The sequence below is a fragment of the Streptomyces cyaneofuscatus genome (assembly GCF_033109485.1).
GTDB lineage: Bacteria > Actinomycetota > Actinomycetes > Streptomycetales > Streptomycetaceae > Streptomyces > Streptomyces cyaneofuscatus.
The window spans coordinates 4,271,575-4,383,932 of record NZ_CP137002.1; the positions used below are offsets into that span (position 1 = coordinate 4,271,575).

Genomic DNA, 112,358 nt, shown 5'->3' on the forward strand with positions numbered 1-112,358 from the left:
CCCGACCCCGTCAACGTGCTCGTCGTCGAGGACGACGCCACGATCCGGCGCGCCGTCCAACTGGCCCTGGAGCGGTACGGCTACCGCGTCGACGTGGCCGCCGACGGCCTCAGCGGACTGGAGGCGTTCCGGGCGGGCACGTACGACCTGCTGATCCTGGACGTGATGCTGCCCGAGCTGGACGGCATCGGCCTCTGCCACCGCATCCGCGAGGAGAGCCTCGTCCCGGTGCTGATGATGTCCGCGCGCGGCGATGCGCTCGACGTGGTCGCGGGGCTGGAGGCGGGCGCCGACGACTACGTGATCAAGCCCGTCGACACCCCCGTCCTGGTGGCCCGCATCCGCGCCCTCCTGCGCCGCGCCACCTTTGCACCGTCCCAGAGCCCGCCGCCGGATGCCCCCGACCACCTGCTGGTCTTCGGCGACCTGACCGTCGACACCCTCGGCATGGAGGTGCACCGCGCGGGGGAGCCCGTACCGCTGACCCCCACCGAACTGCGCCTGCTGCTGGAGTTCGCGGCCGCGCCCGGTTCCGTACTCGACCGCCGCCGGCTGCTGCGCGAGGTGTGGGACTACGGCTGGGAGGGCGATACCCGGGTCGTCGACCTGTGCGTGCTGCGGCTGCGGAAGAAGATCGGCAGCGGCAGGATCGAGACCGTACGCGGCTTCGGCTACAAACTCGTCCGCACCTGACCGCCGACCGACCGCCGACCGACTGACCGCGACCGCCGACCGCCGACCGACCGACGGATCACCATGGGCCTCCTCAACCCCCGCGCCCTGCGCTGGAAGATCGCCGCGCTCGCCGCCGCCGCCTGCTGTGCGGTGGCGGCGGTCGTCGGCTTCCTGGTGCACGACGCCACCCGCGAGCGCGGACTCCGCGTGGGCCACGAGCGCACGATCACCCGCCTGATCGCTGCCGAGCGGGAGCTGAGCCGTACGGGGAAGGCGCCGCCGGACGTCGACGTACGGACGCCGGAGGAGCTGCCCGAGCCGTTGGCGCGCGAACTCGCCGACCAGCCGGAGACCGGGGGCGAGTACGCCACCTGGTACGACGCCGATCCGCCCAACTGGTACTGGATGTGGGGCGCCGCGGCCGTCGGCGACGACCGCATCCTGGTCGTACGCGACGACATGAGCACCGAGGTCCGCAGCCTCCAGCTCCTGGACCGCTCCATCGTGAAGTCCGTCCTCGCCGCTCTCGTCTTCGTCGTCCCGCTCGCCGCCCTCGCCACCGAGCCGTTCAACCGTCGGCTGCGCCACGGAGCCCGTACCGCCCGCCGGATCGCGGACGGGGAGCTGGACGCGCGGATCGGCTCCGCCGGGCGGGCCCGGGACGAGATCACCGAGATGTCGGCCGCCGTGGACGACATGGCCTCCGCCCTCCAGCGCAAGCTGGAGAACGAGCAGCGCTTCACCGCCGACGTCGCCCACGAGCTGCGCACCCCGCTGATGGGCCTGGTCACCGCCGCCGGGCTGCTCCCGGAGAGCGACGAGGCGACCCATCTCGTACGGGACCGGGTCCGGGCCCTCAACGCCCTGATCGAGGACCTGTTGGAGATCTCGCGGCTCGACGCGGGCGCCGAGCGGGCCCGGCTGGACGCGGTGCCGCTGGGCGAGCTGGTGGCGGACGTGGTGCGGCGTACGGGGACGGAGACCCGGGTGACCGCCGGGGCGGCCGGGACGGTGGAGACCGACCCGCGCCGGGTGGAGCGGATCGTGGTCAACCTCGTCACCAACGCGCACCGCCACGGCGCCGCCCCTGTCGAGGTCACCGTCACCGGCGCCCGGATCTCCGTACGCGACCACGGGCCCGGCTTCCCCGCCGCCCTGCTCGAACAGGGCCCGCAACGCTTCCGTACGGGCGCCACCGAACGCGGCCGGGGCCACGGGCTCGGCCTGACCATCGCACAGGGCCAGGCCGACGTCCTCGGCGCCCGCCTGACCTACGCGAACGCACCGGACGGTGGCGGGAACGAGGGCGGCGCGATCGCCACGCTCGACCTGACACCGCTCCCACCCGGCCCAACCGGCGCTCCCAGCCCGTCCCGTACCGCCTGAAACGGAACCGCAACGCACTCTCGCGGCGGCGGAAACAGCACCGCGCCGGACCGGAAGAGGGGCCCCGCGAAGGTGAGATCCGTGCGGGAATCGCACGCATTCTCCCGGAGGTGCCCCATGACCGACTTTCGTGCTGCTGCCCGCCGCTCCCTCGTCGTCCCGCTCTCCGCCGCCCTGGCGCTCGCCACCGGGATGGGCACCTGGTACGCGCTGGACGGCGGCGGCCCTCTGACCGGCCCGGGCGGTGCCGCCGCCGCGGGTTCCGGGCCCGGCGTCGCGGCCGTGGCCAGGTCGCTGCACCTGCCGTGGCCCGCCGAGGGCCAGACGAGCGTGGAGGTCGAGGGGATCGGCGGCCTCGGCACCCGGGGCGAGCAGCGGCCGGTCCCGATCGCCAGCGTCACCAAGGTCATGACGGCGTACGTGATCCTCAAGGACCACCCCATGCGAGCGGGCGCGCCCGGCGCGGCCATCACCGCCGACGAGCAGGCGGCGAACGAGTCGTACTCCTCCGTCGAGACGACCGCCCCGGTCCTCGCCGGCCGCACCTACACCCAACGCCGCCTCCTGGAACTGATGATGGTGCCGTCGGGCAACAACATCGCCCGGCTGATGGCCCGTTGGGACGCGGGCGGCGAGAAGGCGTTCGTGGCGAAGATGAACGAGGCGGCCGCCGCCCTCGGGATGGGGCGCACCACGTACACCGGGGTGAGCGGGATGGAGACCAGCACGCGAAGCACCTCGGCCGATCAACTGCGCCTGGCCCGAGCCGCGATGAAGGACCCGGCGTTCCGCGAGATCGTGGCCACCCGCACGGTCGAGGCCCCCGGAGCCGGGGTGACGTTCCGCAACACCAACAAGCTGCTCGGCCGGAACGGGGTCATCGGCCTGAAGACCGGCTCGTCCACCCCGGCGGGCGGCAACCTGGTGTGGGCGGCGACGCAGGAGATCGCCGGTGCGCCGCGCCTGATCCTCGGGGTCGTCCTGCACCAACGCGCGGGCACCACCCCGGCCGAGGGCAGCGCGGCCGCCCATGAGGCCAGCCGCGCCCTGATCACGGAGATCCGCGCCACACTGCCGGACGCGGTAGGCCGCGGCCAGGGGGCCTGAGGAGTGCCCCCGCGTGGCCCAGCTGCTCCGAGCTGCCACCAAGCCGCGCCGAGGGGCCGGGGGCCGTCACGCGGGCCCCGTCGCTCGCTGCTGGGGGGCGGCTCCGGCCGCGCTCGTCAGCGGGGTGCGATTGCCTGTGTGTGCCGTGTTCCGGAGCCCCCTCACCCGGGGTAGGCATGGCGTGACGTACGCGAGGCCGCCACCCTGGGGTGGCGGCCTCGCGGATGGCAGGTCGATGACCGGGGGTGAGGCCGTTGCGCCGGAGTCGGGCGGGGGCGGAGTGGTGGGGCGGGGTTCGGTGGTGAGGGGGGAGCGGGGCGGCCCGGGGCTGCTTCCCGTGGGCACGGCCAGGAGGGCGCTCCGCAGCGCTGTGAGAGCCGTCTACGAGGGGCCGTTCGCCGCTCCCGAGGGGGCGGCGGTCGTCCATCCCAACGGATTCGCCAAGCTTCCTGTCGCCGTGGTGCCCGACACCGGCCGGCGTCTCTTCCTGCACGTCTGGCTCAGTGACGGCGAGGACTCCCATGTCCACAACCATCGCTGGGACTTCTCCTCCATCGTGCTGACGGGCCAGTTGGACAACACGCTGATGGAGGTGGGGCCGGGCGGTGAGGGGCCCCGGTACCGGGCGTTGCGACACCGTCCCTGCGCCGGCGGCTTCCGCTTCGACGGCGGGGACGCCCCGGACGTGGAGGTCACGGCCCTGCGCACAGTGGTTCTGCCCGAGCGGTCCGCGTACGCGATGGACGCCCTCACCCTGCACCGCGTACGGGCCGGGCGGGGAACGATGACGCTGGTGGCGCGGGGCATGCCGTCCCGAGCGTATTCGGACGTCCTTCTCGACGGGCCGGTCGAGGACGGGGAGCGCCGTATGAGGACCATCGGCTCCTCGGAGCGTATGCGGTACCTGCGACGGGCGCTGGAGGCTCTTGGATGAGTCGGTTCCGGTGGGTCAGGCCTCTGCGAGTGACCGGTGATGGGCGGGGTGGTGGAGGAGCCAGGCGCACTCCGGCACCGCGGCCGCCCGGGGTGCCGGGATCGGCGAGTGACCCGTCGGCGGTGCTGCGGAGAGAGGTCGTGCTCGTCTTCGGCGTCCGTGTGCAGGGCAGTTGGCCGCCGGCCGGATACCGGCCGGGCCCGATCCACCTGTACTGGCAGCGGCCGCACAACTCCGTCCGGTCGACTGCGGAGAGCAGGATCAAGCACACCCATGAAAGCCTCGGCCCGCTGCTGTGGGACGCCGGTGTCCGGTGCCACAGGGAGTTTCCGCGGGAGGATCCGGAGAGCCCCGGGCCGTTGCTGTCCCCGGCTCCTTCGGGTCTGCTGGTCGATGCGATCGAGCTGATCAGGTTCGACGCCCACGCCCGGACCTGCCTGTCCGCGATGCGCTGCTCGCAGGCCGCCGACGCCGTCGCGGTGTTCCACGGCCGGATGCCGGCCCACGCCGCCCCGCAGGACATGGTCAAGCTGCTGCGCAACTGTGTCGATCTCGACCCCGAGCACGAAGGCGGGGCCTACCGGCGATGGGCGGAGGAGGCACTGCCGCCCGGCTATGAGGTGGCCCGGAACCAGCGCGAGGCGGTGTATCTCTGCCTGATCACCTCGCGCACCGGCCTCCCGCCGCTCAACGATTGGTCGGCCCGGCGCGGCCTCGACGTGCCCGACCAGTGGTTGCTGCACCTCTACGAGGCGAGCCAGAAGCCCGCCGACACCGACCTCGACGCGAAGAAGATCCCGCTCGTGGGCGGACTGAGCGGTGTTCTCGGACTCCGTGGCCTGGTGGCGGTGGGCACCGAGCAGGACGTCGTCACGCCCGGATACGACGTGTCGTACTACGCGGGATCCAGCTACCGCCACCGGACCGTGTACGCGGATGTGCTCGTTCTCGCCCAGCTCCAGGACCTGTTGCTCGACGCACTCGACGCGGAGGTGGAGCTGGCCGCCAGGTCGGCGCCCGACCGGCGCAGAATCTTCCGGCTCGAACGGGACCTCCTCGTCTTCCGCCGGAGCTATCTGGGCGCGGACTTCGGCCGTAAGGAGATGCCCGGGGCGATTCTGCGGAGATGGCAGACGGAGGCCGACACCCAGGCCAAGAGCCAGGCCCTGAGAGAGGACCTGACCGAACTGGCCCGTCAGGTGCAGACCTCCGAGACCGAGACCACCAACGCCATCCTCGGGCTGATCGCGGCGATCGGCCTCCCCATGGCCACCGGGCTCGCCATCTGGGCCGGACTCCCCGACGCCGGGGTGACCGCCCTGTGGTGGACCCTGCTGCCGGTGGTGACCACGAGCCTGGTGCTCATCCTCGCCGTGCCGGGACTGCGTCGGCTGACCCTCGACGCCTTCAGGCGCCGGGACCGGCGGGGCTGAGGTGGACGCCCGCACCCACGCTCACGCCCCCGGCTTTCCGCCCGGCTGCCCCGACAGCGGCGATGTCCTGCGCGCCCTCACCGCGTCCGGCACCCCGCACGAGCTGACCCTCGTGGTGGTGACCAGTGCGCTGCGGGCCGGGGTGGAGGAGGCCGGGGACCACGAACGGGGGCTGGACCGGGTCCGGGCGAGCCTGGCACGGATCGGCGCGCTGTGCGGTCCCGCCTGGTCGCCCTCGTACTACGGGAAGGACCTCGTGCTGGTCCGCCCCGGGCGGCACGACCCGGCTGCGCTCCGGCTACCGCTCGCCGTCGCCGCCGGTGGTGTGCGGCACGGATGGGCGTGGGACCGGCTCGTGCTGCCGTCCGGTGCGGAGCCGGGGTTCGCCGCGCTGCTGCGCGCCTGTTACGCCGTCTCCATGGCCGCTCGGCTGTGCAGGGACGAGCCCCTGCTCCCGGCACTGGCCCCGGCGGCGCTCGCCACCGTGCCGGGCCGGCTCACGGTACGCGGTACGGCTTCGCTGCTCGCGGGGGTGCTGGTCCGGCCGTACGGGGAGCGGGCGGCCGGGGCGGGGGAGGACCCGCGGATGCCGGGCGTGCCCTCCGCCGACGGCTGGCCCGGGCCGGCACGGGCGGCCGCCGGGGGCTGGCTGGTCATGACCGACGTGCACGACATCGAGTGGGGCACGGTGGCGCCCGACCCCACCGGAAGCCGGGGCACCGCCGGGAACGCCCGGGAACTCCTGGATCTCGCGGCCCTCTGGCAGGCGGGCGGCTCCCCGGCGGAGGTGTTTCCCGCCGCCTACCGGATCAGGCAGCGGCGTGAGCGTGAACTCGTGGATCACCTGGCGGCGTTGGCGTACGGCGTCCATGGGTTCGGTACGCTCCACGGCACCTTCGGGGACGGTCTGTGCGGGCTGGTCACCGACCCCTCGGTGCTCCGGCGCGCCCTCGCGCGGACCAACCGGGCGAGTGCCGGACGCCTGGCCAGTGGCGCGGGCGCCGCGCCCGTCGGAGCGGGGGGCATCGGGGCCGCCCGGCCCCGGGCCGCGTTCGCCCTGCACGTCACCAAGACCCTCAAGGGGACAGGCCAACCACCGGACGGAGTCCAGCTGTTCGGCGATCAGCTCTCCCGCCCGGCCGCCGAGGCGGCACTCCGCTTTCTGGACCGGATGCGCGAGGCCGGGCCGTCCGCCCCCGGGGCCCACCACCTCGACCACGCCCGCCGCCACCGGGAGCACTGGTTACGGCACCTGCCCGAGTGCTGCCGGAGCAGGGCCACCGGGCTGCTGGCACCTCCGTAGGAAAGGGGCAGCGCACTCAACCGGCCGCCCAGGTCCATGTCGCCGGGTCCCACACGCCGACGGCACCCGCTTCGCCGGGCCGGCCGGCCAGGACAGGTCTCCAGAAGGCCTCCGCCCGTTCCACGGCCTCGTCCAGCCGGCCGTGGGAATGCCCGTACCGGAACATCGCCGCGTCCCAGAAGTCGAGCCACTCGGCGGGAGGCGTGGGCAAGGTGGGCCAATCGCGCCCGACGGCCCCCAACTCGGCTGCGACATCGGAGCGCAGGGCCACCAGTCCGAGACCGGGAGCCCGGGTGGAGGACGCGCAGACGAGGAAGTCGAGGAGATCCGTCCAGCGCGTGGCGACGCGTCCGCCGGACCTCGGCAGGGTGTAGCGCAGCAGCTTCTGTGCCAGGCAGCGGCCGAACGTCGCGGCGGGTACTCCCGACGGCTGCGGGCCCGCGGGAAAGAGGAGCATCCCGGTCCGTGTGCCGGCGTACGCCGCGCTGTCCGGGGCCAGGGCGAGGTTGAGAGGTACCTCGACGGAGAGCCCGGCCGCCTCGATACGGGCCAGGGCCCGGTGGACAGGGGCACGTCCGCTGCGGCGGAAGACCATCCGCTCCGACCGCAGGATCCGCACCTCCGCCCCGGTCCCGGCGGTCGGCAGAACACCCGGCGTGAGCAGGGGCCCTGCCGCGCCCTCGGCCAAGGACAGATCCACGTCCTCCGGCATCCGCGCACCGGGCCCGCACCAGGCGAGCAGCGCGGCCGAGCCCTTGAGGTGCCAGCTTTCCGGCGGGAGCGCCGCGTCCACGGCGCCGAGCAACGTGCCCACGCCTCGCAGGGCGGCCTCGTCGGGCGTGGTCAGACAGGCCTCCTCACCGGAGTGCCAGGAACGGAAGGGGGCGGTCGGCTGCATCAGGGCCTCGGCGTTCGGTCGTCCGGTACGGGGCGGGGGCCGGAGCTCGGGGCGGGAGCCCGGGAGGGGGTTCGGCCAGGCGGCTCATAGATAGGTGGCGGTCTGCGGCGGGCTGTCCTCGGCCGACGCTCCGCGCTCTCTCCAGGCGCGTACCCGGGGAAGTGGATCGGCGACCGCCCCAGGACCGCGCCCCGTCACGGCCGCGCGTTCCGCCAGCTCGCGCAGGGGCGGCAGGAGGGAGGCGCGGCATCGGTCCAGGACGGGTTCCGGGACCAGCCGCGCGAGGGCGGGGTGACGGGCCGCGAGAACCAGGAGCCTGCCGCACCGGAACGGCGCGTTCCGGCCGTGCCCGGGACCCTCCTCGGACGCCCACCGCAGCAGCTCGGTGAACGCCCGGGCGCCCTCGGGCGTCGTGGCGGCCCCGTCCAGGTAGTGGGCGGCGCGGGGCAGCAGCGCGGGGCGACCGCGTACGAGTGCGGGCAGCGCGTTGGAGATGTCCGGTGCCGGGGCGGCGCGGACGAGTGCGTAGCGGTAGCGGCGTACGTCGTCGTGGAGCGTGGCCAGGCGCCAGACCTCGTCGGCGGGGCCCGCGACGTTCGCCGCCACCCCTCCGGTGACAGCGGCCGGGTCGAGCAGCACGGTCTTCCGCTCCGACAGGCGCAGCCCCAGGGGAGTGAGCGCCTCGGTCACGGTCTGCCGTACGCGTTCGCCTTCGCGGGCGTCCCGTACGGCGACATGCCAGCCGTCGCTCCACCGGGCCCAGGAGTCGCCCGCCTGCCGGGCCACCACGTCGTCCACCGGGGCGAGCAGCGCCGAGCCGAGACGGGTGGACCAGCTCGCGCCGTGCACCAGGCACTGCCCGGTGTGCCGGTGCACGGTGCGCAGGGAGCGGGCCAGTTCGTCCGTCATCCACGGTGCACCGAGCAGCACGCCCCACCGCACGGCGGGGCCGAAGTTCTCGATGTCCAGGTGCTGGAGGAGCCGGCGTGGTCCGTCCGAGGCCAGGGCCGTCAGGCTCTCCGAACGGGCTCGGTAGGCCGCACGGTAGCGCCAGTCGGTCCGCGTGGCGTTGTGGACGCAGGGGTGGGGGCGGTGGCCTCGGAGGGCGCGCTCGGTGAGGACGTGCAGGGCGGCGTTCACCGGCGGTGGCATCAGCGGAACCTCCCGGGTGCGCTCACCCACCGGCACGGTGAACCGGTGCGGGGGAGTCCGGGTGATCAACGCGGGCACGTCGGCCGGTGAGGCGAGGAAGCCGCCGTCCGACAGCGCGGCGAGGAGGTCGGCCGCCCCGAAAGCGTCGGGCAGCCACCCGGTGCGCAGGCCTTCCCGGAACGACGGCAGACATAGGCGGCAGTCCTCGTGCCAGCGCGACGGCATGGCAGCCATGATGGCAGTGCGTGAGTGATCCTGTCCTGAGAGTTGTCGCAACAGGCGTGCGGTGGAGAGGGGTTGGTCGTGGTGCGGACGCATGGGGCCGGAGAGCTGCCGGAGGCCGGGGCCTTTTGCCCTCGGGCAGCGGTGGACACCCTGATCGCCAAGACCCCGTCCCACGGGGGTGGTTCGGTCTGTCTGCTCACCGCGCACTCCCTGGACACGGCCGCTGTAGCGGAGGAGTTGTGGCATCTGCTCGCTCCCGAGGCGCTCAAGCGCGAGTTCGACGCCGTGGCCGGAGCTCCCGGGCGCGGAATTCGGCTCTTCCGCTGGATCTGTGCGCTGCACGACTTCGGGAAGGCCACGCCGATGTTCCAGGCGCGGTTTCCCTCGTACACGCGGCAGGTCCTCGATGCCGGTCTGGAGTACGACGCAGGAGTGCACGAGCGGAACACGGGCTACCGGCACGAACGGGCGGGCGCCCATCTCCTCCGCGAAGCGCTGAAGCAGGCCGGATGGCCCCGCGTGCACCGGGAATGGCTGTGGCCCCTGATCGCCGGGCACCACGGGGACATCCCCGGGGCCAACGGGCTGCTCCCCTCGCGGCTCCGGCACCGGCTGTTGGGCGGTGCCCGCTGGCAGCAGGTGCGCGCGGCCCTGCTGTCGCGGATCAGCGAGGAGACCGGCTTCTCCGACTGGGCGCGACGGCCGCCGGTCCAGGTGCCCGGCCGCACCACCCAACTCGCCCTGTGCGGGCTGCTCAAGCTGGCGGACTGGCTGAGCAGCGGGCTGGAGGGCGTCGACGACCCCTCCCGGGTGAGCTACGCGCTCTCCCGGGAGCGGGTGAGGAAGGTGTGCGCCCCGGCCGTTCCCGCGAAGGGCTGGGGCCCGGCGCTGCCGGAACCGGACGACTCGGTCCTCGACGCTCGGTACGGGCCGGACTGGCGCCACGAGGGGCTCACGCGTGCGGTGCTCGGCCTGACCCGCGCCATGCCCTCGGGCGGTCTGCTGGTCGTGGAGACGTACGGGGACGTCCTGGATACGGGGTTGGTGGCCGCGGAGATCATGGCTTCCCGCAGGAAGGCCGCCGGAATCTTCGTGGGGGTCCCGGAGTGGTCGGCGCACCACGACGTCTTCCGCCGGGTGCGTGCCTGGCTGGGTCAACTCGACGCCTCGTACGCCGAGAAGGCCTTTCTGCTCCACGAGTTGCGGGCACTGGACCCCGAGTGGAGCGCCACCACGTATCCGGACAGCGCGCTCGGCCGCTACCTCGTCTCGGAGTGCCCCGGCGAACCGGGCTCGCAGGACGGCGCTTTCGCCGGGGAGGGCCGGGGCACGCTCCTGCCTGTCGACTGGTTCCACGGTCATGTGCGCGGCCTGCTGGCCCCCTTCGTCGTGGCTCCGGCCTACCAGGCGCTGGCCGCCGCAGTCCGTACCCAGTACGTCATGGTCCGGATGGCCGGGCTGGTGGGAAAGGTGCTCGTCCTGGACATCGCGGACTTCCTCGACGCCCGCACCCGGGTCTACCTGCTGGAGGCGCTGCGCTGGCTGGGGGAGGCGCGGGTCCCGGTGGTGCTGCTGGCCCCGGCGCTCTCCGACGCCGGGCGCGGCCGGTTGCTCGATGCCTGGCTCGGGGGCGCGCTCGGCGACGAGGCGTACCGGGGAGCGGTCCCCGCCGCAGCGCCCGCGCATCCGCGGGTGACGGCCGCCTGGGTGGCCGACGGGCTGCCCAGGACGACAGCGCGGGGCGTGGATGCGGGGGCGGGCCGGCCGGTCCACGTGCAGGCGGCCGCAGAGAGCGCCGCGTCGCTCGCGGGGGACGCCCGGGCGCGACGGCAGGCGGACGGGCTCCTCGCGAGCCGTCTCGCCGCCCGCCTCGGCCCGGGGCAGCGTGCCCTGATCGTGCGCAACAGCGCGGAGCGCGCCCAGACGCTGCTGCCCGTCCTGCGGGAGGCGCTGCGGGAGGAGGACACCGTGGTCCTGCTCCACACCCAGCTCGCGGCGGGTCCTCAGGCGGTACGGGCCCGGGAAGTGCTCGCCCGCCTCGCACCCCGGGCGGCCGCCGGGGGTGGTGGCCGGTACGTGGTGATCGCCGACCACCTCGTCGAGCGGGCCTTTCCCGCGCAGGTCGATCTGCTGGTGAGCGACGTGGCCCCCGTCGAGTCGCTGCTCGCCCGGCTGGGCTCCCTGCGCGCCGACCCCGCCCCGGCCGCCGGCCTGCTCGTGACGGGATACGCGGCCGGGGGCGGGGAGGGACGGGACGGCCCCACGTTCCCCGAGGAGTCCGTGCGCCTGTACGGGAGGGCGGGGCTGGTGGCCGCCACCGCGCTCGTCGAGGAGGCCGCCGCCACCGGGCATGGCTGGCAACTGCCGGACGACGTGGACGCCTTGGTGGCCGCAGCACACGGTGGAACGCACGGGTTCGCGGCAGCGTGGCGGGACCGGGTGGCTCAGGCGCGGGAAGAGGGGCGGAGGCAGACGGCATCGGCGGAGGCCCAGGCGGCCCAGCACGCCCTCACCCGGCGCGGGGAACACGGCTCGGCCCACCTCGCGGGCCTCTCCTACCTCTCCACCCCCCACCAGGAGTGGCACCTTCCGGCGCTGGTGCGCGGGGAGGGGTGTCCCGTCGAGACCCTTGCCGTCATCCGTGACGACCACGGGTACACCTCACTGCTCGGTCACCGCCTCGCCCCGGACGGATCGGTGAAGGGGATCCCGGACGCGGCCGTCGAGGCGATCCGCTGCGGAGCGGTGCGCCTGCCGCCGGACTGCTGGCCGTCCGGCGAGCTCCTCGATCCGCTGCCCGCGTGGGAGGCGCCCTCCTACGCGGGCGGCGCGCGCCGCCTGAGACGGAGCCGCGCCCTGGTGTTCGACACCGACCTGCGCACCCGGCTGGGGGGACGGCGGCTGCGGTACGACCATGAGCTCGGCCTGCTGGACGAGGGGCCCGACGAGGAGTTCGGGGGCACGGCCACCGGGGGCTGAGGTATCCGCACGCCGGACGATGCGCATCTCGCGAAGCGCCTGCGGAGAACTCCACGCTGTGGCAGGCTGATTACGCACTGCGCACGGATCTCACCGGGGGGCCGGTTGTACAACCTGCTGGACGAGGCATGGCAGCCCGCGCTCGTCGCGGCCGACGGGGAGACCGAGAGGGCCGGCGTCCTCCGGCTGCTCGCGGAGGCGCACCGGTACGCGGATCTCCTGGTCGAGACGCCCACGCAGCGCCCGGCGCTGTACCGGCAGTTGCTCCTGCCCTTCGTTCTCGACGCCCTCCACGAGCTGCTTCCCCGTGATGCCGAGGCCTGGGCAGCCCTTTTCCGGCGTGGCCGCTTCACGGAGCGGCAGACCGAGAGGCTGCTCGGCTACGGCGAGGAGCACCGTGCGCGCTTCGGCCTCTTCGACGACGCTCATCCCTTCGCTCAGGTGCGGGGCCTGCACACGGCGAAGGACGAGACCAAGTCGGCCACCGCGCTGGTGGCCACTGCCGCGCAGGGCAACAACGTGCCGCTGTTCTCCTCCCGTACGGACGGCGATGAGCTGCGTCTCGACCCCGGCGAGGCGGCCCGGTGGCTGCTCCATACGCACTGCTGGGACACCGGGGCCATCAAGACCGGCGCCGTGGGCGACCGGCAGGCGAAGCAGGGGAAGACGACGGGGAACCCGGTGGGGCCGCTCGGCTCCCTGGGCGTCGTTATGCCCCGGGGCCGGACGCTCTTCGAGACCCTGCTGCTCAATCTGCCGTTCAAGAAGCGCGTGCTTCCCGAGGACGCCCCCCAGTGGCGTTGTGTGGACATCACGCACCGACGCTGTGCGGACGGCACCGCGCACCGGCCCTGCGCCGCCACCCCGGCATGGCGGCAGCGGCCGGCGACCGGCCTCCTCGACCTATGGACCTGGCAGTCCCGGCGCGCTCTGCTCCTGCCCGAACGGGACGGTGACGGCGGACTGTACGTGGCCCGCGTCGTTCTCGCGGGCGGGGACCGGCTGGAGCTGACGCCGGACGACGAACCGCACACCGCCTGGGTCATCGACACCCGCACGACCGCCCACCACCGCCGTCGCCCCACCACCGGCCGCGCCGGGACGGAGCCGGCATCCGGTGCGGTGGACGGCCCCGCGCCCAAGCGGCCCCTGCGCCATGTCACCGGCCGGGCCGGCTGGCGGGGGCTCAACGCCCTGCTCGCCTTCGCCCACGCCCCCGAGGTCCCCGACCCCTCCGATGGATCGGCCGGGCGGCGCCACGAGACCACGCAGCTCCTCATGACCCTCGCCGAGGCCCGCGACGAGCTGGACCCGGAGTACCCCCTCCGGCTCGACCTCACCGGCATGACGTACGGGACGAAGCTCGGCCATGTCGAGGACTCCTTCCACGACGAGGTGCCCCTCCCGCTCGCCGCACTCCGGTACGACGGCCCGGTGCGCGCCGCTCTGCTGGAGGCGGTGCTCCACGCCGAGGAGCTCGCCGGTGCCGTCAACCGTCTCGACGGCCACCTCCGCCGCGCGGCCGGAGCGGAACCGGTGCCGCCACTGGCCTGGCAGCAGCCCGGTGAGCGGCTGCTGGCCCTCCTCGGACCGCTCGTGCTGGCGCTCCTGCGCGACCTGCGGCACGTGGGCGAGGACGAGGAGGCGTGCGACACCCGCCTGACGCACTGGGAGGGGGCGGCCCGGTGGGCGGCGTGGCAGGTCGCCGAGGAACTGCTGGGCACCGCCGTGCCCGGTGTCGTCAGCGGGCGCCGGGTCCAGTTGAACAACGGCTCCGAGCAGATGTTCCGGCTCAGCACCGCCGAGGCTGCCTTCCGCCGTGCGCTGGGAGGCATCCTGCGCCGTCTGCCCCAGCCCTCCACGATCCGTTCCTGAGGCCCCGGGCCACCGACCGCTCCCGTACCAGAACCATGGACCCCCGCTCATGGAAGGCCGCACGTGACCGACGCACCCCACTCCACCGGCGCCCCGCAGAAGACGGACGAGGCGGCGACCGAGGGCGACGGACGCCCGATCCGCTACTGGCACCGGTACCGGAAGGAGAACGGCTGGCGCGGCGACATGCCCGGCGGACCGCCCGGCGAGGAACTCGCCGCCCTGCGGGCCGGGCTCGGCTCGGCGGCGGCATCCGTCCCGTCGATGTGGCCGTACTACACCACGCCGACGGACGGCCGGGTGACCCACGCGCTGGAGGCGGAACACGGAGCCCTGGCGCTCTACGGGCTCCACCAGCAGAGCCAGTCCACCCCCATGCACCGCCGCCATGTCCCTCTCGGCCGGGCCCTGCACGAGCTGCGTCTGCGCGAGCGGTTCAGCTCCGACGCGCTGGACCGGCGGGTCGCCGCCACCGTCGAGTCCGAGGGGCTGCCCGCTCTCCTCTACCGGCTGCGCATGATGATCCCCAACCTGCGGGCCGCCGCAATTCCCCTCGACTACGACGTGCTCCTGCGGGATCTGTCCGACTGGCAGAAGACCGACCTCCGCCAGCGGGTCAGGCGGAGGTGGGGACTCCAGTACTACGTGTGGGGCCCCCAGAACGCGAAGGACCGGGAGAAGACGTCCCAGGGGCGGCAGCAGCCGGGCCCGGACCCCGCCTGAGCAAGCGCTCCGTCCCGCGCTCCCCGGCAGCGCCGCGCCATGACCGTTTCCCGACCGCACAGGAGGCCGCCTCATGCCCCCCGCCCCTTCCGCCCCGCGCGCCTACGTCGACGTGCACATCATCCAGACCGTCCCGCCCGCCAACATGAACCGCGACGACCAGGGCAACCCGAAGGACGCCGTCTACGGGGGCGTACGCCGCTCCCGGGTCTCCTCCCAGGCGTGGAAGCGGGCGACCCGGTTGCACTTCGCCGAGAGCCGGCCCGTCGAGGACCACGCGACCCGCACGCGGGCTGTCGCGGCGGCTCTGGCCGAACGCCTGTGCCGGGCGGATGTGGCCGACGAGAAGTCCGCCGTACGGCTGGCGACGGCGCTGCTCGCACCCCTGGGCATCAAGGCGGGAAAGAAGGAGGGCGACACCGCCTATCTCTTCTTCTACGGGCAGCGCCAGCTGGACCGCTTGGTGGCTCTGGCCGCGGACCGGGCTCCCGAGCTGCTCGCCCTCGACGACAAGGCTCTCGCGGAGGAGACGGCGGGGCTGGGTGTGGAGGAGATCTTCCGTACCGGCCATCCCCTGGATGTCGCTCTCTTCGGCCGGATGGTGGCCGACCTCGCGACACTTCGGGTGGACGCGTCCACGCAGGTCGCGCACGCCCTCTCCACCCACGCCGTCGACCTGGAATTCGACTACTTCACGGCCGTGGACGACGAGACGCAGAAGAGGAACGAGACCGGGGCCGGGATGATCGGCCACATCGGCTTCAACTCCGCGACGCTCTACCGCTACGCCACCATCGGGCTGCACCAGCTCCGGCACAACCTCTCCCTGGGACAGGAGGAAGGCGCGGCCTGGCCCGCCACCGTCGCGGGGGTCCGCGACTTCGTGACCTCCTTCGCCCGCTCCGTACCCGCCGGCTACGGAAACTCCTTCGCGCACCGGACGCTGCCGAGCCTCGTGGCCGTCGTCGTCCGCACCGACCAGCCGGTCAATCTCGTCTCCGCCTTCGAGGCACCTGTCTCCACGCAGGAGCATGGCATCGCCGCCGCCTCCGCCGTTCGGCTCGCGAACGAGCATGCCAAGGTGGCGGAGTTGTGGGGCGACGCGGCTCCGTACACCGCGGCGGTCCACGCCTTCGGCCGGGGCGGCCAGGCAGCCGAAACCGTCGAGGCGGCGTTCGGCGCAGGCCGGGACTTCCGCGGTCTGCTGGACGGTCTGGAGGCGCACATCGACAGCGCGTACCGTGCGGAGCCGGTATGACCGGCGCGGCGCAGGACACCGGTCCCGTGCTGCTCCTGAGGCTGGCCGGGCCGCTCCAGTCCTGGGGGTCGGAGGACGCGTTCAACCGGAGGGGCACCCGGCCGGAACCCACCAAGTCCGGTGTCGTGGGCCTGCTCGCCGCGGCCCGCGGGCTCGACCGGACCGATCCGCTCGGCGACCTGGCCGGACTGCGCCTCGGCGTCCGCGTGGACGTCCCGGGCGTCCCCCTGCGCGACTACCACACGGTCAGTGATCACCGGGGCGTCCCGCTGCCGCAGACCGGAGTCAACAGCAGAGGGAAGCAGCGGCCGACCTCCCCCGCCAAGCACACCCACATCACCTCCCGTCACTACCTCCAGGACGCCGTCTTCCTGGTGGCGCTGGCCGGGGCGGAGGAGACGCTCGCCGAGGTGGAGCGGGAGCTGCGCGCACCCGCGTACCCGCTGGCACTCGGCCGCCGTTCCTGCCCTCCCGCTCAGCCACTCGTTCTCGGACTGAGGCCGGGAGGCATGGAGCACGTGCTGCGCACCCACCCCTGGCAGCCGTCCGTGGCGGCGCGAGCGCGCCATGAGCGCCATCACCGGCGACCTGCCGGGGACGACGCCTCCTGGACCGTGTCCTGCCCCGTGACGCTGGAGACCGCCGACGGCGACGACACGCTGCACGACGCTCCGGTCTCCTTCGACCCGCTCGACCGCCGTTTCACGAGCCGCCGGGTACGGCGTGACCTCTTCGACGTACCGGCCGACACGCCCCCGCCCGGGGAGCGGGAAACCCGAGTGGCGACCCCTGACGAGCTCCACGATCCGTTCGCCCTCCTGGAGGGGTGACCCTGTGCCGTACCTCTCCCGCATCCGCATCAATCCGCTGCGCACCCAGAGCCGCAGGCTGCTTGCCAGCCCGCACGTCCTGCACGGCGCGGTCCAGGGCGGGTTCCCGGGTCCGCCCGGCGCCGAGCGCACCTTGTGGCGGCTCGACGCGGACGACCCGTACCGCCCCCACGTCTATGTCCTCAGCCGCTCCCGGCCGGACTGGACCCATCTCGTCGAGAGCGCCGGCTGGCCGGGTGCGGCGGGTGAGCACGCGGCCGTACGGGACTACGAACCCCTGCTGAAGCGACTGGCCGAAGGGCAGGAGTACGCGTTCCGGCTGACGGCCAATCCCGTACGCAACACGGTGAAACCGGAGTTCCTGACCCCGTCCCAGGCCAAGAAGCTGGCCCGGGTGCCGGAGGGCGCCAAGGCCCGCGGCTTCCGCGTCGCCCATCGCACGGCGCAGGCCCAACTCGACTGGTTCCTCGGCCACACGGACCGCTGGGGCTTCGGCGTCTCCGGCTCGCGCACCGACCCGGCCGCGCCCGGCCTGGCGGAACCCTCCGACGACGTCCGGGACGTCCAGGACGTCCGACCCGGCAGCGGTCCCCAGGAGGTGCGGATCACGGCCCGCCGCAGGCATTCCTTCGCCAAGGGGGACGGGACGCGCAGGGTCACCTTCAACAGCGCGACGTTCGAAGGGCGCCTGCGCATCCGCGACGTCGAGCTCTTCTCCGCGACCCTGCTCGCCGGTATCGGCCCGGCAAAGGCGTACGGCTGCGGACTGCTGACGGTGGCGCCGTTGCGGCAGGAGTAGCGCCGGAAAGTGCACTGCGCGCAACAACCGTATTGCCTTGTGTGTGCGGGGAGTTGACGCGCAGTCACGTATGTGGCGCGGTCATGACATCTCCCGGGGCGTCCTTGCCCCGCCCGAACGCGCCCCGCCATCGTCGGATGCGGCGGACGAAACCCCGTACGCCGCATCCCCCGGCGCGTGAACCCCTGGCGCGCCACCGTTCGAGGAGACTTCTTCATGGCAGCAGTGCGCACCACCAAGCGAAGGATCGCCGGAGCGATCGCCGCGGCCACGACACTGGCGCTCGCCGTCGGAGCCGGAGCGGCCTTACCGGCGCAGGCGGCCCCCGCCCCCGCGCCCGAGGGCAGAGTCCTGCACGCCGGGGCGGCCGGCGCGGTCCCCGGGAGCTACATCGTCACGCTGAAGGAGACGGCCGGGTTCGGCGCCTCCGCGACGCAGGGCAAGAAGCTGATAGCGGGCTACGGCGGGCAGATCACGCGCACCTACACCTCCGCGCTGAACGGCTACGCCGCGAAGCTCAGCAGCACCGAGGCCAAGCGGCTCGCCGCCGACCCGGCGGTCGCCTCGGTCGAGCAGGACCGACAGGTCCACTCGACCGCCACCCAGACCAACGCACCCTGGGGCCTCGACCGGATCGACCAGCCGAACCTGCCGCTGAACGGCACGTTCACCTACCCGGACTCCGGTGGCGGCAACACCACCGTCTTCGTCCTGGACACCGGTGTCCGCATCACCCACCAGGACATCGCGGGCCGGGCCTCGTACGGCTGGGACTTCGTCGACAACGACGCCACCGCCCAGGACGGCAACGGCCACGGCACGCACGTCGCCACGACCGCCGCCGGAACCACCTACGGCGTGGCCAAGAAGGCGAAGATCGTCGCCGTGCGCGTCCTCAACAACAGTGGCTCCGGCACCACCGCCGGGGTCATCGCGGGCGTCGACTGGATCACCGCCAACCGCACCTCCTCCTCCGTCGCCAACGTCTCGCTCGGCGGCGGGGCCAGCACCACCCTGGACGACGCGGTACGCCGGTCGATCGCGGCCGGGGTGACGTACTCGATCGCGGCGGGCAATTCCAACGCCCCCGCGTCCAACTACTCGCCCGCCCGGGTGGACACCGCCCTCACCGTCGGCGCCACGACCCGGACCGACGCACGGGCGAGCTACTCCAACTACGGCCCCCGCGTGGACCTCTTCGCGCCCGGCTCCGACATCACGGCCGGCTGGGCCACCTCGGACACCGCCACCTACACCGGCAACGGCACCTCCTTCGCGGCGCCGCACGTCGCCGGGGCGGCCGCGGTCTACCTGACGAACCACCCCGGCGCCTCCCCGGCCGCCGTGGGCGCCGCCCTGGTGAACGGTGCGACGAACAACGTCCTCACCGGCATCGGGTCCGGCTCGCCGAACAAGCTGCTCCGGCTCATCCCGTAGTAGTGGTGGTACGGCGGTAGCGCACTGCTCGAAGGCCGTGGCCGGTTAGCGGGAGTTGATCCCCTCACCGGCCACGGCCGTAGGGCGTTGCGCACCCAGCTCAGGTCGGCTCAGCCCAGGTCGAGACGTGCGAGTTCCCGCCGTGAGCCCACACCCAGCTTCGGATACGCCTTGTAGAGGTGGTGCTCGACCGTGCGCCGGCTGAGGAACAGCTGCGCGGCGATCTCCCGGCTGCTGCTGCCGCCCCGGGCGAGCCGCACCACCTGGAGCTCCTGCGGGGTCAGCCGGTCGATCGGGTTCTCCGCCGGGACCCGCGCGGCCACCCGGCGCTCACCGGCGGCCCGCAGCTCGGCGGCGGCCCGCCGCACCCAGGGCTCCGCCCGCAGCTGCTCGAAGGTGGCCAGGGCGGAACGCAGCACCTCCCGGGCCTCGTTGGGCCGTCGGGCGCGGCGCAGACACTCCCCGTACAGGAGCTCGGTGGGGTGGGCCGTGGCGGACTTCGTCTCCGCCGCGCGGTACGCGATGGACGCCGGGTTCGACGGGGTGGAGCTGCACGGGGCCAACGGCTATCTGATCCAGCAGTTCCTCGCCGACGGCTCCAACCACCGCACCGACGCCGACGGCGGCTCGGTGGAGAACCGGGTGCGGTTCGCCGACGAGGTGGTACGGGCCGTCGCCCACGCGATCGGGCCCGAGCGCGTGGGCATCCGGATCTCCCCCGGGTCCACCAGCGAGGGCGTCAGCGAGAGCGACCCGGCCGAGCTGTACGGCACACTGATCCGCACCCTGGCGCCGTACGGGCTCGCGTACGTCCACATCATGGAGTTCGGCCACCGCGAGGTCACCGAGCTGATCCGGTCCGGGTGGCCGGGCACGCTCATCCTCAACCCGCACCGGACGGGTACGGAGCCCTCGGTGACCCCCGAGGCCGCGCGGGACGTCCTGCGGGACGGCCTCGCCGACGCCGTCAGCCTCGCCTCCCTCTGGCTCGCCAACCCGGACCTGCCCCGCCGCATCCGGTCCGGCGGCCCGTTCAACCAGGCTGACCCGTCCACGTACTTCGGCGGCGACCACCGTGGCTACACCGACTACCCGACGCTGTCCGCCTGACCCGGACCGGGCCGTCCCTCACCTCTGGAGGACCGATGAGTGAATCCCCCGCAGGCCGGGGCCCGGGGCATCCGGCGGACGCGGACGCGGACACTTACGCCTATGCGGACCCGTACGCGGACGCACCCGGACCCGATACCCCGCGCATCCCCAACCCCTGGCTGGCGCTGATGGCCGGCCCCCTCTCGTTCGGTATCGCCGGGCCCGCGCTGGTCCTGGACGACATCGCCCGGGACCTCTCCACCACCACCGGAACCGTCACCTGGGGCGTGACGGCCTTCGGCTGGGGCATCGCGGTGGGCACCCCCCTGATGACCGGCCTGCTGCGGCACCGCGGAGCCCGGGCCGCGCTCGGCGTCTGCGGGGCGCTGGTCCTGCTCGGCGCGCTCCTGGTGCTCACCGTGCCGGCGCTGCCGGCCGTCATCACCGGCTGCGTGCTCCAGGCGCTCGGCACCGCCGGGCTGACCTCCATCGCGATGAGCCTGACGGACTCCGCCCGCTCGATGGGCCTCGTCACCGCCTCGCTCGCGGTGGTCGGCTCCACCGCGCCGCTGGCCGGGTCGCTGGTCAACGACGCGCTGACCTGGCAGGCCACGCTCGCCCTGCCCGCGCTGAGCCTGATCGGCCTGCTCGTCGTCATCGGCCGGGTCTCCACCCGCCCCGCCTCAACCGCCGCCTTCGACGGGCTCGGCGCGGTCCTGCTCACCGCCGTGGTCACGGCTCTGGTCCTCGTCCCGCACCACCCGCCGGTCGCCGGGCTCCTCTCCGTACTGGCGATCGCCGCGCTCGTGCGGCATCTGCGGCACAGGCCGCAGGGGTTCGTACCGGCGGTGGTGGTACGCAGCCCCGTCTTCCTGATCTCGTCGGCGCTGGCGTTCCTGCTGGCGTCGGTGAGCGTCGTCGCGGTGCCGCTGCTCGTCGCACAGGCTCTCGTCTCGATCGCGGCCGCCTCCGGACAGGGCGTCTTCGCGGTCCACTCCACCCAGGCCGTGCCCGACGAGGAACGGCCGGCGGCGATCGGGTTGTTCAACCTCTGCTACCTGCTCGGCGCGGCGTTCGGCCCGGCGGTCGTCTCGCTGCTCTAGGCCCTGTGACGCGGACCACACGGCCGGATCCGGCTCGCTCCGATGACTTCGAGGCCCGCCACTCGTCATAGGTACAGCGCAGCGACAACGACATCACCCCGCACCCTCCGACTCGACAGACGGGACACCCCATGACCGACGCCGTGAAGGGCCCTGCCAGCTATTTCCCCTCGATCGAGAAGAAGTACGGCCGCCCGGTCGCCGAGTGGAAGGACCTCATCCGTGCCTCCCCGCTCACCAAGCACGGGGAACTGGTCACCTGGCTCAAGACCGAACACGCCCTGGGCCACGGCCACGCCAACGCCCTGGTCGCCCACACCCTCGCCGAGGACAAGGCGCGGTAGGCACCACTGGACGCCCGGGGGAGGTCGTCCGGCCAGGCCTCAGAAGGCGTACCGCACGTGCAGCCACGGCGCGTGCTCCGCGATCAGCTCCCGCAGCCGGGCGAGGGCGTCGCGCTTGATGTCGCGGGCGTAGCGGACGTTGAGGGCGCCGTTCTCCGAGCGCTTCGTCTCCTGCGCGGCCGGCTGCCACAGGACCTCCTCCGCCCGCGGGTGCCAGCCCAGGTTGACCTCGTGGAGCTGCTGGTTGTGGGTCAGCATGATGATCTCGGCGGCCGCCTGCGCCTTCACCCGGCCGGGCAGGACATCGTCCAGCTGGTCCAGCAGCTCGGCCCAGTCTCGCTGCCAGCCGGGCCGCAGCACCACGGGCGAGAGGTTGAAGTGGACCTCGTACCCCGCGTCCAGGAAGTCGGCGGCGGCCGCGATGCGCTCCGCGACCGGGCTGGTACGGAGGTCCAGCAGCCGGGAGTCGTCCGCGGGCATCACCGAGAAGCGCACCCGGGTGCGGCCCCGCGGATCGAGCGCGAGCAGATCGGGATTGACGAACTTGGTGGCGAACGAGGCCTTGGCGGTGGGCAGTTCGCGGAACGTGGCGATGAGGTCGGCGGTGTTGTCGCAGATCAGGTCGTCGACGGAGCAGTCGCCGTTCTCGCCGATGTCGTACACCCAGGCGTGCGGATCGCACTGATTCGGCTCCGACTTGGGTCCCTGCGACCGCACATGACGCCGTACATGGGCGGTGATCGCCTCGATGTTGGTGAACAGGGTGATCGGGTTGGCGTAACCCTTGCGGCGCGGGACGTAGCAGTACGCGCATGCCATGGCGCAGCCGTTGGAGGCACCGGGCGCGATCCAGTCGGCCGACCTGCCGTTGGGCCGGGTGGTGAGGGACTGCCGGACGCCCAGGACCAGGGTCTCGGTCTTGATCCGGGTCCAGCGGGCGATGTTGCCGTCGTTGCCGTGGAGGGAGGGGATGCGCCAGTGCCCGGCCACCTCGGTGACGGGGACGCCCGGCAGCCGCGCCAGGATCTGCCGGCCGCGCGGGGAGGCGAGCGCGGCGGGCTCCGCGTAGACCTCCCGTACGTTCAGCATCCGGCGGGCCCGCGGACTGTCCCGGAACCCGCCGCCACGGTCCGCCGGATCGGCGGGAACGGTGTCCTCCCAGCCGAAGAGCGCCTGCTGTTCGGGCTGTTCGGGCTGTTCGGGGAGCCGGTTCACGGCCTCGACCCTACGGCGGTGGCCGGGCGGAACGACGCGAGGGACCCGCGACGGAGTGTCGCGGTACGCAACGGAGTGTCGCCGTACGCATGCGGGCGGAGACTGCCAGCATCGGCGGAGGCTGCCGGGATCGACGGGGCCGGACACCGGACGCGAGAGGCGGCTCCTCCCATGGCACCCCGCATGGCACCACGCCCCCACTGGCTGTTCGGGGACCAGCTGGGCCCGCACTTCCTCGATCCGCGCCACGGCGGCCCGGACGACAAGGCCCCGGTGGTCATGATCGAGGCGCGCTCGGTGCTGCGCCTGCGCCGCTTCCACCGGGCGAAGGCGCACCTGGTCCTCTCGGCGATGCGGCACCGTGCCGCCGAGCTGGGCGACCGGGTCACCTATGTCCAGGCCGAGACGTACACGGAGGGCCTGGAGAAGGTACGCGGACGCCGGGCATCGAGCCCCCTGACCGTCCGCCACCCCACCTCCCGCCGGGCGCTGGACTTCGTGGGCGGCCTGGAGGGCGTCGAGATCCTTCCCGCGAAGGGCTTCCTGGTGAGCCACGACGACTTCGCCGAGTGGGCGGGACGGAACAAGGGGAAGGGGAGCGGGAAGGGGGAGAAGGGCGGCGGGCAGCCCCAGTCCCTCCGGCTGGAGGGCTTCTACCACTGGGTGCGCGAGCGGCACGACCTGCTCATGGACGGCGACCACCCGGCAGGCGGACGGTGGAACCTGGACCACGACAACCGCGAACCCCCGCCCCGGGGACAGGACACCCTCGACGTCCGGGGCCCCTGGCGGCCGAGCGAGGACGACATCGACGACGAGGTCCGCCGCGACCTCGACCGCTGGGAGCGCGACGGCGACGTCTCCTTCGTCGGCCGGGACGGCCCGAGGAGCTTCCCCGCCACCCGGCGCGAGGCCCGTACCGCACTCCGCCACTTCGTCGCCCACCGCCTGGCCGGCTTCGGCCGTCACGAGGACGCGATGCTGGCGGCCGACCCGGTGATGAGCCACAGCCTCCTCTCCGTACCCCTGAACCTCGGCCTCCTGGACCCGGCCGAGTGTGTGGAGCTGGCCGAGGAGGCGTACCGCTCGGGCGACGCGCCCCTCAACAGCGTCGAGGGCTTCGTGCGGCAGATCGCGGGCTGGCGCGAGTACGTCTGGCACCTGTACTGGCACTTCGGCGAGGAGTACCGCCACCGCAACGCCCTGCGCCACAAAGCCCCGCTGCCGGACTGGTTCCTCGACCTGGACGCCGACGCGGTCACCGCCAACTGCCTGTCCACGGTCCTCGCCCAGGTACGGGACACCGGCTGGACCCACCACATCCCCCGCCTGATGGTGCTCGGCAGCCGCGCCCTCCAGGACGGCTGGGACCCGGCGGCCGTCACCGACTGGTTCCACCGCTGTTTCGTCGACGGCTACGACTGGGTGATGCTCCCGAACGTGGTCGGCATGTCCCAGTACGCCGACGGCGGCATGATGACGACCAAGCCGTACACCTCGGGCGGCGCGTACATCAAGAAGATGAGCGACTTCTGCGCCCCCTGCGCCTACCGCCCCGACCACCGCACCGGCGAGGAGGCCTGCCCGTACACCGCCGGTTACTGGTCCTTCCTCCACCGCCACCGCACCCGCCTCGCCGCCAACCACCGCACGGCCCGCGCGGTGAAGGGCCTGGACCGGCTCAAGGACCTGCGGGAACTCCTCGACACGACGGCGGAGCGGGGCGACGCGCCTCCCTGATCAGTCCTCTTCGGGCTTCCAGCCCCACACGGTGAGCATCCCGGCCGACAGGGCGGCGCACGCGTCCGACCCCAGGTACCGGATCGCCGCGTCGACAGCGGCGTCGTCGACCAGGCCGGTGGCGACCATCGCCTGCCTGCTGCGCTCCCAGGTGTCCGCCCAGAACCGGCTGATGGGGCTGCCCGGCTGGAGCGGCGGCACATGGATCTCGGCGGCGACGGGTTCGAGCCCCGCCCCGCGCAGCAGGTGCGGGTACGACGGCACCCAGGAGACATCGGTGCCGATGGTGGACCGCAGCCCCCGCCACATCGCCCGCATCACCGAGGTGTACGGCGAGTCGGGCGTCCGGTCGCTCGTCAGATCGACCGCGTCGCTGAGCACCAGCACACCGCCGGGCGCCACGCGTTCGGCCAGTGCGGTGATCAGGCGTTCGTGCTCGGGCAGGTGCATCAGCACGAACCGCGCGTGGACGAGCTGGAACGGGCCGGGGGCGAAGCCGGCGCCCGTGATGTCGGCCTCCCGCACGTCCAGCCCCGGAACGGCCCGCGCCGCGAGGAACCGTACGTCGCGGTCCACGGCGAGCACGCTCGCCACCCCCGCCTCCTCCAGCAGCCGGCGGGAGACCGTACCGGTACCGGCCCCCACGTCGAGGCAGTACCACCCCGGGCCGGCCCCGAGCGCCCGCAGCCGTGCCAGGGTGATGTCGTCGTAGGCGAGGGCCCCGAAGTCGATGCGTTCGCCTTCGCCCGCCGCTTCGGGGCTGAAGAAGGTCTCGCCGTAGCGGCCGTCACGGACCGGCTCGGACGGTTTCATGGCGGGGCCTCTCCACGCGGCGGTGCGGTGCCGGCAGCCCTGCGCCCAAGTTCGCCGGCCCCGGTCATCCTCCACCGAGCGCTGTCCGTACGAGCGAGGCTCGCCGCCCCTGAGCCGATCGGCCCACCGTCCCCGTCCCAGCGCTACCCCCGTGCCCCGCTCAGCGCAGCGCGCTCCGCTGCTGCCACGCGGCCCACGAGAGGTTCCACGCGCCGAAGCCGTTCCCGGGGTCGACCATGCCCTTGGTGTCCTTGCCGGTGATCTCGAACGGGTCGCCCGGCCGTACCTGCGCGTAGAACCAGGCGGCGTCCGCGTCGCTCATCCCTATGCACCCGGAGCTCTGGTTGGACCGGCCGAAGTGCTTGGCGTTCCACGGGGCGGCGTGCGCGTACATGCCCGACCAGGTCAGCCGCATCGAGTGGTCGACCATCTTGTCGTAGGCGTTGCCGAGGCCCACCGTCTCGGAGTTCATGTTGATCGTGCCCTCCTTGGCCATGAGGACGGCGGTCCCGCGCCAGGAACGCTTGTCGCCGCCGGGTGTGCCGCCGGAGACCGGGATGCGGCGGACCGTCCTCCCGTCGCGTACGAGGGAGAGCTGGTGGCGGTCGAGGTCGACCTCGACGATCTGGCGGTCGCCGATGGTGAAGGCCGTCGTGTAGTCGCGTACGAACCAGCCGCCGGCCGCTCCGGAGTCGGTGCCGTTCAGTTCGGCCTTCAGCGTGACCTCGGTTCCGGGCTTCCAGTACGTCCGGGGCCGCCAGTCCACCCGGTCCCGGCCCGACCAGTCGCGTATCCAGCCCCAGGAGCCCTCGGTGTCGTTCGAGGTGGTGATCCGGAGCTGCTTCTCGACCTCGGCCCGGTTCTTGACCGGGTGGTCGAAGACCAGCGAGACCGGCTGGGCTACGCCGACGGTGGAGCCGGTACCCGGCCGCCAGTCCACCTTGTTGACCTTCTCCGCCGGCGCTGTGGTGAAGCCGGCCTCGGTGCTTCTGGCGGTGCCGCCTACGGTGCGGGTCGCCGCCTTCACCGTGTACGCAGTGCCGGGTACGGCCTTGCGGTGGGAGACCCAGGACCGGCCGTCGGCGGCGGCCCGGCCGGTGAGTTGGTGACCCTCGGCGTCGGTGACGGTCACCGAGGTGAGACGGCCGCCGGTGGCCGTGACCCGTACGGGTTCACCGGCCGCGGCCTTCGTCCCCGCGGGCGTGACGGTGACCGTGACGGGGCGGTCGTCGGGGCTCGGAGTCACCTCGGTGACCGGGGCGCCGGGGGAGGCGGCCGGCGAGCAGGCGGCGAGCGGCGCCAGCAGGGCGGCGACGACGGCGGCCCGGACGCGGGCATGAGCGAGTACACGGATGCGGGACAACGGGACCTCCGGAAGAGCGACGAGAGCCGCACCGGCCACCAGGGCGGTTCGATCGGCGATGTCGTGACTGTAGAGCCGGAAAACCTGAGGTCAGAGGCTACGGAGCAGTGTGACGGCGACTGGTGAGGAACGGTCATGGTCCGGTCACATTCGCCGCGCGGAGCGGTCATGTACCGCTGTGAGCATCCTCTGCATCCCCGAGAGAGGCCCGGGGAGCCGTCCCCGGGAGACGCCCGGGGGAGCCGTCCCCGCGACAGGTGCCGGGGAGAAGGAGAGGCCAGACCGTGTCAGCGCTGCTCGTGCCGTCGTCGTCCAGCCCCGCACGCCCCAGCCGAAACGGCGACGGCGACAGGAACCGGGACGTCGTCCTGAGCCCCATCACCGCGCGGACCTACCGCGCGTTCCTCGCCTCCCCGCACGGCGAGGCCCTCGGCGCCGGTTTCCTCCAGTGCCCGTCATGGGCCGACGTCAAGGAGGGCTGGCGCGCCCAGCTGCTCGGCTGGGGCCCGGACCCGGAGGCGGGTGAACTGACGGGCGTGGCACTGGTGTTGCTGCGCCAGTTCCCCGGCACCCGTAAGCACTTCGCGTACCTCCCCGAAGGCCCCGTGGCCGACTGGAGCGATCCGGACCTCGATGCCTGGCTCACCCCGCTCCTGGAGCACCTGCGCCGCACCGGCGCCTTTGCCGTACGCATCGGCCCGTCACCCGCCCACCGGCGCTGGAGCGCGGCCCGGCTCAAGCCGCTCACCGGCCCGGGCCGCCGCCTGGGCGACGTCCTCGCCAGTGAGGTCGACCCGCTCGGCACCGCCGTCGCCGAGCGGCTGCGGGCCCGGGGCTGGCGCCGCTGCGGCGGCGGCGCGACCGGCACGGACGGAGCCGGCGGCGACGGGGGCGGGAGAACCGGGGGAGGAGGAGCCGGGGGCGGGGGCGGTGACGCCCAGCCCCGGCACGTCTTCCAGGTGCCGCTCGCCGGACGCACGACCGAGGACCTGTGGTCCGGGCTCAACCAGGAGTGGCGCCGCAATGTCCGGCGGGCCCGGAAGGAGGGCGTGGAGGTGGTGGTGGGGAGCGCGGCGGACCTCCCCGAGTTCTGCCGGCTGCTCGCGCTCACCGAGCGGCGCGACGGCTTCCGGCTCGGCCGCTCGCTCGCCTACTACGAGCGCCAGTACGCCGCGCTCAACGCCGAGGAACCGGGCCGGATGAAGCTGTACCTGGCCCGTCACCAGGGCGAGATCCTCGCCGCCCACGCGCTGATCACGGTGGGCCGCCGGGCCTGGTACCAGACCGGTGCCTCGGCCGACCACCGCCGCGAGGTCCGGCCCTCGAACGCGTTGCAGTGGCGGATGCTGCTGGACGCCCACGCGGGCGGCGCGGACGTCTACGACATGCGCGGGGTACCCTCCACTCTCGATCCGGCGGAACGTGCGTACGGATTGCTGCGGTGGAAGCTCGGCACCGGGGGACAGGTCGTCGAGACGCTGGGGGAATGGGAGAGGCCCGTGGGCGGCAGCGCCAACCATGCGCTTCACCGTGCCTTCCAGGCGTACTTGAAACGCCGCTGAAGCAACGCCCCCACCACCGCCCACGCCCCCACCACCGGTAACCACCCGCCACCTCACCAGCACCCCCAGGGAGAACCGCCGATGCCCCGCGTGCTCCTCATCGAGGACGACCCCGCCGTACGCGAGGGGGTCGAGCTCGGCCTGCGCCGCCGCGGCCACGACGTACGGGCGGCCGCGACCGGCGAGGACGGCCTCGCCGCGCTGGCCGAGTTCCGCCCCGACCTGCTCCTGCTGGACCTGATGCTGCCCGGGATGAACGGCGTACAGGTCTGCCGTCAGGTCCGCGAGAACAGCCAGCTGCCGATCATCATGCTCACCGCGCGCGGGGACGACTTCGACGTGGTCATCGGCCTGGAGGCAGGCGCCGACGACTACATCGTCAAGCCCGCCCGCCCCGAGGTGATCGAGGCGCGGATCCGTGCCGTACTGCGCCGCATGGACGACAGCGGACCGGGCCGCCCGGCCATCGACGTGTACGGCGAGCTCACCATCGACCGGGTCGGGCTGACGGTCACCAAGGCGGGCCGGCCGCTGTCGCTCGCCCCCTCGGAGCTGAGGCTCCTGCTGCACCTGTCCGCCGCCCCCGAGCAGGTGTTCAGCAGGCAGCAACTCCTGGAGAGCGTCTGGGAGCACACGTTCCACGCCGATGCCCGGCTGGTCGACGCCTGTGTCGCCCGGCTGCGCGGCAAGATCGAGCCCGAGGCCGGCAGCCCCCGCTACGTCCAGACCCTGCGGGGCTTCGGCTACCGCTTCGGCCCGCTGTGACCACCGCCCCGCGTTCCCGGATGTTCACCGTCCCGCGTTCACGGCTGTTCACCGCCCGGCGTTCGCGCACGGCCACCGCCCCGCGTTCCCGGATCCGGGCGTTCGGCCTGCGCACCCGCCTGCTGGCCGCCTTCCTCCTGGTCGCCGCCGTCAGCGCGGGCACGACGTCCGCGCTGACCTACCGGGAGGCGCGCAACGCGCTGCTGAAGACCACCCAGGACACGGCGGTCGCCACGTTCCGCGAGCAGGTCCAGCAGACGGGCTTCGGCCTCCCCATCCAGGGGGAGGGGCTTGAGGAGGTCCTGCGCGACCTCGCCCGCAAGGGCAAACCGCGCCCCTGGGTGGTGTTCGCCGAGTACGGTTCGCTCCGCGCCTCCTCCGGCGAGAACCCCGTCTCCACCGTCATCACGCCCCAACTGCGCCGGGCCGCGCTGGCCAACCCGTACGGCGGCTTCGAGCGGGTCGTCAAGGACGGCGTCCCGTACCTGACGATCGCGATGCCCACGGTCTTCAAGACCGGCCCGTACAGCACGCTCCCCAGCGGGCTCGTCCTGTACGCCGTCATGCGGATGACCGACGAGCAGATCAACGTCGACGCCCTCCTCACGGCCGCCCGCGACGGTGCTCTGCCCGGCCTGGCCGTCGCGCTGGTACCCGGCCTGATCGCCGCGCGCAGTGTGCTGCGCCCGGTGCGGGAGCTGCGCCGGGCGGCCAGCAGCATGGGCAGCGGCCGCCTCGACACCCGGATCGCGGTGCGCGGCAACGACGAACTCGCGGACCTGGCGAGCACGTTCAACGAATCGGCGGCCCAACTTGAGGACTCCGTCAACGAACTACGCGAGGCGGAGGCGCGCGCCCGCCGCTTCGCCTCCGACGTCTCGCACGAACTGCGCACCCCTCTCGCCGGGATGCTCGCCGTCACCGAGGTTCTCGACGAGGACGCGGACCACCTGGACGCCGACACCGCCCGGGCGGTCCGGCTGGTCAGCGCGGAGACCGGAAAGCTCGCCGTACTCGTCGAGGACCTGATGGAGATCTCCCGGTTCGACGCCCGTGCGGCCGAGCTGAACGCCGACGAGGTGGATGTGGCCGAGGCGATCCGCAAGACCCTCCAGAACCGGCACTGGCACGAGGACGGCCGGGTCCACGCCGAGCTCCCCGCCGGTATCCGGGCCCGGCTCGACCCCCGCCGCTTCGACGTCGTGATCGCCAACCTGGTCGGCAACGCCCTGCGGCACGGCGGCGCGCCGGTCACGGTGGGCCTGCGCACCGGCGAACGCCCGAAGGGAACCCCCGTACTGATAACGGAGGTCACGGACCGGGGCCCCGGCATCCGCGCCGAATCGATCCCGTACATCTTCGACCGCTTCTACAAGGCCGACGCGGCCCGTACCCGCTCGGCGGGCAGCGGCCTGGGGCTGGCGATCACGCAGGAGAACGTACGCCTGCACGGCGGAACGATCCGCGCCGGGAACCGGCCGGACGGCGGTGCGGTCTTCACGGTGGAGATCCCACTCGACACCGGGGAGCCCACCGCATGAGCCGCACCAGGGGCGGGTCCCTCACCGTCGCGGCGGCGGCCGCCGTACCGCTGCTGCTGGGCGGCTGCGGCATCCAGGAGACCGACCCCATCGAGGCGGGCGGCCCCGCGACCGTCGAGGCCTTCTACAACCGCGACGACGACATGATGCTGTTCTTCCGCACCCCTGACGGCGGGCTGAACCCGGTACTCAGGACGGTCAGGCCCTCGGCCGGCTTCGGCGGCGACTACGTCGAGTCGGACCCCGGCACCACACCCGGCCCGCCCTCGACGGAGAAGACCGTCCTGGCGCTGCTGGCCGGCCCGCGCGAGGTGGACCGGGCCGCCGGCCTGACGACGGCCCTCCCGCCCGTCCGCCCCGGCACCACCGTCACGGTGAAGACAACCCCGGGCGGCACCGTGACGACCGGCCTCCCCTTCCCCCTCAAGGCCCTGAGCACCACCGCCCGACGCCAGCTGACCTGCACGATCGCCTACAGCCAGACAGCCGACGGCAAGGCCGTCGTGAAGCTGACGGGCCAGGACGGGGCGTCGAGCTCCGACACCTGCGGACTGGCGCCCTGAGCGCTCTCCGCCTGCGCTCAGTGCTTTGAGTGCTCTCGCCGCGCCGCTCCCTCCTGCAGGTACGCGGAGATCATGGCGAGGTCGTCGGCGATGTCCAGCACGCCGTTGACGTCGGTGGTCGGCAGTCGGTGCAGTTGTCAGCCGGCAGGCCGTCGACGCCCAGGATGGGCAGCGTGTTCCGGAAGACCGCCGACTCGGGCGTGCGATGCCAGTAACTCAGCAACTGCACCACGGCCTTGGGAGTGGTCCGGTCGACCGAGCCGGGGAGCTGGATCCGGGTGCCGTCGCCGGAGGTCGTGACCTCGATGTCGGTCGGCTCACCCGCCGCCACCGTCCGTACGGTCGATGTGACGCGGTACGGGATCCCCCTCCCGTTGACCGTCGTCTCCTCCGCGAGCCGGTCGGAGTGGATGCCGGGCACCTCCGTCCGCAGGGCGGTCAGCACGCGCCCACCGGAGGTCGTGACGGACCACCCGCGCTCCACGACTTCACGGAACATGAGGGGAATGTCCCGGTCGCTGAGGCGGGTGACATCGGTGGCCCGCAGGATGTCCCGCATCCGAGGATTGCAGCGCATCCCTGTCCCTATCCCTCTCCCAGCGCCCGCCCCTCGCCGACGCCTACGACAGGGGGACCGTCGAGCGGCCTGAGGAAACGGCGCTCGTAGCGCTTGATGCAGCGGGTCTCACGCGCCAGCGCGAACGCCTCCTGGCACTCCGGGTCGGACATGCTGTCCGAGCGGTACTGCTCGTACGCGGCCAGGCTGGGGAAGGAGAACAAGGCGTAGGCGATGTCGCTGTCGCCCTCACTCGGCAGGAAGTAGCCGTGGTGCGTCCCGCCAAACCGGTTGACGAGCCGGACCCAGCGGCGACCGTACTCCTCGAAATCGTCGAGCTTCTCGGCGTCGATCTCGTACTTCAGATGAACGGTGATCATGCCTGAATGATGCCGCCAAGAAGTAGCGCCGGCGACGGCACTGATCCGGCTGGATACGCTGGCCCGTCATGACCAGCTGGAGGGTGCCGCGATGAGCCAGTACTTCGACATCGGCGACGAGACACTGTGGAACCCGTCCAACGGAGCTTCCCGTATGTTCCAGCGCCAGGTGGCGGTCTTCGAAGCGGAGCTGGAACTCCCATCGGGCATCGGTCCGATGGAGAACGACGAGTGCCAGATCAGCCCTGACACCTTCGAGGTCTTCGTCAACGCCCTCCTGGCGAAGCACCGGAGAACGAGCCACGCCATCTGGCTCGCGCTCGCCGAAGGCTTCACTGGCACCGTGCTGGTTCTCGCAGAGCGCGCCGGGATCACGGTGGACTGGGCACTGCTCGGAGCCGCCCCGGAAGCCGAGATGACAGACGTGCAGGTGTCCACCGTCACCGGGTTGTCCGCCCCTGCCGAAGCCGGAGCCTGGGCTGCGGGCTGGCGTGAGAAGGCACGAGAGCTGGGACGGCGGATGCCCCGCTGACCGGAGCATCCGCCTGCGACGAACCGCACACCATCCGCACCGCCGCGGCCCGCCATGGGAAGCGACGTCTCAGAACCCGCGCCACCGTCGCGAAGCCGTCGGCACGGCTTCCGGACTCACACGTAGGAGCCCCTGGCCACCGAGTAGTGCACCACGGCGCCCGGTGTGCCGTCGGCGAGGGTCCCGGTGATCCGGAAGTACGAGGTTTCGCCGAGCGCAGGGCGCACAGTGGCGTGGTACATGCGGCCCGGGGCCACCGCGACGGAGGAGACCGGTTCGTACGTCCTGGTGGCGACGTTCCAACGCTCGACGCCGTAGGCGGTGATGTCGGAGCATGCGGTCCCGTCGGTGCAGGCCCACTCCAAGCAGCGATCTCTGAGCACGCTGTCGGGGTTGCGGACGGTGAGCGCCCCGGAGCCCTCGCCGAGCGCGTCGTCGGGCCCGTTGTCGAGTTCGGTGGTGGTGACGGTGGAGGCCAGGCCGAGGTTTTGTTGCTTCAGGTAGGTGGTGTAGCTCCTGGCGGTGAGCTGCGCGGTCGGATTCGGCTTGGCCTGGACGACGGCCCGGGGGTGCTGGGATGCCCGGTGGCGTCCATGGCGGACGCAGCCGGGGCCAGGGCGGCGAGGGCGGCGACGCCGACGATGCCGGATGCGGCGAGACGGCGCGTGGGTATACGGCTGTGCACGGAGCTCCCCCGGTGGTTGTGCTGTTTGCGATTGCGCAGAACGAGCGTACGGGCTCACCGAGTTGGCCGAAATTGTCCCTTGGGGCACTGTCCTTGAGGGGCCCCCGTGTTTCTAGCGTGCCCCTGTCAGCCCTGGGGGTTAGGTTGGGTCGTGATCGCCGCCGCACCCAGGGCACGGGGCTCTGCTGGGAACAGTGGGATCAGGAAGGGCCAGTATGTCGAAGCGGTCCGATGCAGCAGATTCGGCTTGCGCGTACCGGCGAACCGGAATCGCTCCAGTGAGTGGGATCGGAAGGCTCAAACAACTGACGGGCCGGGAGAAGGAAGTCCTTCTCCTGCTGGGTACGGGATTGGGTAACCGGCAGCTGGCGCGGGAGCTGGGTATCGCGGAGCGGACAGTGAAGGCTCATGTAGCACGAATAGTGGAGAAACTGGGGCAGGAGACTCGGCTGCAGGCCGCAGTGTTGTCCGTGATGTTCCATGGTGTGCTGTGTGTCGACCCGCACTGCTCATGCCAGCACCTTGTGCTCACTCCCGGCATCCGGAACGTGTCAGCCGCGTGAGTGCCGGCCCCGTCCGGCTCCCTGACCCGGGGTCGGACGCGGCCCTTTCCGCATGGATGCCCCACGGGTGCCGCCCAGTTCGGCAGACCGCGCTCTTGGGCGTCACCGCGAGGGCGGATCACGTCCGAGCGAGCTCCGCCGCCTGCCGATCAGGCGCCCTTGGCAGTGCGATAGTTGAATGCTGCATTTGTAAATTCTGCGCGCTATCGAAGGTCGTAGGGCGGCCGTCCCGTAGGGCGACCGCCCTGACTGCGACAGTCGCGCCGGAGGTGCACGGACAAGCCGGGCCACTAGGCAGTGTCTTCAAATGATCATCGCTGGTGGATCATGGTGTCGTGATACGTCGCCATGAACTGTCCGATGCTGAGTGGGAGTTCGTCCGGCCGTTGCTGCCCGTGTCGTTGCGGGGGCGGAAGCGGCTGGACGACCGCAGGGTCCTGAACGGGATCGTGTGGAAGTTCCGGACCGGGACAGCCCTGGCGGGACGTGCCCGAGCGCTATGGTCCGTGGGCCACGCTGCATACCCGTTTCCGCAGGTGGGCGGCGGACGGGACGTTCGACCGAATGCTGCGGGCCGCCCAGGCGAAAGCGGACGCGGCGGGCGACATCGAGTGGCTGGTGTCGGTCGATTCCACGATCGTCCGGGCCCACCAGCATGGGGCGGGGGCTCGAAAAGGGGGCTCCGCGACCCGGCCCCCGGGCGGTCCAGGGGTGGCCTGACCAGCAAGATTCATCTTGCCTGTGACGGCAGAGGCCGTCCGCTCGGCTTCGTCGTCACGGGCGGCAACACCAACGACTGCACCCGGTTCACCGCCGTGATGGAAGCGATCCGGGTGCCCCGGATCGGACCGGGGCGACCCCGCACCCGGCCCGATCACGTCCTGGGCGACAAGGGCTACAGCTCGAAAGCGATCCGCGCCTGGCTCCGCCGCCGCGGCATCCCTCACACGATTCCCGAGCGTGCCGACCAGGTCGGCAACCGGGCCAGGCGGGGCAGTCGCGGTGGCCGCCCGCCGGCCTTCGACCGCGAGGCCTACAGGCACCGCAACGTCGTGGAACGGTGCTTCAACCGCCTGAAGCAGTGGCGCGGCATCGCCACCCGCTACGACAAAACCGCCCAGTCCTACAAAGCGGCCGTCACGCTCGCGTCACTCCTGATGTGGGCGTGACATTTGACGACAGAACCTAGTGCGCGCAGCGTGAAGAAGGGCAAGCCGCCTTCTGCACTTCGGGATCTGCGGCAACGGCCGGACCGCATTCACGGCGAACGCGTACAAGCGCGTCAAGGACAAGGACCGCTGATCCAGACGGTCAAGGGACCCGCTCACAACTGCCCACCCTGGGCTCGCCGGCCGAGATCGCCCGCAAGGGAGCGCCGGCCCCGCACCAGGCACTTCAAGCGCTAGGTGGCCGAGCGCACGCACTAGTGGAGGAACGACTTCGGCGAGCTCCGGCGCTGCACCGTGAGGAACGGCGAGGTCGTGGACTTCTCCCTCGTACCTCTGTCTCGCTGCTGCTCTCGTCACGCTCCGCATGCTCATCCGCCGAGCAACGGGTCAATGCCGCTGGGGCGGACGCCCCCCACCCGGCGCCTCAAATAAGCCATTTGCTGGTGGGTCTTAGGCAAGTGGAGAGCATGACAGCCCCGAGCAGGGCCAGACAACAACAAGGCCCCGGACGGTCGGCCTGGGGCTTCTGCGTGGAACGGGTCGACGAGGTCGCTGGCGGCCCGGTCCCGGCTTCCCCGCATCAATGGGGGAAGCATGCCGAAACGGCCATCGCGGAGAGAGGAACCACGTACGAGGTGCTCGTACCAGCGGGCCCCCGGGCCCCCGGGCCGCGTGGTCATCGCAGCGGCCGTGGTGACGGCGGCTGGGCAGCGCGTGGGGCATGGGAAGTGCCTCCGGGCTGAGAGCCGAGCGAGACGCCTGCCCGGTTGTCTCCAACCGGCAATTCGTCCAGCTGGGACGGACGTTGAGGAGGCGCGCACACCGGCCCCGTAAGCAAAGGCCCGCACCCCACCTGGGTGCGGGCCCTCGTGCTGTCGGAGTCAGGGGGTGTGGTGCCCGGTCGGGGTGGGGTATGCGGCGTCGGCCTGGTCGATGCACTTGCGTTCGTTGCGGGGGAGGTTCTTCACGGCGGCGGCCAGTTCGACCAGGGCGACGTCGGAGGGGACTTCGGGGTCGATGACGGCTCGGGCGGCCGGGTTGCGGCCGAAGGTGGTGATGGTCTTGTCGCCCTCGCCCTGCCCGCTGTCCTTCAGTACCCAGTCGACGCCGTCCGCGGTGACGCACAGGTCTGTGGTGGGCAGCATTTCGGGCAGGCCGCACCGCAGGGTGATGACATGGTCGCCGTAGACGGCGGCACCGGGGGAGGTGGCGGTTTTCTCGTGTCCGCCGATCTTGTCCGGGTAGCCGGCGGCCAGGTCGCGGCAGACCGCGCTTTCCGCCTGTGGGGCTCCTTCGGTGGAGGGTGCGGCGACGGGGAGGAACTGGATGGCCAGCAGGGCCAGGCCGCCCACGGTCAGGATGGTCGCAAGGACGGGCAGGGTGCGGGATTGCTTGGGCATGAGAAAAACTGTAGGAGGCGGTATTGCCCCCAAGTGCGCTGCCCCCCAAGCCAATATCGCCCGCTGATCTTCGTGCGTAGGCTCGGCGGGGCTCGGGCCGCAGGGGTCACGGGCGCTGTTGTGGGAGGGGGCCTGTGATGTTGAAGGCGATGAGGACCGTGGTGGTGTCCGGGGCCGCGGTGGCGGTGCTGGGGGGCGTTGCCGCTCCGGCAGGGGCGGCGCCTGCACCGGCGGGGAATGACCCGTACAAGAACACGGGCCTTACCAAGGTGTACGGAAAGACCGGGTTGTGCTTCTCGATGGACAACTCGAAGAAGTCCAAGACGACGGTGAAGCTGCGGGGCTGCAACAAGAAGTCCACGACGCAGCGTTGGAACCTGCTCTGGGTCAACGCGAACAAGCCGGCCGAGCGGCCCCGGTATGTGATCCAGAACCGTAAGTCCGGCAAGTGCCTGGCGCCTACGGCGAAGAAGTCGGGGGCGACGGTGCGTCAGTACGGGTGCAACAAGCGTTCCAAGACGCAGTGGTGGATCCTGTCCGACCGGCGGATCACCTCCTACGGCGGGGGGAAGCTGGTGATGTCGGCCCAGTCTGACAAGAAGGGCAAGGCGATCACGCTGATGAAGTACTCGAACAAGACGGCCAAGCTGAAGAAGCAGGCGTTCGCGCTGATGTGGAAGAAGAACGACCCGACAGGTCTGTGAACGCGAGGAGAGGCCCCGCCGTTCGGACACTGTTGACCCATGCCGCTTCACTCCGCCCCACCGGTTCTATCCGGTGGGGCGGAGTGCTGTGAAGGGTGAGGTGTGTGTTGGGGCGAGTGGGGTGCCCCTGAGCCAGGCGTCGAGACGGGTGAGGTCCATTCCGGCCGCGGTCAGCAGATGTGCACCCACATCTGCCGCAGGAACTCCACCGGCGGCAGCTCCCGCAACCGGGCCGGCGACGCCGCGGCCACCCGGACAGCCAGACCCCTTCGGGAAGGCCGCACGAGCCACCCCGAACACGACGTCGGCCTGATCCACCGACAAGGTGGATCAGGCCGACGTCACGACGAAGGGGCATGGGCCAATGGTGTCCGTTCGGCGGGCCCCTCCTGTGTTGTGCGGCTGGTCGAGGTCTACTCGATTCCGCCGAACGCCCTGCTGCCCGTCTTTCCGTACTTCCACACGATGTAGTAGCTACCCGCGCTGTACTTCTTGTCGCTGGTGAAGGTCTCGGTGTTGTTGGCCTTGCCCTTGAGGGAGTGGACCTTGATGTCCTTGCCCTTGACCTTCTTGTAGACCGAGGCGGTCCAGCGGGTGTTGTTGCCCTTGATGCCGAAGTGGAAGAAGTGCTTGCCCTTCTTCACCTTGTGGGCGGCGCTCTTCTGCGTGCCCTTCTTCGTCTTCCAGCAGTCCAGCCAGCCGCCGCCGGGACGCTTTTCGTAGCCGCACTTCGCGGCGGCCTTGCTCTTGGGGGCGGGCTCGGCGGCCGTAGCGGTGGTGGCCCCGCCCAGCATGCCGGCCACGATCGCGGCCGAGATGACAGCTTTTCCTACCTGCACAGCAGCACTCCGTTCTGTTCGCGTCCCCTGGTCGTGGGGAAGCGGCTTCCATGCTGCTCGGGTCGAACGGGTAGCCGATAGTGGCTCTTGGGGCACTGCCCCTGGGGGCATAACCCCAACGTGCGCAGGGAGTACGAATGTTGAGAGGATGAGCGGCAAGTTTGCCGCTCAAGCGAGGAATTGACCTGTGAATCGTGTTCTTGTCTCCGCCGCCGTTGCCGCTGTTGTGGTGGGCGGTGTCGCCTTTGCCGTCCTGGCGCAGGACCGGCCGGAGCAGACCGGCTACCGCGTTTCCGACAGGGGGGTGCTGACTATTGATGTGAAGGACCGTCCCGAGGTTCCGGATATCAGGGGGAAGACGGTCGAGGGGAAGCCGTTTCGGCTGTCGGACTACCGAGGCAAGACGGTCGTGGTCAACGCCTGGGCGTTCTGGTGCGGGCCGTGCCGTCTGGAGATGCCCATGCTCGTCGACTTCGAGAAGTCGATGAAGGACAAGGGGGTGGTCGTGGTCGGCATAAACCACGGAAGCAACATCGGCGCCTCGAAGGCCTTTGTCCGGGAGTTCGACGTCACCTACCCGAATCTGCACGACCCCTTGGGCAAGTCCACCCTCGACATGCCCAAGGGCATCATCCAGTCCCGGGGGGTCCCCTACACCTTCGTCATCGACGCCCGGCAGAAGGTCGCGTCCTCCGCATCGGGTGCGATCAACCGCGAAATGCTCGACGAGATGACCGACTGGGCCATGAAGCCTTCAAAGAAGCCTACCGGCCGGTGACGCGGCCGGGCTCTGCTCCCGGCGGGGCCCGGTGGGGGCGAGGTGGCCGGTGGCCCAGGCGATCAGGGCCCAGGCGGCGGGGAGCTGGAGGGTGTACATGGCCATCAGCGCGACCGAGAACGCCCCGCCGATCGCCTCGCCTACGTTGCTGCCGTCGGTCATGAGGACGGCGCCGTAGCAGGCCAGGAGCAGCAGCAGGTAGAGGCTGCTGTCGACGATGGCGGCCTTCCAGCGGGGCACGGGGGGAAGGAAGAAGCGGGCCGCCGTCAGGATGATCAGGCAGGCGGCGGGGAAGATCAGGTCGCTGCGCTCGCCGTAGAGCAGCGGGTCCCAGGGGCCTTCCTCGAAGGAGGCCAGGACCTTATCGACGACCAGTCCGATCAGCGATGAACTGACGATGATGTTCAGGGCGTAGAAGAGAGCACTGCCCAACGTGACTTTGCCGAACGTGACTTTCCGGAACGTGACTTTCATGATCTCCCCTCCAGGGGCGGTCTCCCGCAGCGGGAGACCGCCCCTGGATCATCCCACCGCGCCTATAGCCGGCAATGGGCGGGGTCAGCCCTTGGCGGCGATGTTCTGGAGCTGGCAGGCCGGCTGCGAAATGCACCGCAGGTCCAGCATCTTGTCCCGCAGAATCGTCTTCGTCTTGTACTTCTTGCCCGCGTAGTTGTACATGTAGAGCTCGTGGTCGGGGGCCTGGCGGTGCTTGCCCGTCACGTGGAAGCTGCCGCCCCGCGTCATCTGTACGGTGGCGGAAGCGCCGATTCCCGCGCGCTTGGCGCCGGTCTTGGGGCAGAACGGATCGGTGGCGTCGATGACCATGCGAACGCCGCGCTCCTTGCCGTTGTGCTTGTTCAGCGCCTTGAACTTGATCTTCTTCACGCTGGCCTTACGGGTGGCGACCAGCCGCGAGTTCGACGTCTTGTACACGCGGGTCTTCCCGGTGAAGCGGTCCCATGTGATCTTGCCGCTCTTCCAGTTGACCGTTCCGGTCACCCCGGCGCGCGAGCCGGGGTTCTTCTGCTTCGCGGAGAAGCCACGGGCGTCCCCGGCGTACTTGTAGCCCTTGGTGTACTTGCAGCCCGAGAGCTTCGCGAGTTCCTTGGGGATGCCGGCCCAGGTCGGGCGGATGAACGAGCGCCACCGCAGGGTCGACTTGGAGTACTTACGGGCTTTGGCCTCGATGTCCTTCGCGGTGGCGTTCAGCGCCTCGGTGGTGTCGCTGCTGGGGATGGTCGCGGTCATCCCCCAGGTGTGGGTGTCCTTCTTCCCGGCCCCGATGATCCGGTAGTCCGCCTCCGTGCCGGGCGTGACACCGGTGTCGCGGAAGCTCGGCTTCGACGTCGTACCGATCTTCGCGCCGTCACGGTAGAGGGTGTAGGTCTTCGCGCCGACGTCCGCCCAGGAGAGATCCGCGAACTTCGAGGACGCTGCCCACGCAGAGCGCGCGGAAGGCTCCGAGGACCGGGCGAAGGTGGTATCCGACACGGCCCGCTCGTCCCCGGCCTGGAGGACCTTCGTGTCCGCGCCCTGCCCTGTGTGGGTGGCCAGCACGCTCACACGCGGACCGCCGGCCGCCTTCGCCGAGAAGGTCCCCTTGGAGGCGTCGAGGGTGAACACCGCTGTCGGGGCGGACGGTTGGGGGGAGGACGGCGGCGAGGCCGCAGCCGTCGTCACGACGAGCGCGGGCAGCGCGGTGAGCGCCAGAGCAACGGGCGCGGTACGGGAAAGACGCACAACGACTCCCAGCGTGATCATTTTTCGGCAGGGGAGTTGAACGGTACCCAGGCGTAACACCGGTCCGTCAGTGTCCAATTGGCCACTGCCCTCAGGTGCACCACCATCGGCTCACCAGTCCCACCCCTCCGGCGCCCACGCCGGACCCGTCCTCCCGACGGCGACTTGAGATGTGGTGGCGGCTTCTCCCGCAGTCGTTCTCTCGGTCTGCCCACCGCAGCGGCGGAGGACGTCTGCCCGCGGCCATGGCCGAGGCCACGGCTCGGGTGCTCGCCCTCTGGGGGCAGGACAAGGCCCCGGCATGTGGGTACGGGAGTGGCTGACTTCCACGATGGTGTTGGCCCCGATGACCAGGTCGGCTCCCATGTCGTGGAAGACCTGAAGCATCGCGAGGAGCTTGCGGTCCTGAGTGATCCAGGCGGAGAGCCCTTCCGAGTCCAGGACGACGGTTTCGACGCGCTCGCTCACGCGGCGTCCGCGCCCGTGGAGGTGTCGGCGGAGCCGAAGACCTTCGCGCGGGCCTCGGCGAGCTCTTCGTCGCTGAAGGGTCCGTGCTCCTCCTCGTGGCGGCGGAGGTCGTCGCCCAGGAGCTGGTGCCGGATCTGGCGGGCTACGGCTTCCGCCACGTAGCCGGAGACGTTGTCCGTGAGCTTGCGGAGCTCCGCCACCTGGTCGCTGGGGAGCGTGACGGTGATGCGGGTCGTGGAGGACATGAGTCCAAGCATGCTGGAGTATGCACGCACTGGCTTGGGATTCTGGCCCCGAGCCTTGACGCCTGGAGTCGCATGCTTCGAGTGAAGAGATGGGGGCGGTCGCTCACCGGCTGTCCCTGGCGAGTGACGCTCCGGACCGGTGCCGTTGGGTGGCAAGCGTAAGGCCCCAGTCATTGACCAGGGCCTTCGACATAGAGCGGGTGACGAGAATCGAACTCGCGCTCTGAGCTTGGGAATCAGCGGTGCTTGAGTCTCCGGATGGGCTCTGACCTGCGCTTTCCTGCGAGGAAGCAGGGGGCGCCATGGGTCTCTGGAGGCTGTACCTGACCGCTGTTGTCCGCTCTGCTGGGCACGGATGGGGCACGGCCGGGCGTGGGCCGAGTGGCCTGGCGTGCACCGTGCTGAGCGCATCTGGCCTCCATGCGGCCATCAGTCCTCGTGCGGACTCTCCAGCTCTTGGAGCCGTTCGCCGATGTCGGTGGCCCATGCCTGTGCCCACTGGCGCAGCCCGGTGATCGCTTGTTCGTCGAGTCCGTAGGCGGCGAATTCCGTGTCGTCGATCCAGTCGGCTCCGCCCAGTCGCGCTTGGAGCTCGTTCAGGTCGAAGGAGTCGCGGGCGTGGCGTCGACCGAGCTCTTCGAGTTCGACATGGCTCCAGCGGTTCGCGGCAGCCTGTACGTCGATCAGGTCCCGGGCAAGTCCGCGGTCGAGGAGTGCGCGGACTTTGGTCCCGACGACATCTTCGAGGGACAGCACCAGTCCGTGGTCGGTGTGTACGGGTGGTCGCCAGAGCGCTTCCTTGAGGATGTCGACCTCGCACTCTTCGTGACTGATGGGATCGGTGACGATCAGGCGTGCGGAGAGCGGGTCTGTTTCCAGAGCGCTGACCTGCCACCCGTGTTGTTCCAGGCCGGCGCGCACGGCAGCGGCAATGTCCTCCATGCGATCGGGGTTCTCGGTCGCAACGTCGAGGTCCTGGCTGAGGCGGTCGACCAGGCCGTGTGCCTGGACTGCGTAGCCGCCGGTAAGCGCCAGAGGGTAGGCACCGCCCACGGCGAGTACATCAGCCAGCAGGCGACGGTGCAGGTCGGTGAGGTTCACGCAGCAGCCTGGGCGCTGTGAGCCAGCTCGTCGAAGGAGTGCTCCCAGACTTCGCGGACATCACGGCTGATCAGTGTGCGCAGTGTGGGCCACAAGCTGACGAGGAGGCCGCGGTTGAGGTACTGGACCAGGTCGTCGTGCTGGCCCTCGGCCAACACGATGCGGTAGTAGCTCATCCGTAGCCGTGGCTGGTCGAGGTCGAACGTGGTCAGTCCCGACCATGCCAGGTGAAGTGGCAGGCGCACCGTGCCGTGCTTGGGGCCGACAAGCTCGGAGAGTGCTGCGGGCGTTCGCCGGGCGAACTTGGCACGGCGGAGATCGGAAAGACTGGGCTGTGATGCCATAGGTCGATTATCCAGTGAGAGGCCACCGAAGCCGACCGGACGCATCCAAGGTGACCCGAACGAAGAAGCCCCGGGCCGCTGGCCTGGGGCTTTCATGTGGAGCGGGTGACGAGAATCGAACTCGCGCTCTGAGCTTGGGAAGCTCATGTTCTACCATTAAACTACACCCGCGAAGCATGCCGATGATCGGCGCTGCATCGTCACACACTGTACCCCATGTCAGGCCCCCGGTGGATGAGCCGTGGGGCCTGACTGCTGTGGGGGCCGGGGTGGGGGTGGGGTGGACGCAGGTGTCGGGGGCGGTAGTTGGGGGCGTAGCGTACGGGGTCGGAGTGCCGCTCGTGGTGGCGTCCTGTTCATCCCCTAATGTGGCGGTCTCGTCCATATGCCGTTGGGGAAGGGACTTGATGGAGTCGATGGAGCGCACCGTCGTCCGCTGTGCCGAAGGGCACGTTTTCGCTACCTCGTCGTTCCCGATGCAGCAGCTCGGGGCCGACCGGATCGGGCCGGGGCGGTTGATCCGGTGCCCCCGGTGTGCCCGGTTGCGGCAGGCCGTTCCTGTGGGGTTCGAGAAGCGGTAGGCGGTAGGAGGGGCGGCAGGCAGGGGGAGCGCGCCCGCCGCTCCCCCCGGCGCCGGCGCCTCGTTGGTGGCCTGCCGCCGAACCCTGCTCTCCGGTCCTCGGGTGGTCCGGTTGGGGTGGGGTCGTGGCTTCTGCGTATCCTCGGGGCGTGCTTCTCTCAGACAAGGACATCCGGGCCGAGATCGACGCCGGGCGAGTCCGTATCGATCCGTACGACCCTTCGATGGTGCAGCCGTCGAGCATCGACGTGCGGCTGGACCGCTACTTCCGGGTGTTCGAGAACCACCGGTACCCGCACATCGACCCCGCCGTCGAACAGCCCGACCTGACGCGGACCGTCGAGCCCGAGGGGGATGAGGCGTTCATCCTGCACCCCGGGGAGTTCGTGCTGGCGTCCACGTACGAGGTGATCTCGCTCCCCGACGACCTGGCCTCGCGGCTGGAGGGGAAGAGCTCGCTCGGGCGGCTCGGTCTGGTGACGCACTCGACGGCCGGGTTCATCGACCCCGGGTTCTCCGGGCACGTGACCCTGGAGCTGTCGAACCTCGCGACCCTCCCCATAAAGCTCTGGCCGGGGATGAAGATCGGGCAGCTGTGTCTGTTCCGGTTGACCTCGTCCGCCGAGTTCCCTTACGGCTCCGAGCGCTACGAGTCGCGGTACCAGGGGCAGCGGGGGCCCACGGCCTCACGGTCGTTCCAGAACTTCCATCGGACCCAGGTGTGATCAATCGTGGCCAGTGACGTGCGGGAAAACCTTACCTACGAGGGCTTCGGGCGCGCCGTGCGCGAGCTGGCCCAGGCCGTTGCCGACGACGGGTACGAGCCCGATGTCGTGCTGAGCATCGCTCGCGGGGGTGTGTTCGTCGCGGGCGGGCTTGCTTACGCCCTTGACTGCAAGAACATCCACCTCGTGAATGTGGAGTTCTATACCGGGGTCGGGACCACCCTGGAGATGCCCGTCATGCTGGCGCCCGTCCCCAACGCGATCGACTTCTCGGACAAGAAGGTTCTGATCGCCGACGATGTCGCCGACACCGGCAAGACCCTCAAGCTCGTCCATGACTTCTGTGTCGACCACGTCGCCGAGGTCCGCAGCGCCGTCATCTACGAGAAGTCCCACTCCCTCGTGAAGTGCGAGTACGTGTGGAAGAAGACCGATCAGTGGATCAACTTCCCCTGGAGTGTCGAGAAGCCCGTCGTGCGGCGGGACGGGCAGGTTCTCGACGCGTGACCTCTATACGTACGTAGTACGTATGTGAAAAGGCCCCCGGAGCGTAGGACGCGCCCGGGGGCCTTCTCACGTAGTGCCTCGGCCTCAGCCTCAGATTGTGCCCAGCTTGATGATCGACAGCAGCGCCAGCAGCTGGATCGCCGACGCTCCCAGCGCCTTCGGCCACGGCAGGTCGTGCGACTTGCTCACCATCGACGTGAACAGCGCGCCCGCCGCCAGCCAGGTCAGCCAGCCCATGATCTGGACCAGGGAGTTCTCGCCGCCCAGGAAGACGGCGAAGAGCAGTCGCGGGGCGTCGGTGATCGACATGATCAGCATCGACAGGCCGACCGTCGGCTGCCACGAGCCCGTGCCGCCGAGCTGGCGGGCCAGGGCGTTGGTCACCGCGCCGAGGACCAGGCCGCCGATGACGAAGCCGACGCCGGTGAAGAGGACGTACGGGATGGCCGTCGAGATCGTCGCGTTGATCGCTTCTTCGCGCGCCTGGTCGAAGCCGAACAGAGCGAGCAGGCCGTAGAGGAACGTGACGATCAGCGCCGGGCCCCAGACCGCGTAGTCCCGCATCTGCCAGAACGTCGGTCCTGGGCGCGTCACGATGCCGGTCAGCAGCGCCTTCCAGGGCAGGCGCGGGCCGGCGGGCTGGGCGGGGGCGGAGCCGGCGCGGTAGGTGTCGCCGTCGCCGTACGGGGAGTCGTCGATGCTGAACGCCTGCGTGTGACCCGGGTTGTTGGCGTACGGGTCGTGGGGGGCGGGGCCGGCGTAGGGGTCGCCGAAGTACTCCGGCTCGCCGTGGCCGCCACGTGTCCCGTTGGGGCCCTGGCCGGGGCCGCCGTGGTGCCCGCCGTGTCTGCCGTCGTGTCCGCCGCCCGGATAGCCGCCGCCGTTGTACGGGGTGCCCTGCGGCGCTCCGTACTGCGGGGGCGCCGCGCCTCCTGCCGTCGGCCACGGCTGAGCTCCGTACGGGGGCTGTGGTGCCTGCCCTCCGTACGGCTGCTGCCGCTGCTGCTGCGGTTGTTGCGGGGTGCGGTTGTCCCGGCCGCGTCCGATCCTGAATCCAGCCACCCATCGAACGTACCTGGTCCCCGGTGGTGGGGAGTGGGGGCCGGGGGAACCCGTGCGCCATTGCGGCCGAGCTGTGACATCCCCTAGGGGGCGTGGGGAGGGGAGTTGGGGGCGTTCTCCGGGCTCAGGGGAGGAACAGGGCTGTGGAGAACGTCAGGACCGGGTCGTCCGTCTTCCCCGCCGCGTACAGCGCCACCAGGTCCTCGCGTCCGCCCCGGTACGTCGTCCGTACCACCGTGTCCGCCTTCTTGTCGCCGTCGAAGTCGCCGTGGGAGAGCAGTGTGGTGCGGGTGGTGCCCTTGGTGGCCTTGGTGCGCTGGGGGGCCTTGGGGAGCTTCTCCGCCGGGAAGGTGTACGTGCCGCCGGGGCGTGCCGGGCCGTCCGCCGAGCCCAGTAGCAGGGTGCCCTCGGCCGCCTTGCCGGGCGTGCGCGGGCGGGCGGTGGCGACGAGGTCGTCGTAGCCGTCGCCGTCGGTGTCGGCCTTCGGCTCGGGGGCGTAGAGGTACGGGGCGCCGTCCGGCAGCAAGGTCGCGCCGGCCGGGGCCCCGGTGCGGGCGAAGGGGCCGCGCAGGAAGGAGATCCGGCCGTCGCTCGCGGTGACCGCCAGGTCGGTGCTGCCGTCGCCGTCGAAGTCGCCGCAGACCGGGTGCTCGGGCCACTCCTTGCCGAACCTGGCCTGCGCCGGGATCCGTACGGTGATCGCCTTGCCGGTCAGGCCCTCCGGCGAGCCGAAGAGGATCTGGAGGGGGACGGGCGGGGCGCCGACGCCGTTGTACGGGGGGTCGGTGGAGACGACCAGGTCCGTGAAGCCGTCCCGGTCCAGGTCGCAGGCGGCCTCCGCGTCGAACGCGGCGGGCAGGGTGTCGCCGGACTTCGCCGCGTTGGCGCGGGCGTTCAGCAGCTGGCGGGCGGCCGGGTCCAGGGGGCTGTCCTCGGTGCCGTACACGATGCCCGTGCCCGCGTCGTCGCCGTGCGGGTCCTCGGGGGCCTGCACCAGGTCGTTGATGACCAGGTCCGGGCGGCCGTCGCCGTTGAAGTCGTACGGGACACGGCTGCCCTCGCCCCGCGGCACGGGGATGGTGGGCACCGGGGCGCTGTCGCCGTTCTTGGCGTCGGCGTCGGCGTCGGCGGCGGAGGGGTCCGGGTCGGCGGCCGAGGAACTGTCGCAGCCCGTGAGCACCAGCAGCAGACCCACGCAGCCTGCAGCGAGGGCGGCCGCGGCCCTGGTGGTGGTCGTTGTCGTGGTCGTAGCCGTTGCCTTCGGGTGCGTGATGCTTGTGCGCACGGGCCCTCGTTCGTCGTGCTCAGTCGTACAGCAGTCGTACGCAGTCGTACAGCAGTCGTACGTAAGAGCGGCCGGTCCTGCCCCCGAGGCAGGTCCGGCCGCTCATCGCGCTGATGCGTTACGTCACTTTGCCGGTTCCGGCTCCGGTGCGTCCACCTGCTCCGGCTCGCCCGCCGGGTCCGCGGGGGTCTTCACCGACTCCAGGAGGAGCTGCGAGACGTCCACGACCTGGATGGACTCCTTGGCCTGGCCGTCGTTCTTCTTGCCGTTGACCGAGTCGGTCAGCATGACGAGGCAGAACGGGCAGGCCGTCGAGACGATGTCCGGGTTGAGGGCGAGGGCCTCGTCGACGCGCTCGTTGTTGACGCGCTTGCCGATCCGCTCCTCCATCCACATCCGGGCACCACCGGCGCCACAGCAGAAGCCGCGCTCCTTGTGGCGGTGCATCTCCTCGTTCCGCAGGCCCGGGACCTTCGCGATGATCTCGCGCGGCGGGGTGTAGATCTTGTTGTGACGGCCCAGGTAGCACGGGTCGTGGTACGTGATCAGGCCCTCGACAGGGGTCACCGGGATCAGGCGGCCCTCGTCGATGAGGTGCTGGAGCAGCTGGGTGTGGTGGATGACCTCGTACTCGCCGCCGAGCTGCGGGTACTCGTTCGCGATCGTGTTGAAGCAGTGCGGGCAGGTCGCGACGATCTTCTTCGACGACTTGGGCTTCTTCGTCTCCGGCTCGACGTTGCCCTCCTCATCGAAGGACTCGCCGTACGCCATGTTCAGCATCGCGACGTTCTCCTGGCCGAGCTGCTGGAACAGCGGCTCGTTGCCCAGGCGGCGGGCGGAGTCACCCGTGCACTTCTCGTCGCCGCCCATGATCGCGAACTTGACGCCCGCGATGTGCAGCAGCTCCGCGAAGGCCTTGGTGGTCTTCTTGGCCCGGTCCTCCAGGGCGCCCGCGCAGCCGACCCAGTACAGGTAGTCGACCTCCGTGAGGTCCTCGACGTCCTTGCCGACGATCGGGACCTCGAAGTCGACCTCCTTGGTCCACTCCACGCGCGCCTTCTTGGCCAGCCCCCAGGGGTTGCCCTTCTTCTCCAGGTTCTTGAGCATCGTGCCCGCCTCGGACGGGAACGCGGACTCGATCATCACCTGGTAGCGGCGCATGTCGACGATGTGGTCGATGTGCTCGATGTCGACCGGGCACTGCTCGACGCAGGCGCCGCAGGTGGTGCAGGACCACAGGACGTCCGGGTCGATGACGCCGTTCTCCTCGGCGGTGCCGATCAGCGGGCGCTCGGCCTCGGCGAGGGCGGCCGCGGGGACGTCCTTGAGCTGCTCCTCGGTGGCCTTCTCGTTGCCCTCCATGTCCTTGCCGCCGCCGGCCAGGAGGTACGGCGCCTTGGCGTGCGCGTGGTCGCGCAGCGACATGATCAGAAGCTTCGGCGAAAGCGGCTTGCCGGTGTTCCAGGCGGGGCACTGCGACTGGCAGCGGCCGCACTCGGTGCAGGTGGAGAAGTCGAGGATGCCCTTCCAGGAGAACTGCTCGACCTGGGAGACGCCGAAGACCGCGTCGTCGGCCGGGTCCTCCCAGTCGATCTCCTTGCCGCCCGTCGTCATCGGCTGGAGCGCGCCGAGCGCGACCTCGCCGTCGGCGTTCCGCTTGAACCAGATGTTCGGGAAGCCGAGGAAGCGGTGCCAGGCGACACCCATGTTGGTGTTGAGCGAGACCGTGATCATCCAGATCAGCGAGGTGCCGATCTTGATCATCGCGGTGAAGTAGATGAGCGTCTGGAGCGTGGACAGCGACAGGCCCTTGAACGCCAGGACCAGCGGGTACGACACGAAGTACGCGGCGCCGTAGCTGTCGACGTGGTGGATCGCGCCCTCCAGGCCGCGCAGCACCAGGATCGCGAGGCCGATGATCAGGATGATGTACTCGACGAAGTACGCCTGCCAGGCCTTCGAGCCGGTGAAGCGCGACTTGCGGCCGGCCCGGGACGGCAGGTTCAGCAGCCGGATCACCATCAGCGCGACGATGCCGACGACCGTCATCAGGCCGATGAACTCGATGTACATCTCGAACGGCAGGAACGTGCCGATGACCGGCAGCACCCAGTCCGCCTGGAAGAGCTGCCCGTACGCCTGGAGCAGCGTCGGCGGCAGCGTCAGGAAGCCGATCGCGACGAACCAGTGCGCGAAGCCGACGATGCCCCACCGGTTCATCCGGGTGTGGCCGAGGAACTCCTTGACCAGCGTGATCGTGCGGGCCTTGGGGTCGTCGGTGCGGCTGCCTGCGGGTACCGGCTGTCCGAGACGGACGAAGCGGTAGATCTGCGCGACGGCTCGGGTGATGAGCGCAACGCCGACGACCGTCAGCACCAGCGACACGATGATCGCGGCGAGTTGCATTTCGGGGCTCCTCGGGCCTGCGAGAGCGGGATCCAGTTGACTACTGCCCACTACTACTAAGCAGTAACTTAATCAGTCTGTGCTGACACTATCCACTTATTCCACCCCGCTGTAGCCGGGCGAGCGGTGATCTGTGTCGCTCAGGTGTGCCTTGGTTGACCGTGCTTTTCCGAGCGCCGTCCGCAGGGGGGTGCGTACGGCTTCCGCCAGGATCGCCAGGTCGAGCACCACTCCATGGTGCTCTGCGTAGTGCTGGTCCAGCAGGGCGGGGTCGTCCCACGGCATGCCGGAGCGGGCGCGCACCTGGGCCAGCCCGGTCAGTCCCGGCCGCAGCTCCTGCCGCCACTGCCGCGCCCCCGGCCATGCCGCGCGCGGGTCGCCCGGTGCCAGCGGGGCCGGTCCTACGAGGGAGAGCTCGCCCCGGACGACCTGGGGGAGCCGGGAGAGCAGGTCGAGCCGGAGCCGGCGGGTGCGCAGGGTGCGCAGCGTGAAGACCTGGCCGCCGAGGCCCGTACGGGGGCTGCGCTCCCACACGTTGCCGGGGCCCCGCCGGAGGGTGAGCGCCAGGGCCCCGAGGGCGATGGCGGGGGCGGCCGCGATCAGGAGGGCGGTGCCGAGGGTCAGGTCCAGCACCCGTTCGGCCGAGGCGCGGGGGGCGAGGCGGGCCGCGAGGTGGCCGGCCCGGTCGCTGAGGCCGGCGAGGTGTGCGGCGGGGCGGGAGGGGAAGTGGCCCCGGGCGGTGCCGGTGGGGTCCGAGTGCTTCCGGGGGGCGGGGGGCTCGGTGGCGTACGGGGGTGGGGGAGGGGGCGTGGGTGGCGGGGGCGTCCGGGGTCCGGCCACGGCTTCGGGCCGGGGCTGCTGCCGGGCGTGCTGCCTTCGCTGTTCCTGTTGGCCCTGCCGGTCCTGCTGCCCTTGCTGCCCCTGCTGGTCCTGCCGGTCCTGCTGTTCCTGCTGCCTCTGCCGTTGCTTCTTCCTCTGGTTCTTCTGCCGCACGCGCCGCTGTCTCGCGTTCCGCATCGCGCCCGCCCGGGGTTCGGAGTCCGATGGAGTGCCTGGTGGTGTGCCTGGTGGAGCGCCTGATCGTGTGCCTGTACCAGCCGATCGATGACGGTTGTGACCGTCTCGCGGCATTTTGTGACAGAACGATCCCACGGTGGGATGGTGGGTCGGGGCAACGGCGCGATGGCGACGTGTATCGGCACCTAAGTTGAGTCGGCTCGACTCAGGTCTGTTGACTCCGGGGCCGGTGTCATGCATCCTTGAGTCAGATCCACTCAAGTAGTCAGTTGGAGGAATTGAAATGGCACGTGCGGTCGGCATCGACCTGGGCACGACTAACTCCGTCGTCAGCGTTCTCGAAGGCGGCGAGCCCACCGTCATCACCAACGCCGAAGGCGCCAGGACCACGCCGTCCGTCGTCGCCTTCGCCAAGAACGGCGAGGTGCTGGTCGGCGAGGTGGCCAAGCGTCAGGCGGTCACCAACGTCGACAGGACCATCCGCTCCGTCAAGCGCCACATGGGCACTGACTGGAAGATCGAGATCGACGGCAAGGGCTTCAACCCGCAGCAGATGAGCGCCTTCATCCTGCAGAAGCTGAAGCGCGACGCCGAGTCCTACCTGGGCGAGAAGGTGGCCGACGCGGTCATCACCGTCCCGGCGTACTTCAACGACTCCGAGCGTCAGGCGACCAAGGAGGCCGGTGAGATCGCGGGCCTCAACGTCCTGCGTATCGTCAACGAGCCGACCGCCGCCGCCCTGGCGTACGGCCTGGACAAGGACGACCAGACGATCCTCGTCTTCGACCTCGGTGGCGGCACCTTCGACGTGTCGCTCCTGGAGATCGGTGACGGCGTCGTCGAGGTGAAGGCCACCAACGGTGACAACCACCTCGGTGGTGACGACTGGGACCAGCGCGTCGTCGACTACCTGGTGAAGCAGTTCGCCAACGGGCACGGCGTGGACCTGTCCAAGGACAAGATGGCTCTCCAGCGTCTCCGCGAGGCCGCGGAGAAGGCGAAGATTGAGCTCTCGTCCTCGACCGAGACCACGATCAACCTGCCCTACATCACGGCGTCCGCCGAGGGCCCGCTGCACCTGGACGAGAAGCTCACGCGCTCGCAGTTCCAGCAGCTGACCTCGGACCTCCTGGACCGCTGCAAGACCCCGTTCCACAACGTCATCAAGGACGCGGGCATCCAGCTCTCCGAGATCGACCACGTCGTTCTCGTCGGTGGCTCCACCCGTATGCCGGCCGTCGCCGAGCTCGTCAAGGAGCTGACCGGTGGCCAGGACGCCAACAAGGGTGTGAACCCGGACGAGGTCGTCGCCATCGGCGCCTCGCTCCAGGCCGGTGTCCTCAAGGGCGAGGTCAAGGACGTCCTGCTCCTCGACGTCACCCCGCTGTCCCTCGGTATCGAGACCAAGGGAGGGATCATGACCAAGCTCATCGAGCGCAACACCACGATCCCGACCAAGCGTTCCGAGATCTTCACGACGGCCGAGGACAACCAGCCGTCCGTGCAGATCCAGGTCTACCAGGGCGAGCGCGAGATCGCGGCGTACAACAAGAAGCTCGGGATGTTCGAGCTGACCGGTCTGCCGCCGGCCCCGCGCGGTGTGCCGCAGATCGAGGTCGCCTTCGACATCGACGCCAACGGCATCATGCACGTCGCCGCCAAGGACCTCGGCACCGGCAAGGAGCAGAAGATGACCGTCACCGGCGGCTCCTCGCTGCCGAAGGACGAGGTCAACCGGATGCGCGAAGAGGCCGAGAAGTACGCGGAGGAGGACCACGCCCGCCGCGAGGCCGCCGAGTCGCGCAACCAGGGCGAGCAGCTCGTCTACCAGACGGAGAAGTTCCTCAAGGACAACGAGGACAAGGTCCCTGCGGACGTCAAGACGGAGGTAGAGACCGCTGTCGGCGAGCTGAAGGAGAAGCTCAAGGGCGAGGACACCGCCGAGATCCGTACGGCCACCGAGAAGGTCGCCGCCGTCTCCCAGAAGCTGGGCCAGGCGATGTACGCCAACGCCCAGGCCGAGGGTGCTACGCCGGGCGCCGAGGCTCCGGGCGACGCCCAGGGCAAGGCCGATGACGATGTCGTCGACGCCGAGATCGTGGACGACGAGAAGGACACCAAGGGCGGTGCGGCGTGACCGAGGAGACTCCGGGCTTCGACGAGAAGCCCGACGTCCCCTCCGGCGCCACCCCTGATGACGCCGAGCCGAAGGCTGCCGCACCCTCCGAGGAGGAGGCGGCGGCCCCGGCCGGGGACACCGACCAGACCGCCGGCCTGACCGCTCAGCTGGACCAGGTCCGTACGGCGCTCGCCGAGCGCACCGCGGACCTCCAGCGGCTCCAGGCCGAGTACCAGAACTACCGCCGCCGCGTGGAGCGGGACCGGGTCACGGTCAAGGAGATCGCCGTCGCGAACCTCCTGTCCGAGCTCCTGCCCGTGCTCGACGACGTCGGCCGCGCCAGGGAGCACGGCGAGCTGGTGGGCGGCTTCAAGTCGGTCGCCGAATCGCTGGAGACGGTCGTCGCGAAGCTGGGCCTCCAGCAGTTCGGCAAGGAGGGCGAGCCCTTCGACCCGACGATCCACGAGGCCCTGATGCACAGCTACGCGCCGGACGTCACCGAGACGACCTGCGTGGCGATCCTCCAGCCGGGGTATCGCATCGGCGAGCGCACCATCCGCCCCGCGCGGGTGGCCGTCGCCGAGCCGCAGCCGGGCGCCACGCCCGCGGCGGCCAAGGAAGAGAAGACAGACGACGAGGAGAGCGGTGGCACCGAGGAGGTCTGACGACACCACGTCTGACCACCAGGGTGCACACCGACCGGTCCGGCGGCCGGCCCACGGGCCGGCCGCCGCGCCGATCGTCCGGAAGGAGGGACGTCGATGAGCACGAAGGACTTCGTCGAGAAGGACTACTACAAGGTCCTCGGCGTCCCCAAGGACGCCACCGACGCCGAGATCAAGAAGGCGTACCGCAAGCTCGCCCGCGAGTTCCACCCCGACGCCAACAAGGGTGACGCCAAGGCTGAGGAGCGGTTCAAGGAGATCTCCGAGGCGAACGACGTCCTCGGTGACACCAAGCGGCGCAAGGAGTACGACGAGGCGCGCGCCCTCTTCGGCAACGGTGGCTTCCGCGCCGGCCCCGGTGGTGCGGGCGGCAACTTCAACTTCGACCTGGGCGACCTCTTCGGCGGCGGCGCCCCGGGCGGCGGCCAGGGTGGTGCGGGCGGCGGTTTCGGCGGCGGCGGGGGCGGTCTCGGCGACGTCTTCGGCGGGCTGTTCAACCGCGGCGGTACCGGCACCCGGGTCCAGCCGCGGCGCGGCCAGGACATCGAGTCCGAGGTGACGCTCAGCTTCACCGAGGCGGTCGACGGGGCCACGGTCCCGCTGCGGATGTCCAGCCAGGCGCCCTGCAAGGCGTGTTCCGGCACCGGCGACAAGAACGGCACCCCCAGGGTCTGCCCGACCTGCGTCGGCACCGGCCAGGTCTCGCGCGGCACCGGCGGCGGCTTCTCCCTCACCGACCCGTGCGTGGACTGCAAGGGCCGGGGCCTCATCGCCCAGGACCCCTGCGACGTCTGCCACGGCAGCGGCCGGGCGAAGTCGGCCCGCACCATGCAGGTCAGGATCCCGGCGGGCGTCTCCGACGGCCAGCGGATCCGGCTGCGCGGCAAGGGCGGCCCGGGCGAGCGCGGCGGACCGGCCGGCGATCTGTACGTCGTCGTCCACGTCGGCGCCCACCCGGTCTTCGGCCGCAAGGGCGACAACCTCACGGTCACCGTGCCTGTCACCTTCCCGGAGGCGACGCTCGGCGGCGAGGTGAAGGTCCCCACACTCGGCGGACCCCCGGTCACCCTGAAACTGCCCCCCGGCACCCCGAACGGGCGTACGATGCGCGCCCGGGGCAAGGGCGCGGTCCGCAAGGACGGCACCCGCGGCGACCTGCTGGTCACCGTGGAGGTGGCGGTCCCCACGGACCTCGGCCAGGAGGCCAGGGACGCGCTGGAGGCCTACCGCAAGGCGACCGCGGACGAGGACCCGCGGGCAGAACTGTTCCAGGCCGCGAAGGGAGCTTGAGATGGACGGCCGTCGACGCAATCCGTACCAGCTGACCGATGAATCACCGGTGTACGTGATCTCGATCGCGGCCCAGCTCTCGGGCCTGCACCCGCAGACGCTGCGCCAGTACGACCGTCTCGGCCTGGTCTCCCCCGACCGTACGGCCGGCCGCGGCCGCCGTTACTCGGCCCGCGACATCGAGCTGCTGCGCACCGTGCAGCAGTTGTCGCAGGACGAGGGCATCAACCTGGCGGGCATCAAGCGCATCATCGAGCTGGAGAACCAGGTGACCGCGCTCCAGCAGCGCGTCGCCGAGCTCTCGGCGGCGGTGGACGGCGCGGCGGTCGCCATGCAGCAGCGCGAGGCCCAGGTGCACGCCTCGTACCGCCGCGACCTCGTGCCGTACCAGGACGTGCAGCAGACCAGCGCGCTGGTGGTCTGGCGGCCGAAGCCGAAGCGGCCGGGGGCGGAGTAGGAACACGCCTGTGTGCGGTGGGGCCGGGAGAGCGTTCATGACGCCTTCCCGGCCCCGCCGCGCGTTGTCAGGCGTCGCCGCGGCCGGCTCCGGCGATGCCGGACCGTACGAGGAGGGCGCCGAGGTGGGTGCGACTGGTGGCGCCGAGGGTCTGCATGAGCTTGGCGATGTGGGAGCGGCAGGTGCGGACGCTGATGCCCATCCTGCGGGCGACGACCTCGTCGACGTGGCCTTCGGTGAGGAGGCGGGCGATGCTCTGCTGGACGGCGGTGACCGGGGCGTCGGGCCCGGCGGTCCGGAGCGGTTCGCCGAAGGGGGTGGCTCTGGCCCAGAGGACGTCGTAGACGTGGATGAGGTAGCGGACGAGGGCGGGGTGCGTGATGCGGAGGGCCACGTCCCGCTGGGATGTGGTGGGGATGTACGCGACCCGGTCGAAGATGAAGAGCCGCTCGGGCGTCTGCTCCATGGTGCGGATCTGGAGTCCCTCGTACGGCAGCCGGTCCACGTAGTGGTTCAGGGGCGGGCTGTAGCGGGCGGAGTGCTGGTAGATGTGGCGCACGGACACACCGCGCTGAAGGGGCGGCAACGCGTTCTTCCGGGCGCGTTCGAGGAGTTCGGCGGGGCGCTTGCTGCCCGGGTGGAGGGTCAGGATGTGTTCCCGGGTTCTGCGGCCGGCCTCTTCGAGGGATTCCTGGATCGCCGGTTTTCCGCTGACGACGGTGATCTCGGGGTGCGGCTCGCGACCGGCGACCGAGGTCAGCGGCAGGAGGGCGTTGACGAGCGTGGCCGTGGTGTCGAGGCGCTCGAAGACCTCCTGGGCGAGGGGCCTGAGCAGGCGCGTGAGCGCGGCCGACGCCGGTACGGGGCGTGCCCACCGCTCGTCGTCCGGGTCCGGGTGGACCAGGCCCCGCTGGAGGAGGCAGGGCGCTTCGGCGAGCTCCGTCCGGGGCAGGCGGCCTTCGCGCAGAGCCGTCGCGTAGAGGCTCATGGCGGGCTCGCAGAGGCCGTGGGCGGTTCCCGGTCCGTCCGCGTTCTCCGTCGTCGTGCACATGCCTCGGCCCCCCCGCGGGTTTCGGTATGCCCCTCGAACGAGGCTAGTTCGTGTCGTCCGGACGTGCCGGTGTCGTCCGGGGCGGCTGCTCGGCGGCGGTCGCTTCGACGATGCCCGACTCGACGAGCAGTGCGCCGAGGTGGGTGCGGCTGGTGGCGCCCAAGGTCTGCATGAGCTTGGCGATGTGGGAGCGGCAGGTGCGGACGCTGATGCCCATCTTGCGGGCCACCACGTCGTCCACGTGGCCTTCGGCGAGGAGGCGGGCGATGCTGAGCTGGACCGCGGTGACCGGGGCGCCGGGTGCGGTCGCCTGGTAGTTCTCGGCCAGCGGTACGGCCTGGGCCCAGAGGACCTCGTACACCTGGATCAGGTAGGAGACCAGGGCCGGATGGCTGATCCGCAGCGCGGTGCTGCGGTCGGCGGAGGCGGGGATGTAGGCCACCGTCCGGTCGATGATGATCAGCCGTTCGACGGTCAGCTCGGTGGTGCGTACGTGCAGATGCTGGGCCGGGACCTGGGAGAGGTAGTCCCTGATGGAGCCGCTGTAGCGGGCCGGATGCTGGTAGATGTGGCGGATCCTGGCCCCCCGCCGGATGGCGGTGTTGGCGTTGGCCAGCCCCTCCCGCAGGGTGCTGGCCGGCCGGTCGCTGCCGGGCTGGGCCGTGAGGATCTCGTCCGTGGCGGTGGCGGTGGCCTCGTTGATGGACGCCTGGATGGCCGGAACCCCCTCCAGCACGGTGATGGCGAGGTTGGGGTCGTCGTGGGCGACGGCGGTGAGCGGGTACAGGGACCGGCTCAGCGCGGTCGCGAGGCGCAGGCGCTCGTCTATCTCCCGGGAGACCGGCTGCAGGAGGTTGGCCAGAGCGGCTGACGGTGGCACGGGCCGCATCCAGGTGTCGTCCCACGGGTCGGGATGCAGCAGGGCCAGTTCGGTGAGGCACGGGGCGTCGCCGATCTCGGCGCGGGCTATCCGCCCGGAGCGCAGGGCCTTCTCGTACAGCCGCAGCGCCGGAGCGCACAGCACGCCGTTCTGATGTGGGGTATGTCCTAATCTGCCTTCACTGCTCGCCATTTGGGATCCCCCTGCTTTATGCAGTGCAACAAGTTGACGGTGGTGCCCGTGTGGTTCTGAGGGGAGTGTGGACCTGTCGGGGAGGCCGGGAACTTCCCCGGCACGACCTGGGCGTCGGCTGTGCTCTCCCCCATTGCGCAGTCACGCCCGGGTTCCCACGGGGGGATCGCTCGCGCGGTCAGGAGTCCGATTCCAGGATTCCTGACCGCGCGATCAGATAGCCGAGTTGTGCCCGGCTGGTGCTGCCGAGGGTGGCGGAGAGCTTGGCGACATGGGCGCGGCAGGTGCGTACGTTCATACCGAGGCGCCGGGCGATCGAGTCGTCCACGTGGCCTTCCACCAGCAGTTGCGCGATGGACCGCTGAACACCGCTGATGCCCTTGGGAGGTGGGTCGTACTGAAGCTCACCGAGAAGGGGCGACGCACGGCTCCAGAGCTGCTCGAAGACCTTGACCAGGTAGTCGATCAGTCCGGGATGGCGGAGCTCCAGGGCGACTTGGTCGTCGTTGCGCGCGGGTATGAAGGCAACAGTCCGGTCGAAGACTATCAATCGCTCGATGAGCTCTTCGAGTGTGCGGATCTCCACCTTGCTCTCGGCCAGGCGGGCCGCGTAGGCGAGCGTGCCCTGGCTGTGCCGCACCGTGTGCTGGTAGAGAGTGCGCATGGCGACGCCGCGATCCACCACGGACAGTGCGCGTTCGAGGCCCTCGCTGAGGCGGTCCTCGCCGCGGTCGCCACCGGGCTGGACGGTGAGGACCTCGGTGCGGCACTCGGCGGTGGCGAGATCGAGGGCGGCATTGATCCGGTGCCCCCCTTCCAGGACCGTGATGGCGTGGGTGGTGGGAGGATCCTGGGCGCTGATGTCCATGAACGGCTCGAAGGAGTCCGCCAACTCCACGGAGCGCCGTCTGCGTTCCTGGATCTCCCGCTCGATCGGGTGCAGGCGCTGAGCCAGAGCCGCGGACGGGGCGATGGGCCGGAGCCACGCGGTGTCGTCCGGATCGGGGTGCAGGAGCGCGAAATCCATCAAGCAGGGGGCGGGCTCAACCTCTGAACGAGAGATTCGTCCGGATCGTAGCGCGCTGGCGTAAAGCCGCTTTCCGGCGTCACACAGTTCCGTGACGCCGTGAGGATGTGTCGACTTTGTCTCTCTTGTGGCCATATCTACACCCCCCAGGTTCCTGAACATGCAGGAACATGATGCATCGTCCCAGTGGCGTTCCCCTACCCGGTTGAGACATCGTCGTGGATGCGGGGAAGAGGAATCCACAAGTGAGGACGAAGCCGACTATGGATAAGCGAATGCTTCGCTCGGTGCTTGCCGCCGCTTTCGTCGCGGCCCTGGGCTTTGGCGTGGCAGGCGGCGCGATGAGCAATTCGGCGGCACCTCGTGCCGACGAGATCAGCTGGTTCGCCGGCAGCTCGGTATCCGGTGGCGAGATCAGCTGGTCCGTGCAGGCGGCCGCTGCCGACGAGATCAGCTGGCTGACCCCGAAGACGTCGGCGCCCGGCGAGATCAGCTGGTCCGCCCCGGCCGACACGGTCGCATGACCACGCCGCCGGACGACCGCACCTTCCGGCGCGAGATGGCAACCGCCTATCGCTCAGGGTGGCATTTCATCGATCTGCTCACGGCCCTCCCCCGCCGTGGCGACTCGTTGATGGTCACCCTGTTCGGAGAGCCGATCGTCGTCGTGATGGAAGAGGACGAGGACGTCCGCGCCTACCGCTGTCTCCGCCGCCCCCGTGGCGCGCCGCAGCCCGTCCGCTGCGCCGTCAGGTACGGGATGATCTTTGTGAACCTCGATCAGCGGGACCATGAGCTGATCGCGTCAGAACCCCTTTCCGCCACCCCCCGCAGCGCCTGAGCGATTCCCCCGTCGTCACCTGTCGCTCCAGGCGCTTCCCCCACACAGCGGCGCCACCGTGACCTGAACACGGTGGCGCCGTTGTGCTGTTCCGGTTCGGGGGCCTCACGGCCGGCCGGGGCCTCGCGGTCGGCCCGGGGGCCTCAGGCGTTTCCGAGTGCCCGGTCGACGGCGATCTCGATGACGATGCGCTCCGGGTTGACCCTCGGCGTGCGCTCGTAGCGCTCCGCGTAACGGCTCTCCGCGTCCGCGACGGCCTCCGGCTCGCTCCGGACGGTCGCGACGCCCTCCAGCGTCGCCCAGCGGGCCTTGTGCATCTGGCAGACGGCGACCCGTGCCCCCTCCGGGCCCGCGGCCAGGATGTTGGCGACCTTGCGGGTGCCCTTGCCGGTGATCACGCGTGCCACCCCGGCCTCCGGGTCGTACGTCACGCCCACCGGCACCACGTGCGGTGTGCCGTCGGGGCGGAGCGTCGTCAGGGTGCACACGTGCCGCTCGCGCCAGAACGCGAGGTAGCCGGGGGTGGGGTTCCGTACGTCTGCCATGGGTGAAGCGTAGGCGCGGGGCTGTGCCGGTGCGGTGGCAGGTGGCCCCGGCAGCCGGTTCACTCGGGACGGGCAGGGCTCAGGTGCCGTACTCTTGCCTTGAGTGGAATAGACTCAACTTTGTGCACGTTGTTCCCGTCAAGGGACGAGCAAGGGACCAGTTCCAGCTGCGAGGAGGAGTAAGCACACGTGGACGCCGAGCTGACCAACAAGAGCCGGGACGCCATCAACGCGGCCACCGACAGGGCCGTGAAGGACGGGCACCCCGATCTCACCCCCGCACACCTGCTCCTCGCGCTGCTGAGCGGCGAGGACAACGAGAACATCACCGACCTGCTCGCCGCCGTCGAGGCCGACCAGGCCGTCGTACGGGGGGAGACCGAGCGGCTGCTCGGGGCCCTGCCCAGCGTCACCGGCTCCACCGTGGCCCCGCCGCAGCCCAACCGTGAGCTGCTGGCCGTCATCCAGGACGCGGCGCAGCGGGCGAAGGAGCTGGGCGACGAGTACCTCTCCACCGAGCACCTGCTGATCGGGATCGCCGCGAAGGGCGGGCGGGCCGGTGAGATCCTCGACGGGCAGGGGGCCGGTGCGAAGAAGCTGCTGGCCGCATTCGAGACGAGCAGGGGAGGGCGTCGCGTGACCACACCCGACCCGGAGGGCCAGTACAAGGCCCTGGAGAAGTTCGGCACCGACTTCACGGCCGCCGCGCGCGAGGGCAAGCTCGACCCGGTCATCGGCCGCGACCAGGAGATCCGCCGCGTCGTGCAGGTGCTGTCCCGGCGCACGAAGAACAACCCGGTGCTCATCGGTGAGCCCGGCGTCGGCAAGACCGCCGTCGTCGAGGGGCTCGCCCAGCGCATCGTCAAGGGCGACGTCCCCGAGAGCCTGAAGAACAAGCGGCTGGTCTCGCTGGACCTCGGCGCGATGGTCGCGGGCGCGAAGTACCGCGGCGAGTTCGAGGAGCGCCTCAAGACCGTCCTCTCCGAGATCAAGGAGAGCGACGGCCAGATCATCACCTTCATCGACGAGCTGCACACCGTCGTCGGCGCCGGCGCGGGCGGCGACTCCGCCATGGACGCGGGCAACATGCTCAAGCCGATGCTGGCTCGCGGTGAGCTGCGCATGGTCGGCGCGACCACGCTCGACGAGTACCGCGAGCGCATCGAGAAGGACCCCGCCCTGGAGCGGCGCTTCCAGCAGGTGCTGGTCGCCGAGCCGTCCGTCGAGGACACCATCGCGATCCTCCGCGGTCTAAAGGGCCGTTACGAGGCCCACCACAAGGTCCAGATCGCGGACTCGGCGCTCGTCGCCGCCGCCACCCTCTCCGACCGCTACATCACCTCCCGCTTCCTCCCCGACAAGGCCATCGACCTGGTCGACGAGGCCGCCTCCCGGCTGCGGATGGAGATCGACTCCTCCCCCTTGGAGATCGACGAACTCCAGCGCTCCGTCGACCGGTTGCGCATGGAGGAGCTGGCGCTGAAGAACGAGTCCGACGTCGCCTCCAAGCAGCGCCTGGAGAAGCTGCGCCGCGACCTCGCCGACAAGGAGGAGGAGCTGCGCGGCCTCAACGCCCGCTGGGAGAAGGAGAAGCAGGGCCTCAACCGGGTCGGTGAGCTGAAGGAGCGGCTCGACGAGCTGCGCGGCCAGGCCGAACGCGCCCAGCGCGACGGCGACTTCGACGCCGCCTCCAAGCTGCTGTACGGGGAGATCCCGGGCCTGGAGCGGGAGTTGGAGGAGGCCGCCGAGGCCGAGCAGGAAGCCTCCAAGGACAAGGACACCATGGTCAAGGAGGAGGTCGGGTCGGACGACATCGCGGACGTCGTCGGCGCCTGGACCGGCATCCCGGCCGGGCGGCTGCTGGAGGGCGAGACCCAGAAGCTGCTGCGGATGGAGTCCGAGCTGGGCAAGCGGCTGATCGGGCAGACCGAGGCCGTGCAGGCCGTCTCCGACGCCGTACGCCGGACCAGGGCCGGGATCGCCGATCCCGACCGGCCCACCGGGTCCTTCCTCTTCCTCGGGCCGACCGGCGTCGGCAAGACCGAGCTGGCCAAGGCGCTCGCGGACTTCCTCTTCGACGACGAGCGGGCCATGATCCGCATCGACATGAGCGAGTACGGCGAGAAGCACAGCGTCGCCCGCCTCGTCGGTGCCCCGCCCGGCTACGTCGGCTACGAGGAGGGCGGCCAGCTCACCGAGGCCGTCCGCCGCCGCCCGTACAGCGTCGTCCTCCTGGACGAGGTGGAGAAGGCCCACCCCGAGGTCTTCGACATCCTGCTCCAGGTCCTCGACGACGGCCGGCTCACCGACGGCCAGGGCCGCACGGTCGACTTCCGCAACACCATCCTCATCCTCACCTCCAACCTCGGCAGCCAGTTCCTGATGGACCCGCTGGTCAAGCCCGAGGTCAAGAAGCAGCAGGTGCTGGACGTGGTGCGGGCCTCCTTCAAGCCGGAGTTCATCAACCGGCTGGACGACCTGGTGGTCTTTTCGGCGCTCGACGGCGACGAGCTCGCGCACATCGCGAAGCTCCAGGTCGACCGCCTCGCGGCCCGGCTCGCCGACCGGCGGCTCACCCTCGACGTCACCCCCGAGGCGCTGGCCTGGCTCGCCGAGGAGGGCAACGACCCGGCGTACGGGGCGCGCCCCCTGCGCCGCCTCATCCAGACGGCGATCGGCGACCGGCTCGCCAAGGAGATCCTCTCCGGCGAGATCCGGGACGGCGACACCGTCCGGGTGGACCGGGCCGAGGACGGCCTGATCGTCGGCCCGGCCTCGTAACAGCCGGACACGGGCCTTCACAGAGTGTGCGAACGGACCCGCACGGCCCCCCTCCGCACCCGCCGCGTGTCAGCTTGTGGCGGATAGGGGCCGTGCGGGCTTGCCATGCCCCGCCCGCCATGGGAGAGGATGGCCGCAACCGCACGAAGGGAAATAACGGTGAGCATCGATCCGTCCTCGATTCCTAATTTCGGGGGCCAGCCCGAACCGCAGGCGGCAGGACCGGAGGGCCCCGTCGTCCCTGACCAGGACCTCGTCAAGCAGCTCCTCGACCAGATGGAGCTCAAGTACGTCGTCGACGACGAGGGCGACCTCGCCGCGCCGTGGGAAGAGTTCCGGACGTACTTCATGTTCCGGGGCGAGGACGAGCAGCAGGTCTTCTCGGTCCGCACGTTCTACGACCGCCCCCACGCGCTCGACCAGCGTCCCGTCCTCCTGGACGCCATCGACGACTGGAACCGCCGCACCCTGTGGCCCAAGGTCTACACCCACGCCCACGAGGGCGAGGAGGGCGAGGCGGGCTCCGTCCGGCTGATCGGTGAGGCGCAGATGCTCATCGGCACCGGCGTCAGCCTGGAGCACTTCGTCTCCTCGACGGTCAGCTGGGTGCGCGCCTCGATCGAGTTCGACAAGTGGCTCCTGGAGCGCCTGGGCCTCGCCCCGGCCGAGGAGAAGACCGACGGCGAGGGCACGGAGTCCGCGGGCGCCTAGCCTCCTCCGGTCCACCCACGGCAGCGGCCCGGGCAGGCGGTCACCACGACCGCCTCCCGGGCCGTCTCCGTGTTCAGCCGCCCGGGCCGCTGCCGCGTCGGGGGCGGTTCAGCCGAGCCGCCGCAGCCGCTCCACCGCCTCCTCCAGCACGTCCTCGCGCTTGCAGAAGGTGAACCGGACCTGGCTGCGGCCCGCCTCCGGATCGTCGTAGAAGACCGAGACCGGGACGGCGGCCACCCCGCAGCGCTCCGGGAGCGCCCGGCAGAAGGCGTACGCGTCCTCCTCGCCGAACGGGGAGATGTCGGTGGTGACGAAGTACGTCCCCGCCGGCTCGTAGACCCGGAAGCCCGCGCTCCGCAGCCCCTCCGCCAGCAGATCGCGCTTGCGGTGCATGGACGCGCGGAACTCCGTGAAGAACGCGTCGGGCAGCTGGAGCGCCTCCGCGATCGCGTACTGGAACGGGCCCCCGCTCACGAAGGTGAGGTACTGCTTCGCCGAGCGCACCGCCGTCACCAGGGGCGCGTCGCCCGTCACCCAGCCGATCTTCCAGCCGGTGTACGAGTACGTCTTGCCGGCCGAGGAGATGGAGACCGTCCGCTCGCGCATCCCGGGCAGGGCGGCGATCGGGTGGTGGGAGCCCTCGAACACGAGGTGCTCGTACACCTCGTCGGTGACCACCAGCAGGTCGTGCTCGACCGCCAGGGCCGCGATACCGCTCAGCTCCTCGGGGGTGAGGACCGTGCCGGTCGGGTTGTGCGGCGAGTTGAGGAGCAGGAGGCGGGTGCGCGGGGTGATCTTGGCGCGCAGCTCGTCCAGGTCCGGGCGGAAGGCGGGGGCGCGCAGCGTGAGCGGGACGCGGACGCCGCCCGCCATGGCGATGCACGCGGCGTACGAGTCGTAGTACGGCTCGAACGCGATGACCTCGTCGCCCGGCTCCACCAGCGCCAGCAGCGAGGCGGCGATCGCCTCGGTGGCCCCGGCGGTGACCAGGACCTCGGTGTCGGGGGACCAGGTCAGGCCGTAGAACCGCTTCTGGTGGTCGGCCACGGCGGTACGCAGCTCCGGGATGCCGGGGCCCGGCGGGTACTGGTTGCCGTGCCCGGCGCGCAGCGCCCGGACCGCCGCCTCCCGGATCTCCTCGGGGCCGTCGGTGTCGGGGAAGCCCTGGCCGAGGTTGATCGAGCCGGTCCGCGCGGCCAGCGCGGACATCTCGGCGAAGATCGTCGTGCCGAAGCCGGCGAGGCGGCGGTTGAGCAGCGGTCGTCCCTGTGTCATGGGCGCCATCCTGTGCCCAAGCTCTGGAGTTGCTCAAGTCTGCTTTGGCCCGCCCGCGCCGTGGGGATCCCCCTGTCACGAAGGAACAGAGAAGGAACAGAGCGCAGACAAGGGAAACCGGGAAGCGACGGGGGAACCGCGCTTCGGGGGAGAGAAAGGCGGGTGAGGGGCATGACGGTCTTCATCACGGTGCTGGTCGGTGTGGGGATTCTCTTCGTGCTGATGACGGTCCTGGCGCGGGTGACCAGGGTCAGGAAGGGACCGCACGCGGCGCGTGCCCGGCGGAGGTCCGCCGGGGGCGGTGCGGCGGCGGGCGGCGGTGGCTGGTGGGTGGGCGGCTCCGGTGGCTCGTCCTGCAGCTCCTCCTCCGGCCACTCGTGCGGCGGCGGATCGTCCTGCGGTGGTGGCGGGGGCGGCTGCGGCGGGGGCAGCTGAACTCAACGAGGCCGGGAGGCCGTCACCGTCACCGACAGTGACTCAGGGCCGGGCGCCCGGAGGGGTGAACTCCCTTCGGGCGCCCTGTCGTTGAGCCACGCAGAGGAAAGTGGCTGAACAGTTGAACCGGGCTGCCCCCGGGGGGATGGAAACCACGTCAAGTTGGGTAAAAACGCTGCGAGTGCGGCGTACTTCGTGATTCCCTCGTTGAAGAGAATATTCAGCCCTCGGACCCCAGTTGGACCAGATCGGGCGCTCCCCTCCTCCCACGCGCATGCCCAGGGGCGCCCGCTGTCCATGTGTCCATGTGTGTTTGCGGAGCCGACCCATGCTCACCACCCTCCAGACGGCCTATTCCGATACCCGCGCCGCCGACCTGGCCTGGACCCTGGGCCGGGAGCCGCTCCCCGCCCTCGCCGTCCTCGACCTCCAGCTCGGCGGTGCCGAACTCCAGTTGAGGCTCCTCGGCGCCTCCCATCAGGTCCTCCTCCAGGAGGACCGCGGGGTCTGCTCCGAGACCGTTGCCTGTATGCCGGGCAGCAGCACCCCGCTCCCTCTCGGTGTCGCCAAGCGGCTCGGCGACTGGGAGTACGAATTCGCCGCCCGCGTCGAGACCCTGACGCAGGGCCAGTTCGCCGGGCGGGCGCAGGAGCTGCTCGCGCTCGTGAGCGACCACCCGCACGGCCTGGCGGGCACCTTCCCCGGCAGCCCGTACGCCTTCACGGCGATGCTCGCCCAGCGCATCGAGGGCCAGGTGCGGTGGCGCACCTGGCACGCGTACCCGCAGGAAGGGCAGTTGGTGGTCACCCGGACCCGGGTGGGGGTGCGCATTCCGGCGCCCGCGGTCTGATTCCCGCTGTCCGCGCGACAGGGGGTACGGCCGGGGGGCGGGTTCCCCGGCCGTTCCCCCTGCCGCTCCACTTGCACCCTTGTGGGTGACAAGCGGCGACCGGGCAGTGACGTAGCGTTCGCAGCATGATCGACCAGCAGGTGTCGCTGCGAGGGGGCGCGGCGCGGCTTCCCGTACGGCCGAGGACCGGCCGGTTCCTCGTGCTGGCCGCCGTCTTCGTCTGCGCGGCCTGCGGTCTCGTCTACGAGCTGGAACTGGTCGCGCTCGCCTCCTACTTGATCGGTGACTCGGTCACCCAGGCCTCCGTCGTGCTCTCCGTGATGGTCTTCGCGATGGGCGTCGGCTCCCTCCTCGCGAAACGTTTACGCTGCCACGCCGCCGTCGGGTTCGGGCTGATCGAAGCGGCCCTCGCGCTGATCGGCGGCTCCTCGGCGCTCGTGCTGTACGCCTCGTTCGCCTGGCTCGGTGAGTCGCAGTACGCGCTGGTCGGGTTCTCGCTGGCGATCGGGGTGCTGATCGGGGCGGAGATTCCGCTGCTGATGACGCTGATCCAGCGCGTCGACCGGCAGGACGCGGGCGGGGCGGTGGCCGACCTCTTCGCCGCCGACTACGTGGGAGCGCTCGTCGGCGGGCTGGCCTTTCCCTTCCTGCTGCTGCCGATGCTGGGGCAGCTCACCGGGGCGCTCCTGACGGGCGCGGTCAACGCGGTGGCGGGCGGGGCGCTGGTCCTGTGGGTGTTCCGGCGCGACCTCACCCCCGGCTCCCGCCGGCTTCTCGTCGTGGTCAACGTCTCGGTGATCGCCGTCCTCGCCACCGCCACGTTCCTGGTCGACGACTTCGAGCAGGCGGCGCGGCGGGCGGTCTACGGGGACCAGGTGCGGGTCGCCGTGCAGACCGGGGTGCAGGAGGTCGTCCTCACCGGGACCGACCGCGACTCCCTCGGCCTCTACCTGGACGGCCGGCTCCGGGTCAGCGCCCGCGACGAGCACCGCTACCACGAGGCGCTGGTCCACCCCGCGATGAACGGGCCCCGCGCCCGGGTCCTCATCCTGGGCGGCGGCGACGGGCTCGCCGCCCGCGAGGTCCTCCGCTACGGGGACGTCCGCTCGGTCACCCTCGTCGAGATCGACCCCGCCGTCACCCGCCTGGCCCGCACCGACCCCGCCCTCTCCGAGCTCAACGGCCACGCCTACCGCGACCCGCGCCTCACCGCCGTCGGCGCGGACGCCTTCACCTGGCTGCGGGCCGACCACCACCGCTACGACGTGGTCGTCTCCGACCTGCCGGACCCGGGTATCACGGCCAGTACGAAGCTGTACTCCGCCGAGTTCTACGGGCTGATCGCCGAGGCCCTGGCCCCCCGTGGCCGCCTCGTGGTGCACGCCGGCCCGCCGGAGGCCCGGCCCCGGACCTTCTGGACGGTGGAGGCCTCGGTACGGGCCGGAGGCCTCGCGACCCGCCCGTACCGCATCCCGGGCCGCCCCTCCGGTCACCCTTCCGGCTTCACCGCCAGCCCCGACCGGCTCGGCGCCGGGGGCCGGCCCCCCGAGGACTGGGGCTTCGTCCTGGCGGCGGCCGGGCCGGTGGGGGAGCCGGGGCTGGGCGCCGGAGCACCCGTACCGCGCTCGCTGGGGGAGGCGGAGCTACGGGAGGGGGCCAGGGCGGCCGACGGACTGCGGCTGCCGGGGCAGGTGCCGTCCACGCTGATCCACCCGCGCTACTGGGAGGAGACGTGAGAGGGGGTGTGAGGGGACGTGAGGGGGGCGTGAGGGTGGGGGCTCGCATGCCGGTCGGGCGGGTGGAAGCCCTGACGTGCGGGCCGGGGGCGATTAGGCTCGGTCGGTATGGAGCATCAGGTGTTCGTTCCGGTCCCGGTCCCGGCCCTGCGGCGCACCCTGGGCGACCCCGCCCGGGTCGCCCGCTGTGTCCCGGGGATCCAGCAGGACGCCGACGCGTCGGCCTCGCCGCTGGCGGGCCGGCTGAAGTTCCGGGCGGGCGGCCACACCATCACGTACCGGGGCGAGCTGAAGCTCTCCTCCCCGGGCCCCGACGGCGACCGCTTCTCGGTCACCGGGGAGGGCGTGGAGGCCCGGGGGGCCGGTGCGGTGAAGCTGGCCCTGACCATCGGCCTCACGGAGACGGACGGCGGGACGACCCTCGCGTACAGCGGTACGGCGAGCGGCGACGGCCGGCTGGCCGAGCTGGAGGAGGGCGCCGCGCTCGCGGCGGCCCAGCGGCTCCTGGACCGCTTCACCCAGCAGCTGGTGACGGAGACGCTGGCCGCGCACGGGGAGGACGGTGCGGAGGACGTGTCGGCCGAGGGGCTTGAGGGGGACGTCGAGGCGGAGAGCGCACAGGCTTCCGCCGGTACGGAAGGCGACGTCGACGCCGGTACGGAAGGCGGTGCTGACGCCGACGCCGGTGCCGCCGATGAGCTTGTCGAGCCCGCCTCCGTGTTCGACTCGCCCGTTCCCCCGCCCGCCCTCGACCCGGTCGCCGGAGTGGAGTTCACCGTCCCCGACGAGCCGCCCGCCGAGGCCGCGCACGCCCGCCGCACCATGATCGGCCGCAGCGCGGAGGAGGTCGACCACGCGCCCCCGCGCGGCCGGTACGCCCCCGTGCCCTCGCCGGACGCGGGCGGGGCGAGCACCACCCTGCGCTGGGTCGCCCCGGCGGCCGCCCTCGCGCTGGCCTCCGCCGTGGTGCTGAGCCGGGCGTTGCGGCGCCGTAGGTAGCGGCCGGAGGCCGTAGGCAGGGCGGCCGGATCCGGCCCGACCGGCAGGACACCCACCCGGCCCGCCAGTAGGGTCGTCGGGTGAGCAGCAGCGAAGAGAGCACCCGTAGCGAAGAGAGCGTCAGGCTGAGTGCCGGCGACGCCGAGTTGACCGTCGACCCCTTCCACGGCTGCCGGATCAGCAGCCTCCGGATCGGCTCCACCGAACTGCTGCGCCAGGGCGAGCGGTACGGCTGCTTCCCGATGGTGCCCTGGTGCGGCCGTACCGGGTACGGGCAGTTCCGCAACGGCGACGCCCCCCACCAACTGCCCCTGAACTCCCCGCCGCACGCCATCCACGGCACCGGCCGGGACACCGCCTGGCGGACCGCCCACGTGGACAAGGCGCAGGCCGCCTTCTACTACGACCTCGCCGAGCCCTGGCCGTACGAGGGCCGGGTGACCCAGACCTTCGAGCTGACCGAGGACGGGCTGACGCTCGGCCTCGCCGTCGAGACGTACGGCACCTCCTTTCCCGCCCAGGCGGGCTGGCACCCCTGGTTCCACCGCAACCTCGGGGGCCGGGACGCCGAGCTCTCCTTCGACGCGGCCTGGCAGGAGGAACGCGGCGAGGACCACCTGCCGACCGGCCGCCGCATCGACCCCGTACCGGGTCCGTGGGACGACTGCTTCGGGATGCCCGACGGCGTGGACGTGAAGCTCACCTGGCCGGAGCAGCTGGAGCTGACGGTGAAGAGCCGCAGCGAGTGGGTCGTGGTCTACGACGAGCAGGACGAGGCGGTCTGTGTGGAGCCGCAGTCCGGGCCGCCGAACGGGCTCAACACCGTGCCCCGGCTGGTCACCCCGATCGATCCCCTGGAGATCACGACGACCTGGAGCTGGACGCGGCTCTGAGGCGGGGCGTGCTCCGGGGGTTTCGGGCTGCGCTTACCCTCGTGTCCATGACTGACGTACGCGCTGACCTGCTCCAGCAGATCAAGGACAAGGCCGTGGTGCACGGCAAGGTGACCCTCTCCTCGGGTCTGGAAGCCGACTGGTACATCGACCTGCGCCGGATCACGCTGGACGGCAAGGCCGCGCCGCTGGTCGGCCAGGCCATGCTCGACGCCACCGCCGAGCTGGACTACGACTGCGTCGGCGGGCTGACGCTCGGCGCCGACCCGGTCGCCACGTCGATGCTGCACGCCTCCGCCGCGCGCGGGAAGAGCCTGGACGCGTTCGTCGTCCGCAAGGCGCAGAAGGCGCACGGGATGCAGCGCCGGATCGAGGGCACCGACGTGAAGGGCCGCCGCTGCCTGGTCGTCGAGGACACCTCCACCACCGGCGGTTCGCCGCTGACCGCCGTCGAGGCCGTACGGGAGGCGGGCGGCGAGGTCGTCGCCGTCGCCGTGATCGTCGAGCGCGGTGCCGCTCCGGCCATCGCCGAGGCCGGTCTCCCGTACGTACAGGTCTACTCGGTGGCCGACCTCGGTCTCGCCTGAGCCATTTCGGACCTCACGGGCCGTTTCAGGTGAAACAGGGTCCGCCGGGTGGAGCCCGACGAGGAGTCTGGGAAGATGGGGGCGACGATGACGTCGCCCCCAGGTCAGGGACTCATAGCCTGCACACCCGCACATCCCAAGGAGCGGTCAGATGCCCATCGCAACCCCCGAGGCTTACGCCGAGATGCTCGACCGGGCAAAGGCGGGCAAGTTCGCCTACCCGGCCATCAATGTCACCTCGACGCAGACCCTGCACGCGGCTCTGCGCGGCTTCGCGGAGGCCGAGAGCGACGGCATCGTCCAGATCTCCACGGGCGGTGCGGAGTTCCTGGGCGGCCAGTACAACAAGGACATGGTCACGGGCGCGGTCGCCCTGGCCGAGTTCGCGCACATCGTCGCCGCCAAGTACGACGTCACCGTCGCGCTGCACACGGACCACTGCCCCAAGGACAAGCTGGACGGTTACGTACGTCCGCTGCTCGCCGTCTCCGCCGAGCGCGTCGCCAAGGGTCTGAACCCGCTGTTCCAGTCCCACATGTGGGATGGCTCGGCCGAGACCCTCGCCGACAACCTGGCCATCGGCCAGGAGCTGCTGGCCCAGGCCGCCGCCGCCAAGATCATCCTTGAGGTCGAGATCACCCCGACCGGCGGTGAGGAGGACGGCGTCACGCACGAGATCAACGACGAGCTGTACACGACCGTCGACGACGCGCTGCGCACCGCCGAGGCGCTCGGCCTCGGTGAGAAGGGCCGCTACCTGCTGGCCGCCTCCTTCGGCAACGTCCACGGCGTCTACAAGCCGGGCAACGTCGTGCTCCGCCCCGAGCTGCTGAAGGACCTCCAGTCGGGCGTCTCCGAGAAGTACGGCAAGCCGGCCGGCAGCCAGCCGTTCGACTTCGTCTTCCACGGCGGCTCGGGCTCCACCGCCGAGGAGATCGCCACCGCGCTGGAGAACGGCGTCGTGAAGATGAACCTCGACACCGACACCCAGTACGCCTTCACCCGCCCGGTCGCGGACCACATGTTCCGCAACTACGACGGTGTCCTGAAGGTCGACGGCGAGGTCGGCAACAAGAAGACCTACGACCCCCGCACCTGGGGCAAGGCCGCCGAGGCGGGCATGGCCGTGCGCGTCACCGAGGCGTGCGCGAACCTGCGCTCCACGGGTACGAAGCTGAAGTAAGCAGTAGCAGTACACGAGTACGGATGTACGGCGTCGGGCCCGGTCCTCCTTCCAGGGGGCCGGGCCCGTCGCCGTGCCGAGAGAAGCCGAGAGAAGGAGGGCCCGCCGTGGCCGCGCTGTACGACTTCGACACCGCCATCGACCGCCGGGGCACCTGGTGCATCCAGTGGGACGGGGTCGCGGACCGGTTCGGGGTCGACGGGCTGCTCCCGTTCACCATCTCCGACATGGACTTCGCCACCGCCCCCGAGGTGCTCGCCGCGCTGCGGGACCGGCTGGACCACGGCGTCTTCGGCTACACCACCTGGCAGCAGGACGACTTCCGCTCGGCTGTCGCGCACTGGTACGCCACCCGGTACGGCACCGAGATCGACACCGGGCAGCTCGTGTACGGCCCGTCCGTGCTCAACCAGCTCTCCCAGCTCCTCCAGATGTGGACGGGGGAGGGGGACGGGGTCGTCGTCCACACCCCCACATACGACGGTTTCCGCAAGGCCATCACCGGGCTCGGGCGGGAGCTGCGCGGGGTGCCGGTGGGGGACGAGGAGGCGTTGGTACGGGAGCTGGCGCGGCCGGACGCGAAGGTGCTGGTGCTGTGCTCGCCGCACAATCCGACGGGCCGGGTGTGGACGGCCGACGAGCTGACCCGGATGGCGGAGCTGGCGGAACGGTACGGGGTGGCGGTCGTCAGCGACGAGATCCATGCGGACTTCGTGCACGAGGGGTACGTCCATGTGCCGTGGACGCGGGTGGCGGGGGCCGGGGGCGGGGGCGGGGGCGGTCGCTGGGCGCTCATCACCTCCGGGTCCAAGGCCTTCAACTTTCCGGCGCTGACCGGTTCGTACGGGCTGATCGGGGATCCGGCGGACCGGGCGGAGTTCCTGCGCCGGATGGAGACGGCGGAGGGGCTCGCCTCCCCGGCGGTGCTGTCGCTGACCGCGCACATCGCGGCGTACCGGGAGGGCGGGCCGTGGCTGGACGCGGTGCGGGCGTATGTGGCGGGGAACCTGGGGCACGTCGCGGAGCGGCTCTCCGCCGGCCTGCCCGAGCTGGGGTGGGAGCCGCCGCAGGCCGGGTACCTGGCGTGGATCGACCTGCGGGCGGCGGGGGTGGACGACGCGGAGTTGCAGCGGGTGCTGGTGGAGCGGGAGCGGGTGGCGATCATGGGCGGGGCGGTCTACGGGGCGCCGGGGTTCGTGCGGCTGAACGTGGGGTGCCCTCGGGCGAAGGTGGAGCGGGGGGTGGAGGCGCTGATCCGGGCGGTGAAGGCGGTCAGATCCAGCCCTTCCGGTGTTTGAGGAGCGGGGGTACGCGGGCAGCGCCCCCGTGACGCGAGCGCGGAGTGCGCGGAGGGGCACCACGGGGCAAGCTGGCCCCATGGCTGCTGCCTCCGCCCCCGGGGAGATCCGGGTCGCCTCCCCCGTCGGGCGCTGGGTCGTGCTGACCACCGTGCTCGGGTCCGGCATGGCGATGCTCGACTCCACCGTCATCAACGTGGCCCTGCCCCGCATCGGCGCCGACCTCGACACCGATCTGGCCGCGCTCCAGTGGACCGTCAACGCGTACATGCTCACGCTCGCCGGGCTGATCCTGCTCGGCGGGGCGCTCGGGGACCGGTACGGGCGGCGGCGGGTGTTCGTCGTGGGGATCGTGTGGTTCGCGCTGGCCTCGCTGCTCTGCGGGATCGCGCCGAACGCGGGCGTTCTCATCGCCGCGCGGGCCCTGCAAGGCGTCGGCGGCGCGCTGCTCACGCCGGGGTCCCTCGCGCTCATCCAGGCCAGCTTCCACCCCGACGACCGGGCGCGGGCCGTGGGGCTCTGGTCCGGGTTCGGCGGGGTCGGGGCGGCCGTGGGGCCGTTCGTGGGCGGGTGGCTCGTGGACGGGCCCGGGTGGCGGTGGGTGTTCCTGATCAACCTGCCGCTCGCCGCGATCTGCGTGCCCGTCGCCCTCCGCCACGTACCGGAGTCGCGGGATCCGGCGGCGCACGGCCGGTTCGACGTGCTGGGGGCCGCGCTCGGGGCGTTCGCGCTGGCCGGGGTGACGTACGCGCTGATCGAGGCGCCGGAGCAGGGGGCCTCGCCGCTGGTGATCGGGGCGGCGCTCGGCGGGGTGCTGCTCGGGGTGGCGTTCGTGCTGGTGGAGCAGCGGCGGGCGGATCCGATGCTGCCGCCGTCGATCTTCCGCTCGCGCCTCTTCACCTCGGTCAACCTGGTGACGTTCTGCGTCTACGCGGCGCTCGGCGGCTTCTTCTTCCTCTCCGCGATCCAGCTCCAGGTGGTCGCCGGGTACTCGGCGCTGGGGGCGGGTACCGCGCTGCTGCCCACCACCGTCCTGATGCTGCTGTTCTCGGCCTGGTCGGGGGAGCTGGGGCGGCGGATCGGGCCGCGTATCCCACTCACGGTGGGGCCGCTGCTGGCCGCCGCCGGGATGCTCCTGATGCTGCGGGTGGGCCGGGGCAGCGCGTCCTTCGGCGGGTACGTGAGTGAGGTGCTGCCCGCCGTCACGGTGCTGGGCGCCGGGCTCGTCGTGGTCGTGGCCCCGCTCACCGCGACGGTCCTGGCCGCCGTGGACACCGGGCGGGCCGGGCTGGCCAGCGGGATCAACAACGCGGCCGCCCGGGCCGCCGGCCTGATCGCGGTGGCCGCGCTGCCGCTGCTCGCCGGGATGGGCCCGGAGGCGTACCGGGACGCGGGCGAGTTCGCGGCGACCTTCCGGCGGGCGATGCCGATGTGCGCCGGGCTGCTGGTGCTGGGCGCGGTCATCGCCTGCTGGACCGTGCGCACCCCGCCGGTCGCCGCCGCCGAGCGGAAACGGGCGGAGGAGCGGCCCGAGTGCACCGTCCACTGCGGGATCGTGGCCCCGCCGCTGGAGCCCGAGCGGGCGCGGGAAGCGGGGCGGTGAGGTGTCATCCCGGGCACCCCGGGCGTGGACGGTGGGCCCGCCGCCTGAACGCGCCCCGTGAGGTGTCACCCGCGTCCCGGTCCAGGCACACTTGATCCATGTCCATCCACGAGAACCTTCTCGGGGGCCCCGCCCCGACCCATCTGCCCGACGACCCCGAGCCGCGCGAGCTGCTCGCCGCCGGTACCCCGCCCGCCGAGGTCGCCGCGAAGTACCCCACCTCCTCGCTCGCCTGGGCGCAGCTCGCCGACGAGGCGTTCGAGGGCGGCCGGGTCGTCGAGTCGTACGCGTACGCCCGTACCGGCTACCACCGCGGCCTCGACTCCCTGCGCCGGGCCGGCTGGAAGGGCCACGGGCCCGTCCCGTTCGAGCACGAGCCGAACCGCGGCTTCCTGCGCGCCCTGCACGCCCTGGCGCGGGCCGCCGGGGCCATCGGGGAGACCGAGGAGCACGAGCGCTGCTCGACCTTCCTGCGCGACTCCTCGCCGACCGCCGCCGACATCCTGAGCTGACCTTCCCGGCCCTCCCCGCCCAAGCACATCGGGCGGGGAGCGGCTTAGTATGCGAGCAGGGGACCGGAGCTCCATCACCTCACGGAAGGGGCGGACCGCTACCCGGAAGCTCGTGTCGAGGAGACAGCGATGTCGACCAATCACCCCGACCCCGAAGCCACCGGTGCGGACACCCCGTACCTGGACTTCGCGGGAACGACTCCGTACGAGGACTATGTCCAGGCGGATGTCCTGACCCACCTCCAGCACCTCCGCTCGGACGACCCCGGCGAGATGGTCTTCCTGGTCACCACCCAGGTCATGGAGCTGTGGTTCACGGTCATCGTCCATGAGTGGGAGACCGCCACCCGCGCCCTGCGCGAGGACCGCATACCGGTCGCCCGCGACGCCCTGAAGCGTTCGCTGCGCGAGCTGGAGGCGCTCAACGAGTCCTGGCGGCCGCTCGCGGGACTCACCCCGGCCCAGTTCAACTCCTACCGGGGCTCGCTCGGCGAGGGCTCCGGGTTCCAGTCGGCGATGTACCGGCGGATGGAGTTCCTGCTCGGCGACAAGTCCGCCTCCATGCTGGTGCCGCACCGGGGCGCACCCCGGGTGTACGCCGAGCTGGAGAAGGCGCTCGGCGAGCCCAGCCTGTACGACGAGACGCTGGCCCTGCTGGCCCGCCGCGGGTACGCGATCCCCGAGGCCGTCACCACCCGCGACCTGACCCAGCGGTACGAGCCGTCGCCCGAGGTCGAGGCCGTGTGGGCGGAGATCTACTCCGCCGCCGACCAGAACGACGAACTGGTCCGCCTCGGTGAGCTGCTCACCGACGTCGGCGAGCTCGTCTGGCGATGGCGCAACGACCACCTCGTCGCCACCCGCCGCGCGATGGGCTCCAAGACCGGCACCGGCGGCTCCGCCGGGGTGGCCTGGCTGGAGAAGCGCGCCACGAAGAACGTGTTCCCGGAGCTGTGGACGGCGCGCAGCCATGTCTGAGACCACGTACACGGAGCTGCGCGAGCGCGCCGCCGCCCTCGACGCCGTCGACCCGCTCGCCCCGCAGCGCAAGCTCTTCGCACTCGACGAGGGTGTCTACCTCGACGGCAACTCGCTCGGCGCCCTGCCCGTCCATGTCCCCGCCCGCGTCCAGGACGTCCTCACCCGCCAGTGGGGCGAGCTGCGCATCCGGTCCTGGGGCGAGAGCGGCTGGTGGACCGCGCCCGAGCGGATCGGTGACCGGATCGCCCCGCTCGTCGGGGCCGCCGCCGGACAGATCGTCGTCGGTGACTCGACCAGCGTGAACGTCTTCAAGGCCGTCGTCGCGGCCACCCGCCTCGCGGCTCTCGCGGGCGGGGGACGCGACGAGATCCTGGTTGACGCCACGACGTTTCCCACGGACGGGTACATCGCCGCCTCCGCCGCCCGGCTCACCGGCCACCGGATCGTGCCGGTCGACCCCGCCGACGTACCGTCCGCGCTCGGGGACCGTACGGCAGCCGTCCTCCTCAACCAGGTGGACTTCCGCACGGGGAGGCTGCACGACCTGCCCGCCCTGACCGCCGCCGTCCACGCGGTCGGCGCGATCGCCGTCTGGGACCTCTGCCACAGCGCGGGCGCCCTGCCGGTCGGTCTGGACGAGCACGGGGTGGACCTGGCGGTCGGCTGCACCTACAAGTACCTGAACGGCGGCCCCGGTTCGCCCGCGTACCTGTATGTCGCCGAGCGCCACCAGGCCGCCTTCGACTCCCCGCTGCCGGGGTGGAACTCGCACGCCGACCCGTTCGGCATGACCCCCGACTACGCCCCGGCGGACGGCTCCGTACGGGGCCGGGTCGGCACGCCCGACATCGTCTCCATGCTCACGCTGGAAGCGGCGCTGGACGTGTGGGACGGGGTCTCCGTGGACGCCGTCCGGGCCAAGTCCCTCGCCTTGACGGACTTCTTCCTGGAGTGCGTCGCGGCGTACGTACCGCAGGGCCGGGTCGTCTCCGTCACCCCGGTCGCGCACGCCGAACGCGGCAGCCAGGTCGCCCTGCGCTGCGCCGAGGCCGAGCCCGTGATGCGCCGGCTCATCGAGCGGGGCGTCGTGGGCGACCTGCGGCGGCCAGACGTGCTGCGGTTCGGATTCACCCCGCTGTACGTGGGGTTCGCCGACGCGGAACGGGCGGCGCGGGTCCTGGCCGAGGTGCTGGAGGAGATCCCGGCGGTCTGATGGGCCGTCAATGTCTGTACGGCCGCGCGGGGGCGGTGTCGATCACTGGTACCGTCCCCGCAGGTCAACCCAGTTGGGCACCTGGCACAGGCACAGGCCCCCGGCACAGGACACAGGCATAGGACGGTTGAGCAGCATGTCGGATTCCCCGGGCTTCCCGGACTCTGTCGCGCGTGATCGGGACGACGCCGAGAGCGCGTCGGCGTTCGCTCATCCCGCCGTCGCCCCCGACCGGACCGCCGCCTACGGTGACCACCCCGACCAGGTCATCGACTTCTACGCCCCGCGCGACGGCCGCACCGCCGCCCCCCTCGTCGTCCTGCTGCACGGCGGCGCCTGGCGGGCCCCCTACGACCGGGCGCACGTCTCCCCGCTCGCGGACTTCCTGGCCCGGCGGGGGTTCGCCGTGGCGAGCGTGGAGTACCGGCGCGGCGGTGAGGAGGGCCACGGGCAGGAGCCCGGTGCCGACCCCGTGGCGGGGCGCTGGCCGGAAACCCTCGACGATGTGGCCGCCGCCCTCGACGCCGTACCGGCGCTGGCCGCACGGGAGCTGCCGGAGGCCGACGTCCGCCGCATCGTGGTCACCGGGCACTCCGCGGGCGGTCACCTCGCGCTCTGGGCGGCCGCACGCCATGTGCTGCCCGAGGGGTCGCCGTGGCACCTGCCCGCCCCGCCGCCGCTGCGCGGGGTCGTCGCGCTGGCCCCGATCGCGGACTTCGCCACGGCGGTGGAGCTGGGGGTGTGCGGCGGTGCGGTCACCCAACTCCTGGGGGACGGCGGGGAGTCGGCGGACCGTACGGCCCAGGCCGACCCCACCGCCCTGCTGCCCACCGGGATCGCCACCGCGATCGTGCACGGTGAGGAGGACATCGTCGTCCCGCTGGCCGTCTCGGAGGCGTACGTCGACGCGGCGGCGAAGTCCGGCGAGATGGTCGGGCTCACCCTGCTCGGGGACGTCGGGCACTTCCCGCTGATCGACCCGGCCGCCGACGCCTGCGCGATCGTGGCGGAGGAGATCACGCAGCTGGCGTGGTGAGGTTCCCGGTACGTCGTCTCATCGCGCATTCGTCGCGGACAGAAGCTGACCGCAAGGGTTCCTAAGTTGGTTGTTGTCGAACCGAACGGTCGAACCGGACGGTCGGACCCAACTAAGGAGACCCGCAATGACGATCCTGGTGACCGGAGCCACGGGAACGGTCGGCCGTCGAGTGGTCGAGCAGCTGCTGGAGCGCGGCGAGCACGTCCGGGCCGTGACGCGCGACCCGGCGCGCGCGGAGTTCCCCGCGGGCGTCGACGTCGTCCGCGGTGACCTCGCCGACCCGGCGTCGCTGGAGAGCGCGCTGGAGGGCGTGACCGGGCTGCACCTGATCACCTTCGACGGCGGCCTCTTCGCCCCGCTGACGACCGGCGAGGAGCTCATGGAGCGGGCCCGCGCGGCGGGGGTGCGCCGGGTGACCGTGCTCAACGGCGGCGGGGACACCCCGATGGAGACCGCGGTACGGGAGAGCGGGCTGGCGTGGACGGTCGTCATGCCGGTCGAGTTCATGGCGAACGCCTTGGAGTGGGCGCCCGACATCAAGGCCGAGGGCGTCGTCCGCGAGCCCTTCGTCGACCGGCTCAGCGCGATGGTCCACGAGTCCGATATCGGTTCGGTCGCGGCGACGGCGCTCACCGAGGACGGCCACGGCGGCCAGGTGTACCTGGTCACCGGACCGCAGGCGCTGACCGTCGGCGACAAGGTGGCGGCCATCGCGGCGGCGCGGGGGCAGGAGATCGAGCTGGTGGAGCTCACCGAGGAGGAGGCGCTCACCGGCTGGCGGGCCAAGGGGATGCCCGAGGACGTCATCGGGTTCCTGATCGAGGTCTACCGGGACACCCCGCCGGAGGGGAAGACGGTGATCGACACCGTCGAGAAGGTCACCGGGCGGCCGGCGCGGACGTTCGCGCAGTGGGCCGGGGAGAACGCGGAATTCTTCCGTCCGTAGGGGCCGGGGAGGGGGCTCCAGGAGAGGCCTGGGAGCGTGCCGGGGCGGCGTCGGGGGGCGCCGCCCCGGGGCGTGAGTAGGGCGCGTAGTCCTTGAGAGGGATGCCCCGGAATCACCATCGATAGGGACGACCCGTACTCCGCGGCCGCCTACCGTGGAAACGTGACCGAGACCCAGACGAAGACCAGTAGCCCGGAGATCCGGGCCGCCGCCGGCGCGATGGACGGCCTGCGGGAAGACCTCATCCGCCCCGTGTTCGCCTACCGCCCGCTGCCGCCCCTCTCGCCCGAGGGGCGGTTCATACGCCGGCTGCCCGACGGGCTGAAGCGGGCCGTCGTCTGGACCCCGCACGCGCTGGTGCTGTTCGCCGCCTTCATCGTGATGATGGCCGGGTTCGCCAACTGGCACTTCCGCCTCTTCATGGGGCTGGTGCCCGCGATAGCCGTCGCGATGACCCTGGTCAGGCCGATCGCCGCGTTCTGGGCCTCCTGGATCGCCACCCTCTTCTGCGCGCTGCTGGGGAGCGAGGGGCTGTGGGGGCCCAGCGCCTTCATGGCGCAGGCGGTGGTCATGGTGGTCGTGGCGGCCCGGACCCGGCCCCGTACGGCGCTCTGGATGTGGCTGCTGACGCTGCTGTTCGGGGTGGTGCTGGAGGGCGGGGACCCGTCCATCACCGCGCCCATGGCCGTCCTGACCGCCTTCGCCCTGCTCGTCGTCACCGTCTTCCAGGTCCGGCGCGCCGCCGAGCGGGAGGTCCGGGACGCCGAGCGCGAGATCACCGTGCAGCGCACCGTCACCGCCGTCGAGCGCGACCGGCGCACGCTGCTGGAGGAGCGCACCACCATCGCCCGTGAGCTGCACGACGTGGTCGCCCACCACATGTCGGTCGTCGCGATCCAGGCGGAGGCCGCCCCCTACCGGGTGGAGAACCCGCCGCCCGAGCTGGAGCAGGCCTTCGTCACCATCCGGGAGAACGCGGTGGCGGCCCTCACCGAACTGCGCCGCGTCCTCGGAGTCGTCCGCGCCGAGGACTACGAGGCCCCGGACGCCCCGCAGCCCACGCTCGCCGTCCTCGACGGGCTCCTGGACAACGTCCGCGAGACGGGTCTGGAGACGGAGAAGGTGATCACGGGGGCCGTCCGCGAGCTGCCCCAGGGCGTCGAGCTGTCGGCGTACCGGATCATCCAGGAGGCCCTCAGCAACACCCTGCGGCACGCACCGGGCGCCACCGCCCGGGTCGAGATCGCGTACGTGCTCGGCGGGATCGGGCTGCGGATCGTCAACGGGCCCCCGAGGGGTCTGGTCAAGCCGTCGCCGGGGGCCGGGCACGGGATCACCGGGATGCGGGAGCGGGTGGCGATGCTGAACGGCGCGATGACGGCCGCTGTGGCGGAGGACGGCGGGTACGAGGTCGCGGTGTTCCTGCCCGTGCCGCCGGCGGAGAACGAGCCGGACGACCGGGACGGCCGGGGCGATCGGGACGGCCGGGGCGATCGGGGCGACCGGGGTGCCGTGGCGGAGACGCTCGTCATCGAACGGGACGGCGGCGCATGAGCGGCACCGGCACCACCGCGGGGGCGGGCACCGACATCCGCGTCCTGATCGTCGACGACCAGATGATGGTCCGCGAGGGCTTCTCCGTCCTGCTCAACGCGATGCCCGGGATCACCGTCGTGGGGGAGGCGGTGGACGGCCGGCAGGCCGTCGCCCAGGTCTCCGTCCTGCGCCCGGACGTGGTCCTGATGGACATCCGGATGCCCGAGATGAACGGCATCGAGGCGACCCGCGAGATCGTCGCGCAGGACGCGGACGCCAAGGTGCTGGTCCTGACGACGTTCGACCTGGACGAGTACGTGTACCAGGCGCTGCGGGCCGGGGCCTCGGGCTTCCTCCTCAAGGACGCCTCGGCCCGGCAGCTCGCGGACGGCGTACGGGTGGTGGCCTCGGGCGAGGCGCTGCTCGCGCCGACCGTCACCCGGCGGCTGATCACCGAGTTCTCCAAGCTCGCGGAGACCCCGCGGCCGCCCGCCCTCGCCCGGATCGGGGACCTCACGGAGCGGGAGACGGAGGTGCTCGTCCTGATCGCGCAGGGGCTCTCCAACGCGGAGATCGCCTCGCATCTGATCGTCGCGGAGTCCACGATCAAGACGCATGTGAGCCGGATCCTGGTGAAGCTGGGGCTGCGCGACCGGACGCAGGCGGCGGTGTTCGCGTACGAGGCGAGGCTGGTCACGCCGGGGTGACCCCGGCCTTCACCGGCCCCCTTGCGGTGGTGGCGGACGCGGGTAGCGTCGGGACATGCACGTGTCCTTCGATCCCTGGTCGCCCGCGTTCGTCGCCGATCCCTACCCCGCCTACGCCGCCCTGCGGGCCGCCGGCCGGGTGCACTGGTTCGAGCCGACCGGGCAGTGGCTGATCCCGCACCACTCCGACGTATCGGCCCTGCTGCGCGACCGGCGGCTGGGCCGTACGTATCTGCACCGCTTCACCCACGAGGAGTTCGGCCGCACGCCGCCGCCCGCCGCGCACGAGCCGTTCACCACGCTCAACGGGCAGGGGCTGCTGGACCTGGAGGCGCCCGACCACCCCCGGATCCGGCGGCTCGTCTCCAAGGCGTTCACCCCGCGTACGGTCGAGAACCTCGCCCCGACCGTACGGCGGCTGGCGGCCGGGCTGGTCGACGCGTTCGTGGCCAAGGGCGGCGGGGACCTGCTGGCGGAGGTCGCCGAACCGCTGCCGGTCGCCGTGATCGCGGAGATGCTGGGCGTGCCGGAGGAGGACCGGGGGCCGCTGCGGCCCTGGTCGGCGGCGATCTGCGGGATGTACGAGCTGAACCCGTCGGAGGAGACGGCGAAGGCGGCGGTCCGGGCGTCGGAGGAGTTCTCAGCGTATCTGCGCGGGCTGATCGCCGAGCGGCGCACCGCCCCCGGCGACGACCTGATCTCGGCGCTCATCGCCGCCCACGACGACGGGGAGCGGCTGACCGAGCAGGAGATGGTCTCCACGTGTGTGCTGCTGCTGAACGCGGGCCACGAGGCGACGGTGAACACCACGGTCAACGGGTGGCGCACGCTCTTCCACCACCCGGAGCAGCTGGCCGCCCTGCGTGCCGCCCCGGCCTTGCTGCCGACCGCGATCGAGGAACTCCTGCGCTACGACACCCCGTTGCAACTGTTCGAGCGGTGGGTGCTGGACGACATCGAGGTCGACGGGCAGGTGATCGGGCGGGGCTCGGAGGTGGCGCTGCTGTTCGGCTCGGCCAACCGGGACCCGGAGCGGTTCGCTGAGCCGGAGAGGCTGGATCTGACCCGCGCCGACAACCCGCATGTCACGTTCGGTGCGGGTATCCACTACTGCCTGGGTGCGCCGCTCGCCCGGATCGAACTGGAGGCGTCTTTCGGGGAGTTGCTGCGGAAGGCGCCCGCGATGCGGATGGTGGCGGAGCCGGAGTGGCAGCCGGGGTATGTGATCCGGGGGCTGAAGGAGCTGGTGGTGGAGGTGTAGGCGGTGCCTGTGCGGTCAGCCTGCGCGGTCAGCAGGGGGAGCCGCAGTCCTGGAGTGCCTGGGGGGCGGCCAGGACGTCGAAGGCGTACCCGAAGGCGGCGATACCCCCGAGGGTCGCGAGGAGCCCGAGCGCCGGGCGCCACCGGCCCCGGACGACGGCGAGGACGGCCAGGGCGGCGGTGGCTCCGCCGAGGGCCAGGACGGGGAGACCGAGCCAGAGGACGGCGGGGTTGGTCTCGCCCTCGAAGGCGCCGAAGAGGCCCCTTCTGCCGTACGGGAACCAGGCCGCGATGCCCGCGAGGGCGCCGAGGAGGGCGGCCGCACAGCCGATGGTGCCGGTGACGGCGTCTTGTCGGGTCTCCATGTGCGGGGAGACGCGGTGGGGTGCGGGCGTGGTTCCAGCGCTCCAAGCCCCTCCGGCGATTGAGGAGCGGGGGTTCGGGGGCGGAGCCCCCGACTAGGTCATCGGGTACGACGTCCGGCCCGAGGCCTCGTCGATCTCGTCGTGGGCCTTGGTCAGGAGTTTCATCGCCAGTTCGTTCAGGGCCCTGGCCCCCGCGATCTCCTCGCCCACCCGCTGCTGGTCCTCGTCCGAGGGGTGGCGGCTGGCGTAGCCGTGGGCGCGTACCTCGGTCCCGTCGGAGAGGCGGACCAGGGCCGCCGCGCGGGTGCGGTGGGAGTCCTCCTCGAATTCGAGGTCGATGTGCCAGCCGACAGCGACTCGGGGCATGGTGGTGCTGGTCATGACGGTCACCTCCGCGGCCGATTTCCGTACAGCTCCGCGTACGTATCCCGTACGTACCCCTCTAGCGTCCTCCCGCAGCGCCGTCCGCGCTCGCCGGGAGCGGCAGCATCAGCCCCCAGGCGCCCGCCCGCACGGTCCAGGTCCGGGTGCGGACCGGGCCGCCGGTCTGTATGTCGGCCCGGTAGCGGAAGTCCGCGCCCGAGACGGTGACGGCCTTGGCCTCGACCGTGACGTCCTCGCCGTCCGGGGTGCTGACCACCACATCGGCCAGGCCCCCGTCGCCCTGGGAGAGCACCGAGACGCCGCGCACGGGCGCGTCCAGGTCGCTCAGCAGCACCCCGTCCGCCTCGATCCGCAGCCGGTACGTCCCCGGGGGCGCGGTGGCGGCGCCCGGGGACGCCGGGCGGACCAGGGACGTCATCAGGGAGCGGCAGGTGTCCCAGACGGCCGTGACGCCCGTGTGCGGGGCCCCCGCACCGGGCGCCGGCGTGGGGGCGGGGATGCGCAGCCGGCCGAGCACCACGCCGTCGCTGTCGTCCACGAGCAGGTCCAGCCGCCGCACCGCCCCGTCCAGCGCCGTCCGCGCGGCCGCCACCGCGCCCCGGGGCACGCCGAGCGCATGGGCCACCTCCAGGGCGTGTGCGGCGCCCACGGGAATCAGGGAGAGGACGCCCCCGGCGAGCTCCCGCTCCCGGTGGAGCTGGGCCACGGCCCGCAGCAGCGCGCGGTCGTCGCCGACCACCACCGGGCGGCGCGAACCCCGCCGGGACAGGGCCCGGGCGAACTCCTCCGGGGTGTCCGGAAGGCAGATCTTGGCGTGCGAGCCGGCGCTCAGCACGTCCTTCGCGATACGGACGGACTCGCCGTCGGTCCGGCGGGCGACCGGGTCGATGACCACCAGAAGCTGGTCGCCGCCGTCGCCGGGGGGCTCTGCAGCCGACACCTCGGTCCTTCCTCGGGTAGCATCTTGGTGCAAGAGCCCCTTGCGCTATTGCGCCAGGGGCTTCGTCTATTCCGGGGCACCCGGTTCGACGGCTCAGGCTTTGCCGTACATCGTCGTGCGGCAGGTACGACCTTTACGTACGCCCCCTGACCTTGGACATGCCCCGCCCGGAAGGGGTGTACGCCTGTGCCCGCACTTGTGCTGCTCGGTGCTCAGTGGGGTGACGAGGGCAAGGGGAAGGCCACCGATCTCCTCGGTGGATCCGTGGACTATGTCGTGCGATACCAAGGCGGGAACAACGCCGGTCACACGGTCGTCGTAGGCGACCAGAAGTACGCACTGCATCTCCTCCCCTCCGGAATCCTGTCGCCGGGCTGTACCCCGGTCATCGGGAACGGTGTCGTGGTCGACCCGGCGGTCCTGCTCTCCGAGCTGAGCGGTCTGAACGAGCGAGGCGTCGACACGTCCAAGCTTCTGATCAGCGGCAACGCTCATTTGATCACTCCGTACAACGTCACGCTCGACAAGGTGACCGAGCGCTTCCTCGGGAAGCGCAAGATCGGCACGACGGGCCGGGGCATCGGCCCGACGTACGCCGACAAGATCAACCGGGTGGGGATCCGCGTCCAGGACCTCTACGACGAGTCGATCCTGGAGCAGAAGGTGGAGGCGGCCCTGGAGCAGAAGAACCAGCTCCTGGCCAAGGTCTTCAACCGCCGGGCCATCGAGGCCGGCAAGGTCGTCGAGGACATGCTCCAGTACGCGGAGCAGATCAAGCCGTTCGTCGCCGACACGACCCTGATCCTGAACGATGCCATCGACGAGGGCAAGGTCGTGCTCTTCGAGGGCGGCCAGGGCACGCTGCTCGACGTCGACCACGGCACCTATCCCTTCGTCACCTCGTCGAACCCGACGGCGGGCGGCGCCTGCACCGGTGCCGGTGTCGGCCCGACGAAGATCAGCCGCGTCATCGGCATCCTCAAGGCCTATACGACGCGTGTCGGCGCCGGTCCGTTCCCGACGGAGCTGCACGACGAGGACGGCGAGGCGCTGCGGCGCATCGGCGGCGAGCGCGGTGTCACCACCGGCCGTGACCGCCGCTGCGGCTGGTTCGACGCCCCGATCGCGCGGTACGCGACCCGGGTCAACGGCCTGACCGACTTCTTCCTCACCAAGCTCGACGTCCTCACCGGCTGGGAGCAGATCCCGGTCTGCGTGGCGTATGAGATCGACGGCAAGCGCGTCGAGGAACTCCCGTACAACCAGACCGACTTCCACCACGCGAAGCCGATCTACGAGAACCTGCCGGGCTGGTCCGAGGACATCACCAAGGCCCAGACCTTCGACGATCTGCCGAAGAACGCGAAGGCGTACGTCAAGGCGCTGGAGGAGATGTCGGGCGCCCCGATCTCCGCGATCGGCGTCGGCCCCGGCCGGACCGAGACGATCCAGATCAACTCGTTCCTCTAAGCACAACAGGGCAGTACGGAGCGGTACGCGAAGGGCCCCGGGTCGGTGACGATCCGGGGCCCTTCGCGCGAGAGGTGCTCAGTCCTCGCCGCAGACCCGCAGCCCCTTCGGTGTCGCGCACGGCAGGTGGCCGTGGATGTGGATGACGTCCTGGCCGCGTCCCCGGCTCAGGTAGCCGAGGAAGCTGGAGGCCAGGGAGTCGGCGGGCGGGCGGCCGTAGGTGTACGCGTACTCGATCTCCCGGTACGGGTAGGGGCTGGTGCCGATCGTGTCGACGGACGGGTGGGCGCCGTCGATCGCGATGCGGTGGAGGCCGCGCGGCTCGCTGCCGGAGCGCAGTTCGCTGTAGCCGAGCGCGCCGTCCAGCCGGGCGACGGTGGCCAGGACCTGGTCGGTGCCGTCGAGTTCGCAGCGGGTCACCGGGGCGCGCGGGTCGTCCTTGGTGGCGCAGTCGCGGGAGGACTGGGCGGGTTCGTTGCGGTCCAGGACCCGGCGCTGGAACACCTCGCGCGTACCGGAGTTGGCGTCCCGGCTGACGAGCAGGATCTCCAGGTCCGGGCCGCCGAGCTCCCGCCAGTTGCGGATCTCGCCCGCGTAGATGCGGCGGATGTCGGCGAGGGCGAGGTCGCGCACCGGCACCCGGTCGTTCACGACCAGCGAGAACAGCGACACGGCGACCCGGGTCTCGCGCAGCTCCGGGTGGCCGGGCGGCTTCGGCCCGTCCGAGAGGGCCACCAGCCCCGGTGATCCCGACTTCCCGGCCCGCGCGCCCTCGTCCGCGAGTTCGCGGATGCCGGAGTTGCTGCCGTGCGGGTCCACCTCGATCCGGGAGCCCTCGCACTCCTTCATGTACGTCGCGGCCAGCTCCCGTACGACGGGGGCGAAGGCCGTCGATCCCGTCACCCGGAGCTCGCCCCGCGCGCAGTCGAGCGGGGGCGGGGTGTCGTCCCGGACCAGGATGATCGCGGCGAGCGCCATGACGCAGACGGTCAGCGTCACGGTGATGAGCCGGGCGGCCCGGCCGAACAGCGGCGGTTTGTCGTCGGGGCGGGCGGCGCGGTTGACGGTCACCTCACCGTCCCGGATGCCGCCGGTGATCCGGATCGCGGAGCCGACGTCGGCGCCGGTCAGCAGCACCAGCAGCTTGAAGTGCTCGCCCCGGTTCAGCGGGACGCGGGGCAGCCGGATCAGCGACCCGGCGTGCCGCATCCCGGCGGCCGGGGTGAAGTGCTCCATCAGGTGTGCGGCGCCGGGGGGCTGGGTGACCGCTATGCCGCGTACCGTGCGTCCGGTGAACTCGACGGTCAGGCCGTGCAGTTCGCGCCCGGTGTAGTCGCTGTCGACGATGGACTGCGAGCCGTCGTTCTCGACGCGCAGCAGGACGAGCGTGGCGTCCGACATGTCGGGGGTCTCGCTGAAGAGCCCGAGGCGTACGTTGGCCCGGCCCTGGCTCACGTCGCTGCCGATGGGCGTGTCCATCTGGACGCGGTAGCCGATGCGTTTACGGCGGGGCACCCGGCGCTCGTACCAGAGCACCCCGACCGAGGCGAGGACGCCCAGCACGGCGGTGAGGACCGCCACGACGTTCTCGGCGCTGAACCACTCCACGGCTGCCCCCCGGTCCCCCGTGCTCGCGCGTCCGGCCCCCGTGCCCGCGCGTCGGTGCGAGTCACCGTAGGCGGGCGGGGAGGGGATCGGGAGGGGTGGGAGGAGAGTGACGGCTGTTGTTCTCCCTTTGTTCAGGCGGTAGTTGAGACTCCTGCCGGGGTTCCTGCCTGGGTCCCGGAACCGTCGCCGGCGGAGGGCTCCAGCGGCCGGTCCTGGCGGGCCCGGACGGGACGCCGTACTCCTTCTTGAGGTGCTCGGGGATGGCGTAGTGCATGACGCGTCCCCGGGTCAGGGAGGACAGCTCCAGCACGGTGGTGAGGTGCCCGATCCGGTCCAGGGCCCAGGCGCCCAGCGGTGAGCGGTCCTCGATGGCCTCCAGGACGCCGAGCAGGTGCGGGACGGCCTTGGCGACGGTGTCCCAGGGCGTACGGGGAACCTCCAGCCAGTCCGCGCAGGTGTCGCCCACGAGGTGGCGGATGAGGGCGGAGACGATCGGGTCGAAGAACGTGCCGGGGACGACCTCCTCGTAGAGGTCGATGAGCTGCCGGGTCAGCAGCGCGCCCTCGGGGGACGGACCCATGTGCCGGATCATGTAGAGATCGAGGAACTCCCGTGCTTCGGCGGTGGACTTGGGTACGGCGTCCTGGTCAACGCCCAGCATCGCGCCGACCACCCGCCACGCGTAGTAGTAGGCGTCCGCGCCCTCCTCGGACATGTGGATGCCGAGCCGGTGCAGGCTGTCCAGGACCAGCATCGAGAAGAACATCTGCCCGCCGATCATGTCCTCCTGGCAGATCGGCACCCCCGCACTCTCCGTGTCCCAGGCGCCCTCGCGCCGCAGGTGGTGGCGGATCGACGCGTGCAGGAGCCGTACCTTCTGCGCTGCCGGGATGAAGCGGCTGCCGGCCTCGAAGGCGTCCGGTTGCATCAGGTACACGGTGAACTGGCCGGTCTCCGCCATCCGCTTGGACGGGTAGTTCAGCCCGTGCGTCGCCGACAGCAGCTTCGCCACGTGCGGGACGACGTAACAGGCGGGCATGGAGGCGAAGGAGAGGGCGGTGGAGATGTGCACGTTGTTGTCGATGAAGAACAACCGGGCCTTCTCCATCTCGCCCCAGTCCACCCAGGACGGTGGCGCGGCCGTGGCGTTGAGGTACTCCCGGGCCACGTCCGGCAGGCCGTCGGGGAGCGGGGCGCCGGCGGTGGAGACGTACCGCATCAGGGTGTTGAACGTGCCGACCTCGCCGCGTTCGAAGAGCGTGGCGACCGTGGCGTCGGCGAGTTCGTCGCCGCTGCGGCGGAGGGCGTCCAGCGATGCCTGGGTGTAGGTCATGGTGGTGCTCCTTCTCTTCGTACGTCCGCGCCCTCGTCGGGGATCGGGGAGGCGTCAGGAACGGCGGACGGCCGCCGAGTGCGCGAGGCCGGTGAGGGCGGTGGCGGCGGGGCCGGGCAGGTCCAGCTCGTCGAGGGCGTGCAGGGCCTCCTCGACCCGGCCGGTGATCATGGCCTCGATGCGGTCGGGGGCCTTCAGGCGGCGCATCACGTCGCGCACGGCGTCGGCCGAATCGGCAGTACCGGAGGCGGCGTCGGCCTCCGCCCCGGCCGCGAGCAGGGTGCGCAGGCGGGCGCGGTCCTCCTCCCCGGCCAGCCGCCAGGTCTCCGCGAGCAGGGCGGTCGGCCGGTGGCCGCGTACGTCGTCGGAGCCGTCCTTCCCGGTGAGGGCCGGGTCCCCGAACAGGCCCAGGAGGTCGTCCCGCAGCTGGAACGCCTCGCCCAGCGGCAGCCCGTACGCCGAGCAACCCGCGCGCAGCCGTTCACCGGCCCCGCCCAGCAGCGCGCCGATCAACAGGGGCTGCTCCACGGTGTACTTGGCAGTCTTGTAGCGGACGACCTTGAGCGAGAACGCCGTATCGGGGGCGGCCGCCCCGGTGTGCAGGATCTCCAGGCACTCGCCCGCGATCAACTCCCGTGCCAGGGCAGCCCAGAGCGGCCGGGCCCGGCCGAGATAGGCGGCGGGCAGGCCGCTGGTGACGAAGAGCTGCCCGGCCATCGACATCAGCAGGTCCCCGGCGAGCATCGCCAACGACCGTGCCGCCAGGCTGGGTTCGTGGTGGCCCTGCACAGCCTCGCGCAGGGCCAGGTGGGCCGTGGGCCGCCCGTGCCGCAGCGGGCTGTCGTCGATCAGGTCGTCGTGGACGACGGCCGCCGCGTGCACCAACTCCATCGAGGCCGCAGCCCGTACGAGGGCGTCGCTGTCGGGCTGCCCGGCTGCGCGCCAGCCCCAGTAGCAGAAGGCCGCCCGCAGCCGCTTGCCGTCCGCCACGGCCGTCTCCACCGCGTCCGCCACGGGGCCCAGGGAGTCGTCGATCGCGGTGAGTTGACCGGCTTCCTCGGCGGCGAAGTGGTGGAGCACCTGGTCCACCCGGGCCTTGAACGCGCTCGGATCCCACCCCTCAGGCACGGTCACCGTCACGGCCGCCGTCACTGTCTCCGCCGTCGGCTCGCTGGGCGATCACCTGGCGGGCGAGCACCTCCAGGTGGGCCGGGGGCGCGGTCGCGTACCGGTCGAGCGCGAGGCGGCCGCGCGCGATCAGGTCCTGCTCGGCCCCGGCCGCCAGCTCGGCCGTGTCGGACCGCCGCAGCAGCCCGCGTACGGAGGTGAGGGCCGCGCCCACCGTGGTCACGGCCAGGTCCGCCAGGCCCGCCGCCAGCAGCACCGCCTGCTCGCCCGGTCCGCCGACGCCATCGCGGGTGTCCGTCGTTCGTTCCACGCCATCCCCCAGCCGCAGTCTGTCCGGAGCCGCTGTCGGCCCGTTCGGCGCCGTCTCGTGCCGCGCTGCCGAGTTTCGCCCGGGGGCGGGCGCCGGTGCCGGGAGAACTCACCAACGAGTGATCGGCGTCTTTCAAACCTGCGGCCCGCCAGGCGGCCGATACCGTCCCGCATGCTGGACGCGCCGAATCCTTTACCTTCGGCCAAGAACCCGTTCGCGGCGTGATCCGGATCGACTGCCGCCGGAATCAGTGCAGTTGAGGGGCCTGTTGGCATCGTTGTCACGGGCGGCGGACGGCTGGTGCGCGCCCTGCGGCACGTCACGAAAGTTGGTCTAGACCTTGACAGGTCCAGACCATCGTCGCTTGAGTGTCGGCACCCCCACGGCGGCGCACGGCCGGACGTCGCGCCGCGTCTAAGGAGTGTGTTCACGTGATCAGACGTGCCCTCAGCCTGCTGGTCGCGCTCGCCGCGGTCGTCGCGGCGTTCGTCGTCCTCCCCGCGGCCACCGCCCAGGCCGCCAACTGCTTCAGCGCCTGGAACTCCTCCTCCGTCTACACCGGCGGCCAGACCGCCTCCTACAACGGCCGCAACTACACGGCCAAGTGGTGGACCCAGAACGAGCGGCCGGGCTCTTCCGACGTCTGGACCGACAACGGCGCCTGCGGCACCGGTGGCGGCGGCGAGCAGCCGGGCACCGGATTCGTCGTCAGCGAGGCCCAGTTCAACCAGATGTTCCCGAACCGGAACTCCTTCTACACCTACAGCGGCCTCACCGCCGCCCTCAGCGCCTACCCGGCCTTCGCCAACACCGGCAGCACCGAGGTGAAGAAGCGCGAGGCTGCGGCCTTCCTCGCCAACGTCAGCCACGAGACCGGCGGACTGGTGTACATCAAGGAAGTCAACGAGGCCAACTACCCGCACTACTGCGACACCACCCAGTCCTACGGCTGCCCCGCCGGCCAGGCCGCGTACTACGGCCGCGGCCCCATCCAGCTGAGCTGGAACTTCAACTACAAGGCCGCCGGTGACGCCCTCGGCATCAACCTGCTCGCCAACCCCTACCTGGTGGAGCAGAACGCCTCCGTGGCCTGGAAGACCGGCCTCTGGTACTGGAACACCCAGAACGGCCCCGGCACCATGACGCCGCACAACGCCATCGTCAACAACCGCGGCTTCGGCGAGACCATCCGCTCCATCAACGGGGCGCTGGAGTGCAACGGCGGCAACCCGGCGCAGGTCCAGAGCCGGATCAACAAGTTCACGCAGTTCACCCAGATCCTCGGCACCACCACCGGCTCGAACCTGAGCTGCTGATCCCCACCCGCTGATCTCCACCCGTACGGGGGTGCGTCCGGCTGCTGCCGGGCGGACCCCCGTACCGGCGTCCGGGACAGGCCCGCACCGGCCTACAGCAGCGGCGGCTTCACCGACATCAGCAGGTGCCGGTGCGCGTCCGACCCCGCCTCGCCCGTGACCATCGCCCGCTGCCCCGCCCCCATCATCAGCAGCCGCAGCGACGGCTCGTCGAACGAGGCGAGGGCGTCCGCCAGATACCCCGGATTGAACGCCACGGTCATCTCCCGGGCGCCCTCCAGCGTCGCGGGCAGCCGCTGGGACGCCACGTCGTCCTCGTAACCGGCCTGGAGATGTACGGAGTTGTCGGCGGCGGAGAACGCCATCTGCACCGGGCTGTCCCCGTCGGCGACCACCGAGACCCGCTTGACGGCCTCCACCAGCCGCGCCCGGTCCACCACCGCGACAGCGGGGCTCTCCAGGGCGAACAGCTTGTCGTGGCGCGGGAGCCGCCCGTCCAGGAGCCGCACGGTGGTCCGCATCCCCGCGTGCTCGAACCCCGCCGATCCGGCGTCCAGCGCCACACTCACCAGCCCGGACCGGCCCAGCGACCGCGCGATCTCGGTCAACCGCCGGGCGGAAACGAGCACATCGGCGCTCTCGCCGCCCGCCGCAGCCGCCTTCCACGGCAGCGTCCGCACCGCGAACCGGTACCGGTCGGTCGCCGCGAGCGTCATCGTCCCGGCCTCCGCGTCGAGCCCCAGCCGGATCCCGGTGAGCGCGGGCAGGGTGTCGTCCCGCCCCGCCGCCACCGCCACATCGGCGACGGCCGCCGCGAACTCCGCCGCCTCCACCGCACCCCGCACCTGCGGGAGCGACGGCAGCGCCGGGTAGTCGGCCAACGGGAGCACGGACAGGCCGAAGCGGGCGCCGTCCCCCGACACCGTGAACCGCGAGCCCTCCACCGCGCACTCCACCGGCCCGTCCGGCAGCACCTTGCAGATGTCGAGCAGGCGCCGCCCCATGACGAGCACCTTCCCCGGACGCAGCACCTCGGCGGCCTCCACGTCGATGCGCGCGGACGCCTCGTAGTCGAGCCCGCTGACGCGCAGCCGCCCGCCCTCGGTGTCCAGCAGGAGCCCGCCCAGTACGGGAACGGGGGAGCGGACCGGCAGGACGCGGGCGGCCCAGGACACGGCTTCGGCCAGGGCACTGCGCTCGATGCGGAACTCCACGGTGGGGCCTCTTCTCACAGGTCGTCGGAGACCGACGACGTTAGAGGCCACCACTGACAACGGGCCGGGGCCGACCACCTGTCCGCGGCAGGAGCGTCCCGGCACGGGCGACAGCGACCACCCCCGTGAGCCGCTGCCACCCGTACCGGAACACCACGTTCGGACCATAGACCGGTGGGTAGGGGCACGGGGAGGTTCAATGCGCCCAGTGGGACGCCGGCGGGGGTAACACTCCGCACAGTGATGCCCAGGGGCGTACGGGGATGCTCAAGGGTGACGTACGGGGATGCACAGGGTGATCGGGGGATCATGTGCGAGCACGACAGCGTGACGACGACCTGCTGAGGATGCAGCGGCTGGCCCGCAACGGCGGAACGGCCGGCCTGCTGCGCTGGCTGGCGGGGCGCGCCGACGGCTGGGCCGGAATCGCCCGCTCCGACGGGACCCTGCTGAGCGCGTCCGGGGCGGCCCCGAGCGGCCCCCTGACCGCCCCGGCCGACGTCCCCGACGTGCCCCGCCTGATAGCCGAGGGCGTGCGGGCGCTGACCGAGCGCGGGGCCCTGGCGTACTCCCACGACACCGGAGCGCACACCGTCCTCCTCTTCCCGCTGCCCGGCCCGCACGACCCGCACGCCGAGGACCGGGGCGCCGCCCCCCTCCTCGCCGTCGTCACGCCCCGGCCCGTGGCCGCCGGGCTCGCCACGCTGCTGGCCGACGTGCTGATGCCGCTCTCCCTGTGCCGGGAGGCCGAGGCGGTCGAGCGCAAGCGGCGCCGGGTGGACCTCGCCGAGTCGCGCGGCCGGGAGGCGGTGCTGCACCTGCTGATGACGGGCCAGCTCTCCATCGCCCAGCAGGTGGCCGGTGCGCTGCGCCCCCGCCTCCCCGACCCCGTACGGGTCTGTGTCGTGGAGTGCCCCGGGGACAGCCGGGACGAGGTGGCCCGGGTCTGCGCCGAGGCGGACGGCGGCCGGTCCTGGATCGTGCGGTGCCCGGTCTACGCCCGCCACCTCATCCTCGTGATGCCGGCGGACGGCGGGACCACCACCGACGAGGCGGTGGCCGCCCTGGTGGACCGCTGTGTGGTGGGCGCCAGCGAGCAGGTGCCGCTGGCCGACACCGCCACCGGCTACCGCCAGGCCTTCCACGCCCTGGCCGTCGCCCGCGAAGTGCCCGGCCGGCACGTCCGGTTCGGCGCCGCCCCGGAACCGGCGCTCGTCGTCGGCACCGCCGGGCGGCAGTGGGCCGAGGCCCTGCTCACCCCGCTCCTGACGCACGTCCCGCGCCGGGCCCAGGACCCCGGGAACCAGGAGCTCACGGCGACCGCCGCGTCCTGGCTGGCCTTCTCGTCGCACGCGACCGACCACCTCAAGATCCACCGCAACACCCTGGCCGCCCGCCTCAGGCTCATCGGCGAGCTGCTCGGCCTCGACCTCCACCGGCTGGCCGACCAGGCGGCGCTCGACCTGGCCCTGCGCATCCGCGCCACCCCGGCCCCGGTCTGCACCCCGGAGGCCGGACAGTGCGACGGCGGGGCGGCGCACGACCTCGATGAGGTCCTGCGCCGCCCCGCCGTCCAGGAGTGGGCGCTCCGCCAACTGGCCCCGGTGACCGGGGCGGCCGAGGAGACCCTGCGCACCTGGCTGCGGTGCGAGGGCCGCCTCGGCCCGACAGCGGCCGAGCTGGGCATCTCCGTCCCCGGCGCCCGTAAGCGCCTAACCCGGCTGGAGACCGTGCTCCAGCGCTCGCTGCTGCGCCCGCCGAGCGCCCGCTACGACCTGTGGCTGGCGCTACGGGCCCGCGAGACAGCGGCGGCGGAGGCTACTTCGTGAAGATGAAGTACTTCCACGCCGAGTGCGTCGTGGAGTTGACGCTGTCACCGGAGGAACCGTTGACGTACGAGGTGCGCACGCGCATCTTGTAGCCGGTCTCGTGCGGTCCCTCCAGCGTCACGATCGACTTGCCGCTGGAGCCGAGCGCGAAGTACTGCTGACCCGCGTCGTACCAGGTGCCCTGGTAGTTCAGCTGAAGGGTCAGCAGGTGCTTGCGGCCCTTGTGGTAGGTCATGTTCGTGGTGAAGTCGGGGTTCTTCTTCTTGCTGTAGTACGCGTAGGAGGTCTTCCCGATCTTCGCCGTCTTGTACTGCTTGGACAGCTTCAGCGAGGCGTTGACCTTGGCGTACGCGGTCGACTTCACGGTCTTCGGCGCGTACCGGGCGTCACCCGCGAACACGGCGGTGACCGTCGTGTCGCGCTTCATGTTGACGGTGACGGACAGGTTGCCCTTGGAGTTGACCTTCGCCTTCTTGACCAGCTTCTTCGGCTTGTCGGCGCCGAAGGGGTCGGCCCACAGCTCGACGACGCGGTTCTTGTACGTCTTGCCGAGGGTCGCGGTGAAGGAGACGTTCTTGTTGTACGCGTAGACCGCCTTGTTCCGGTTCAGCTTCAGCGAGACCGCGGCACGCGACACGGTGACGGAGGCGGACGCGGACGCGGCGGTGTGCTTGGCGGAGCCCGCGTAGGTGGCCTTGTAGGTCACCTTGCCGCCGGCGGGCGGGGTGTCCTTGAAGGTGAACGCGCCCTTGGCGTCCGTCTTCACGGTGCCGAGCGACTTGCCCTTGGGGGACTCGACGTCCGTACGGGTCACGGTGACCGGCGTGCCGGCCGGGAGCGCCACGGAGGCCTTGATGGAGCCCTTGACGGTGAGCGCCTTGGCGCGCGCCGCCTTCGCGGGGGCGCTGATGCTCAGGGTGGCGACGGACCGCGTCGGGTCGGTGAGGACCCGGAAGGAACGGGTCCCCTCGCTGTTGACCGAGACGGCGAACAGCCGGCTGCTGTCGGGCGCCCAGGCCAGACCCGCATCCTCCAGGAGGTCCGACCCGCTGGACGTACCGGTGTTGGGGAAGTCGTACGTCCGCACCGGGACGGTCTTGGACGCGCCCTTCGGGTAGATGTAGACGTCCGGGTCGTACCAACCGGCGATCCCGGCCGCCACCGTCCCGTTGGGGGCGATGTCCACGGCGTTGGGGTAGTGCTTCGAGGTGTAGCCCTGCTCCGCCCGCAGGTCGGACGTCCGGTACACCTGGTGGAAGTAGGGCGCACCGCTGGCGACGACGAGCTGGGTCCCGTCCGGGCTCACCGCGATGTCGCTCACGTTGCTCGCGTCCGACCGGAGCTGGGCGGTCCGTTCGGCGGTGCCCGACGCCACGTCGTAGACCGCCAGCTCGGCCGGGCTCGAACCCTCCTCCGCCGCGGCCAGCTTGTCGGGCGCGCCGGGCGAGGAGGCGAGGACCGGCGCGGAGTACCACGTACGGTTCGGCTCCTGGTCCAGCGTGACGACCGGCTCCTCGCCGGACAGGTCCAGCGAACCGATGTTGCCCTCGGTCGCCGCCCCGTAGCCGAACCAGAGCTTCCCGCCCGCCAGGGCCGGGTGGGTCGGCCGGGTGCCCAGGCCGATGTCGTAGCGCGCGGACTCGGTCAGGGTGGCGGTGTCGATGGCCACGATGTGGTCGGAGGCCGCCACACCCGCGTACAGCGTGCCGGAGTCGGCCGACAGCTCCAGGCCGGTCACGCCGGGCAGTTCGCCCAGGACGCGGACGACCTTGCCGGAGTAGTCCGTGGCGAGGATCTGGCCGGACTGCGGGTCGCTGATGAACACCCGCTGGTGCACACCGTCGGCGACGATGTCGCCGAGCGAGGTTGCGGGAAGGATTCTGCTGCTGTCGGCGGCGGCAGTGCCCGCCGTACCGCCGACGAGCACCACGGAACTGAAGAGGACCGCGAACGCCGTCGCGGTCGAAATTCTGCGCGTGCGCACAGTTACTGATACCCCCACGGTATGAAAGGGCCGCGCGTCACCCGAGATGAGAGAACGAAGAGCTGGGGCGCGGCCAGGATCGCAGAATAAGGCACGCCACCGACAACGGAGCGCACTTTTCGCGCCTCCTGGCCATCCCCACGCCCCCGCGTGCGCGGGGGACTTGGCGGGGAAGCGGCCGGAGACCTGGCGGGGAAGTGGCCGCAGGCCTGGCGGGGAAGGGGCCGGGGGTTCTGGCGGAGAAGGGGCCGGGGCCTGGCCGGCCGGTTATCCGATTGCCGCCGCCGGGCCCCGTCGGATAGGAATCCCGCCATGCTCACCGGCGGAAAGATCGGGCTCCGGGCCCGGCACGAGGACGACATACCGGTCCTGAGGACCGAGCTCTACAACGACGTGGTCAACGCCGCCCGGGCCTCGGGTGTGCCCTGGCGGCCGCTGTCACCGGACGCCAAGGACTCGCCCCTGGCGGTGGACGCCGAGGAGAGCGAGGACCGTCTCTCCTTCTCCGTGGTGGAGCTGGAGGGCGGCACGCTCATCGGCATCGCGTCGGTGTGGGGCATCGACACCCACAACCGGTCGGCCCACCTCGGTCTCGCGCTGCTGCCCGAAGCCCGCGGCAAGGGGTACGGAACGGACGTCGTCGCGACCCTGTGCCACTACGCGTTCGTCGTGCGCAGCCTGCACCGCCTCCAGATCGAGACGCTCGCGGACAACACGGCGATGCAGCGTTCCGCCGAACGCAACGGCTTCGTCCGCGAGGGAGTCCTGCGCTCCTCGGCCTGGGTGCTGGGCGAGTTCCTGGACGAGGTGCTGCTCGGCCTCCTCGTGGAGGACTGGAAGCAGGGCCCCTCCTAGGGCTTGCTGTCCTGGGGCGTGTCCGGCCCGGACACGCCCCGGGCCTCCGCGCCCGGCCTGCGGTCCGCCGGCAGCGCGCAGGCCGGTGAACCGCCCGGCAGCCGGGCGCGGTTGGCGGCGACGAGACGGTAGACCCCGTGGGCGATCCACCGCACCGGCGGCAGCGTGAGCAGCCCGCCCAGCCACGCCCACCCCCCGCCCGCGCTGAGCAGGAGCTTGGCGACGGCCTGTGCGCCGCCGTGCACCGCACCGAGCGGCGTGACCCACAGCACCTCGTGCTCGGCCCGCTCCCGGGTGGTGCCGAGCGCGTCCAGGTCGGCGAACTGCCACGGGGTGACGGTGCAGCGCGGCCGCACCCATCGCGTGAGGACGTTCACCGACGAGGTGCAGAAGGCGCAGTCGCCGTCGTAGACGAGGACAGGAACAGGTCGCGTCACCATGCCTCCATCCTGCCCGGCCGGATCGTCCAGTTCCGGAACGCGCAGCCGGGACTGTGCCCGAACTTCGGCTTCTGGCACGAGGGTTAGGGGAAGATCGATGCCATGGACGAGAAACGGGAACTGCGCCTCCACACCGTCCTGCGGCACCTCAAACCGCCGCTGGCCGTGGTCACGGTGGCCGGCCTGCTGTGGACGGTGTGGACGCTGGTCAAGGGCGGGCTGGGGCCGGGCGACACGGCCGGTGTCCTCGCCCTACCGTTGACAGCGCTCGCCGCGTGGCTGGCCGTCGTGGCGATCCTCAAGCGGCGCCCGGACGCGAAGACGACCGCGACTCGGCTGGCCGAGCTCGTACGGAGCGCGGAGGAGAAGGCCGTGGCCCAGCTCCTCGGCGTCGGCACGCCGGACATCGACACGCGCTTCCGGGTCCCGGGCGACCGGCAGCCGCGCACCGGGGTCGTCGACCACTTCCGTACGCTGCGTCCCCGACGCGTCATGATCACCGGTGAGCCGGGCGCCGGAAAGACCATGCTGGTGATCCACCTGATGCTGGCGCTGCTCGAATCACGCGAGCCGGGCGCACCGGTCCCGGTCCGGTTCTCCGCCAAGGCCTGGAAGCCGGACCGCCCGTTCGACACGTGGTTCGCCGAGCAGATAAAGCGCGTGCACGCGCTGAGCGAGGCGGAGGCCCACGATGTCGTCACCGGGCACCACGTGATACCTGTCCTCGACGGCGTGGATGAGATGAGCTATACCCATGCGACAGCCCTGCTGAAGCAACTCAGCTCCGACCGGCAGAACATGGACCAGCGCCCCGTCATCCTCACCTGTCGCAGCGAACTGTACGAGCGCCTCAGCGAGGACCACCCGCTCACCAACGCCCACCACCTCGCCGTCGAACCCCTCACCGGCACCCAGTCCCTCACGTTCCTGGCCCACCACCCGCGCGTCCTGACCAACACCGAACGCTGGGAGCCGGTCCTGACCGAACTCCGGACCGCTCCCGACGGCCCGCTGGCCCGCAGCCTCTCCTCACCGTGGCGCCTCACGCTCGCCGTGACGGCCTACGCGAGAGACCCGGCGGGCCTCGTTGAACGCGCCGCTGCCGGGGACCTGTACGAGCACATGCTGGCCCGGTACATCCCGGCCACCGTCCGCCTGCACGTCGCGGAGGCGGACGAGAAAGGGTACGCCGAGGGGGACGTACAACGCTGGCTGGGCGAACTCGCCTGGCACTTCGGCCTGGGAGGCGCGGAGGAGGACGCGATAGCCGCCAAGGCGCAGAAGATGCGGCGACGACTCGAGCGGGCCCACAGGGTCATGACGGACATCCGAGTGGCCCATGAAGAGCAGCGGAGACACCTCGCGGCACTGGACGTGGCGCATCCCGAGTTCGAACAGCTACGGCAGGAAGTCGCCACCCGGGAAGCGGATATGGCATCGGTGGATGCCGAAGGCCGTCAGCTCAGAGTTGTGTTTCAGCAGGAACTGCGGTCGGACGACTTCATCCTCGGCGGCATCTCTGTCGGCCGCCTCGGGTCCATCGCGGGTCCACGCCGCATCCGTGCGCTGGATGCCCTGTTCACCGGCTCCGCCGCCGCAGTCGGCCTCCTCGTCGTCCTTGTCGCGCTGACCGGCGGGCCGTTGGCCGGGAGCGCCTGGTACGTGACCCCGGGGCTCGTGGTGGCGGCCGGTTCACTGACGGCGTGGCTGGCCTACCGCCAGGAGGTGTACGAGCTGCCACGGCTGGACGTGAGGCGCTTCTGGCGAGGCCGGGAGCGCCGCCGCCTGCTGAGGTTGCTGAGGTCGACGCTTCTCCGCTTTCTTGCCGCACCCGGTCTGGTCACCCTGGCCCTCGCGGCCGCCTCCGCGCTGGGCGCCTCCGGCTCCACCACGGCCATGGCCACCGGCCTTGCTGGCTTGGTCGCCTTCGAATTGCTGATTCCGTGGGCGGCTTTCGGGGAGCTGCGGTCACTCCTCTGGCGCATCATTTTCGTGGTCAGCGCGCTCTGCATGGGCGCCTCCGGCTACCTGGCGGGCGAGAGCGTCGGACAGGCGGGCGCAGCCACCGGTGAGGTGATGGCGCGCATCGGGGCACCTGCGGCCGCGTTGGCCGCCATATGGTTCCTCGCTCATCAGGCCCGGGGCGGGACCCTCGACTCCTGGCAGCTGCTGCGGCACAATCCGCGCGGTGGCATGCTCGGTGAGGTGGTGCGCGCCACGTTCCGCGGCACGGCCTACACCACGACCATGTTCACTGCACTGGCTGTTCCACGCATATGGAGTGGGAGCCTCGCCCTCACCCCGGCAGCGATCGCCACGACCTTGGTTTCCGCGACCGTCGTGATGGCCTTGATGGCCATCCCGGCGACCCGCCGCTACCTCCTCGCGCTCCTGTTCTTGCGCGGCCGACTGCCGTTCCGCCTGGGGCACTTCGTGAGGTGGGCCTACAAGGTGGGGCTGCTGCGGGCGGAGGGACCGGCGTATCAGTTCCGCCACCAGGAGCTTCACAGGTGGCTGATCATGTCGTACTGCGTGGGCGGCCCCGAGGCGGCCGCCCACGCATACGTCAATCCGCCCAGTTGACGAAGGTGGACCAGGCGTCGGGGGCGACGGCGAAGGCGGGACCGTCGGTGACCTTGGAGTCACGGATGTGGACGGCGTGGGGGCAGGCGGCGACCTCGACGCAGTTGCCGCCGCTCTCACTGCTGTAGGAGGACGTACGCCAGTCGAAGGCGACCTCGATGCACTCGCCGCCGCTCGCGTTGCTGTAGCTCGACTTGAACCATCGGAGGGTGCTGCTCATTCCTTCACTCCTGCCAACCGCATGATGAGGTCCAGCGATTCGCGAGGACCCAGAGCCTGTGACCGGATCTTCGCATAGCGCTGAGCGTAGACGCTGACCTTTGCCGGGTCACTGATCAGCAGACTCTCGTCCTGCGGCTCCAGATAGACGAGATGCTCATGCTCCGGGGTCTCCACCAGGTTGATTTCGCCGCGACCACCGTCGTACTCCCCGTACTTCCCGGCGTCCAGCGGCAACACCAGCAGCGTGACATTGCGTCGCCGAGCGCACTCCACGAGATGCAGCAACTGCTCCCGCATGATCTCCTCGTTGCCGATGACGCGGCGCAGGACGGCCTCGTCGATGATGATCTCGATCATCGGCAGCGGGTCGCGGTCGAAGAGGGCCTTGCGCGCCATCCGGAGCTGGACCAGCTCCTCCACTCGCTCGTCGGAGAGCGGCGGGTATCCGCCACCGATGAGTGCCCGCGCGTACGCCTCCGTCTGGAAGAGCCCGTGGATGACGTTGGTGGCGAACAGTTGGAGGCTGATCGCGGCCTGCTCCAGCAGCGCGCAGTCCTGGAACTGCTCGGGCAGCCGCTCCATCCGCATGTACAGCCGTGCGGTCTCGAAGACCTCGCTGCCTTCGCTCAGGACGCGCTTCAGCGCCACCAGCATCGCGTCACTGGCGGGCTGCGCGCACGTCTCCATCGCGCTGACGGCCGCCGCCGAATAGCCGATCTCGTCCCCCAGCCGGTCCTGCGACCAATCGCGCTGGACGCGCAGCATCCGCGTCACTTTGGCCACCAGCTTCGCCGCCGGACTGGCCGTCTCCTTGTTCTCCGCACTTGCCATGACGTGATCTCTTTTCGACTCAACCGAACTCAACCGGTCACTACGCGATGTGGCTGGAATCAACTGCCCAACAGCGAAGTTCGCGCAGGTCAACGGGTGTGCGACGGCCCTCGCCAGTCGTAGAGAACGCTAGGTGATCGCGGTCACAATCGCCCTGTGAATGCACTGAATGGTGAGCGCAATATCGGGTGGGTCCCGGACTCGGGATTCCAACTCCGCAAGGCGGGCGTGCAATTCGACGCGGTCCGCGTGGACGGTGAGGCCGGGCGGCGGCTGGCCGACCTGATGGAGGAGTTGGTCGGCGGCGAACCGGGCCCCGTGGTGACCGAGGCGAACGGCCGGCGCGGCGTCTACTTCCTCGTACCGCCGGGCTCGACGGCACACCGCTGCTGGCCGCGCGAGGTGACGATCCTGAACGCGGCGAGGAACCGGGTGAGTTACGTACCCGTCCCGGCGCTGGAGGGCCGGACATGGCCGCTGTCGTGGCGGTTCCCGCCGACGGCTCCGGGCCGCTTCGTCCACACGCTGATCCTGATCAACGCGGCGGAGTCGCTGCTGTACTTCGGCCGCGACAGGTGACGGACGGTCCGCCGGGGCGGGCGCGGCGCCCCTCTAGGCGTCGTTGCCGTCGTGCTCGTAGGGTGCCTCAATGCCGAATCCACGACGGATGAGCCGCCGCGCCTGGGTGCTCACCGGGGCGGGGCTCTGCGGGGCCGGCCTGGCCGCGACCGCCTGGCTCCAGGGTGCGGCGTCGCCACCGGAGGCGCGGCCGGAGCGGCACGTCAAGGCCGAGTGCCGCGAGTACATCGCGGAGATCGAGGGCCAGCTCGACAGGGCCAGGCGGGACGGCGGGGAGAAATCCGGAATCCTGACGTTCATGCCGGTCGGCATGGACTGCAAAGACGAACTCAACGACCTCCTTGGAGACGTTCGGTGACCGCCCCGGGTCCTGTTCGGCCGCCTCATGTGTGCGGCGGGCGCTGATGGGCAGGGGCGAGCGGTTGCCAGCGGGGGCCGTGCGGGTCGTCGCCGGTGAAGACGTGGTGGGCTTCGGGCGTGATGTGGAGTCCGAAGTCGTACATGCCGGGTGACCCCCGCTCCTCCCATGCGGTCCAGGCCCGGTCGACCTCGTCGGCCAGGTCGCGCTGCCCGCCACGGTGTGCGGTCACAGCGGTACCGGCCTGCTGGAGGACGGCCCAGGACGAGTGCCCGTCGCTGAGCCAGGCGGTCGCCAGCCCGTCGGTCCCGGCGTCTCGGGTGTCGAGGTGCACGTCGGGCAGGAGCACGCGCAGCACGAAGAGCACGTCCGGGTGGGCCAACTGCTGGACAGACCGGGGGAACTGCGCTGGTGCGCCGACGTCTCCGTCCCGTACACGTTCGAAGGGTGCGGGCGGGCGTCCCGCGTGGCGGGTGGGCATGAAGCGGGCAGCTGCCTGCATCCAGCCGGTCGCCGACCCGCCGTCCTCCGCCACGGTGAGGGCGACACACCCGGTGTGCCCCCAGGGGGTGACGATGCGGCCGCCCGGCTGCGTGCGCTCCACCCAGGCCCAGGGCACGTGGTCCACGGCGTAGGTGGAGATGACCCGGTCGAAGGCATCCCCCTCCGGCAGCTCGGCGTCGCCGTCACCGGTGATGACCCGGACGCGGTGGCCGGCCGCCTCGATGCGTCGGCGGGCGTGGGCGGCGAGTCCGGCGTCGATCTCGATGCTGGTGACGTGGCCTTGTCCGGCGCGCTGGGCGAGCAGGGCGGCGTTCCAGCCGGAGCCGGTGCCCAGTTCGAGCACCCGGTGTCCGGGGTCCGGTGCGAGCGCGTCCAGCATGGTGGCGACGACGGCCGCGCACGAGATGCTGGAGGTCGGCAGGGAGTCGGTGACCTGGGTGACGGTGGAGCCGTACGGGTCGGGGTGGACAGCGGCGGCCCACGCCTCCGGAGCCTCGGCCCGGCGCACGACCTCGTACCGCTCGCCTGTCCAGACGTGCACGGCATCGGGTGCGAAGCGATCCCGAGGGGCCGCCTCCATGGCCTGGCGCACCCAGGGCGAGTCCGCAGGCCACAGGCCCCCGGCGGTCATCGCGGAGAGCAGACGGAGGCGGCGCTCTTCCAGCATGTGGGGCTACTTCCGACGCGTGCCGGTGGGCGGGGGAGTGGGCGGGACCTGGCCGTCCGAGTTGCCGGGCGGCGGCTTGCCCTGCGACGGGTCCGGTGCCGGCTTGCCGTGCGTACCCATGAGGACCTCCAAGTCAGAGGCGTACGCAGACGTCTCATCTTCCCGTGAGGCTCGCACTCTCCGGGTGCGATCGGGGTCATTGGCCGAAACGGTTCCTGCCGGAGAACCGGGTGTTCTGATGATCGTCCGTCCGGCCCGGCTCCACCACGGGAGCGTGAGGGGCCGGTCCCGGTAACCGGTCCGGGAGGCTGCGGTAACCGCCTGGTCGCAGCCCGGACGCAAGGGGCGAAAGGCTCTGTGGAGGCGGAGCGCCCGACCGTACGCTTCAGGCGCATATCCGTTTCCCCCGTCCCCCATCTGGATAGCAGAGGCGCCGCTCTCATGAAGGACCTGCCGGTCATGGACGCACCCACCCGACGCTGGCGCGCCGCGCTCTTCCTCTTCATGTTCGCCGCCGGGGTGAGCCTGGCCTCCTGGGTCGCCAGGACCCCCGCCGTCCGGGACGCGCTGGACGCCTCCACGGGTGCCATGGGGCTGGTGCTGTTCGGCCTCTCCGTCGGCTCGATGGGGGGTGTGCTCATCTCCGGCGGGCTCGTGCGCAAGTACGGCGGCCGGCCGGTGATCGCCGTCGGGGCGGGGCTGTTCGTCGCCGGGCTGCTGGTGATCGCCGGGGGTACCGCCCTGGAGGTGTCCGGCGGGGTCTTCGCCGGACTGGCCCTGTTCGGGGCCGGGATGGGGCTCGCGGAGGTGGCGTTCAACATCGAGGGCGCCGCGGTGGAGCGGACCGCCGGACGCCCGGTCCTGCCGGTGCTGCACGGCTGCTTCAGCCTCGGTACGGTCTTCGGCGCGCTGCTGGGGATGGGGCTGACGGCGGTGGCCTTCCCGGTCGGCTGGCACCTCACGGGGATCGCCGTCGCCGCCGCGGTGGCCGGGCTGTGGACCGTACGCGCCATCCCCTCGGGGACCGGGCGCGAGGAGACGGAGGCCGGCGACGACGGGGAGCGGACCGGGGGCCTGCGCGCGCAGTTGGCCGTGTGGAGCGACCGGCGGCTGGTGCTGATCGGGCTGATCGTGCTGGCCATGGCGTTCGCGGAGGGCTCCGCCAACGACTGGCTGCCGCTGCTGATGGTGGACGGTCACGGGACGAGTGCGACGGCGGGTTCGCTGACGTTCATGCTGTTCGCCGTCGCGATGACGACGGGCCGGTTCGCGGGCGGGCCGCTGCTGGTGCGGTACGGGCCTGCGGCCGTGGTCCGGGCGAGCGCGGTCGTGGCGACGGTGGGGGTGGCGCTGGTGATCTTCTCGTCCAGCGCGCTGCTGGCCGGTGCGGCGGTCGTGCTCTGGGGCCTCGGCGCCTCGCTGGGCTTCCCGGTCGCGATCTCGGCGGCGGGCGAGGGCGAGAAGGAGGCCGCCGCCCGGGTCGGGGCCGTCGCGACGGCGGGCTACGTCGCGTTCCTGGTCGGGCCGCCCGCGCTGGGGTTCCTGGCCGACCATGTGGGCCTGCGGCTGGCGATGCTCGTGGTGTTGGTCCTGCTGGCGGCGGCTGCGCTGGTCGCGGGGGCGTTGCGGCCGGCGGGGGCGGTGCGGCGTACGGACGCGGTGTCCTCTTCCCCTACGGAGGAGTCGTCCGCTCAGTCCGACCTGGTGTAGATCAGGCTCTCGCCCGACGCGGTCGTCGTCCGGCGCAGGGTGCCGTCCGGCAGGAGGGTCAGCTCGGTGGCCTTCCCGGGCGAGCAGGAGGCGGCCGGGCGGCCCACGGAGACGGTGGAGGGGCCGATGCGGACCGGTTCGCCGTCGGCCGGACGGGCGGCCAGGGGAGCGGTGAACTCGCAGTGGTACGTGGCGCCCAGCGCCAGGGGGCCTTCGGCGGTGAGGGAGAGGACCTGGTCGCCGACGTCGCCCTGGCGGATGGTCAGCTTCCGGGTGGACGCGCCCCGGTCGCCGGGGAGCGAGGCGGACCAGGTGCCTAGGTAGTCGTCCGGGACGCCGCCGTCGGCGCCGGTACCCGCTGTGTGGCCGGAGGCGGAGGTCGACGGGCCGGGGGTGGGCGTGTCGCCGCCCTTGTTGTTCATGAACGCGTACACGGAGCCGCCCGCGCCTATCGCCACGACGATCGCGACGGCGATGAGCGCGACCGTCGCCCCGGTGGAACGGCGCGCGGGGGTGGGAGCGGGGGCCGGGGCGGGCGTGAAGTAGGCCGGGGGGAGGGGGGTGTTGTACGTCGGGCCGGGGGTGGGGGTGAGGTGGGGTGGTAGCTCTGGGGGTGGGGGTGGCCGTACGGCTGGGGCTGAGGCTGGGGCTGGTGGGTGTACGGGGGTGGCGTCGGGGTCGGCGGGGGTGTTGCCGCCTGCGTGGGTAGCGCGTGGACTGCGGCGGTTGCGGGCGGTGTGTGGGGGCCCTGTGGGTCCGCCGGGGCCTCCGGGTCCTCCGCGTCGAGCAAACCCACCGCGTGGCGGCCCAGTTGGGCGATGAGGGTGGCGGGGAGCCACGGCTCGTCCGCCTCCGCCTCGCCGAGGCGGGCCAGGATCTCGTCGGTGGTCGGCCGGGCCGCCGGGTCCTTGGCCAGGCAGTCCCGGACGACCCCGGCCAGCTCCGCCGGGACGCCGGCCAGGTCCGGGTCCTCCTGGGCGATCCGGAACATCAGGGCGTGCACCCCGCCGCTCTCGGCCGCGCCGAAGGGGAGCCGGCCGGTCGCCGCGTACGCGAGCACCGAGCCCAGGCAGAACACGTCGCACGCCGTCGTCACGCGCTCGCCGCGCACCTGCTCCGGGGCCATGAACCCCGGCGAGCCGATCATCGCGCCCGTGCGGGTCAGGTCGCCGTCGGCCAGGGACTCCAGGGCGCGGGCGATACCGAAGTCGATGACCCGGGGGCCGTCGATGGTGAGCAGCACGTTGGAGGGCTTCAGGTCGCGGTGGATGAGCCCGGCGCGGTGGATGTGCTGGAGGGCGTGGGCGAGGCCGGAGCCGAGGAGCTGGACGGAGCGGGTCGGCAGGGGGCCGTACGCGCCCGCGTCGGTGAGGGGGGCGCCGGGGCGGCCGGAGACGATGCGGTGGAGGGAGGGGCCGGCGACGTAGCCGGTGGCGACCCAGGGGACCGGGGCCTCGGTGTCGGAGTCCAGGACCGGGGCGGTCCAGGCGCCGCCGACCTGGTGTGCGGCGCGGACTTCCTGGCGGAAGCGGGCGCGGAACTCGGGCTGTTCGGCGAGTTCGCGGCGGACGAGCTTGAGGGCTACGGTGCGGCCTCTGTCGGAGCGGGCGAGGAAGACCTGGCCCATGCCGCCTTCTCCTAGGCGGGCGAGGATGCGGTACGCGCCTATGCGGTGCGGGTCGGCGGGGCCGAGCTTGTCCATGTGCGGTTCCTCCCGTGCGGCCCGCACGAGGATAGCCCCGGTGGGGCGGGGGTGGTGCCGCCGCTGTCCCCGCCACACCCAGCCCGTCCGGCGTTTGAGGACGGAACCGGGGAGTGGGGGGTCGGTGCGTGGGCTTGGGCGGTGCTCCGGAGCAGCGGATGCGTTGAGCGCGGGCTCCCCAGCCCTAGGGTTCCGTCCTCAAACGCCGGACGGGCTTGGGTGGGCACCCGACGCGCTGGGGTGGCGGCCCCCCTCCGCGAGGGTTCCGTCCTCAAGCGCCGGACGGGCTGGAGTGGGGCCCCGTTGCTGAGTCCATTGCTGCCGTCAAGCGTTCCAGCACCTCCACCGTCTCCGCGAACCCCTCCGGCCCCAGCTCTGCCGCCAGGCGGGCGGCGAACTGTGCGTGGGGCGGGGTGATCCGAGAGACCGCCTCCCGGCCCGTGGCCGTCGGGCGGAGCAGCTTCGCTCGGCGGTGGGCCGGGTTGTCCACGTACTCCGCTAGGCCCCGTCCCACCAGCAGGTCCGCGATCCGCTGCACGCTCTGCCGGGTGATCCCCATCGTCCGCGCGATCCCCGCCACCGGCAACGGCTCCCGCAGCACCGCCCCCAGCACCTGCCACCACGCCGCCGTCAGCCCGCCCGGCTTGGCCAACTCCTCGGCCACGCCCAGGAACTGGCCGTTCAGCCGGAACACCGTCAGCGCCGCCCGGCTCAGCAGCTCCTGCTCGGACGGGACGCGCCCCGCACCCTCGCTACGCACCCTCCAGCACCTCGTACGCGCTCGCGTCCGAGTCGTGGAACAGCCGGTACCAGGCCCCGAGCTTCTCCTCCCCGTACACCCCCAGCAGTCCGAACACCTCCCGCGCCAGCGCCACCGGCTCCGTGGGCCCGGCCGTGATCAGCCCGCGGTCCGTCACCGCGTCGGCGTCCACGTACCGCGCGCCACCGCCGTACCCCGTCGCCGCCAGGTAGAACGAGACCGCGCTCGTGTGCGCCCGGTCGTCGAGGAGCCCCTCGCGGGCCAGCCCGGCGGTCGCCCCGCAGATCGCCGCGACCGGCACCTCCGCGTCGAGGAAGGCCCGTGCCGTACGGGCGAACGGGGCCAGGTCGTCGCCCGCGTCCCAGAGCCCGGCCCCGGGGAGGACGAGCAGCGCGCTGTCCTCGGGGCGCAGCTCGGCCAGGGCCAGATCGGGCTGGATGCGCAGCCCGCCCATGGTGGTGACGGGCTCCCGCTCCGGCCCCACCGTCCGCACGGTGTAGCCGTTCTGCGCGAGGAAGGCGGTCGTGTACCCGGTCTCCCAGTCGGCGAGGGTGTCGTACACGGCGAGATGAACCACAGGGCTGGTGCTGGTGCCGGTCATGGCAGCCTCCCGGAGTAGGTGACAGGATTCTGTCATGATGACAGCTTGCTGTCAATGGCCATCCGGACGCCCGGACCCGACACCCTGCCGAACCCCGCGCCCCACGCCGTACAACATGGCCATGGAGACCGGCCCCCACCAGCACCTACGCTCCCCGCATGACCCCTCATGCCCCTCATGCCCCGTACGCCGACCCCGCGGCCGGTGCGGCCGTGAAGGCCGCGGACCGCGCGCACGTGTTCCACTCCTGGTCCGCCCAGGGCCTCATCGACCCGCTCGCCGTCGCCGGCGCCGAGGGGTCCTACTTCTGGGACTACGACGGCAACCGCTACCTCGACTTCACCAGCGGGCTCGTCTACACCAACATCGGCTACCAGCACCCCACCGTGATCGCGGCCATCCAGGAGCAGGCGGGCAAGCTCGTCACGTTCGCGCCCGCGTTCGCGATCGAGGCGCGCTCCGAGGCCGCACGCCTCATCGCCGAGCGCACCCCGGGCGACCTGGACAAGATCTTCTTCACCAACGGCGGGGCCGAGGCCGTCGAGAACGCCATCCGCATGGCCCGGCTGCACACCGGCCGTACGAAGGTGCTCTCCGCCTACCGCTCGTACCACGGCGCCACCTCCACCGCGATCAACCTCACCGGTGACCCGCGCCGCTGGCCCTCCGACAACGGCTCGGCGGGCGTCGTACGGTTCTGGGCGCCCTTCCTCTACCGCTCGCCGTTCTACGCCGAGACCGAGGCCGAGGAGTGCGCCCGGGCGCTCCAGCACCTGGAGGACACGCTCGCCTTCGAGGGGCCGTCCACCATCGCCGCGATCATCCTGGAGACCATCCCGGGCACGGCGGGCATCATGACCCCGCCGCCGGGCTACCTGGCCGGTGTGCGCGAGATCTGTGACCGGTACGGGATCGTGTTCGTGCTCGACGAGGTCATGGCCGGGTTCGGCCGCACCGGCGCCTGGTTCGCCGCCGACCACTTCGACGTCGTGCCGGACCTGCTGACCTTCGCCAAGGGCGTCAACTCCGGTTACGTACCGCTCGGCGGTGTCGCCATCAGCGCCGAGATCGCCGCCACCTTCGAGACCCGCCCCTACCCCGGCGGCCTCACCTACTCCGGCCACCCGCTGGCCTGCGCGGCCGCCGTCGCCACCATCGGGGTCATGGAGGACGAGAAGGTCGTCGAGAACGCCGCCCGGATCGGGGAGGCCGTCCTCGGACCCGGTCTGCGCGAGCTCGCCGAGCGTCACCCCTCGGTCGGCGAGGTGCGCGGCCTCGGCGCGTTCTGGGCGCTGGAACTCGTACGCGACCGGGAGACCCGCGAGCCGCTCGTCCCGTACAACGCGTCGGGTGAGGCCGCCGCGCCGATGGCGGCCTTCGGGGCCGCGGCCAAGAAGCAGGGGCTGTGGCCGTTCATCAACATGAACCGGACCCACGCCGTCCCCGCGTGCAACGTCACCGAGGCCGAGGCCAAGGAGGGTCTCGCGGCGCTGGACATCGCGCTCGCGGTGGCCGACGAGTACACGGTGTAGCCGTACGGGCACTCTCGCGTACGCAATCGCCTCCCGTCGTGCCCGAAATCGGGCACGGCGGGCCGCTGCCTTAAGGTGACCCGAGCCGAAAGACGGCCGAATCCGGCTGGACACGGCCGGCGAACCGGAAGGGCGGCCACCGATGGTGCCGAGCGGAGGTGTGACCCGCAGTACGCTGCGCCAGCAGATCGCCGACGCGCTGCGCGACGAAGTGCTGGCCGGGCGACTGCGCCCGGGCCGGGAGTTCACCGTCAAACAGATCGCGGAACAGTACGGCGTCTCCGCGACCCCCGTCCGCGAGGCGCTCTTCGACCTCTCCGCGCAAGGGCTGCTCTGCTCCGACCAGCACCGCGGCTTCCAGGTCCACGAGTTCACGATTCGGGACTACCGGGCGATGGTGGAGGCCCGCTCCCTCGTCGTCGAGGGCATCTTCCGCCGCCCCGCCGACCAGGTGGCCGTCCGGCCCGAGGCGCTCGCCCCGATCCGGCGCCGGGCCGCGGAGGCCGTCCGCGCGGCGAAGGGCGGCGATCTCGACGTACTGATCGGGTACGACCTCCGCTTCTGGCGGGAGCTCGGGGCCTTCGTCCTCAACCCGTACATCACCGCCTTCCTCGCCAAACTCCGCGTCCAGGCCTGGGTGTTCGCCGTCCACCGGCTGCGCGGCGAGCACGCGGACGAGCATGTGCTGTGGTTCGGGCACGAGGAGCTGGTCGAGGCCATCGCGGGCGGCGACCGCGGCGAGGTGCTGGCGGTGATGCAGGGGTACTACGCCCACGCGCTGGCCTGGGCCGACCACTTGGAGGCCCGGGAGGCCGGGGAGGCCCGCGAGGCCCGGGAGGCCGGGCAGGCGCCGGAACGCCCGGAAGAGTAGGAACCCACGCACTGTGCGTCCGGTTCACCTCGCATTACGCTGGTCCGACGATCGCCGAACCTGATGGAGAGCGAGACTTCGTGGCCTGTGACCTGTGGCTCGTCCCCCTCGTCGATGTGCTGTGCCACAGCCCCGACAATCCGTTCGCCGAAGAGATCGCCGTCTACGACCGGGCGCTGAACGACGCGGGGCTGCCGCCCGTCCCCGTCTTCGCCTACATGCCGGGCCTCAACGGGGACGTGGCCCCGGTCGCGGGCTTCGACTACGACGCCCTGCACTTCCTGCGCCGCGCCTATCTCCTCCAGCTGAGCGGTCTGGCCGTCACCCCGGTCGAGGGGCTCGGCGGCGACTACGAGCAACTGCTGGAGATGTTCGAGCAGACCGCCCAGCAGTCGCACCTGGTCTGGCACTACGACCACGCCGGGGCGTACGTCCCGGTCGACTTCCTGCACCCGCTCTCCAACGACGCGCTGCTGGAGGGCGGCGGCCCGCTCGGCTCCGCGCACGGCCTGCTGCGGGAGCTGGAGTACGTGGCCCCGTCCATCGGCATCGACCCGGCCAACCCCCCGGCCGCCCCGCAGCCGCCGCCGGGCCCCACGGCCCTGGAGGAACCGGCGACCCCCGTCCCGTACGACGACAGTCCCTTCGCCCGGGAGCGCCACGTCTGGCTGGGGCTGCACGCGGCGGCCACCCGGTCGCTGGCCCAGGGCTCGATGATCATCTTCAGCTGAGCCACCTGGCGCGCTAGCGCGGCGCCTCCGGCGGCCGCTGCCGGGGCATGTTCGGGCGGGCGGCGACGGACGGCATGGAGAACCGTCCCGGCAGCCCGCTCGGCTCGGCCCGGCCGCCCGCGGTCCCGGAGACCAGCGCCTGCGTCCCCATGGGCGCGGGCCCCGCCCGGAACTCCACCATCCAGTCCGCCGTCTCCGACCGCACGAGCTCCGTGATGTCCTCGGAGAACCGCCGCAGCACCCCCAGGCACCGCTCCGTCGCCTCGCTGGCCGTCCCCTCGGACGGGCCGAGCGTCTCCCGTACGCACTCCGACGCCCAGTCGAACTGGAGCACCTGGAGCCGCCGCTGCACGGCCTGCGCGGTGGCGAGGTTCCTTATCCAGCCGGAGGTGAGCCCGAAATACCGGTCGCAGCCCATGCAGGCGGCGCCCAGCAGCAGCGAGAGGTACCCCCACCCGGCGGCCCCGCTCAGCGCCCCGGTCAGGTCGAGCAGTGGCAGCGCGACCCCCGCGACGACCCCGACGGCGGTGCCCAGCCGCAGGGCCCGGGCCCCCCGGCGCTTCCACACGCGGTCGGTGAGATACCACTCCGCCGTTTCGAGGGCGCCGGACTCGACCCAGCGGTAGAGCTCGTCGAGCCGCTCGGCGGGCTCGCCCCAGTCCCCGAGGGGGAAGGGCCGTCCGGTCAGATCGCGCCCGCCGGCCCCGGAGCCGCCGCCCCAGGCCCCACCGGCCCGGGCGCCGCCGCTCCCGGCCCCGCCGCCGCCCGATCCGTCCCGCGCGCCGGTGTCACCGGCTCCACCGCCGCCTCCGCCGGCGCCCATCCCGCGGCCTCCGCCGCTTCCCCCGGCTCCGCCGGCGCGGGAGCCAGAAGCGGAAGCCTCCACTCCGATCTCACCGGAACCCGCGTCGGACTCCTTGCGGGGCGGCCCCTCGGGCTGCATCTCCGGCTGACTCACCGGGGCACTCCTTCGCACTCTGACGGACGGAACGGACGCTCGGGGCTTCCTCGCGGGCAACGCGGATGACGCGGGTAACTCTGCGTCACCGAGCGTGCGCGCAGGCGTACCGATGTGCATGCCCTTCCTACCGCCGAATGGTGGGCTGCGGAGTCGAAATCGCGGGATTCCCGCCTGCGCAGGGCCGCTGGTCAGGTATAGGAGCCTTCACGGCGGTTGACGAATCTCACCCGAAAGAGTTGGTCCCCGGCGGGTGAAGCGCGGTGACCGGGGAGCACGTAGGCTCGGCTTACCGAAACATTTGTCGTCGAAATGCCAGGAGTGACCGTGATTCCCGGTGGTGGCCAGCCCGATATGCAGCAGTTGCTCCAGCAGGCCCAGAAGATGCAGCAGGACCTCGCCGCGGCCCAGGAGGAGCTGGCGAGGGCCGAGGTCGACGGACAGGCGGGCGGAGGCCTCGTGAAGGCCACCGTCACCGGCTCCGGCGAGCTGCGGGCCCTGGTGATCGACCCGAAGGCCGTGGACCCGGAGGACACCGAGACGCTCGCCGACCTCGTGGTGGCGGCCGTCCAGGCGGCCAACGAGAACGCGCAGGCGCTCCAGCAGCAGAAGCTCGGGCCGCTGGCGCAGGGCCTGGGCGGCGGCGGCTCGATCCCGGGCCTGCCGTTCTGATCCGGCCGGCCACAGGGCCTTGAGGTCCCGGCCGGCCACAGGGCCTTGAGGTCCCGGCCGGCCACAGGGCCTTGAGGTTCCGCAGGCC

Annotated in this window: 106 protein-coding genes, 1 tRNA gene and 5 pseudogenes (1 of these 112 running past the window's edge); 68 read left to right on the top strand and 44 right to left on the bottom strand. The window is 71.6% G+C overall.

Translation table 11 applies throughout. The annotated features are described in order from the left end of the window. From cseB to R2B67_RS18935, 6 genes are all read left to right on the top strand, one after another. Positions 1 to 693 carry the 3' portion of a two-component system response regulator CseB gene (cseB, locus tag R2B67_RS18910; protein ID WP_030571077.1) on the top strand. 18 nt of this gene lie to the left of the window's left edge, so the window shows 693 of its 711 coding nt (coding positions 19–711); its start codon lies off the left edge, out of view; the stop codon is at positions 691 to 693. Between the two features lie 63 nt (positions 694 to 756). Next, positions 757 to 2,061, top strand: coding sequence for a sensor histidine kinase (locus tag R2B67_RS18915; protein ID WP_317819702.1), 1,305 nt, complete (start codon positions 757 to 759; stop codon positions 2,059 to 2,061). Positions 2,062 to 2,178: 117 nt separating this feature from the next. Continuing rightward, positions 2,179 to 3,168, top strand: coding sequence for a D-alanyl-D-alanine carboxypeptidase family protein (locus R2B67_RS18920; protein WP_317819704.1), 990 nt, complete (start codon positions 2,179 to 2,181; stop codon positions 3,166 to 3,168). Positions 3,169 to 3,538: 370 nt separating this feature from the next. Continuing rightward, a complete protein-coding gene (locus tag R2B67_RS18925; protein ID WP_317819706.1) occupies positions 3,539 to 4,102 on the top strand; it encodes a hypothetical protein in 564 nt (187 codons plus the stop codon). Between the two features lie 140 nt (positions 4,103 to 4,242). After that, complete coding sequence (locus R2B67_RS18930) at positions 4,243 to 5,535, top strand: hypothetical protein (protein ID WP_317819708.1); 1,293 nt, start codon at positions 4,243 to 4,245, stop codon at positions 5,533 to 5,535. Position 5,536: 1 nt separating this feature from the next. Next, positions 5,537 to 6,838, top strand: a complete 1,302-nt coding sequence (locus R2B67_RS18935; protein WP_317819709.1) for a hypothetical protein — start codon at positions 5,537 to 5,539, stop codon at positions 6,836 to 6,838. Between the two features lie 16 nt (positions 6,839 to 6,854). On the opposite strand, the gene R2B67_RS18940 is transcribed toward R2B67_RS18935, so the two are convergent. Then, a complete protein-coding gene (locus tag R2B67_RS18940) occupies positions 6,855 to 7,736 on the bottom strand; it encodes a nucleotidyl transferase AbiEii/AbiGii toxin family protein (RefSeq protein WP_317819711.1) in 882 nt (293 codons plus the stop codon). 84 nt (positions 7,737 to 7,820) lie between these two features. Further along, a complete protein-coding gene (locus R2B67_RS18945) occupies positions 7,821 to 9,122 on the bottom strand; it encodes a hypothetical protein (protein ID WP_317819713.1) in 1,302 nt (433 codons plus the stop codon). Positions 9,123 to 9,254: 132 nt separating this feature from the next. On the opposite strand from R2B67_RS18945, the gene R2B67_RS18950 reads away from it, so the two are divergent. From R2B67_RS18950 to R2B67_RS18980, 7 genes are all read left to right on the top strand, one after another. After that, positions 9,255 to 12,092, top strand: coding sequence for a CRISPR-associated endonuclease Cas3'' (locus tag R2B67_RS18950; protein ID WP_317819714.1), 2,838 nt, complete (start codon positions 9,255 to 9,257; stop codon positions 12,090 to 12,092). A gap of 105 nt (positions 12,093 to 12,197) precedes the next feature. Continuing rightward, a complete protein-coding gene (casA, locus tag R2B67_RS18955) occupies positions 12,198 to 13,967 on the top strand; it encodes a type I-E CRISPR-associated protein Cse1/CasA (protein WP_317819715.1) in 1,770 nt (589 codons plus the stop codon). Positions 13,968 to 14,030: 63 nt separating this feature from the next. Continuing rightward, a complete protein-coding gene (gene casB / locus R2B67_RS18960; RefSeq protein WP_317819716.1) occupies positions 14,031 to 14,690 on the top strand; it encodes a type I-E CRISPR-associated protein Cse2/CasB in 660 nt (219 codons plus the stop codon). Between the two features lie 73 nt (positions 14,691 to 14,763). Further along, the gene (gene cas7e / locus R2B67_RS18965) at positions 14,764 to 15,948 is read left to right on the top strand and encodes a type I-E CRISPR-associated protein Cas7/Cse4/CasC (RefSeq protein ID WP_317819717.1); all 1,185 of its coding nucleotides are present in this window, start codon (positions 14,764 to 14,766) and stop codon (positions 15,946 to 15,948) included. Then, positions 15,945 to 16,778: a type I-E CRISPR-associated protein Cas5/CasD gene (cas5e, locus tag R2B67_RS18970; protein ID WP_317819718.1), complete on the top strand. Its 834-nt coding sequence runs from the start codon at positions 15,945 to 15,947 to the stop codon at positions 16,776 to 16,778. The genes cas7e and cas5e overlap by 4 nt, the downstream gene beginning before the upstream one ends. Positions 16,779 to 16,782: 4 nt before the next feature. Beyond that, on the top strand, positions 16,783 to 17,577 hold the full coding sequence (cas6e, locus tag R2B67_RS18975; protein WP_317819719.1) for a type I-E CRISPR-associated protein Cas6/Cse3/CasE: 795 nt from the start codon (positions 16,783 to 16,785) through the stop codon (positions 17,575 to 17,577). A gap of 216 nt (positions 17,578 to 17,793) precedes the next feature. Continuing rightward, the gene (locus R2B67_RS18980) at positions 17,794 to 19,014 is read left to right on the top strand and encodes a S8 family peptidase (RefSeq protein ID WP_317819720.1); all 1,221 of its coding nucleotides are present in this window, start codon (positions 17,794 to 17,796) and stop codon (positions 19,012 to 19,014) included. Between the two features lie 110 nt (positions 19,015 to 19,124). On the opposite strand, the pseudogene R2B67_RS18985 reads toward R2B67_RS18980, so the two are convergent. Continuing rightward, a pseudogene (locus R2B67_RS18985) lies at positions 19,125 to 19,493 on the bottom strand (helix-turn-helix transcriptional regulator); the annotation flags it as partial. A gap of 43 nt (positions 19,494 to 19,536) precedes the next feature. Here R2B67_RS18985 and R2B67_RS18990 point away from each other — a divergent pair. The 3 genes from R2B67_RS18990 (at position 19,537) to R2B67_RS19000 (ending at position 21,553) form a co-directional block, all read left to right on the top strand. Further along, positions 19,537 to 20,124 carry an oxidoreductase gene (locus R2B67_RS18990; RefSeq protein ID WP_317819721.1) on the top strand — a complete coding sequence of 196 codons (588 nt, stop codon included), beginning with the start codon at positions 19,537 to 19,539 and terminating at the stop codon, positions 20,122 to 20,124. 35 nt (positions 20,125 to 20,159) lie between these two features. Further along, on the top strand, positions 20,160 to 21,209 hold the full coding sequence (locus tag R2B67_RS18995; RefSeq protein WP_317819722.1) for an MFS transporter: 1,050 nt from the start codon (positions 20,160 to 20,162) through the stop codon (positions 21,207 to 21,209). Between the two features lie 131 nt (positions 21,210 to 21,340). Then, complete coding sequence (locus R2B67_RS19000) at positions 21,341 to 21,553, top strand: DUF4287 domain-containing protein (RefSeq protein WP_018514076.1); 213 nt, start codon at positions 21,341 to 21,343, stop codon at positions 21,551 to 21,553. A gap of 39 nt (positions 21,554 to 21,592) precedes the next feature. On the opposite strand, the gene R2B67_RS19005 is transcribed toward R2B67_RS19000, so the two are convergent. Beyond that, positions 21,593 to 22,768 carry a spore photoproduct lyase family protein gene (locus R2B67_RS19005; protein WP_317819724.1) on the bottom strand — a complete coding sequence of 392 codons (1,176 nt, stop codon included), beginning with the start codon at positions 22,766 to 22,768 and terminating at the stop codon, positions 21,593 to 21,595. A 183-nt stretch (positions 22,769 to 22,951) separates the two neighbouring features. Here R2B67_RS19005 and R2B67_RS19010 point away from each other — a divergent pair, with 183 nt between their 5' ends. Further along, positions 22,952 to 24,508 carry a cryptochrome/photolyase family protein gene (locus R2B67_RS19010; RefSeq protein WP_317819726.1) on the top strand — a complete coding sequence of 519 codons (1,557 nt, stop codon included), beginning with the start codon at positions 22,952 to 22,954 and terminating at the stop codon, positions 24,506 to 24,508. Here the strand turns inward: R2B67_RS19010 and R2B67_RS19015 are convergent, their stop codons facing one another. Further along, positions 24,509 to 25,321, bottom strand: coding sequence for a class I SAM-dependent methyltransferase (locus R2B67_RS19015; RefSeq protein ID WP_317819728.1), 813 nt, complete (start codon positions 25,319 to 25,321; stop codon positions 24,509 to 24,511). Between the two features lie 160 nt (positions 25,322 to 25,481). Continuing rightward, positions 25,482 to 26,684, bottom strand: a complete 1,203-nt coding sequence (locus R2B67_RS19020; RefSeq protein ID WP_317819730.1) for a L,D-transpeptidase — start codon at positions 26,682 to 26,684, stop codon at positions 25,482 to 25,484. Positions 26,685 to 26,968: 284 nt separating this feature from the next. Here R2B67_RS19020 and R2B67_RS19025 point away from each other — a divergent pair, with 284 nt between their 5' ends. The 4 genes from R2B67_RS19025 (at position 26,969) to R2B67_RS19040 (ending at position 31,115) form a co-directional block, all read left to right on the top strand. Further along, positions 26,969 to 28,246 carry a lipid II:glycine glycyltransferase FemX gene (locus R2B67_RS19025; protein ID WP_317819732.1) on the top strand — a complete coding sequence of 426 codons (1,278 nt, stop codon included), beginning with the start codon at positions 26,969 to 26,971 and terminating at the stop codon, positions 28,244 to 28,246. Between the two features lie 81 nt (positions 28,247 to 28,327). Next, the gene (locus R2B67_RS19030) at positions 28,328 to 29,011 is read left to right on the top strand and encodes a response regulator (RefSeq protein ID WP_018514082.1); all 684 of its coding nucleotides are present in this window, start codon (positions 28,328 to 28,330) and stop codon (positions 29,009 to 29,011) included. 20 nt (positions 29,012 to 29,031) lie between these two features. After that, positions 29,032 to 30,552: an ATP-binding protein gene (locus tag R2B67_RS19035; RefSeq protein ID WP_381074333.1), complete on the top strand. Its 1,521-nt coding sequence runs from the start codon at positions 29,032 to 29,034 to the stop codon at positions 30,550 to 30,552. Further along, positions 30,549 to 31,115, top strand: coding sequence for a hypothetical protein (locus R2B67_RS19040; protein ID WP_317819735.1), 567 nt, complete (start codon positions 30,549 to 30,551; stop codon positions 31,113 to 31,115). The genes R2B67_RS19035 and R2B67_RS19040 overlap by 4 nt, the downstream gene beginning before the upstream one ends. Positions 31,116 to 31,185: 70 nt before the next feature. Here R2B67_RS19040 and R2B67_RS19045 read toward each other — a convergent pair whose 3' ends face one another. Then, a complete protein-coding gene (locus R2B67_RS19045) occupies positions 31,186 to 31,692 on the bottom strand; it encodes a hypothetical protein (protein WP_317819736.1) in 507 nt (168 codons plus the stop codon). Positions 31,693 to 31,700: 8 nt separating this feature from the next. Continuing rightward, positions 31,701 to 32,051: an NIPSNAP family protein gene (locus R2B67_RS19050; RefSeq protein WP_317819737.1), complete on the bottom strand. Its 351-nt coding sequence runs from the start codon at positions 32,049 to 32,051 to the stop codon at positions 31,701 to 31,703. A 91-nt stretch (positions 32,052 to 32,142) separates the two neighbouring features. Between R2B67_RS19050 and R2B67_RS19055 the strand changes: the two genes are divergently transcribed. Next, entirely contained in the window at positions 32,143 to 32,583 is a 441-nt protein-coding gene (locus R2B67_RS19055; RefSeq protein WP_317819738.1) for a DUF6086 family protein, read from the top strand. A gap of 116 nt (positions 32,584 to 32,699) precedes the next feature. On the opposite strand, the gene R2B67_RS19060 is transcribed toward R2B67_RS19055, so the two are convergent. Beyond that, positions 32,700 to 33,326 carry a hypothetical protein gene (locus R2B67_RS19060; protein ID WP_317819739.1) on the bottom strand — a complete coding sequence of 209 codons (627 nt, stop codon included), beginning with the start codon at positions 33,324 to 33,326 and terminating at the stop codon, positions 32,700 to 32,702. A gap of 157 nt (positions 33,327 to 33,483) precedes the next feature. Here R2B67_RS19060 and R2B67_RS19065 point away from each other — a divergent pair, with 157 nt between their 5' ends. From R2B67_RS19065 to R2B67_RS19075, 5 genes and pseudogenes are all read left to right on the top strand, one after another. Next, positions 33,484 to 33,831, top strand: a complete 348-nt coding sequence (locus R2B67_RS19065; protein WP_237326702.1) for a helix-turn-helix domain-containing protein — start codon at positions 33,484 to 33,486, stop codon at positions 33,829 to 33,831. Positions 33,832 to 34,166: 335 nt separating this feature from the next. After that, positions 34,167 to 34,286: pseudogene (locus tag R2B67_RS36040) on the top strand (transposase); the annotation flags it as partial. 31 nt (positions 34,287 to 34,317) lie between these two features. Continuing rightward, complete coding sequence (locus tag R2B67_RS36045) at positions 34,318 to 34,551, top strand: hypothetical protein (RefSeq protein WP_398869622.1); 234 nt, start codon at positions 34,318 to 34,320, stop codon at positions 34,549 to 34,551. Beyond that, positions 34,443 to 35,000 carry an IS5 family transposase gene (locus R2B67_RS19070; protein WP_398869624.1) on the top strand — a complete coding sequence of 186 codons (558 nt, stop codon included), beginning with the start codon at positions 34,443 to 34,445 and terminating at the stop codon, positions 34,998 to 35,000. Before R2B67_RS36045 ends, R2B67_RS19070 begins: the two co-directional genes overlap by 109 nt. A gap of 137 nt (positions 35,001 to 35,137) precedes the next feature. Beyond that, positions 35,138 to 35,432 (top strand): annotated as a pseudogene (locus R2B67_RS19075) (IS5/IS1182 family transposase); the annotation flags it as partial. 449 nt (positions 35,433 to 35,881) lie between these two features. On the opposite strand, the gene R2B67_RS19080 reads toward R2B67_RS19075, so the two are convergent. After that, positions 35,882 to 36,400, bottom strand: a complete 519-nt coding sequence (locus tag R2B67_RS19080) for a DUF3515 domain-containing protein (protein ID WP_317819742.1) — start codon at positions 36,398 to 36,400, stop codon at positions 35,882 to 35,884. Between the two features lie 137 nt (positions 36,401 to 36,537). Between R2B67_RS19080 and R2B67_RS19085 the strand changes: the two genes are divergently transcribed. Continuing rightward, entirely contained in the window at positions 36,538 to 37,104 is a 567-nt protein-coding gene (locus R2B67_RS19085; protein ID WP_317819744.1) for a ricin-type beta-trefoil lectin domain protein, read from the top strand. A gap of 413 nt (positions 37,105 to 37,517) precedes the next feature. Here the strand turns inward: R2B67_RS19085 and R2B67_RS19090 are convergent, their stop codons facing one another. Then, on the bottom strand, positions 37,518 to 37,943 hold the full coding sequence (locus R2B67_RS19090; protein WP_164240030.1) for a hypothetical protein: 426 nt from the start codon (positions 37,941 to 37,943) through the stop codon (positions 37,518 to 37,520). A gap of 187 nt (positions 37,944 to 38,130) precedes the next feature. Between R2B67_RS19090 and R2B67_RS19095 the strand changes: the two genes are divergently transcribed. Beyond that, on the top strand, positions 38,131 to 38,721 hold the full coding sequence (locus R2B67_RS19095) for a TlpA family protein disulfide reductase (protein ID WP_317819747.1): 591 nt from the start codon (positions 38,131 to 38,133) through the stop codon (positions 38,719 to 38,721). Here R2B67_RS19095 and R2B67_RS19100 read toward each other — a convergent pair. The 7 genes and pseudogenes from R2B67_RS19100 to R2B67_RS19130 form a co-directional block, all read right to left on the bottom strand. Beyond that, the gene (locus R2B67_RS19100; RefSeq protein WP_317819748.1) at positions 38,698 to 39,195 is read right to left on the bottom strand and encodes a hypothetical protein; all 498 of its coding nucleotides are present in this window, start codon (positions 39,193 to 39,195) and stop codon (positions 38,698 to 38,700) included. The two genes, R2B67_RS19095 and R2B67_RS19100, sit on opposite strands and share 24 nt — an antisense overlap. Positions 39,196 to 39,279: 84 nt before the next feature. Continuing rightward, positions 39,280 to 40,461, bottom strand: a complete 1,182-nt coding sequence (locus R2B67_RS19105) for a hypothetical protein (protein WP_317819749.1) — start codon at positions 40,459 to 40,461, stop codon at positions 39,280 to 39,282. 297 nt (positions 40,462 to 40,758) lie between these two features. After that, a pseudogene (locus tag R2B67_RS19110) lies at positions 40,759 to 40,929 on the bottom strand (DNA-binding protein); the annotation flags it as partial. Further along, positions 40,926 to 41,174, bottom strand: coding sequence for a type II toxin-antitoxin system CcdA family antitoxin (locus tag R2B67_RS19115; RefSeq protein ID WP_317819751.1), 249 nt, complete (start codon positions 41,172 to 41,174; stop codon positions 40,926 to 40,928). The gene R2B67_RS19115 and the pseudogene R2B67_RS19110, both read right to left, overlap by 4 nt. A 429-nt stretch (positions 41,175 to 41,603) precedes the next feature. Further along, positions 41,604 to 42,275 carry a nucleotidyl transferase AbiEii/AbiGii toxin family protein gene (locus tag R2B67_RS19120; protein ID WP_032782026.1) on the bottom strand — a complete coding sequence of 224 codons (672 nt, stop codon included), beginning with the start codon at positions 42,273 to 42,275 and terminating at the stop codon, positions 41,604 to 41,606. Continuing rightward, entirely contained in the window at positions 42,272 to 42,619 is a 348-nt protein-coding gene (locus R2B67_RS19125) for a hypothetical protein (protein ID WP_030342504.1), read from the bottom strand. The genes R2B67_RS19120 and R2B67_RS19125 overlap by 4 nt, the downstream gene beginning before the upstream one ends. 97 nt (positions 42,620 to 42,716) lie before the next feature. Next, positions 42,717 to 42,790: transfer RNA gene (locus tag R2B67_RS19130), tRNA-Gly, on the bottom strand. A gap of 558 nt (positions 42,791 to 43,348) precedes the next feature. Here R2B67_RS19130 and dcd point away from each other — a divergent pair. Next, positions 43,349 to 43,924, top strand: a complete 576-nt coding sequence (gene dcd, locus R2B67_RS19135) for a dCTP deaminase (RefSeq protein ID WP_018514096.1) — start codon at positions 43,349 to 43,351, stop codon at positions 43,922 to 43,924. A 6-nt stretch (positions 43,925 to 43,930) separates the two neighbouring features. After that, positions 43,931 to 44,431 (top strand): phosphoribosyltransferase, encoded by a 501-nt coding sequence (locus R2B67_RS19140; protein ID WP_018514097.1) that lies wholly within the window; start codon positions 43,931 to 43,933, stop codon positions 44,429 to 44,431. A gap of 90 nt (positions 44,432 to 44,521) precedes the next feature. Here R2B67_RS19140 and R2B67_RS19145 read toward each other — a convergent pair whose 3' ends face one another. The 4 genes from R2B67_RS19145 to R2B67_RS19160 all read right to left on the bottom strand — a co-directional run bounded on the left by R2B67_RS19145 (position 44,522) and on the right by R2B67_RS19160 (position 50,024). After that, complete coding sequence (locus R2B67_RS19145; RefSeq protein ID WP_018514098.1) at positions 44,522 to 45,493, bottom strand: Yip1 family protein; 972 nt, start codon at positions 45,491 to 45,493, stop codon at positions 44,522 to 44,524. Positions 45,494 to 45,617: 124 nt separating this feature from the next. Further along, positions 45,618 to 46,778 (bottom strand): FG-GAP repeat domain-containing protein, encoded by a 1,161-nt coding sequence (locus R2B67_RS19150; RefSeq protein WP_317819755.1) that lies wholly within the window; start codon positions 46,776 to 46,778, stop codon positions 45,618 to 45,620. Positions 46,779 to 46,901: 123 nt separating this feature from the next. After that, positions 46,902 to 49,184, bottom strand: coding sequence for a heterodisulfide reductase-related iron-sulfur binding cluster (locus R2B67_RS19155; RefSeq protein WP_317819757.1), 2,283 nt, complete (start codon positions 49,182 to 49,184; stop codon positions 46,902 to 46,904). A gap of 96 nt (positions 49,185 to 49,280) precedes the next feature. After that, complete coding sequence (locus tag R2B67_RS19160; protein ID WP_317824904.1) at positions 49,281 to 50,024, bottom strand: sugar transferase; 744 nt, start codon at positions 50,022 to 50,024, stop codon at positions 49,281 to 49,283. A gap of 460 nt (positions 50,025 to 50,484) precedes the next feature. Between R2B67_RS19160 and dnaK the strand changes: the two genes are divergently transcribed. The 4 genes from dnaK to R2B67_RS19180 all read left to right on the top strand — a co-directional run bounded on the left by dnaK (position 50,485) and on the right by R2B67_RS19180 (position 54,732). Further along, positions 50,485 to 52,338 (top strand): molecular chaperone DnaK, encoded by a 1,854-nt coding sequence (gene dnaK, locus R2B67_RS19165; protein ID WP_030571022.1) that lies wholly within the window; start codon positions 50,485 to 50,487, stop codon positions 52,336 to 52,338. Next, positions 52,335 to 52,985: a nucleotide exchange factor GrpE gene (gene grpE, locus R2B67_RS19170; protein WP_317819760.1), complete on the top strand. Its 651-nt coding sequence runs from the start codon at positions 52,335 to 52,337 to the stop codon at positions 52,983 to 52,985. Before dnaK ends, grpE begins: the two co-directional genes overlap by 4 nt. A 96-nt stretch (positions 52,986 to 53,081) precedes the next feature. Continuing rightward, positions 53,082 to 54,275, top strand: coding sequence for a molecular chaperone DnaJ (gene dnaJ, locus R2B67_RS19175; RefSeq protein WP_018514104.1), 1,194 nt, complete (start codon positions 53,082 to 53,084; stop codon positions 54,273 to 54,275). Position 54,276: 1 nt separating this feature from the next. Further along, entirely contained in the window at positions 54,277 to 54,732 is a 456-nt protein-coding gene (locus tag R2B67_RS19180) for a heat shock protein transcriptional repressor HspR (protein WP_317819761.1), read from the top strand. Positions 54,733 to 54,799: 67 nt separating this feature from the next. Here the strand turns inward: R2B67_RS19180 and R2B67_RS19185 are convergent, their stop codons facing one another. The 3 genes from R2B67_RS19185 to R2B67_RS19195 all read right to left on the bottom strand — a co-directional run bounded on the left by R2B67_RS19185 (position 54,800) and on the right by R2B67_RS19195 (position 58,044). After that, positions 54,800 to 55,783 (bottom strand): LuxR C-terminal-related transcriptional regulator, encoded by a 984-nt coding sequence (locus R2B67_RS19185; RefSeq protein WP_317819763.1) that lies wholly within the window; start codon positions 55,781 to 55,783, stop codon positions 54,800 to 54,802. A gap of 43 nt (positions 55,784 to 55,826) precedes the next feature. Then, positions 55,827 to 56,855, bottom strand: a complete 1,029-nt coding sequence (locus R2B67_RS19190; RefSeq protein ID WP_317819764.1) for a helix-turn-helix transcriptional regulator — start codon at positions 56,853 to 56,855, stop codon at positions 55,827 to 55,829. 178 nt (positions 56,856 to 57,033) lie between these two features. Then, entirely contained in the window at positions 57,034 to 58,044 is a 1,011-nt protein-coding gene (locus R2B67_RS19195; RefSeq protein WP_026241843.1) for a hypothetical protein, read from the bottom strand. Positions 58,045 to 58,157: 113 nt separating this feature from the next. On the opposite strand from R2B67_RS19195, the gene R2B67_RS19200 reads away from it, so the two are divergent. Then, positions 58,158 to 58,406, top strand: coding sequence for a hypothetical protein (locus R2B67_RS19200; RefSeq protein WP_162602803.1), 249 nt, complete (start codon positions 58,158 to 58,160; stop codon positions 58,404 to 58,406). After that, a complete protein-coding gene (locus R2B67_RS19205) occupies positions 58,403 to 58,723 on the top strand; it encodes a Rieske (2Fe-2S) protein (RefSeq protein ID WP_015609572.1) in 321 nt (106 codons plus the stop codon). The genes R2B67_RS19200 and R2B67_RS19205 overlap by 4 nt, the downstream gene beginning before the upstream one ends. Positions 58,724 to 58,866: 143 nt before the next feature. Here the strand turns inward: R2B67_RS19205 and R2B67_RS19210 are convergent, their stop codons facing one another. After that, a complete protein-coding gene (locus tag R2B67_RS19210) occupies positions 58,867 to 59,268 on the bottom strand; it encodes a pyridoxamine 5'-phosphate oxidase family protein (RefSeq protein WP_018514111.1) in 402 nt (133 codons plus the stop codon). 189 nt (positions 59,269 to 59,457) lie between these two features. Here R2B67_RS19210 and clpB point away from each other — a divergent pair, with 189 nt between their 5' ends. Continuing rightward, positions 59,458 to 62,049, top strand: a complete 2,592-nt coding sequence (clpB, locus tag R2B67_RS19215; RefSeq protein ID WP_317819767.1) for an ATP-dependent chaperone ClpB — start codon at positions 59,458 to 59,460, stop codon at positions 62,047 to 62,049. A gap of 159 nt (positions 62,050 to 62,208) precedes the next feature. Next, entirely contained in the window at positions 62,209 to 62,760 is a 552-nt protein-coding gene (locus R2B67_RS19220) for a type III secretion system chaperone family protein (protein ID WP_018514113.1), read from the top strand. A 108-nt stretch (positions 62,761 to 62,868) separates the two neighbouring features. Here the strand turns inward: R2B67_RS19220 and R2B67_RS19225 are convergent, their stop codons facing one another. Then, on the bottom strand, positions 62,869 to 64,035 hold the full coding sequence (locus tag R2B67_RS19225; RefSeq protein WP_317819768.1) for a pyridoxal phosphate-dependent aminotransferase: 1,167 nt from the start codon (positions 64,033 to 64,035) through the stop codon (positions 62,869 to 62,871). A 171-nt stretch (positions 64,036 to 64,206) separates the two neighbouring features. Between R2B67_RS19225 and R2B67_RS19230 the strand changes: the two genes are divergently transcribed. The 17 genes from R2B67_RS19230 to R2B67_RS19310 all read left to right on the top strand — a co-directional run bounded on the left by R2B67_RS19230 (position 64,207) and on the right by R2B67_RS19310 (position 81,814). After that, positions 64,207 to 64,470, top strand: coding sequence for a hypothetical protein (locus tag R2B67_RS19230; protein ID WP_317819769.1), 264 nt, complete (start codon positions 64,207 to 64,209; stop codon positions 64,468 to 64,470). Positions 64,471 to 64,798: 328 nt separating this feature from the next. Beyond that, on the top strand, positions 64,799 to 65,320 hold the full coding sequence (locus tag R2B67_RS19235; protein ID WP_018514119.1) for a DUF2617 family protein: 522 nt from the start codon (positions 64,799 to 64,801) through the stop codon (positions 65,318 to 65,320). A gap of 125 nt (positions 65,321 to 65,445) precedes the next feature. Next, a complete protein-coding gene (locus R2B67_RS19240; protein ID WP_317819770.1) occupies positions 65,446 to 67,056 on the top strand; it encodes a polyamine aminopropyltransferase in 1,611 nt (536 codons plus the stop codon). 108 nt (positions 67,057 to 67,164) lie between these two features. After that, on the top strand, positions 67,165 to 68,055 hold the full coding sequence (locus R2B67_RS19245; RefSeq protein ID WP_317819771.1) for an SRPBCC domain-containing protein: 891 nt from the start codon (positions 67,165 to 67,167) through the stop codon (positions 68,053 to 68,055). A gap of 80 nt (positions 68,056 to 68,135) precedes the next feature. Next, on the top strand, positions 68,136 to 68,948 hold the full coding sequence (locus R2B67_RS19250) for an aldose epimerase family protein (protein ID WP_381075034.1): 813 nt from the start codon (positions 68,136 to 68,138) through the stop codon (positions 68,946 to 68,948). 47 nt (positions 68,949 to 68,995) lie between these two features. Continuing rightward, the gene (gene pyrE, locus R2B67_RS19255) at positions 68,996 to 69,535 is read left to right on the top strand and encodes an orotate phosphoribosyltransferase (protein WP_018514123.1); all 540 of its coding nucleotides are present in this window, start codon (positions 68,996 to 68,998) and stop codon (positions 69,533 to 69,535) included. Between the two features lie 151 nt (positions 69,536 to 69,686). After that, entirely contained in the window at positions 69,687 to 70,718 is a 1,032-nt protein-coding gene (gene fbaA, locus R2B67_RS19260) for a class II fructose-bisphosphate aldolase (protein WP_018514124.1), read from the top strand. A gap of 107 nt (positions 70,719 to 70,825) precedes the next feature. After that, positions 70,826 to 72,016 carry a MalY/PatB family protein gene (locus R2B67_RS19265; RefSeq protein ID WP_317819772.1) on the top strand — a complete coding sequence of 397 codons (1,191 nt, stop codon included), beginning with the start codon at positions 70,826 to 70,828 and terminating at the stop codon, positions 72,014 to 72,016. A 79-nt stretch (positions 72,017 to 72,095) separates the two neighbouring features. Continuing rightward, the gene (locus R2B67_RS19270; RefSeq protein WP_317819773.1) at positions 72,096 to 73,619 is read left to right on the top strand and encodes an MFS transporter; all 1,524 of its coding nucleotides are present in this window, start codon (positions 72,096 to 72,098) and stop codon (positions 73,617 to 73,619) included. Between the two features lie 98 nt (positions 73,620 to 73,717). Then, entirely contained in the window at positions 73,718 to 74,131 is a 414-nt protein-coding gene (locus R2B67_RS19275) for a DUF3151 domain-containing protein (protein WP_003967556.1), read from the top strand. A 129-nt stretch (positions 74,132 to 74,260) separates the two neighbouring features. Beyond that, positions 74,261 to 75,109: a tryptophan 2,3-dioxygenase family protein gene (locus R2B67_RS19280; protein ID WP_018514128.1), complete on the top strand. Its 849-nt coding sequence runs from the start codon at positions 74,261 to 74,263 to the stop codon at positions 75,107 to 75,109. Continuing rightward, positions 75,102 to 76,325, top strand: a complete 1,224-nt coding sequence (kynU, locus tag R2B67_RS19285; RefSeq protein ID WP_317819776.1) for a kynureninase — start codon at positions 75,102 to 75,104, stop codon at positions 76,323 to 76,325. Before R2B67_RS19280 ends, kynU begins: the two co-directional genes overlap by 8 nt. Before the next feature lie 136 nt (positions 76,326 to 76,461). After that, positions 76,462 to 77,361, top strand: coding sequence for an alpha/beta hydrolase family protein (locus R2B67_RS19290; RefSeq protein ID WP_317819777.1), 900 nt, complete (start codon positions 76,462 to 76,464; stop codon positions 77,359 to 77,361). A 127-nt stretch (positions 77,362 to 77,488) separates the two neighbouring features. Continuing rightward, positions 77,489 to 78,310, top strand: a complete 822-nt coding sequence (locus tag R2B67_RS19295) for an NmrA family NAD(P)-binding protein (RefSeq protein WP_317819778.1) — start codon at positions 77,489 to 77,491, stop codon at positions 78,308 to 78,310. A 162-nt stretch (positions 78,311 to 78,472) separates the two neighbouring features. After that, on the top strand, positions 78,473 to 79,864 hold the full coding sequence (locus R2B67_RS19300) for a sensor histidine kinase (protein WP_317819780.1): 1,392 nt from the start codon (positions 78,473 to 78,475) through the stop codon (positions 79,862 to 79,864). Continuing rightward, positions 79,861 to 80,553: a response regulator gene (locus R2B67_RS19305; protein ID WP_317819782.1), complete on the top strand. Its 693-nt coding sequence runs from the start codon at positions 79,861 to 79,863 to the stop codon at positions 80,551 to 80,553. Before R2B67_RS19300 ends, R2B67_RS19305 begins: the two co-directional genes overlap by 4 nt. 55 nt (positions 80,554 to 80,608) lie before the next feature. Beyond that, positions 80,609 to 81,814, top strand: a complete 1,206-nt coding sequence (locus R2B67_RS19310; RefSeq protein ID WP_317819783.1) for a cytochrome P450 — start codon at positions 80,609 to 80,611, stop codon at positions 81,812 to 81,814. Between the two features lie 28 nt (positions 81,815 to 81,842). Here R2B67_RS19310 and R2B67_RS19315 read toward each other — a convergent pair whose 3' ends face one another. The 3 genes from R2B67_RS19315 to R2B67_RS19325 form a co-directional block, all read right to left on the bottom strand. After that, complete coding sequence (locus R2B67_RS19315; protein WP_317819785.1) at positions 81,843 to 82,178, bottom strand: hypothetical protein; 336 nt, start codon at positions 82,176 to 82,178, stop codon at positions 81,843 to 81,845. A 93-nt stretch (positions 82,179 to 82,271) separates the two neighbouring features. Beyond that, positions 82,272 to 82,544: a DUF1876 domain-containing protein gene (locus R2B67_RS19320; RefSeq protein WP_317824906.1), complete on the bottom strand. Its 273-nt coding sequence runs from the start codon at positions 82,542 to 82,544 to the stop codon at positions 82,272 to 82,274. Positions 82,545 to 82,620: 76 nt separating this feature from the next. Next, entirely contained in the window at positions 82,621 to 83,502 is an 882-nt protein-coding gene (locus tag R2B67_RS19325) for a diacylglycerol kinase (protein WP_317819786.1), read from the bottom strand. Between the two features lie 186 nt (positions 83,503 to 83,688). On the opposite strand from R2B67_RS19325, the gene R2B67_RS19330 reads away from it, so the two are divergent. Next, a complete protein-coding gene (locus tag R2B67_RS19330; RefSeq protein ID WP_026241849.1) occupies positions 83,689 to 84,972 on the top strand; it encodes an adenylosuccinate synthase in 1,284 nt (427 codons plus the stop codon). A 78-nt stretch (positions 84,973 to 85,050) separates the two neighbouring features. Here the strand turns inward: R2B67_RS19330 and R2B67_RS19335 are convergent, their stop codons facing one another. The 4 genes from R2B67_RS19335 to R2B67_RS19350 form a co-directional block, all read right to left on the bottom strand. After that, positions 85,051 to 86,580, bottom strand: coding sequence for a substrate-binding domain-containing protein (locus tag R2B67_RS19335; RefSeq protein ID WP_317819787.1), 1,530 nt, complete (start codon positions 86,578 to 86,580; stop codon positions 85,051 to 85,053). Positions 86,581 to 86,641: 61 nt separating this feature from the next. Further along, positions 86,642 to 87,913: an oxygenase MpaB family protein gene (locus tag R2B67_RS19340; protein ID WP_317819788.1), complete on the bottom strand. Its 1,272-nt coding sequence runs from the start codon at positions 87,911 to 87,913 to the stop codon at positions 86,642 to 86,644. A gap of 54 nt (positions 87,914 to 87,967) precedes the next feature. Next, the gene (locus R2B67_RS19345; protein ID WP_317824907.1) at positions 87,968 to 89,047 is read right to left on the bottom strand and encodes a polyprenyl synthetase family protein; all 1,080 of its coding nucleotides are present in this window, start codon (positions 89,045 to 89,047) and stop codon (positions 87,968 to 87,970) included. Continuing rightward, positions 89,034 to 89,351, bottom strand: coding sequence for a hypothetical protein (locus R2B67_RS19350; RefSeq protein ID WP_317819789.1), 318 nt, complete (start codon positions 89,349 to 89,351; stop codon positions 89,034 to 89,036). Before R2B67_RS19350 ends, R2B67_RS19345 begins: the two co-directional genes overlap by 14 nt. A gap of 431 nt (positions 89,352 to 89,782) precedes the next feature. On the opposite strand from R2B67_RS19350, the gene R2B67_RS19355 reads away from it, so the two are divergent. After that, positions 89,783 to 90,667 carry a glycoside hydrolase family 19 protein gene (locus R2B67_RS19355; RefSeq protein ID WP_317819790.1) on the top strand — a complete coding sequence of 295 codons (885 nt, stop codon included), beginning with the start codon at positions 89,783 to 89,785 and terminating at the stop codon, positions 90,665 to 90,667. A gap of 92 nt (positions 90,668 to 90,759) precedes the next feature. Here R2B67_RS19355 and dnaN read toward each other — a convergent pair whose 3' ends face one another. After that, complete coding sequence (gene dnaN, locus R2B67_RS19360; protein WP_317819792.1) at positions 90,760 to 91,881, bottom strand: DNA polymerase III subunit beta; 1,122 nt, start codon at positions 91,879 to 91,881, stop codon at positions 90,760 to 90,762. Between the two features lie 347 nt (positions 91,882 to 92,228). Here dnaN and R2B67_RS19365 point away from each other — a divergent pair, with 347 nt between their 5' ends. Next, the gene (locus R2B67_RS19365; protein ID WP_317824908.1) at positions 92,229 to 93,710 is read left to right on the top strand and encodes a helix-turn-helix domain-containing protein; all 1,482 of its coding nucleotides are present in this window, start codon (positions 92,229 to 92,231) and stop codon (positions 93,708 to 93,710) included. On the opposite strand, the gene R2B67_RS19370 is transcribed toward R2B67_RS19365, so the two are convergent. Further along, the gene (locus R2B67_RS19370; protein ID WP_317819793.1) at positions 93,700 to 95,694 is read right to left on the bottom strand and encodes an Ig-like domain repeat protein; all 1,995 of its coding nucleotides are present in this window, start codon (positions 95,692 to 95,694) and stop codon (positions 93,700 to 93,702) included. The two genes, R2B67_RS19365 and R2B67_RS19370, sit on opposite strands and share 11 nt — an antisense overlap. A 312-nt stretch (positions 95,695 to 96,006) precedes the next feature. Here R2B67_RS19370 and R2B67_RS19375 point away from each other — a divergent pair, with 312 nt between their 5' ends. Continuing rightward, positions 96,007 to 96,549 (top strand): GNAT family N-acetyltransferase, encoded by a 543-nt coding sequence (locus R2B67_RS19375; RefSeq protein ID WP_317819795.1) that lies wholly within the window; start codon positions 96,007 to 96,009, stop codon positions 96,547 to 96,549. Here R2B67_RS19375 and R2B67_RS19380 read toward each other — a convergent pair. Next, on the bottom strand, positions 96,546 to 96,989 hold the full coding sequence (locus tag R2B67_RS19380) for a thiol-disulfide oxidoreductase DCC family protein (protein ID WP_317819797.1): 444 nt from the start codon (positions 96,987 to 96,989) through the stop codon (positions 96,546 to 96,548). The two genes, R2B67_RS19375 and R2B67_RS19380, sit on opposite strands and share 4 nt — an antisense overlap. A gap of 102 nt (positions 96,990 to 97,091) precedes the next feature. Between R2B67_RS19380 and R2B67_RS19385 the strand changes: the two genes are divergently transcribed. Then, entirely contained in the window at positions 97,092 to 99,572 is a 2,481-nt protein-coding gene (locus R2B67_RS19385) for an NACHT domain-containing protein (protein WP_317819798.1), read from the top strand. Here the strand turns inward: R2B67_RS19385 and R2B67_RS19390 are convergent. Beyond that, positions 99,556 to 99,792, bottom strand: coding sequence for a DUF397 domain-containing protein (locus R2B67_RS19390; protein WP_317819800.1), 237 nt, complete (start codon positions 99,790 to 99,792; stop codon positions 99,556 to 99,558). The genes R2B67_RS19385 and R2B67_RS19390 overlap by 17 nt on opposite strands. Next, positions 99,789 to 100,625, bottom strand: a complete 837-nt coding sequence (locus R2B67_RS19395) for a DUF5753 domain-containing protein (protein ID WP_317819801.1) — start codon at positions 100,623 to 100,625, stop codon at positions 99,789 to 99,791. Before R2B67_RS19395 ends, R2B67_RS19390 begins: the two co-directional genes overlap by 4 nt. 156 nt (positions 100,626 to 100,781) lie before the next feature. Here R2B67_RS19395 and R2B67_RS19400 point away from each other — a divergent pair, with 156 nt between their 5' ends. Together R2B67_RS19400 and R2B67_RS19405 are read left to right on the top strand one after the other, a co-directional pair. Continuing rightward, entirely contained in the window at positions 100,782 to 101,204 is a 423-nt protein-coding gene (locus R2B67_RS19400) for a hypothetical protein (protein ID WP_317819803.1), read from the top strand. A gap of 70 nt (positions 101,205 to 101,274) precedes the next feature. Next, positions 101,275 to 101,562 (top strand): hypothetical protein, encoded by a 288-nt coding sequence (locus R2B67_RS19405; protein ID WP_317819804.1) that lies wholly within the window; start codon positions 101,275 to 101,277, stop codon positions 101,560 to 101,562. Positions 101,563 to 101,587: 25 nt separating this feature from the next. Here the strand turns inward: R2B67_RS19405 and R2B67_RS19410 are convergent, their stop codons facing one another. After that, a complete protein-coding gene (locus tag R2B67_RS19410) occupies positions 101,588 to 102,733 on the bottom strand; it encodes a methyltransferase domain-containing protein (protein ID WP_317819806.1) in 1,146 nt (381 codons plus the stop codon). A gap of 441 nt (positions 102,734 to 103,174) precedes the next feature. Between R2B67_RS19410 and R2B67_RS19415 the strand changes: the two genes are divergently transcribed. Continuing rightward, positions 103,175 to 104,443 carry an MFS transporter gene (locus tag R2B67_RS19415; protein WP_317819807.1) on the top strand — a complete coding sequence of 423 codons (1,269 nt, stop codon included), beginning with the start codon at positions 103,175 to 103,177 and terminating at the stop codon, positions 104,441 to 104,443. Here R2B67_RS19415 and R2B67_RS19425 read toward each other — a convergent pair. The 3 genes and pseudogenes from R2B67_RS19425 to R2B67_RS19435 all read right to left on the bottom strand — a co-directional run bounded on the left by R2B67_RS19425 (position 104,425) and on the right by R2B67_RS19435 (position 107,506). Next, positions 104,425 to 106,145, bottom strand: a pseudogene (locus R2B67_RS19425) (serine/threonine-protein kinase). The gene R2B67_RS19415 and the pseudogene R2B67_RS19425 sit on opposite strands and share 19 nt — an antisense overlap. A 271-nt stretch (positions 106,146 to 106,416) precedes the next feature. Continuing rightward, positions 106,417 to 106,905, bottom strand: coding sequence for a MarR family winged helix-turn-helix transcriptional regulator (locus R2B67_RS19430; protein WP_317819811.1), 489 nt, complete (start codon positions 106,903 to 106,905; stop codon positions 106,417 to 106,419). Next, entirely contained in the window at positions 106,898 to 107,506 is a 609-nt protein-coding gene (locus tag R2B67_RS19435) for a DJ-1/PfpI family protein (protein WP_317819813.1), read from the bottom strand. The genes R2B67_RS19430 and R2B67_RS19435 overlap by 8 nt, the downstream gene beginning before the upstream one ends. Positions 107,507 to 107,664: 158 nt before the next feature. Here R2B67_RS19435 and R2B67_RS19440 point away from each other — a divergent pair, with 158 nt between their 5' ends. The 3 genes from R2B67_RS19440 to R2B67_RS19450 all read left to right on the top strand — a co-directional run bounded on the left by R2B67_RS19440 (position 107,665) and on the right by R2B67_RS19450 (position 110,640). Continuing rightward, a complete protein-coding gene (locus tag R2B67_RS19440; protein ID WP_317819814.1) occupies positions 107,665 to 109,038 on the top strand; it encodes an aspartate aminotransferase family protein in 1,374 nt (457 codons plus the stop codon). 142 nt (positions 109,039 to 109,180) lie between these two features. Beyond that, a complete protein-coding gene (locus R2B67_RS19445; protein ID WP_317819815.1) occupies positions 109,181 to 109,909 on the top strand; it encodes a GntR family transcriptional regulator in 729 nt (242 codons plus the stop codon). An 80-nt stretch (positions 109,910 to 109,989) separates the two neighbouring features. Continuing rightward, positions 109,990 to 110,640 carry a putative DNA-mimic protein gene (locus tag R2B67_RS19450; protein ID WP_317819816.1) on the top strand — a complete coding sequence of 217 codons (651 nt, stop codon included), beginning with the start codon at positions 109,990 to 109,992 and terminating at the stop codon, positions 110,638 to 110,640. A 13-nt stretch (positions 110,641 to 110,653) separates the two neighbouring features. On the opposite strand, the gene R2B67_RS19455 is transcribed toward R2B67_RS19450, so the two are convergent. Next, complete coding sequence (locus tag R2B67_RS19455) at positions 110,654 to 111,598, bottom strand: SLATT domain-containing protein (protein ID WP_317819818.1); 945 nt, start codon at positions 111,596 to 111,598, stop codon at positions 110,654 to 110,656. Between the two features lie 327 nt (positions 111,599 to 111,925). On the opposite strand from R2B67_RS19455, the gene R2B67_RS19460 reads away from it, so the two are divergent. Further along, positions 111,926 to 112,270: a YbaB/EbfC family nucleoid-associated protein gene (locus R2B67_RS19460; RefSeq protein ID WP_026241856.1), complete on the top strand. Its 345-nt coding sequence runs from the start codon at positions 111,926 to 111,928 to the stop codon at positions 112,268 to 112,270. Positions 112,271 to 112,358: the final 88 nt, after the last annotated feature.

What these genes read in the sequence shown, in the direction of transcription:
- R2B67_RS19380 (WP_317819797.1), bottom strand. Translation starts at nt 96,989, where the DNA reads ATGGTGACGCGACCTGTTCCTGTCCTCGTCTACGACGGCGACTGCGCC.
- R2B67_RS18990 (WP_317819721.1), top strand. Translation starts at nt 19,537, where the DNA reads ATGGACGCCGGGTTCGACGGGGTGGAGCTGCACGGGGCCAACGGCTAT.
- R2B67_RS19405 (WP_317819804.1), top strand. Translation starts at nt 101,275, where the DNA reads ATGCCGAATCCACGACGGATGAGCCGCCGCGCCTGGGTGCTCACCGGG.
- R2B67_RS19225 (WP_317819768.1), bottom strand. Translation starts at nt 64,035, where the DNA reads ATGACACAGGGACGACCGCTGCTCAACCGCCGCCTCGCCGGCTTCGGC.
- R2B67_RS19385 (WP_317819798.1), top strand. Translation starts at nt 97,092, where the DNA reads ATGGACGAGAAACGGGAACTGCGCCTCCACACCGTCCTGCGGCACCTC.
- R2B67_RS19000 (WP_018514076.1), top strand. Translation starts at nt 21,341, where the DNA reads ATGACCGACGCCGTGAAGGGCCCTGCCAGCTATTTCCCCTCGATCGAG.
- pyrE (WP_018514123.1), top strand. Translation starts at nt 68,996, where the DNA reads ATGACTGACGTACGCGCTGACCTGCTCCAGCAGATCAAGGACAAGGCC.
- R2B67_RS19390 (WP_317819800.1), bottom strand. Translation starts at nt 99,792, where the DNA reads ATGAGCAGCACCCTCCGATGGTTCAAGTCGAGCTACAGCAACGCGAGC.
- R2B67_RS19365 (WP_317824908.1), top strand. Translation starts at nt 92,229, where the DNA reads ATGCAGCGGCTGGCCCGCAACGGCGGAACGGCCGGCCTGCTGCGCTGG.
- R2B67_RS19100 (WP_317819748.1), bottom strand. Translation starts at nt 39,195, where the DNA reads ATGAAAGTCACGTTCCGGAAAGTCACGTTCGGCAAAGTCACGTTGGGC.
- R2B67_RS18945 (WP_317819713.1), bottom strand. Translation starts at nt 9,122, where the DNA reads ATGGCTGCCATGCCGTCGCGCTGGCACGAGGACTGCCGCCTATGTCTG.
- R2B67_RS19040 (WP_317819735.1), top strand. Translation starts at nt 30,549, where the DNA reads ATGAGCCGCACCAGGGGCGGGTCCCTCACCGTCGCGGCGGCGGCCGCC.
- dnaJ (WP_018514104.1), top strand. Translation starts at nt 53,082, where the DNA reads ATGAGCACGAAGGACTTCGTCGAGAAGGACTACTACAAGGTCCTCGGC.
- R2B67_RS18995 (WP_317819722.1), top strand. Translation starts at nt 20,160, where the DNA reads ATGAGTGAATCCCCCGCAGGCCGGGGCCCGGGGCATCCGGCGGACGCG.
- R2B67_RS19320 (WP_317824906.1), bottom strand. Translation starts at nt 82,544, where the DNA reads ATGCCCCGAGTCGCTGTCGGCTGGCACATCGACCTCGAATTCGAGGAG.
- R2B67_RS19435 (WP_317819813.1), bottom strand. Translation starts at nt 107,506, where the DNA reads ATGACCGGCACCAGCACCAGCCCTGTGGTTCATCTCGCCGTGTACGAC.
- R2B67_RS19440 (WP_317819814.1), top strand. Translation starts at nt 107,665, where the DNA reads ATGACCCCTCATGCCCCTCATGCCCCGTACGCCGACCCCGCGGCCGGT.
- R2B67_RS19015 (WP_317819728.1), bottom strand. Translation starts at nt 25,321, where the DNA reads ATGAAACCGTCCGAGCCGGTCCGTGACGGCCGCTACGGCGAGACCTTC.
- R2B67_RS19180 (WP_317819761.1), top strand. Translation starts at nt 54,277, where the DNA reads ATGGACGGCCGTCGACGCAATCCGTACCAGCTGACCGATGAATCACCG.
- R2B67_RS19115 (WP_317819751.1), bottom strand. Translation starts at nt 41,174, where the DNA reads ATGTCCTCCACGACCCGCATCACCGTCACGCTCCCCAGCGACCAGGTG.
- R2B67_RS19310 (WP_317819783.1), top strand. Translation starts at nt 80,609, where the DNA reads ATGCACGTGTCCTTCGATCCCTGGTCGCCCGCGTTCGTCGCCGATCCC.
- kynU (WP_317819776.1), top strand. Translation starts at nt 75,102, where the DNA reads ATGTCTGAGACCACGTACACGGAGCTGCGCGAGCGCGCCGCCGCCCTC.
- cas7e (WP_317819717.1), top strand. Translation starts at nt 14,764, where the DNA reads ATGCCCCCCGCCCCTTCCGCCCCGCGCGCCTACGTCGACGTGCACATC.
- R2B67_RS19035 (WP_381074333.1), top strand. Translation starts at nt 29,032, where the DNA reads ATGTTCACCGTCCCGCGTTCACGGCTGTTCACCGCCCGGCGTTCGCGC.
- R2B67_RS19280 (WP_018514128.1), top strand. Translation starts at nt 74,261, where the DNA reads ATGTCGACCAATCACCCCGACCCCGAAGCCACCGGTGCGGACACCCCG.
- cas5e (WP_317819718.1), top strand. Translation starts at nt 15,945, where the DNA reads ATGACCGGCGCGGCGCAGGACACCGGTCCCGTGCTGCTCCTGAGGCTG.
- R2B67_RS19200 (WP_162602803.1), top strand. Translation starts at nt 58,158, where the DNA reads ATGCTTCGCTCGGTGCTTGCCGCCGCTTTCGTCGCGGCCCTGGGCTTT.
- R2B67_RS19415 (WP_317819807.1), top strand. Translation starts at nt 103,175, where the DNA reads ATGAAGGACCTGCCGGTCATGGACGCACCCACCCGACGCTGGCGCGCC.
- R2B67_RS19230 (WP_317819769.1), top strand. Translation starts at nt 64,207, where the DNA reads ATGACGGTCTTCATCACGGTGCTGGTCGGTGTGGGGATTCTCTTCGTG.
- R2B67_RS19190 (WP_317819764.1), bottom strand. Translation starts at nt 56,855, where the DNA reads ATGGCGAGCAGTGAAGGCAGATTAGGACATACCCCACATCAGAACGGC.
- R2B67_RS18980 (WP_317819720.1), top strand. Translation starts at nt 17,794, where the DNA reads ATGGCAGCAGTGCGCACCACCAAGCGAAGGATCGCCGGAGCGATCGCC.
- R2B67_RS19315 (WP_317819785.1), bottom strand. Translation starts at nt 82,178, where the DNA reads ATGGAGACCCGACAAGACGCCGTCACCGGCACCATCGGCTGTGCGGCC.
- fbaA (WP_018514124.1), top strand. Translation starts at nt 69,687, where the DNA reads ATGCCCATCGCAACCCCCGAGGCTTACGCCGAGATGCTCGACCGGGCA.
- R2B67_RS19055 (WP_317819738.1), top strand. Translation starts at nt 32,143, where the DNA reads ATGAGCCAGTACTTCGACATCGGCGACGAGACACTGTGGAACCCGTCC.
- R2B67_RS19210 (WP_018514111.1), bottom strand. Translation starts at nt 59,268, where the DNA reads ATGGCAGACGTACGGAACCCCACCCCCGGCTACCTCGCGTTCTGGCGC.
- R2B67_RS19410 (WP_317819806.1), bottom strand. Translation starts at nt 102,733, where the DNA reads ATGCTGGAAGAGCGCCGCCTCCGTCTGCTCTCCGCGATGACCGCCGGG.
- R2B67_RS19125 (WP_030342504.1), bottom strand. Translation starts at nt 42,619, where the DNA reads ATGGCATCACAGCCCAGTCTTTCCGATCTCCGCCGTGCCAAGTTCGCC.
- R2B67_RS19080 (WP_317819742.1), bottom strand. Translation starts at nt 36,400, where the DNA reads ATGCCCAAGCAATCCCGCACCCTGCCCGTCCTTGCGACCATCCTGACC.
- R2B67_RS19155 (WP_317819757.1), bottom strand. Translation starts at nt 49,184, where the DNA reads ATGCAACTCGCCGCGATCATCGTGTCGCTGGTGCTGACGGTCGTCGGC.
- R2B67_RS18915 (WP_317819702.1), top strand. Translation starts at nt 757, where the DNA reads ATGGGCCTCCTCAACCCCCGCGCCCTGCGCTGGAAGATCGCCGCGCTC.
- R2B67_RS19240 (WP_317819770.1), top strand. Translation starts at nt 65,446, where the DNA reads ATGATCGACCAGCAGGTGTCGCTGCGAGGGGGCGCGGCGCGGCTTCCC.
- R2B67_RS19275 (WP_003967556.1), top strand. Translation starts at nt 73,718, where the DNA reads ATGTCCATCCACGAGAACCTTCTCGGGGGCCCCGCCCCGACCCATCTG.
- R2B67_RS19290 (WP_317819777.1), top strand. Translation starts at nt 76,462, where the DNA reads ATGTCGGATTCCCCGGGCTTCCCGGACTCTGTCGCGCGTGATCGGGAC.
- R2B67_RS19050 (WP_317819737.1), bottom strand. Translation starts at nt 32,051, where the DNA reads ATGATCACCGTTCATCTGAAGTACGAGATCGACGCCGAGAAGCTCGAC.
- R2B67_RS19010 (WP_317819726.1), top strand. Translation starts at nt 22,952, where the DNA reads ATGGCACCACGCCCCCACTGGCTGTTCGGGGACCAGCTGGGCCCGCAC.
- R2B67_RS19195 (WP_026241843.1), bottom strand. Translation starts at nt 58,044, where the DNA reads ATGTTCAGGAACCTGGGGGGTGTAGATATGGCCACAAGAGAGACAAAG.
- R2B67_RS19375 (WP_317819795.1), top strand. Translation starts at nt 96,007, where the DNA reads ATGCTCACCGGCGGAAAGATCGGGCTCCGGGCCCGGCACGAGGACGAC.
- R2B67_RS19185 (WP_317819763.1), bottom strand. Translation starts at nt 55,783, where the DNA reads ATGTGCACGACGACGGAGAACGCGGACGGACCGGGAACCGCCCACGGC.
- R2B67_RS19270 (WP_317819773.1), top strand. Translation starts at nt 72,096, where the DNA reads ATGGCTGCTGCCTCCGCCCCCGGGGAGATCCGGGTCGCCTCCCCCGTC.
- R2B67_RS19065 (WP_237326702.1), top strand. Translation starts at nt 33,484, where the DNA reads ATGTCGAAGCGGTCCGATGCAGCAGATTCGGCTTGCGCGTACCGGCGA.
- R2B67_RS19245 (WP_317819771.1), top strand. Translation starts at nt 67,165, where the DNA reads ATGGAGCATCAGGTGTTCGTTCCGGTCCCGGTCCCGGCCCTGCGGCGC.
- R2B67_RS19295 (WP_317819778.1), top strand. Translation starts at nt 77,489, where the DNA reads ATGACGATCCTGGTGACCGGAGCCACGGGAACGGTCGGCCGTCGAGTG.
- R2B67_RS19445 (WP_317819815.1), top strand. Translation starts at nt 109,181, where the DNA reads ATGGTGCCGAGCGGAGGTGTGACCCGCAGTACGCTGCGCCAGCAGATC.
- R2B67_RS18920 (WP_317819704.1), top strand. Translation starts at nt 2,179, where the DNA reads ATGACCGACTTTCGTGCTGCTGCCCGCCGCTCCCTCGTCGTCCCGCTC.
- R2B67_RS19030 (WP_018514082.1), top strand. Translation starts at nt 28,328, where the DNA reads ATGCCCCGCGTGCTCCTCATCGAGGACGACCCCGCCGTACGCGAGGGG.
- R2B67_RS19205 (WP_015609572.1), top strand. Translation starts at nt 58,403, where the DNA reads ATGACCACGCCGCCGGACGACCGCACCTTCCGGCGCGAGATGGCAACC.
- R2B67_RS19340 (WP_317819788.1), bottom strand. Translation starts at nt 87,913, where the DNA reads ATGACCTACACCCAGGCATCGCTGGACGCCCTCCGCCGCAGCGGCGAC.
- R2B67_RS19045 (WP_317819736.1), bottom strand. Translation starts at nt 31,692, where the DNA reads ATGCGCTGCAATCCTCGGATGCGGGACATCCTGCGGGCCACCGATGTC.
- R2B67_RS18940 (WP_317819711.1), bottom strand. Translation starts at nt 7,736, where the DNA reads ATGCAGCCGACCGCCCCCTTCCGTTCCTGGCACTCCGGTGAGGAGGCC.
- R2B67_RS19085 (WP_317819744.1), top strand. Translation starts at nt 36,538, where the DNA reads ATGTTGAAGGCGATGAGGACCGTGGTGGTGTCCGGGGCCGCGGTGGCG.
- R2B67_RS19395 (WP_317819801.1), bottom strand. Translation starts at nt 100,625, where the DNA reads ATGGCAAGTGCGGAGAACAAGGAGACGGCCAGTCCGGCGGCGAAGCTG.
- R2B67_RS19235 (WP_018514119.1), top strand. Translation starts at nt 64,799, where the DNA reads ATGCTCACCACCCTCCAGACGGCCTATTCCGATACCCGCGCCGCCGAC.
- dnaK (WP_030571022.1), top strand. Translation starts at nt 50,485, where the DNA reads ATGGCACGTGCGGTCGGCATCGACCTGGGCACGACTAACTCCGTCGTC.
- R2B67_RS19305 (WP_317819782.1), top strand. Translation starts at nt 79,861, where the DNA reads ATGAGCGGCACCGGCACCACCGCGGGGGCGGGCACCGACATCCGCGTC.